The sequence below is a fragment of the Mesorhizobium sp. WSM4989 genome (assembly GCF_029625795.1).
Taxonomy (GTDB): Bacteria; Pseudomonadota; Alphaproteobacteria; order Rhizobiales; family Rhizobiaceae; genus Mesorhizobium.
Genome location: NZ_JARTVN010000003.1, coordinates 168,199 through 277,610, shown reverse-complemented (window position 1 = coordinate 277,610; position 109,412 = coordinate 168,199). Strand labels below are relative to the sequence as shown.

Here is a 109,412-nt window from a genome sequence, read left to right as displayed (position 1 = left end):
AATGCGCCGACCAGGGCCGGCAGCAGGTATTCGAGGCCAACACTGGCCTGGCCGATCCTGAGCTTCGAGGCCAGCAGCACGCCGCCCAAGGCGGTGAGCGCGCCGGAGGCGACGAAGGCCCCCATGACGAATTTCTGCACCGGAATGCCGTTGAGCGCGGCCGCCTTCGGATTGGCGCCGATGGCGTAGAGGTAGCGGCCAAGCGGCATATATTCGAGCACCAGCCACATCACCAGCGCCAGCACGACCACGTAGTAGCCGGTGATCGGCAGGCCGAACAGCATGGTGCCGTTGAGGGAAAGGAAACCGTCGGGAAGCACGCCGACGACCTGGCGGCCGCCCGTGTACCACATTGCCAAAGCGTAGAGCACCGTGCCGGTGCCGAGTGTGGCGATGAAGGAATCGATGCGCGCCACCTCGACCAGCAGGCCGTTGATGAAGCCGGTGAGCACGCCGAGCAGGATGACGATGAGCACCGCGAGCGGCCAGGGCACGCCGAATGCGGTTTGCAGGCTGATGGCAAGGATGTGCCAGAGCACGATGCCGTAGCCGACGGTGAGGTCGATGCGGCCCGAAGCCATCGGAATCATCGCCGCCAGCGACAAGAGCGCGATGATCGCCTTGTCGGAAACGATCGAGCGCAAATTGAGCAGCGTCGGGAACGTCCGCGGCAGGAGCAGCGAGAAGAGCAGGATCAGGAGCAGCGTCAGGATCGGCAGGCCGTAGACCGGCAGATAGCGCGCCGCCTTCTGGCCGTAGCTCAGTCCGGCGAGCTCCGAACGGGTCGGCTCCAGCGCCGTCGATTTGATCGAGTTCATGGATCCTCCTCAGGCGGCTTCGGACACGGAAGCGGCGCTGATGAGCGCCGCCGTCGTCAAGGCATCGCCGGCGAGCTCGCGCACGATGCGATTGTGCGAGAAGACGAGCGCGCGGTGACAGATGTGGGCGACTTCCTCGAAATCGGTGGAGACGACGATCACTGCCAGCCCGGCTTCGACCGCGGCGGCGATCAGCCGATAGATCTCGGCCTTGGCGCCGACATCGACGCCCGCAGTCGGATCCTCGGCGATCAGAAGCTTACGGCCCGTCGCCAGCCAGCGGCCGACGACCACCTTCTGCTGGTTGCCGCCGGAGAGCGCCTCGATCGGCAGGTGCGGGTCATTGGGCCGCAGCCCCAGCCGTGCGCCGAGCTCCCGCGTCAGCTCGCTTTCCCGGGCCGGCTTCATGAAGGAGAAGAGCCCGCGGCCGACGGCCGAGGGGTTGAGATACATGTTCTCGCGCACCGAGAGCGACAGCGCCACGGATTCCTCGGTGCGGTCACGCGCAATCAGTCCGACACCGGCGGCAAGAGCGGCGCCGACCGAGGACAGGTCGAGGCGCTTGCCATCGAGCCAGACCGAGCCGTCGAAAGCTTCGGCCCCAAACAGCGCGCGGCCGACGGCTTCCTGCCCGGCGCCGCGCAGGCCGACCAGGCCAAGCAACTCGCCGGACCGTGCCTCGAAGCGAACCGGACCGACACTGCCGCAGGTGAGGTTTTCCACCCTGAGCCGTTCCGGCCCGTCCTGCCAATGCGACTTGGCAAACATCTGGTGCGCCGGCCGGCCGACGATGAGATCGACCAGTTCCTGCGGCGTGGTCTCGGCCACCGGCTTGACCGCGACCATGCGGCCGTCGCGCATGACGGCGACTCGGTCGGCGATGCGGAACACCTCGTCCAGCCGGTGCGAGACATAGATCATGCCGACGCCGCGCTCGCGCAGCGGCCGCAGCGCCTCGAACAGGCGCTCGACCTCGTCCGCCGGCAGGCTCGCCGTCGGCTCGTCGAGGACCAAGACGTCGGCCTCGGTGGCCAAAGCCCGGGCAATCGCCACCAGAGACTTTTCGGTGCGGGAGAGGTCCTGCACTCGCGTCGCCGGATCGAAGGCACAGCCGACCAGCGCCAGCGCGCGCTCTGCACGGCGCTCGGTGTCTTGCCAGTCGATCAGGCTTATGCGGCGCGAAAAACCCTGCGCCATGCCGACATTCTCGGCCACGGTCATCCATTCGATCAAGCCGAGGTCCTGATGGATGAAGGCGACCTTCTGCGGCTGATTGGGGCGGGGCGGGCGATGGTGATAATCCTCGCCGCGAAAGCGGATCGTGCCCTGGTCGCGCTTGTGGATGCCGGCGAGCGTCTTGATCAGCGTGGATTTGCCGGCGCCGTTCTCGCCGAGCAGCGCGACGATCTCGCCCTCATGGATGTCGAGCGAGACCGACTTGAGCGCCAGGGTGCCGCCAAAGCGCTTGGAGATGTCGATGAATTCGATGAGCTTGGGCCGCATTTTTTGGCCTCCTCCCAAGCCAAGCAAATGACTGAATTGCGACCGATGTTATCGCTAACATTTATGCAGGTCAAGTCTTGAAAATGGATCAACGCGCCGGCTATCGATGAGGCGGTTTTCGCGGAGAAGTACCATGTTCGGAGACATTGAAGGCGCTGGGTTCGAAGTTCTCAACGAGCGGTTCGAGCGGTGTTTCGTCGGTCACGTTGCGGTCGAGCGGCTGTGGACCGGCGGGCGCTGGCTCGAGGGCCCGGCGTGGTTCGCCGCCGGCCGGTATCTTCTTTTCTCCGACATCCCGAATGACCGCATCATGCGCTACGACGACACCAGCGGCGCGGTCTCGGTCTTCCGCTCGCCGTCAAACAACGCCAACGGCAACACCGTCGATTGCCAAGGGCGGCTTGTCACCTGCGAGCATCGCGCGCGGCGCGTCACCCGCACCGAGCATGACGGCTCGATATCGGTGATCGCCGACCGCTTCGAAGGCAGGCGCTTGAACTCGCCCAACGATGTGGTGGTGCGCTCGGATGGCACGGTATGGTTTTCCGACCCGCCCTACGGCATCGCCACCGACTACGAGGGCGACCGCGCCGAGCAAGAAATCGAGGGATGTCATGTCTATCGTGCCGATCCTGCAACCGGTGAGGTAACGCGAGTTGCCTCGACCATGGCAAAACCCAACGGCCTCGCCTTCTCCCCGGATGAGACGATCCTCTATGTCGGCGACACAGGCGTCACGCATCAGAAGGACGGGCCAAGGCACATCCGCAAGTTCGCTATCGAGGGCAACAATCTGCGCGAACTCGGCGTTTTCACCACCTGCACGGCCGGTCTGTTCGACGGGTTCAGGGTGGACACGACCGGCCGCGTCTGGGCAGGGGCCGGCGACGGCGTCCACTGCTTCGATCCAGACGGCACGCTGATCGGCAAGATCCGCATCCCGGAGACGGTGGCCAACCTGACTTTCGGCGGTCCCAAGCGCAATCGCTTGTTCATCACGGCGCGGCAGTCGCTTTACGCGGCTTTCGTGGTGGCGAACGCCGCGGGGCGGGGGTGAAAACCGCGACCTGAGCTCCGCGACGTCGGCTGCGGTCTCAGCTGCTCCGCGTGGCGATAAACGTTGCCGCCGCCTTCAGCAAATCCGCCTGCTCGCCATAGCGCTCCAGCAGCGCATGCGCCTGGTCGATCAGGCCGTGGAGCTGCTCGCGCGCCCAATCGGCGCCGTGCAGCGCAGCAAGTGTCGCCTTGCCGGCGGCGGCGTCCTTCTTGGTCGCCTTGCCCATCTGCTTTGCGTCGGCGGTGAGATCGAGCAGGTCGTCGGCTAGCTGGAAGGCAAGACCGATCGCCGAGCCGAACTCCGCCAGCCTTTCACGGTCGACGGCGGATGCGCCGGCGATGATGGCGCCTGCTTCGCAGGCAAAACGGATCAGCGCGCCTGTCTTCATCGCCTGCAGACGGATGATGCCGGCCTCGTCCGGCCGCTTGCGCTCGGCCTCGAGGTCGAGCGTCTGGCCGCCGACCATGCCGCCGGTTCCGGCGGCGCGGGCGAGCGCCAGCACCAGCGCCGCCCGCCGCTCGGCCGGCAACGCCGTCGCCTCGTCGGCGATGATGTCGAAGGCCAAAGTCAACAGCGCGTCGCCGGCAAGGATCGCGGTTGCCTCATCGAAAGCTTTGTGCACCGTCGGCTGGCCGCGGCGCAGATCGTCGTCGTCCATGGCAGGAAGATCGTCATGGATCAGCGAATAGCAATGCACGCATTCGAGCGCGGCGGCGACGCGCAGCGCCGCCTCGTCATTTGCCGAAAACAGCGCCGCGCTTTCCATCACCAGAAAAGGGCGGAGCCGCTTGCCGCCGTTGAGCACGCCATGGCGCATCGCCGCCATCAGGCGTTCCGGCCGGGCGATCTCGCCGGAGAGCAGAGGCGCATCGAAGACCTGCCGCAGCAGGACCTCGACTGCTGCGGCGCGCGTAAAAAGCGCGGATTCGAAGGCCACCTGGTCGTCTTTCAACATGGCCGGGACCGGTAGCCGACACTCAGACGTTGCGCAAGCAGCCTCGCGCCATTATGCCGAAGTAGCGGGTGGCACGGGTGGGGGCGACTTGACGGAACCGATCGTCGAACATGAAAGCGAAGGGCTGGACATGGCACGGCCGCGGCGCCTGAACCGCGCCGGTCTCAAGCGCCTTGGCCGGCGCTGCCTGGTCGCGGCGATCGTGCTGGCCGCGATGCCGGTCGCGCTCACCTTTCTCTATCTGCCGCCCTTCGTGCATCCGGTTTCGACGCTGATGCTGAAGGATCTTGTCACCTTCTCCGGCTACGACCGGCGCTGGGTTTCGATCGACGATGTGGCGCCGGTACTCACGCATTCGGTGATCATGTCGGAAGACGGGCAGTTCTGCTTCCATCGCGGCGTCGACCTCGGCGAATTGCGCGGCGTGGTCGACGATGCGCTTGCCGGCGAGGCGACGCGCGGCGCCTCCACCATCACCATGCAGACGGTGAAGAACCTGTTTTTGTGGTCGCGGCCGCTGGGCAGCGTGCGCAAGGTGGTCGAGCTGCCACTGGCCGTCTATTTCGATGCGGTGATGTCGAAGCGCCGCATCATGGAGATCTATCTCAACATCGCGGAATGGGGGCCAGGCATATACGGCATCGAGGCGGCCGCGCAGCATCATTTCGGCGTCTCGCCCAGGCAATTGTCGCGCCGGCAGGCAGCGTTGCTTGCCGTCAGCCTGCCCAACCCGATCGCGCGCAATCCGGCCAGGCCAGGCCCGGGTTTGAGGCGTCTCGCCAATCTGATCGAGCGGCGCGCCGGGCGTTCGGGCGCCTATGTCGGTTGCCTCGAATAAGATGAAGCGGCGCCGGCTCAAAAAAATTCGTGCCAGTGCTGGCCAAAACGGCGCAAGGCGTGTATAGGCACCCGACTTTCTCAGATTATGGCCTCGATGCGGCCCTTTCGCGAGGGTTGCCGGGGCATTTTGACCATGTAGTGGAGCATATCCATGGCCGTTCCAAAAAGAAAAACTTCTCCGTCGAAGCGCGGCATGCGCCGCTCGGCCGACGCCCTCAAGGCCCCGACCTATGTCGAGGACAAGAATTCCGGCGAAATGCGCCGGCCGCACCACATCGACCTGAAGACCGGCATGTATCGCGGCCGCCAGGTGCTGGAGCCTAAGGAAAGCTGAGAAGCTTGCACGGGAAAGCTGAGAAGCTTCCATGGTTGTGACGTTTTCAGAGGACCGGCCGCTGGCCGGTCTTTTTGATTCTGGCGACGGATGAAGGTCCTCGCGTTGGCTGGGCACGAGCCGCCGAAAAGGCAGCGGAAAAACGGCTGACATCGTTATTTCATTAGGATTTAGAGCGTGTTCGGCGCCATCGCCGAAAAGCCTTGACGGCGTGCCCGCCGCGCCTTTTACAAAAGGGTGCCTCATTGGAGACGCCCAGATGTTCGGTGCCATCCCGCTGCTGATCGTGCCCTTCGTCCTCTACAACCTCGGACTGCTCGGCCTGTTCGGCGGCGGCGACGATCCGTGGACGATCGAAATGTTCTCGTTCCGGATGATGTCGGGCGGCGTCTTCTCGATGACGCTCGGCGACCTGATGGTGCTAATCGGGCTGATCTTCCTCTTCGTCGAGATATCGAAATCGGTGCGCACCACCAATGCGTCGATCCTGGATCATCTGTTGTCGACGCTGGTCTTCATCGCCTTCCTGGTCGAGTTCCTGCTGGTGAAGGGCGCCGCGCATTCCGTGTTCTTCACGTTGATGATCATCGCGCTGTTCGATGTGCTGGCCGGCTTCTCCGTGTCGATGCGGTCGGCAAGCCGGGATATCAACTTAAACTAGGATTGCACCCGGCGACCCGGGGTCCAAAACGCCGTCAACCCGCGGCGGCGGCCTGAGGCTTACGGGCGACAACCGCCTCATAGGCGGCCTGCAGCTGCCGGCGCACGGTCGGCGTGCCGGGCGGCGTCTTCACCGGCGCTCCAAGATGTTCGTGGCGCAATTCGTCCATGAACCGATCCCACAACGGCGGGCCGCCTTTTTCGAGCAGTTCGGCTCGGATCGACAGCTCCTCGCTGACCGGCAGCCAGACGCGGCCCCAGGCGCCGAGATGCGCCATGATCGGCACAAGGGTGATTGCCATCTCGGTCAGGCTGTAGATCGCCTTCTGCTTGTGGCTGGGATCGTCCGCCTTGGTCAGGAGGCCGAGCTCCATCAGCCGCTTCAGGCGATCGGCCAGGATGTTGGAGGCAATGCCTTCGATCGAGCCGTTGAGCAATTCCCGAAAATGACGCCTGCCGCCGAAGATAATGTCGCGCAGGATGATCAGGCTCCAGCGGTCGCCGAAAACTTCCAGCGACAGATTGATCGGGCAGCCGGAGCGGTGCTCGGTGTTCATGCCAGTCTCCAAAAAACCGGTTGCACTATGATATCAGCCTGCTTATCGTGCAACTGATTGCAATATGCAAGCAGATTGAGAGATAGAGGAGGGAAGGATGACCGTCTTGCCTCGCCCTGAGATCCATTCGGAAAGCTTCGGCGACCCGGCCGACCCGGCGATCCTTCTGATCATGGGCGCCATGGCCTCGATGCTCTGGTGGCCGGAAGCCTTTTGCCGGGCGCTTGCCGAGCGCGGCGGTTTCGTCATCCGCTACGACAATCGCGACACTGGTCTCTCGACCAAGTATACGCCGGGCGCGCCGCCCTACAGGTTCGAGGACATGGTCGATGATGCCGTCCGTGTGCTCGACGATCACAATATCGCCAAGGCGCAGGTCGTCGGCATGTCGATGGGCGGGATGATCGCGCAGATCGTAGCGCTGAAATATCCCGAACGGGTCAGCGCGCTGACCGTGATCTCCAGCTCACCGCTCGGTGTCGATACGTCCGGTTTGCCGGGGACGAGCGAGGCCTACCGAGAGCATTCCGCCGAAGGTGCCGAAGTCGATTGGTCGAACCGGCAACAAGTGATCGACTTCATGGTCAGGGACGCTCGCGCAATCGCCAGCACCCTGCATTCGTGCGACAGCGAACGGACACGTGCGATGATCGAGGAGGACTACGATCGGTCCGGCGGTCTCGCCAGCGCCACCGACCACTTCCTGCTGAAGAGCAGCGGCCCGGAGCGGCGAATAAGGGATTTGACCGTGCCGCTGCTCGTCATCCACGGCACTACCGATCCGCTCTTCCCGATCGAGCACGGCGAGGCGCTCGCCGCCGCGGTTGCCGGCGGCAGGCTGGTGCGGATCGAAGGCGGCGGCCACGAACTGCACCGCAACGATTGGCCGCAAATCCTCGAAGCCATCGCCGCATTTGGCTAGCCCGGCGGGATTAGGATTGACACCAGCGGTCTGCGAAAATAGTTAAGTGATCACTTCAGTACTGCCTCGACCTCCGCCGACAGGAGAAAAAATGTCCCTGACGCTGTATTTCCATCCGCTCGCGTCCTTCTGCTGGAAGCCGCTGATCGCGTTCTACGAAAACAACACGCGGTTTGCGCCTCAGATCGTCGATCTCGGCGATGCGCAGTCACGCGCGGCTTTCCTGAAGGTTTCGCCGACAGGCAAGATGCCGGCCCTGCGCGATGACGCGCGGGGCCGCACGGTGCTGGAATCGACCATCGTAATCGAATATCTCACCGCCTATTATCCCGGGCCGGTCGAGCTCATTCCCGCCGACGTCGACCTCGCCATCACGGTGCGCCAGGCAGACCGCTTCTACGACTTCTACGTGCAGGAGCCGATGCAGAAGATCGTCGGCGACCGGCTGCGGCCGCAAGACAAGACCGATCCGTTCGGAGTCGAGCAGGCGCGCGAGCAGCTGCGCAATTCCTACGCCATCATCGAACGGGAGATGCAGTCAAAAACGTGGTCAGTCGGCGACCACTTCACTTTGGCCGACTGCGCCGCCTCGCCGGCGCTGTTTTACGCCAACAAGGTCGAGCCGTTCGGCGACAAATTCCCCGCCATGAAACGCTATCACGACCGTCTGCTCGAACGGCCGAGCTTCGCCCGCGTGATCGAGGAGGCGCAGCCCTATTTCAAGTTCTTCCCCTACAACAATGGCTAAGCCTCGATGCTGCATGATCCCGCCCAGCTCGATCTGATGTTCCAGGCGCTTGCCGATCCCGCCCGGCGCCAGATGGTGGAACGTCTGTCGCGCGGACCGGCATCGGTCAGTCAGCTCGCCGAGCCGCTGGCGATGTCGCTGTCGGCCGTCGTCCAGCATCTCGCCGTTCTCGAGACGAGCGGGTTGGTGAGCACCGAGAAGCTTGGCCGGGTGCGAACCTGCCGGATCGAGCCAAACGCATTGCGGGCAGCCGAGCATTGGATCAACGAGCGGCGACTGGCCTGGGAACGCCGGCTCGACCGGCTCGGCGATTTTCTCACGGACATCACCGACCAAACCTGAAGGGGTCCGTCATGACCGAACGATCCGTCGTCCATTCCACCTTCGTCATCGAACGCCTCTATCCGGCGCCGCCCGAAAAGGTCTATTTCGCGCTCAGCGATCCGGCGGCCAAGAAGCGCTGGTTCTTCGATCCCGACAACCCGATGCCGAGCCGGCATGAAATGGACTTTCGCATCGGCGCCAAGGAGGTGAATGCCGGCTGCCCGAGCGACGGGCAGACGCATTTCTTCAACGCCGTCTACCAGGACATCGTGCCGAACAAACGCATCGTCTACAGCTATGAGCTGCTGTTCGGCGAAACCCGAGTTTCGGTTTCGCTGGCGACGATCGAGCTCATCGCGGAAGGCAGGGGAACGCGACTGATCCTGACGGAGCAAGGGGCCTTCTTCGACGGCATCGACTCGCCGGCCACGCGCGAGCATGGCACCGGCGAACTGCTCGACGCGCTTGGCGCGGCGCTGCAGGGAGCGAACTGAGGGCCTCCGGCTGGTGGCCAGCGGTCACTCTCCAGGGGAGAGTTCCCAGAACTGATCCAGCCAGACATTCAGCCTGAGGAAGCCGGCGGTGCTGACGGCGTAGACGCGTCTGGTGCCCTCGGCCCTGGCATTGACCAGACCGGCGTCGAGCAGGACTTTCAGATGCTGGGAAACGGCCGGGCGCGAAACCGGCAAACCGGCGGCCAACTCATTCACCGTCTTGGGACCGCGCCGGAGCTCTTCCAAGAGATAGCGCCGGTTGGGATCGGCTATCGCCACGAAAGCGTCGGAAAACATCATGCCTCATTTGTGGGGCAAAGTTCCCCAAATCTCAACCATCGGTTTCAACCTTTGTGCGCGGGTCGAGCCGCAAGGCTTCCGGCGTGACGGCGCGGTCGGCCGGCTGCGTCTTGAAGGCATCGCGGTTCTCGATCGGAACCGGCGCGCGGGCGCGGATGCGGAGCAGCGTGTAACCGGCAAGGCAGAGATGCGCGAGCGCGGTCGCAAGGAAGAGCGCTTCGGGGCGCAGCCAGCCCATCAAAGCGGCGGCCAGCAGCGGTCCGATCATGGTGCCGAAGCCATAGAGCAACAGCAGGCCGCCGGAAACCTTGACGAAATCCTCCGCCCGCGCGTGGTCGTTGGCATGCGCGACGGCGATCGAATAGAGCGTGTAGGCGAAGGCGCCGTAGGCGGCCGTCAGCAAGATGACGAAAACGCCGGAACGCGGCTCGACCAGAAAGACCAGCACGGCAAACAGTGCCGCGCCGAAGGCTGCGCCCGCCAGCACGAAACGGCGGTCCGTGGTGTCGGATAGCCGGCCCGCGGGGAGCTGCATGGCCGCGCCGGCGATGACCACCAGGCTCATCATCAGCGCGATCTCGGCGGTAGAGATGCCGATGCGGGCGCCATAGACGGCGCCGAGCGTGCCCCAAGCGCCATTGGCTATGCCAATCAGAAGGCAGGCAACCGCCGACACCGGCGAATTGGCGTAGAGGCCTTTGACGTCGAGCTTGACATCCTGCAGCGGCTTCGGATGCGACTGGGTCGATACCGCAGTCGGAAGGAGCGACAGGCAGAACAGGATGCCGGTGATCATGAACAGCGAGGCCGATTTCACATCGCCGCCGGCGACGATCATCTGGCCGCCCATGATCGAAGCATAGGTGACCATCATATAGAGGCCGAAGACGGTGCCGCGATTCTCGTTGGTGGCCTTCTCATTCAGCCAGCTTTCGATGACCATGAAGGCGCCGGCCATGGTGAAGCCGGTGAAGGCGCGCAGCAGGATCCAGAAATACTCGTCGATGATGAGGCCGGTGAGGAGCGCAATGATTGCGCCGGAGGCGGCGAAGGCGCCGAACGCCCTGACATGACCGGCACGGCGCACCAGCCGCGGCGCGAAGAAACAGCCAGTGACGAAGCCGCCGGCCCATGCCGTGCCCATCAGGCCGAGCGAGGCGGTCGAGAACCCCTCAAGCTGGCCGCGCAGCGGCAAAAGCAGGCCATGCAGGCCGGAGGCCGCCAGCAGGAACGCGGTGCCGCGCAGCAGCGAGAGGATCGGTCGGTAGGTTGCGAACATAGGCTGATCCGGCTGGTAATTTCGAAGCGCAGGTCTGTTTGAGAGTGCAGCTCTGGCAGTCGCTTTCAGGCTTTTCCGGGGCGGCTGGCCATGCAGCCAGGATTATCCGCGGCGAAACAGTGCCTCGGCGGCGGATTTGGTGGCGCCCCTGGCGGCCCGCTCAGCTTCCAGCCTCGCGATCTCTTCGCGCAGCAGGTCAATGCGCTCGGACAAATCATCGACAGACAGCAGCGACAGATCCTGTCCGATCTCGTGTGGGCGGGGCTTCTTCCTGGGTTCGTCGTCGAAGATCGCCATCGTCGCTTCTCCCTGATTTCACCATTTGCCTGATTTGGTAATGAGCATACATAGGGCAGGGATGCCGATGCAAACAGCCGGCCAGCGGCATGAGGAAACGGGACAATTCATGGCAAGCGGACAGCATATTCCGGCAAAGATGACGGCGATCGCAATCTCGCAGCCTGGCGGTCCCAGGGTGCTGAAGCCGGAGACGCGCGACGTGCCCACGCCCGGCCCCGGCGAGGTCCTCATCCGCGTGCACGCGGCCGGCGTCAACAGGCCTGACGTGCAGCAGCGCAAAGGCGCCTATCCGCCGCCGCCCGGCGCCTCGGACCTGCCCGGGCTCGAGGCGGCCGGTGAGATCGCGGCGCTCGGCGACGCGATATCGCGCTGGCGCACCGGCGACCGGGTCTGCGCGCTGACGCCGGGCGGCGGCTATGCCGAATATGTCAAGGTCCATGCCGGCAGCGTGCTGCCGATCCCTGCGGGCTTTACCTATTCCGAGGCCGCGGCCGTGCCGGAGAACTACTTCACCGTCTGGCACAACGTGTTCGAGCGCGGCGGGCTGAAGAAAGGCGAGACGCTGCTTGTCCATGGCGGCTCGTCCGGCATCGGCACGACGGCCATACAGCTCGCCTCGGCATTCGGTGCCTATGTCGTCACCACGGCCGGCAGCAAGGAGAAGTGCGACGCCTGTCTTGGGCTCGGCGCCGACCGGGCGATCAATTATCGCCAGCAGGACTTCGTTGCCGAGGTCAAGGACGCAACCGGCGGCCGGGGCGCCGACGTCATCCTCGACATGGTGGGCGGCGACTATGTGGCGCGCAACTACGACGCCGCGGCGGTCGAAGGACGCATCGTCCAGATCGCCGTACAGGCCGGTGCGGTCGCCAGCACCGACTTCGCAAAGCTCATGGTCAAGCGCCTTGTCCATACCGGCTCGACGCTTCGGCCGCGCACTGTCGAATTCAAGGCAGCCATCGCGGCGGCGCTCGAGGCTCAGGTCTGGCCGCTGCTCGGCACCCGCAAGGTCGCTCCGGTCATGGACATGATCTTCCCACTGACGGAGGCCTGGCGGGCGCATGAGCGGATGGAGGAGGGCGAGCATATCGGCAAGATCGTCCTCGACGTCGGCTAGGATGCGCCCGATATAGGTGAGGCCGGCCTGCAAGCAATTGTGTCCTGCGCTTCGGCTGCTCACGTACTTTAAGTACGTTCCGCTCCGGTTTGCGGACCAACCGTTTTGGGCTTGGCCTGACCTGAATCCTCGACGCATCCTGGGCGTTCGGATCCTGACGAGAGACTGAACAAAGGCCTAATGCTGCAATGCACAAAATGCATTGCCGCCATGCAAAAGAGTCCGTTCAATTCGTAGGCAAGGGTGCCTATTTACGCGGCATCGAACAACTGATCCCGTGAATGGAGGACTGAAATGAACCCGATCCGCGCTTTCCGCAACTGGCGCCTCTACAATGAGACGGTGCGTGAGCTGAACAAGCTGAACGCCCGCCAGCTGAACGACCTCGGCATCAACCGCGGCGACATCGAGCGTATCGCTCGCCAGGCTCTTTGATTTGAAGCACGACCCGGCGGCAAGGCTGGGCCGTAGTCTCGAAGCCAGAGCCGTCTCAGACGCTTGCTCGTCTCCGGTTCCGAACCCGCTGGACTCCGTCCGGCGGGTTTTGTCTTTTTGGGTCCCAGCTGCTCCCCTCCCAAAAACATTGCGAAATCGTGACGGAGCGTTTATACAGGCCGCGAATTTCCCATTTTGGTGGCTCTAAAACCACCGCCCGCGCGGGAACGCGGGCGAACGAGAAGGATTTTTGACATGGCCAATACGCTGCTGATGCCCAAGGCCACCGCCGTCTGGCTGGTCGACAACACCGCGCTCTCCTTCGAGCAGATCGCGCAGTTCTGCGGGCTGCATCCGCTGGAGGTCAAGGCGATCGCGGACGGCGAGTCGGCGCAGGGCATCAAGGGCATGGACCCGATCATGACCGGCCAGCTCACCCGCGACGAGATCGCGCGCGGCGAGAAGGATCCGAACCATCGGCTGAAACTCTCGGACCCCAAGGTGCGGGTGCCGGAATCGAAGCGCAAAGGCCCGCGCTACACGCCGCTGTCGAAACGCCAGGACCGGCCGAACGCCATTCTCTGGCTGGTACGCAACCATCCCGAACTCAAGGATGCGCAGATCGCGCGGCTGGTCGGCACGACCAAGTCGACGATCGAGCAGATTCGGGAGCGCCGGCATTGGAACTCGGCCAATCTGCAGCCGATGGATCCGGTGACGCTGGGCCTGACCTCGCAGATCGACCTCGACATGGAAGTCAACCGCGCCTCGCGCGGCCGCGAGCAGGCACAGCCGGCTGCCGGCGACACGCTGCTGCCGGCGGCGCTGACCGAAAGGCTGACGCCGGCTCCGGAGAAGCCGAAGGACGAGGATCAGGAGCTCGACGCCAATGCCGTGTTCGCCAAGCTTTCGGCGCTGAAGTCGAAGGACAAGAAAGAAGACGGGGAAGAGGAGTAAGGTCTCCCAGCCCGACAAAAAAGCCCGCTTCGCGCGGGCTTTTTTGTCGGCCGTGCCTGGGGAGGTCAGGTCCGCGCCGCTCGATCGGGCGCCATGCCGTAATCCTCGCTGCGTTCCACGGCGCGGTAGAAGTCGGCGAGCTGCTTGCCGCGCTCCGGCTTGTAGATACGCCCGGCAATCACCACCGAGGCGATGCGGTCGATGCGGAAGGCGCGAAAATCGTCGCGCATCTCGCACCAAGCGACCAGGGTCCAGACCTTGCCCCAGAACCAGAGGCCCAGCGGCCGGATGTCGCGCGCCGTGCCCCGCCCGGCTTCGTCCGAGTAGTCGATGGTGAGCACCTGGCGCTTCTCGATGGCGCGCTCGATGAGGTCGATCGCCTCGCGCGCGGCATCGCTCACCACCCACATCGGCGTGTGGATCTCGGTGCGCGCGATGCGATCCTTTTCCGTGTCGGGCAGCACCGCGCCGATCTTGACCAGCGCCTCGTCGGCGGCCCTTGCCATCGCCGCGCCGCCAAAGGCGCGCACCATGCGGGCGCCGGCAACCAGCGCCACGATCTCGTCACGCGTGAACATCAGCGGCGGAAGGTCGAAACCTTCCCTCATCATGTAGCCGACACCCGCCTCGCCGTCGATCGGCACGCCGGTCGACTGCAAGTCGGCTATATCGCGGTAGATGGTCCGCTCGGACACCTCGAGCCACGTCCCGAGCTTCTGCGCGGTGACCAGTCTGCCTCCGCGCAGATGCTGCACGATCTGGAAAAGCCTGTCGGCGCGGCGCATCGTTTGACCCCTTGGCTTCGGTTCTACGCATGCCGCGGTCCCAAAACCGGTTCCCGCAGGTTCGAGGCTGCTTCAATAACGCAAGCCTCCTGACAACATAGTGTCAGGAGGCTGCAGCCACTCCACCACCGGACAACGGCGTCTTTCCTGAAACCCAGCGTTTCAACCGACATTACATCTGGGCGCGCCATGGCCGCTATCCAAGTCATGCGCCGAAAAATTTCAGTTCTCACGCACGCGGCCGTTATAAAGGTCCGGCCAACCGATGTCCTTGCGAATGTCCGCCGGCAAAGTGTTCAGGAAACGCTGGGTCCGGATCTCGTTCCGCACGGTGCGGATCTTGCCGACATAGTGCTGCACGCTACGCAGGATGGTAAAACCGTTCATGACCGAGCTCCTCTTTTTGACGAGAGGAGTATCTCACACCCCTGCTGACAGCAGTCTGTCAGCAGGGGTGCGAGGTAGCCGAAGCCGGCGCCAGAACGATCAGCGCGGTCCCATGGATGTCCCTTCGTTTGTCAGGAGCGATGCGGTGCGAAAGCGCCAAGAACCGCTTTGACAGCCGCCGAGGATGCTGCTCAAAGGCGGCATGACGAAACTGCTCGCCCTTGTCATCATCGGCATCATGCTCATCCAAATCATCAAGCCGCTCGGCTGGCCGGGGCTGAAGCGCCGCAGCGATTTCTGGAAGCTGGCGCTGCTTGCAATGGCCGCAATCTCGCTGGCGGCCGTGCTTGGTCATTGGGCTTGAGGCACGTCGATATCAGGTGGGGACGGCCTGCGAAAGGCGGCGCTGGCCCCCCGCTGTTTCGATGCCTCAGCTAGGAGTGCGGTCGGCAAAAACAAAACCCGGGCCTTGGCACCCGGGCCTTGGCCCGGGTTTTCAGCGCTTTAGGGAAAGCTCAAAGCGCGTCGACGCGCTTCAAGCCGTTATTGATGCATATCGTTGCCCCAGAACCGCTGCACACTTCTGGGCGACATGCATTGCTATCAGGCGGCCTTTTCCAGCGCCGGCTGCCATTGTCCGAGCGCCGCCAGATGATTCATGTGGGCGCGATGGATGAAGGCAGCCTGGCCGGCGGCGACGTTCGACGCCTTGCCGCTCCAGGCCTTCTGCGCGGCCGCCTGCAGGGCGCGGCCGTAGGAGAAGGAGAGCTTCCACGGATGCGGGCCGATGACATTGATGGCGTTAAGGTTGGCCGTCGCTTCCTCGTCGTCCTGGCCGCCCGACAGGAAGGCAATGCCGGGCACCGCCACAGGCACGGCTTCGCGAAACAGCTTGATCGTCTTCTGGGCGACCGCTTCGGGACTGTCCTTCTTGCCCGATTTCTTGCCGGAGATGACCATGTTCGGCTTGAGGATGGTGCCTTCGAGGACCACGCGCGCGGCATAAAGCTCGCCATAGAGCTTCAGCAGGGTCGCCTTGCTCACCTCGTAGCAGGTGTCGATCGAGTGGGCGCCGTCCATCAGCACTTCCGGCTCGACGATCGGCACGATGCCTGCCTCCTGGCAGAGCGCGGCGTAGCGTGCCAGCGCATGCGCGTTGGAGGCGATCGAGGTGGCTGACGGCACGCCCTTGGCGCTGTCGATGTCGATCACCGCGCGCCATTTGGCGAACCGGGCGCCGAGCTTATAGTAGTCCGCCAGCCGCTCGCGCAGGCCATCGAGACCCTCGGTGATGGTGTCGCCGGGAAAGCCGGCGAGAGGCTTGGCGCCGACATCGACCTTGATGCCCGGAATGGCGCCGGCGGCCTTGATGATGTCGACCAGCGGCGTGCCGTCGGCAGCCTTCTGGCGAATGGTCTCGTCATAGAGGATGACGCCGGAAATATAATTGGTCATCGCCTCCTTGGCGCGGAACATCATCTCGCGATAGTCGCGCCGATTGTCGGCGGTCGATTCGACGCCGATGACGTCGAAGCGCTTCTTGATGGTGCCGGAGCTCTCATCGGCGGCCAAAAGGCCCTTGCCATCCGCCACGATCGCGGCGGCAATGTCTTCGAGACGTTCGCTCATGGTGCTCTCCTAAGGTGCGTTTCATTCCGCGCTAGCAGAACACTACCGCCAAAGGAATGACGCCGAAAAGCTCGAATCGATTGAAAGTCTCGATAGCTGCGTCCGCTCGGAAAGTCTTGAATGACTCAGCGCTTCAGCACCTCGACGCCCGGCAGCGGCTTGCCTTCCATCCATTCGAGGAAGGCGCCGCCGGCGGTCGAGACATAGGTGAAATCGTCGGCGACGCCGGCATGGTTGAGCGCGGCCACCGTGTCGCCGCCGCCGGCGACCGAAACCAGCTTGCCTTCCTTTGTGCGGGCTGCCGCATGCTTTGCCGCAGCCACCGTGGCGCGGTCGAAGGGTTCGATCTCGAATGCACCGAGCGGGCCGTTCCAGACCAGCGTGGCAGCGCGGTCGATCCAATCGGTGACGCTCTTCACGGTTTTCTCGCCGATATCGAGGATCATGCCGTCTGCGGGCACGTCGGAGATGGCGACGGTTTGGCTGGCGGCACCCGCCTTGAATTCCTTCGCCACGACGCCGTCGGCGGGCAGAATGATGGCGCAGCCGGCTTCGGCCGCCTCGATCATGATCTGCTTGGCGGTGGAGGCCAGGTCATGCTCGCAGAGCGATTTGCCGACATCGGTACCGCGCGCGGCGAGGAAGGTGTTGGCCATGCCGCCGCCGATGACCAGCGCGTCGACCTTCTTCACCAGGTTCATCAAAAGATCGATCTTGGTCGAGACCTTGGCGCCGCCGACGATGGCCACGACGGGCCGCACCGGATTGCCGAGACCTTGTTCCAACGCGTCGAGCTCGGCCTGCATGGTGCGGCCGGCATAGGCCGGCAGGCGGTGCGCCAGGCCTTCGGTCGACGCATGCGCGCGATGCGCGGCGGAAAAGGCGTCGTTGACGTAGATGTCGCCATTGGCGGCGAGCTTTTCGGTGAAGGCCTGATCGTTCTTCTCCTCGGCCTTGTGGAAGCGGGTGTTTTCCAAAAGCAGGACGTCGCCATCCTTCATGGCGGCAACCGCGTCGGCGGCCTTGTCGCCGATGCAGTCGGAGGCGAAGCCGACCGGGCGGCCGAGCACTTCCGCCGTGGCGCGAGCGATCGGCTCGAGCGAAAATTCGGCCGACGGGCCGTCCTTCGGACGACCGAAATGCGCGAGCAGTATCACCCTGGCGCCTTTGCCGGAGAGCTCGGAAATGGTCGGCGCGATGCGCTCGATGCGGGTGGCGTCCGTCACCTTGCCGTCGGCGACGGGAACGTTGAGGTCGACGCGCACCAGGATGCGCTTGCCGCCAACGGCGCCGATATCGTCGAGTGTCTTGAAGCCGGCCATGGTCGTCCTTTCCGCCAAAAACGCGGCGACCTTACCCGCCACCGGGCACGATGCAAGGCCTGGGCCGCACAGCGCGTGCAAAAATGATGTCGTTGTGTGACGTCAGCTCTCGCTGGCTGATTTTGGCGCTATAGGCTTGGACGTCGTCATTTCGTCCGGCTCGCTTTGAGGAACCTTGCTTGGCGCTGGTTTGCGCCAGCCGCGGATAAAGGCGGCGATGCGGTCGGCGATCTCGCCGGCGCTCAGGAAAACCGGCACGCGCGCCACCGGCGCGGTCGGCTCGAAGGACAGGCCAAGCCCGGTGATCCGGCCCTTCTCGTCGACATCGCGTACGATCAGCTCGATCGGGCCGATCATCACGCGGTCGGCATATTCGGCCTGGCCGCCGAGCCGCTCGGTGACCAGCGCCGCGACGGTGAGCTTCTGTTCGGCCTCGGTGAGGCCGGGCCCATAGGCGGCTTCGAGCTCGGCGGCGGAGCGGGCCGGATCGACGGCAAAGGCGCCAAAGAAGTCGGCATCCTCGGGGTCGACGACGGCGCGGCTGGCGAAGAGCTTGTCGAGCAGGCGCGGATAGCGGTCCGGCACGAAGATGTAGACCTGATCGCCGGCGGCGAGCCGGCCCATGTCCTGGAACCGCATGGAGCGGCCGTCGCGCAGCACCAGCGAAGGCCTCGCCCAGCGCGGGATGCGTTCGCCGCGCGCCACCGGACTACCGGGAGCGACGCGATAGGCGAGCAGCTCGTGGTGAGCCGAGCCCGGCAGCTCGAGCTCGACCTTGTCGAGCGGTCCAAGCCTTGCCGGCACGATGAGGCCGAGACGGCGCGCCAGCGGACCGACGGTCCAGCCCTGCACCACCAGCGAGACCAGCACGATGATGAAGGCGACATTGAAGATGAGGCGACCGTTGGCGAGGCCGCCGAGCAGTGGCGTGATGGCAAGCAGGATCGAAACTGCGCCGCGCAACCCGACCCAGGAGACGAAGGCGACCTCCGGACGTGGCAGGCGGAACGGCATCAGGCAGAGCCAGACGGCCAAGGGCCGCGCCACGAAGATCAGGAACAGGCCGAGCAGGATCGCCGGCAGCAGGATCGCTGGGAATTGCGAGGGCGTGGCAAACAGGCCGAGGATCAAAAACATGATGATCTGCGCCAGCCACGACATGCCGTCCTGGAAGCGCTTCAGGATGGTGACGGCGCGAATGTCGGAATTGCCGGCGACGAGGCCGGCGAGATACACCGCAAGGAAGCCCGAGCCGCCGACGGCGCCGGCCGCGGCGAACACCATCAGCGACAGCGTCAGCACGAAGATCGGCAGCAGGCCATGGTCGAGGTTCAGTCGCTCGACGAGGCGCACGATCGCCAAGCCGCCGAGCACGCCGATGATGGCGCCGAGTCCCATGTTGATGACGAAGCCGATCACCAAACTGGTGGCGAGAACGTTTGCCTCGGGGTTGGCATGCGCGGCGATGATCTCGACCAAAGAGATGGTGAGGAAGATGGCGATCGGATCATTGGTGCCGGATTCAACCTCGAGCGTCGAGCGGACGCGCTCGCGCAAATGGATCTCCCCGGCGCGCAGCAGGAAGAACACCGCCGCTGCGTCGGTCGAAGCGACGGCGGCGCCGAGCAGCGAGGATTCCAGCCAGCTGAGATTGAGGAGGTAGTAGGCGGCGACGCCGAAGATGCCGGTGGTCAGGAGGACGCCGACGGTGGCCAGCGACAGCGCCGGCCCGGCCGCCTGGCGCAAGGCGTTGAGTGGCGTGCCGAAACCGGAATCGAATAGGATAATGGCCAAAGCCAACGAGCCGGCGAAATAAGCCAGCCGCGCATTGTCGAATTCGATGCCAAGGCCGTCGACGCCGGTGGCAAGGCCAATGCAGAGGAAGAGGAGCAGCAGGGGTGCGCCGAAGCGAAAGGCGATCAGGCTCGAAAAGGCGGCGGCGACAACAAGCGCTGTGCCGACCAGCGTCACGAGATAGATCGCATGCTCCATCCGGAATTGCCCCTCAAATCCGCGTCCCTCCCGCTTTACGGCAGAGTGGGGCGAAGACATGACCACTGCAAGGCGGCAGCGTGGCTTTTTTGCCCCATGCCGCTGCGTCGAACGAAAAACGCCCGGCCGAAGCCGGGCGTTTCACACGATCAAAAAGGAAGCCTGAGGTCAGGCGATGGTCTTGCCGAAGGCGACAGCCGTGTCGCCCATGCGGTTCGAGAAGCCCCATTCGTTGTCGTACCAGGAGAGTACCGAGACGAAGTTGCCGTCCATGACCTTGGTCTGGTCGAGCGCCGCGATCGAGGAGTGCGGATCGTGGTTGAAATCGATCGAGACGTTCGGGTGATGGGTGACCGAGAGCACGCCCTTCAGCTTGCCCTTGGAGGCGGCGATCAGCGCTTCGTTGATCTCCTGCGCGGTGGTCGAGCGCTTGGCGATGAATTTGAAATCGACGACCGAGACGTTCGGGGTCGGCACGCGGATGGAGATGCCGTCGAGCTTGCCCTTGAGGTCGGGCAGCACCAGACCGATCGCCTTGGCGGCACCGGTCGAGGTCGGGATCTGCGACAGCGCCGCGGCGCGGGCCCGGTAAAGGTCCTTGTGCATGGTGTCCAGCGTCGGCTGGTCGCCGGTGTAGGAATGGATCGTCGTCATCATGCCCTTCTCGATGCCGACGGTCTCGTGCAGCACGGCGGCAAGCGGGGCCAGGCAGTTGGTGGTGCAGGACGCGTTGGAGATGACGACGTGGTCCTTGGTCAGCTTGTCGTGGTTGATGCCGTAGACGACCGTGAGATCGGCGCCTTCGGCCGGGGCCGAGACGATGACGCGCTTGGCGCCGGCGGTCAGATGCGCGGCAGCCTTGTCGCGCGCGGTGAAGATACCGGTGCATTCAAGCGCGATGTCGATGCCGAGATCTTTCCAGGGCAGCTGGGTCGGATCCTTGATGGCGGTGACCTTGAACTTCTCCTTGCCGACGGAGATCTGGTCGCCGTCGACCGTCACTTCATGCGGGAAGCGGCCATGCACGCTGTCGTAGCGGAGCAGATGCGCGTTGGTCTCTACCGGCCCGAGGTCGTTGACGGCGACGACATCGATGTCCTTGCGGCCGGATTCATGAATGGCGCGCAGGATGTTGCGGCCGATGCGGCCAAATCCGTTGATGGCAACTCTGACGGTCATGTTTCTCTCCCTGGGGACTGGAAAGTGGACGGGTCCGCTGCTTCATAGCGGCGGGCGTGCAAAGAATCCAGCCGCAGAAGCCGGAATTTAAATCGATTAGGTTGGTCCAGTCCGGCGACATCCTTTGAAGGGCTTCGCCGGACGGGGCGTTGCTTTTTGTGCATGCCGCTCGAGATCGCTGCGCGCTTTTGAGCGACATGCGATGGCTCACTTGCCGTGCAGGCGCGCCTCCACGGCCTTCGCCGCGGCCTCGGCGGTGATGCCGAAATGCGGATAGAGCTGCTCGATCGAGCCGGAGGCGCCGAAGCCGGTCATGCCGACGAAGATGCCGTCGATACCGATCAGGTGGTCCCAGCCCTGCCGGATGCCGGCCTCGATAGCAACCTTCACCTTGGCGTTGCCGATGGTCTTCCTGCGATAGTCCTCGTCCTGCTGGTCGAACAGCTCGAAGCAGGGCACCGATACGACGCGGGTCGGATGGCCGTGTTTTTCGAGCAACTCGCGGGCGCCGAGGGCGACCTCGACCTCCGAGCCCGTGGCGAAGATCGTCACGGCCGCCTCGCCGTTTGCCGCGGCAAGCTCATAAGCGCCCGAGGCGCTGAGGTTCTTCTCGCTGTGTTCGCTGCGCACGGTCGGCAGGTTCTGGCGGGTCAGCGCGAGCGTCGAAGGCGTCTTTTCGGACTCCAACGCCAGCTGCCAACATTCCGCCGTCTCGACCGCGTCGGCCGGGCGGAAGACGTTGTGGTTCGGAATGGCGCGCAGTGCGGCCAGATGCTCGACCGGCTGGTGGGTCGGGCCGTCCTCGCCGAGGCCGATCGAGTCATGGGTCATGACGAAGATCGAGCGGATGCCCATCAGCGAGGCAAGGCGCATCGAGGGCCGGGCATAGTCGGAGAAACACAAGAAGGTGCCGCCATAGGCGATCAGGCCGCCATGCAGCGTCAACCCGTTGATGGCCGCCGCCATGCCGTGCTCGCGGATGCCGTAATGAACATAGCGCTGGCCGTAGTCGTCCGGAGTGATGTTCTTGGTCTGGCTGGTCTTGGTGTTGTTGGAGCCGGTGAGGTCGGCCGAGCCGCCGATGGTTTCGGGAACAGCGCCGTTGATCACTTCCAGCGCCATTTCCGAGGACTTACGGGTGGCCACCTTCGGCTTGTCGGCCGAGAGCTTCTTCTTGTACTCGGTGATGACGGCGTCGAAATTGTCCGGCAGCTTGCCGGCGAGGCGGCGCTCGAATTCGCCCTTCAGCTTGGCGTCGGCCTTGGCAAGGCGGCCTTCCCAATCGGCGCGCGCCTTGGCGCCGGCGGTGCCGACGCCGCGCCAGGCGTCGAGGATGTCGGCCGGAATCTCGAAGGGCGGCGATTCCCAGTTGAAGAATTTGCGGGCGCCGGCGATTTCGTCGGCGCCGAGCGGCGAGCCATGCGCCTTGTTGGTGCCGGCCTTAGTCGGGGCGCCGAAGCCGATGGTCGTCTTGCAGGCGACCATCGTCGGCTTGTCGGAATGGCGGGCGGCTTCGATGGCATAGGCGATGGCTTCCGGATCGGTGCCGTCGATGTGGCTGGCGTTCCAGCCGCTGGCCTGGAAGCGGGCGACCTGGTCGGTGTTGTCGGCGAGCGAGACCGGGCCGTCGATCGAGATGTTGTTGTTGTCCCAGAAGACGATCAGCTTGTTGAGCTTGAGATGGCCCGCGAGCGCGATGGCTTCCTGGGAGACGCCTTCCATCAAGCAGCCGTCACCGGCCAGCACATAGGTGTAGTGGTCGACAAGGTCGTTGCCGAAGGCGGCATTCATGATGCGCTCGCCGAGCGCGAAGCCGACCGAGTTGGCGAGGCCCTGGCCGAGCGGACCGGTGGTGGTCTCGATGCCGGCGGCATGGCCGTATTCGGGATGGCCGGCGGTCCTAGATCCGAGTTGGCGGAAATTCTTAATCTGGTCGATCGTCATGTCCTCGTAGCCGGTGAGGTACAGGAGCGAATAGAGCAGCATCGAGCCGTGGCCGGCCGACAGGATGAAACGGTCGCGGTCTGCCCAGTGCGGGGCCTTGGCGTCGAATTTCAGGAAGCGGGTGAACAGCACCGTAGCGATGTCGGCGCAGCCCATGGGCAGGCCGGGGTGGCCGGAATTGGCCTTCTCGACGGCGTCCATGGAAAGAAAACGGATCGCATTGGCCATCCGATCATGTTGTTCACGCGAGGTCATGCTTCCTCCGGAATAGGGGTTGGAGCCTTGGGAGAGCCCGTGGAAAGGGTGCGCGACACATAGCAGGCGCGGCCTTTGAGTCAACAAATCGGTGCTTTTTTGCCGGCCTTGTGCAGGCGCCGGCGACGCTACATTAGCGTTAGCGGGGGACAGTCGCGAGAGCTTTATTGACGCGCGCTTCACCCGGCGCCTAATCTTTCCGAGATAACGCGTTCTGAACGTGAGCGATTCGGTGACGGGCAGGGCATAGGACGAAGGCCATGACCGGGGAAACGACCCTCAAGGAAGTCATCGCCAGGCTCGGCAAAGCCATGGAGGGACTGGAAAACGCCGTGGCGGCGCGGCTCGAGCATGAGCGCGACTATTCCGAAGCCGAGGCCGAGGTGCAGCGCATGAACGCCGACCGCTCGCGGCTGGCGCAGGAGCTCGACAATTCCGAGGCCCGCGCCGAACGGCTGGAAGATGCCAACAAGGAAGTGTCGCGCCGGCTGGTGACCGCCATGGAAACCATTCGCGCGGTACTGGACAGGTAAGCCAATGGCACAGGTCACCGTTTCCATCGACGGCAAGCAGTACCGGATGGCTTGCGACGAGGGCCAGGAAGAGCATCTGATCGACCTCGCCGAGCGCTTCGACCGGTATGTCATGCATTTGAAGGATTCGTTCGGCGAGATCGGCGACCAGCGGCTGACCGTCATGGCCGGCATCATGGTGATGGATGAGCTTTCGGAGCTCAACAAGCGGGTCAAGGGCATGGAGAGCGAGGTGCTGACGCTGCGCAAGACGCGCGACGAGGCGCTGACCAAGGCCGACAAGAGCGACAGCGTGCTGACGACCGCGCTCGCGGCACTTGCGCAGCGCATGGAAGACCTTGCGACGACGCTGGCGGTGAAGAAGGCTTAAGCCGCCAATCTCCTGCGTCCACTATGGAAATTCTGCTGTCTTTTCCAGGAAAAGCAGAAATTTTTCCATCGTTCCGATCACGCTTGCAGACACAAGCCTTTTGAACCGTTCCTTCCGGCGGTATAGAAGCTGACGCGCGCCGCTGGGGTTGGCCCATGCCGGCGCCATGTCACAGGGTAGGGAGCACGCGATGAGCCTTCGTATCAACGATATCGCGCCGGATTTCACGGCCGAGACCACGCAAGGGACGATCAATTTCCATCAATGGATCGGTGACGGCTGGGCAGTGCTCTTCAGCCATCCGAAGAACTTCACGCCGGTTTGCACGACCGAGCTCGGCACGATGGCCGGGCTCGAGGGCGAATTCAAAAAGCGAAACGTCAAGATCATCGGCATTTCCGTCGATCCGGTGTCGAGCCACGACAAATGGCAGGCCGACATCAAGACAGCTACCGGCCAGACGGTGAACTATCCGCTGATCGGCGACAAGGATCTCGCCGTCGCCAAGCTTTACGAGATGCTGCCGGCGGGCGCCGGCGAGAGCTCTGAAGGGCGCACGCCGGCCGACAACGCCACGGTGCGCTCGGTCTACGTCATCGGCCCGGACAAGAAGATCAAGCTGGTGCTGACCTATCCGATGACCACCGGCCGCAACTTCGATGAGATCCTGCGCGTCATCGATTCCATCCAACTGACGGCCAAGCACCAGGTGGCGACGCCGGCAAACTGGAAGCAGGGCGAGGACGTGATCATCACCGCCGCCGTCTCCAACGAGGACGCGATCAAGCGCTTCGGCGCCTACGAGACGGTGTTGCCGTATCTGCGCAAGACCAAGCAGCCTTCAGCGTGAGCTTTCCCCATGCCACGGGGAGAAGGTGCCCGAAAGGCGGATGAGGGGCGGCGCGGCGTTCGGTGATTGCCGCGTCAACGGACGTTGTCCTGACGTGATAAGCTCGTAATCTCGGCGCTGCCCCTTATTGTCCTGGCGGACATTAGGGGCGCGCCACAGCTTTCGCCAATCGCGGGCGTGCAGGTGCCAAAAAGAAACGGCGGCGCCAGATCCCGGCGCCGCCGTTTTGTCTTTGCGTAATGCCTCGAGCTTTTACGCCGCCGGCTGCGCTTCGATGGTGCGCAGCGCCTGGTTTTGACGCTTGGCCGCGGCCTTGACCGCGTCCTGCACCTTCTCGAAGGCGCGCACCTCGATCTGGCGCACGCGCTCGCGGCTGATGTCGAACTCGGCCGACAGCTCTTCCAGCGTCAGCGGCTCTTCGGCCAGACGACGCGCCTCGAAGATGCGCCGCTCGCGGTCGTTGAGCACCGACAGCGCGCCCGACAGCATCGAACGCCGGTTTTCCAGCTCGTCCTGCTCGATCAGCATCTCTTCCTGGCTTTCGTGATCGTCGACCAGCCAGTCCTGCCATTCACCGGACTCACCTTCGCTCGCCCTGATCGGGGCGTTGAGCGAAGCGTCGCCCGACAGGCGACGGTTCATCGACACCACTTCGGCCTCGGAAACGTTGAGACGCGTGGCGATCTCGGCAATCTGGTCGGGCTTGAGGTCGCCGTCGTCGAGCGCCTGGATCCGGCCCTTCACCTTGCGCAGGTTGAAGAACAGGCGCTTCTGGTTGGCGGTGGTGCCCATCTTGACCAGGCTCCACGAGCGCAGGATGTATTCCTGGATCGAGGCCTTGATCCACCACATAGCGTAGGTGGCGAGCCGGAAGCCGCGCTCCGGTTCGAATTTCTTGACAGCCTGCATCAGGCCGACATTGCCTTCCGAGATCACCTCGCCGATCGGCAGGCCGTAGCCGCGATAGCCCATGGCGATCTTGGCGACGAGCCGCAAATGGCTGGTGACGAGCTTGTGCGCGGCCGAAGTGTCCTGATGCTCGGCATAACGCTTGGCGAGCATGTACTCTTCCTGGGGCTGAAGCATCGGAAAGCGACGGATTTCTTCCAGGTAGCGGGCGAGACCGCCTTCACCGGAAACGATACTGGGTAGTGACTGGGCCATGATAGCGCCCCCTCTCTATTGGAGTGATGCCCCCGTAACGCGGCGGGCATGTGACGCGAATGCCAATCGGCTCACTCGCGGCAACAGCTGTATATAGGAACAAAACCAGAAAGGACAGGCATTTGTTCAACACGAAACAGTGTGTCACGCTGAAGTGAACAACGCCAGTCAGGTTTTTTGATGGCTGGTTTGAAGCGTCTTGATGGCGGTTCAGAGCATTCGAAAGCCGCCGACAAGTTCCTCCATGTCCCTCGGCATCGGCGCCTCGAACCGCATCGGTAGATGGGTGGTCGGGTGTCGGAATTCAAGGAGCCAGGCATGGAGCGCCTGTCTGGAAAATGCCTTGACCTCGCCTTTCAGCGGTTCCGGCAGCCGGTTGGCCTTCGTGCGGAAGGCCTGGCCGTACTCCGGATCGCCGACCACCGGATGGCCGATATGCGCCATATGCACCCTGATCTGGTGCGTGCGGCCGGTCTCGAGGCGGCATTCGATCAGACTTGCGGTGGTGAATTCCTTCTGCCGCCCGCCGAAACGCTCGACGACGGTGAAATGGGTAACGGCATGCCGGGCGTCGTCCCGGTCTTCGGGAACCACCGCGCGCCGTACCCGATCGGCGGCGCGGCCGAGCGCGGCCTCGACGGTGCCGGTCGACCGCTGCGGAATGCCCCAGACCAGCGCCAGATAGGCGCGTTCGAGGTCGCCCGTCCGGCCATGATCGGCGAAGGCCTCAGACAGTGCCTTGTGGGCGCGGTCGGTCTTGGCCACCACCATGACGCCGCTGGTTTCCTTGTCCAGCCGGTGGACGATGCCCGGTCGCCTGACGGCGCCGATGCCGGAAAGACTGTCGCCGCAATGATGGATCAGCGCGTTGACCAGTGTGCCGGTCCAGTTGCCGGCGCCGGGATGCACAACCAGCCCCGCCGGCTTGTTGACGACGATCAGCTCGTCGTCCTCGTAAAGGATGTCGAGAGGAATGGCCTCGCCTTGTGGCTCGGCAGGCTCCGGCTCCGGCATGATGACCGCGACACGCTCGCCCGGCGCCATCTTGCGCTTTGCCTCCTCGACCGGCTTGCCGGCGATCGTAACCGCACCCTGCTTGATGAGGGCCTGCACGCGGCTGCGTGAGATCTCCGGGCCGAGCTGGGCGGTGAGCCACTGGTCGAGGCGCTTGCCTGCGGCATCGGCGCCGGCTTCCAGCTCCACCGCTCCATCCAACTCATCGCCCGGCAATTCATCCTGTCTCAAAATCGGGGCCCTATCAAAATCGAGGTCTCTTCGCTATGAGCGCTCATCGAAACCGTTGCGGATTGTTTAGTCATGGCCCGGCCGATCGCCGAAGAAGATGAGGAGAAGCCGCTCGACCCTGCGGCCGAAAAAGTGCGCCGGAAGCTCATCCGCTTCATGATCGTCAATCTCGGTCTTCTGTTCCTCGCCCTTATGGTGGTGATCGGAGCCCTTGTCTACAAAGCCCGCAATGCGCCCGGCGCCGGATCGGTGCATGCCGGCGATGTCCAGGCTCCGGCCGGCGCGCCCCTCTCCGGCGATATCGTGCTGCCGGTCGGCGCCAAGGTCGTCAGCCAGGCACTGTCCGGCAACCGCCTGTCGATCGATGCCGAGCTCGCCGACGGCAGCCGTTCCATCTTTCTCTACGACATTGCCGAGCGCCGCGTGATCGGCCAGTTCGCGATTCGCAACAAATGAGCGGCTTTGCCGATAACCGCAGCATTGCGACCGTGGCGCTCGTCGTCGAAAACTATGACGAGGCGATAGCCTGGTATGTCGAGCGGCTTGGCTTTGTGTTGAGCGAGGACGTCGACTTCGGCGGCGGCAAGCGCTGGGTGACGGTCACGCCGGCAAACAGGCAGGGCGCGCGGCTGCTCTTGGCGGCAGCCTCCGGCGAGAGGCAGGCAAGCCGCATCGGTGACCAGACCGGCGGCCGGGTGTTTCTTTTTCTCGAAACGGACGACTTCGCCCGCGACCAACAGGCGATGCTTGGCAGGGGCGTCGAATTCCGCGAGGCGCCGCGCTTCGAGCCCTATGGCACGGTGGCGGTGTTTGCCGATCTCTACGGCAATCTCTGGGATCTGATCGAGCCGAAACGGCAGGGTTGACGAGGGCAGTCCGCAAAGTCCGCGAACAGTCCGAAACCCCAGTTGCTTTTTTCCGGCCTTCATCCTATGTAGCCGGTTCTTGAGCGCGCCCATCGTCTAGCGGTCAGGACACCGCCCTCTCACGGCGGGAACAGGGGTTCGATTCCCCTTGGGCGTACCAAGTTTTTCAAGCCTTCTGCACACCTCCACGCGTTTTCGTTGCTGATTTCGTTGCAACGGGCCGGCTGAATCATCGACTGATCGGTCGAATCGCCGAGATCGCGTTTGCCGCAGGCCTGCCGCCAATCCATAGGGCAAGCCCGAGGGCCCTAGGGGCTGGTCGTCGGTAAATTTTTTGCTTGGACTGGATCGCCTGACGACTGGCCATAAGCGCCTGAATTTGAACGGATATTTTGTGTCATACATAAAATGTATTACATAATTCGATTTCTGTATGACAGAATTACTTCTTGTACAGAGTATTGTTCCGGCTGTCATGGCGGTGTAATTTTAGGCATCGTTATCGTTTGCTGGAGATTACAGTGCGAACCAAGCATGCTCCCGTGCCAATGTCATCGGCTGGCGCCATGACGGTGGATGAAACCGCCGACTATCTGCGTGTGTGTCGGTCGACGGTTTACGCCCTATTCCGATCAGGGGATCTCATTCCGGCAAAGGTCCGCGGGCGGACCCTTGTGCGCCGCGTCGACGCCGAAGCCTTTCTTGATCGCTGCGTCGGTGCCGCTTGACGGCCGCGTCTCAGTCGCGCCGCGAGCGCCGTCGCCACACCCGCGGCCGGATCGTCTTCTCCGATCGCCCGTGGGTCTTCTGCGACTTGCGGCCGTTGACCGTTGGGGAACTTCTTCCAGGCGAGGCGATGGTTCCAGGCATGCAGATGCTGGTGGCCAGAGGTGCCAACGAATGCGGCCAGCCAGGAGAAATGTTCTTTGAGATCGCCTTGCCACTGCCGCCGGAAAGGCGCGCCAACACAGGCCCGAACGTTCGTGCAGCGCTCGAGACCCTGCGGCGGTCCCCCAACTTCAAGCGGATGATGGAAAACTACCACTGGTTCACGCCCAAGGCCGGCGAGCCAGGCCATAACCACTCGCCAATTGGGTAAGCCGCACTCCTATCTGACGACCAATCGACCTCGGGGAAGGGAAAACAGAAACGCCGGCTGCGTCTTGTACACGCATGCCGGCGAGAAGGTCAGATAATGGATACTGGTAATATACTACCGCAAAGCGACGATGACAAGTTCCGGCAGTTTTTGGCGTCGATCAAGTCTGCGGAGCCGGCGGATCCTTCATCCGCTTCGGTCGCAGGAACGAAGTCGGGCGACGTCCCTGGCGCGCCACATGTCATCGATCGATTAGTGGCTGGTGGCTATCTGCCATTCCTGCGGCCGTGCGCGCCTCCGGGTGTGCCTCGCATGCGACGGGACAAGGTTACGGGCGCGCTGGTCGAGAGCATTTCTGACGGCAAGGCGCCGTCCTCTTTCAGGGACGGCCGATGGGGCGGCATGAAAGGTTGGCCAACCTTCGTTCCGGCGCCAGAAGACGTCGAGCAGTGGCGCCGGTGGCCGAATCCGAACTGGTGCTTAGTTTCCGGCGAAATCGGTGTCTTTGACATCGACGTTAAGGTTTCGCCGACGGACGCGGGACCGGCTGCCGATCGGGCCAGGCGTCTAGTGGAAGCGACGAAGGCGGCGATCGGCCAAGATCTCGGTCTACCGCCTGGCGAATTGCCGCTTCGCTGGCGCGACAACTCCACGAGTTGCGCAATTATCATCCGGCTTGCCGAACCGTGCGGAAAGCGGGTGCTGCGCTTCATTGGCCCGGAAGGTGAGGATCACGCCATTGAGTTTCTTGGGCGCGGCCAACAGGTCGTCGTGGCCGGCAGGCATGCGTCGGGCGCAGAGATTCATAGTTCCCTGCTCGACACCGCTTTCAACGATCTGCCGGCGATCACCCCCGACAAGCTCAACGAGATAATTGCTGCCATTTCGACTGCGGCCCTTAGCATTGGCTACACGCACAAGAGCTCACTGGCGAAACCCGGCCGCGACGACAAGCCACCCTACAGCCCATACGTGGCTGTTCTGCGGGCGATCATGTCGCGTAGGGCTAAATGGGTGTCTGACGTCATCCCCGTCGTTCCTGGCGACCACGCGGAGTGGCGCGTTTCCAGCGTCGAGCTCGATCGCGATCTCGAGGAAGACCTGTCCGTCTATCTCAACGGGATTTACGATCACGCCACCAGGCGCGACCATACGCCAGCGTCCTTGATCGTGGAATTCGGTGCGATAGACGCCGGCGGCGAGATCACCTTTGGTGGGGCGCCTATCTACGAGCCCGACGGCGCCGAGCAGTTTGCTGTCGTCGGTGAGGCCGACCGATCGGTGCGTCGCCCGACCGAAGCGCAGGCATTGACTTGGCTCTGCCGCCGGCTTGCCGGCGATCACGTGACGGCGTTCCTTGAAGGTGCGACCTGGGCAACGTCCCTGCCGGGCATCGCCCGCGCCGTCGGTTTGCAATGGGAGGCACTGGAAGCCGTGCGCTGGTTCCAGTTCCCCGAAGGCGACGAGCCGGAAACCTGGCGCCCCGACAGACTGACCAAGAACGCAGACACGCTGGTGGCGTTGCGCGCGGTGGACCCGGGGAGATTCGCCCGCGTCGAAGCTGCGAAGCAACCTGAGGCCGTGGACCTGCAAAAGATCGCCGACGAGAGGCAAGCCACTGTCGCGGCGCTACCGCCTCCAGCAGAAGCATCCGCCTCCGGTTCAATCTCGTGGATCGACCCGACAGCTTGGGCAGGGAAGCCGATCCGGAAACGAGAATGGGAGGTGGAAGGGTGGATCCCGCGGAACGAAGTCACGTTGCTTTACGGCGATGGTGGTGTCGGCAAGACTCTGCTAATTCACCAATACGCGACGTGTGCCGCCACCGGAAAACCGTTCCTTGCGCAGGAGACGAGACCGGCGCGTGTGATGGCGTTCTTCTGCGAAGATTCCGAAGATGAGCTTCACCGGCGCCAGGCCGACATCAACGGCATGTTGCACGTCGATTATGCCGACTTGGGCAACCTCCGGATTTCCACGCGAAAACACGACGATAATGCTCTCGGGGTGTGGGACAAGACGACGGGAACAACAAAGCTCACGCCGGCATGGCATCGTCTGCGGGCCGATGCAGTCGCTTGGGGCGCGGACGTCGTGATCGTCGACACGTTGTCAGATGTTTATGTCGGTGACGAGATCGCACGCGCCCAGGTGAATTCGTTCGTCAAAACCTGCTTGGGGCGGCTCGCCAGCGAGATCGGCGGCAGCGTCATCGCACTTGGCCACCCTTCAGTCTCGGGGAAGACCAGCGGCACGGGCACGTCGGGATCGACGCAATGGAGCAATGCGGTCCGCTCGCGGCTCTATCTCAGGTACCCGGACAAAACCGAGCGCGGAAAGATCCGAGAACTCGAGACGATGAAGCTCAACTACGGGGCCAAAGGTTCGGTCCTGAAAATCAAATGGGACCGCGGTGCGTTCGATGTCGTGGCGGGGATGTCGACCGCCGATCGGCCGGCCGGCTTCCCGGCATCGGACATTCCCGATATCGCCGATGCTGTTGAAGCGGCTGTCGCCGCAGCAATCAACGAGTGTTCGGGCGTCGTTCTCTCGCCGGGAAAGACCAGCCCCTACTACGGCCCCAGGGTCTTGAAGTTGCGTTCCCCGGATTTGCTCCAGGCGTTTAATGCGGCCGAAATCGAAGCTGCTTTCGCCCGCATGGAGCGCAACGGGGCCATCCGTCATCAAGAGATCGGGCGAGATGGCTCGCGGCGGGCGATCAAAGGCTACGTCCTCGTCCCCGACAAATTGTCTGCCGGCCGCCCCGAACCGTCCAACAGTTTCGACTGAGAACAGGATTAAGACCTTGCGCAAACATCAACCCCCTGCAGCAAGCTACCCGGCGCGTGCAGCAAGCTACCCTGTTAAGTGCTTGATTTCATTGATGCGCAAACTGCCGCAAGCCTTTTTTGCGCAATCTGCCGCAAACTGCTGCAAGGTCCTTGGCGGCCAAGGCTGCGCAAACTGCGCAAACTTGGTGCGCAAACTTCACCCCTACGGGGGAGAGCGCGCTTTGCGCAGGCGCCTCCCCACGCCCGGATTGGGCACGCCCAAGCTGGAGCAGACTGGAAAAGCCGCGGCTGCGTCGATAACTCACGGGCGCCTTTCACAGGTGTGGTGGTGAGACGCGCCGGCACGCCCAGGCGCATGGGCGGGTGGCGCGGCAGCCCCGCGCAGATCGCGATCGGTCGCGCCGCGATTCGAGCTTGGAATGCAAAGCGGCACCTAGCACCGAAATGCGGCGCGAAGGCCAAAAGCCACGGCGGCCCATGTCGACAAATCGCCATGGCGAACGGGCGCTGTTGGGTCCATGGCGGCCGGGTGCCTTCAGGCGATGGGTACCATAAGCCGGTTTGGCCGAACCGCGATGCGCCGGACGCCGAGGCGAAGCTGAACCGCAAATTGAACGACCTTCAGCGCGCCGCGGCGAAGCGGGCAAAGCGCCTGGCCGCCATGACGCCGGATGAGCGCGCGGCCTACGAGGCATGGCAGCGGTCGCACAAGCCAGGATCGGCTACGGCTCGAGCTAGGGAACGGCGAGAGCGCCAGGAGGCGAAACAGGTGCGCGAGATCCTGTCAGCGCGGCCGGCGCCGGTATCAAACCCTGAAGTCGACGAATTGGATCGATTGCTCGCCGAGCGCAAGGCGGAGCTCGCCCGCGCCAGTACCGACACCGACGATCGAGGAGCTTTTGGATGAGCACTGGAAAGAAGGACGAAACACCGGAGGCGTTGTTTGAACGCGTCTCACTCCGGCTCCGGACGGTCGGGCTAGAGAGCGCGGTTGAGGCGTTGATTGCGGTCTGCACAGACAAGGGGTCGCCGATGCCCGCACGCGCGACGGCCGGTGTTGCACTGCTGAGGGCGAATGGCATGCTCGTGGACAAGGCCGACGGCGGCAAGAAAGCCAAAGCTCCGCACGAAATGACCGGCGACGAGCTCCAGGCGGAAATCGATCGGCTGAAACGCTCGGCGCGACAGGTTCAGGCCGGAACCGCGGAAGTCGGCGATAACGGAGCCGAAGGTGCGTTTGAGTAGCTCACCGCCTACTTTTTGATCTTGGCCCGGTCCTGTTTATCGCGTTGGAAGTTCTGTCTCGCCAGCCAAACGCGGCGCGCGAGTGCAGCCGGACTTTCGGGCGGCCGAACTGGCTTGATGGCAACCGGCTTGGCTGCAGCGGGTCCACTCTGCCGCTTAATTCGACTGAGATATTCCCCAAGGTCGGCTTCATCGATCAGTACCGGGCGGCCTGGGATGTAGGCGAGCGCGCCTATTTTTCGAAGCCGCTTCACTTTCTGCTCGGAACAGCGAAGGCGCTCTGCAACTTCTTTCTGGGTTAAAAGATCGACTGGTTTTGACATCCCTCGCCTCGCGCACAGCATTTGAGAACGATGCTGCCAATTTGCCAGTGAGTCAACACAACGCATAAGAACAAAATCGCATAATCAAGTTGATCGTTTGTAGATTTGTCGTATTGGCAAAATCAACTCTATCAACTTCGCTAGAGAAAATTACGAATATTAGAATTAACCTTGACTTCAATGCAGAATAGCGGTTAGCTGATTTTGGGTCTAGAAAACCCGTGATGCAGGCGGTTTGGGAGCATCCGTTAGGCTCTTTCCGCTCCGAAATGAAGGTCCAGGGTGAGCACGCGCATGTCCAAGGCGCGAGCCCAAAGGCGTGTTCGACCGTTCTGCACGGTTTTCTAGCCCTGGATCGCGGACGCCCTAGAAAGGCTATGCAGATGACAAACGTAATCTCCTTCGCCACCAGGAAGCCCGTCAGCGGACCTGATGAACCGATGCCGGAAGCCATTTTCGGAATCCTGGCTTGGGATGATCCTATCATGCGCAACTTCTACCGCGAGTTGGGCAGGATCCACGTCGACGGCTTAGTGCCGATCGAAATTGCCGAGAAGATGAAGGTAATGTGCGACGAGTGGAACGCCAACCGGGTTGCGTCATCCGGCTGAAGCAGCGCCGGAAGATCGCAAAAAGCGAAAGGGCGCCGGCGGCGCCCTTTGTCGTTTGGGGGCCGTGCAGTTAGGTTTCACTGGTCGCGGCGGCTAGGATCTTCTGCACCGTAGCTTTGCTGAAGCTGACGTGCGCTGCGACCTTGCGGATGCTCAGGCCACCCCTGCTCAGCTTCACGATCTCAGCCCTTATCTCGGGCGTCATCAGCGCCGGGCGCCCACCTGTTCGGCCTTCCGCCTTGGCCTTTGCGATGCCTTCCATCTGGCGCTCTCGACGCAGCGCCGTCTCGAATTCCGCGATGCTGGCGAGAATACCGAAGACCAGCTTGCCCGTTCGCGTGGTGGTATCAAGCGAGGCATCGTCCAGCACCTTGAAGCCCACGCCCTTAGCGTTCAGCCCCTCGACGATCTCATGAAGGTGCCCCGCCGATCTCGCCAAGCGGTCCAGCTTGGTCACCACCAGCGTGTCGCCTTCGCGGACGTACTCGAGGCACCTCGCCAACTCGGGCCGCTCCCGGTCCAGGCCTGATTGCTTCTCGTTGAATACCTTAGTGGCTCCCGCCGCCTTCAGCCGCTCCACCTGGGTATCGTAATCCTGACCTGTCGAGCTCACCCGCGCGTAACCGATCACCTTGCCGTCCATCCTGCGTACCCTTTCCTCTTAGACATTCTGGACAGATAGTTATTGGACGATAGGTGTACAGTCAATAGAGCGGTGTCCAGAAAGTGTACATTTGTGGACATGCGCCCTCCAACCTTGCGTGAGCAAACCGTGGGCAGTCGCCGTGAACGAGGCGCCAGTTCGACAGCGCCGGCGGGTGGCACGACCTGGGTCCTAGGCCGGGCCGCACCCCGGCGGATACCCCAGTCGCAGCGGCCGAAACCCCGGCGACATGGCATAGGAATTTGCGGCCGTTTCAAACTTTTGGCCGTTCAGTTTGTCCGATTTCTCGCTTTTTCAAAGGCGTAGTTTCGTATCGCGTTTCCGATCATTGTCAGGGCACCGACGAACTGGATCCGCGCCATGCAGACCGAATTCCTGATGCCCTTCGCCGAAGACGGCCACGCTGAAGGCGATCCGCCGAGCCAGGCGGAAATTGCTTTCGATGACGCCATTGACCGCTGCCTCTTCAGCTTCTGGAAATGCACGCTGCCGGAAGTCGACATCACCTTCGAATTGCCCCTGACGTTGGAAGGGCTTCGCAAGTTCAAGCCTGCCTTCCAACTCGACGCCGAGCGGCGCGACAAGTTGATCAGGTCGATCGCGGATGCGGCCGCTGCGGCGGTCCGGCGGCTGCCTCCGACCTACAACCCCGGCATGATCGTTGTCTGCATGAGCGCTGCCACGATTGTCGTGCAGCATTGGGCCGAAGACGACCAGGAACGGGCCGCGCACCACCCGCACCGGATCCAAGACGCTCGGATGTACGTGAAAATGCTCGAGCGCGATCTGCACAATCTTTGCGACTACGCTTGGCTGCAGCAACGCAAGGCGCAGCGCCAGCGTGAGAAGGTCCGGTCGCTGCTCAAGTGGGCCGCTGATGCTGGCGCCGAACAGGTCGCCGCATGATGCTGGTTTCTACGCCCGCGCCGGTGTATATTTCGAGCGCCGGAACACACGCGGAACTCGGGCAGCCGCACCGCCGCGGGCTTGCCCGCATCCGAAACCGAACCTCAGCACAAACTCGCATTCGATGGGCCTCGCCCGATCGTGTCGACGGTTCGAATTGACGGAGTGTTCCGATGCCTGGTCCCTGGGAAAAGTATCAGCAGACGCCCGCTGTCCCGCCGGGCTTTCGCGTCATCTCGCAACCGCCGAGCCAGCCGCGCTTTCCTGGCGTGCCGGTCCAGACGTCAAATGTCTTCGATCAGTTTGACACTCCCGCTGCGGCGGCAGGAGGCGACCCGTGGGCCGCATTCCCTGACGCGCCGGCACAGAAGGTTCCGCCGTCAAGCCCGGCTACGGCGGCGGCCGCAGACCCGTGGGCCGCATTTCCTGATGCGCAGCCGTCCGGCGCCGCGGCCAAAGGGGATCGCCTGCCTCAATCAGGCCCCTGGGAGAAGTATTCGCCCGTTCGATCAAAACTTCCCGAACTTGAAGACGCGCTCCGCAATGCCGACGCAGCCGGTGACACTGCTGCGGCGCGTATGCTCGCGGATGAAATCGTCCGGCAACGCGGCGCAATTCCTGGCACTGGTGACGCTGGCCCGGCGCTTCTGGAGATCAACGGCCATCTTGTTGAAGTCGACGGCAGTTTCCGCGCGATGCCGCGTGAGCAGCAACAAACGACGGTCGATGAAATTGCCAAGTCATTGCCGACGGACGGACCGTGGACGAAGTATGGCTCATCGGCCTCGTCGCCAAACGTCACGCAGGTGAAAGCGCCGGATGGCAGCATCGTGGAATTCCCGGCCGGCACATCGGACGACGACATGGCAAAGGCCATGCAGGAAACCTTTGGCGGCCCGGCGGGCTCTGCGCCGACACAGAAGCCGTCGGCGAGCCAGGTCGGCAACGCCCTTCGTCAGAGCCTTGGTCTGCCGCCCGAGCCTGTTGAGCAGCCTCCGATCAGCACGGCAAAAGATGTCGGAGAGTCCTTCGCCTCTGGCGTACCGCGGGGCGTCGTCGAAACCGCTATGTTTCCGATCACCCTAAGCCGCATGGTCGAGGGCGCTGGCAATTATCTCTACAACGGCACCGAAAATCTGGTGCGCCGCGCCATCGGCGCGGATCCGCTGTCGGAACAGGAACTGGCTCGCCGCGCCGAGATGGCGAATTCGTCGCCGGCCTACGGCCTTCAGGACCGCACGCGCGAGATCATGGACGCCGTGCTGCACAAGCCGCAGACCACGGCCGGAGAGTACGCCAACACGATCGGCGAGTTCGCAGCGCCCGGCGGGTTGCCGAGCAAGGGCGCGCGAATGGCGGAAACAGGTTTCGACGTCGCTCGGCGTTATGGGGCAGATGCGATGGGCAACGTGATAGCGCCTGCGGTTGCGTCGGAAACGGCGGGACAGGCCACGGAAGGCACCCCCTACGAGGGGATGATGCGATTTCTTGGCGCCCTGTTTGGCAACGCCGGCACCGCTGCGGTTCGGGTCCACAACGCCCCGGAGAGTGTAATTCGTCGGGCCACTGGCGACTTGACTGACGAACAATGGCAGCGGGCTCGCGACCTTCAGAACAACAGCGTGGGCGTCGGCCTGACCGGCCCTGAAGCGATCAGCCAGGCCACAGGCGGCGCAAGCGCGCTACCGAGCGTTCAGCGGGTCGTCGAAGGCTCGACCACCGGGGGCGCACGCATGGGTCCCTTCTTCGCGCAGCGTGTCGCCCAAGTTGGCAGTGCTGTGGGTGATGTGCTCGATCAAGTGGCCCTTCAGAGCCCGCAGCCGTCCACGCTCGGTCCACGAGCGGCGGAAGTCGCTGGCAACGTGCTCGATCAGACCAGCCAGAGCATCAACGCGCAGACGCGGCCGCTCTATCAGGCCGCCGAGCCGCAGACGTTACCGCAGGCACAGTTCGCGCCGATTGCCGCGGACCCACGTTTCCAGGCTGGTCTTGCGCGGCTGCGCGGCAACGCCGAGCTCGCGCCGGATTACGCGCATCTGCCGGACAACTCGATCGGCGTTATCGATGCCGTGACCAAGGATTTGAACGCGCGGGGCGAAGCGCTCGCGAACGCGGCCAATCCGCTTTACGGCCCCGAACTTGCTGGCCGCAGCCGTGCCGCAGCGGCCGATGCGCGAAACACCGCCACTAATGCGTCGCCGGACTACGCGCAGGCACTTGGGGAGCAAGAAGCCCTGCGGCGCGCCGTTTTGAACCCGCTTGAGCAGGGTCCGGTTGGACGCGTGGCTGCAGCTACGGACACAACCGGCGCGGGGAATGCTCTCCTTCCCCACGACCCCCTCACCGGCTCCGCCGGCGAAGCAGCGGAGGCTACGCGTCGGCTGGCAGCGGAAGATCCGGCTACGACGTCCGCGCTGGTTCGGCAGAATCTTGCCGATCGCTTCACCAAGGCCAGCACAGAGACCCAGGAGGGCGTTCAGGACTACGCCGGCGCCAAGTTCCGCAAAGATGTGGCTGGCAATGCAACACGCCAGGAAGTTCTGGACGCGGTGCTACGATCGCTGCCGGGCGGCGAAGCCACGGCCGATCGCATGAATGAACTTCTCGACGTGCTGCAAGCAACTGGTCGGCGCAAGCCGATCGGGAGTGCGACCGAGTTCAACCGGACGCTCAACGCCGATCTGGGCGATGCGCCGCCCGCTGCGCGCGCAATCGCGGTCGCGACGTCGCTTGGGCGCTCACTGTTCACGAATGCCGGTGACGCGGTGCGACGGAAGGCGATGCGGGACGGCGTCAGCACCCTAGCCGACATGTTCATCGCGCCAAATTCAGTCGAACTCATCCGCAATGCCAGGAACCGGACCGGCGGGGCGATCGTTTCGGACGCTGCAGCCCGCACGGCGTTGGAGAGTGGTGTCACACTTCGCGAACGATAGCGAGAACGGCCCGGCAGCTACTGACCGCTTAGGGGCCGTATGCAGTCGGTCCGGTTCGGCAGCCTCCAAAGCTCATCTATCGGAACCAAAGAAATAGGGATTTTTGTTCATTAGATCGTTCGTTCTAGCCGATTGCTTATTTTAGACGGTTTTAACTTTTTAATTGGGCAGCGAAAATAAAGTTCACTTCGCGCCTTGTTCGCACCTTAATTGAAGCGCATATAAGGAGCTCGTTGATTTGGCCGATTTGGCTTTTGCGGTGTCAGAGACCCGCCATTCACCACCGAATTCTCGATAGCGGTCCATGCGCGCCAATCCGGCACGTGTGCCGCTCCGTTCGAACCTTGGAATGAACGTCGGCGCTGACCACGGATGTACTGGCAGCATCGGCATCGTTCCGGTTCGGATGGGAATGATGCGGGAGGCGCCTCCGCGTGCTCCCGCGGAAATCGCAACCATGACCAGCCGTACCACACAGACCGTCGTTCACTTCTCCGCGCCGTTCCGGCTGCCGGACTTCGATACGCTGCAGCCGGCCGGCGACTATCGCGTCGATCATGACGAGGAAGCGATCGAGGGCGCCTCCTGGCTTGCCTGGCGACGTGTCGGCGCTTTCATCCACTTGCCGGCCATCGGGATGCGTGCACCTACGCAGCAGATGGTGCCGATCAATCCGGCGGACCTCGACCCCACCCTGGAAAAGGATAACCAACCATGACCACCATGAGCATTCAACGGCGCACCGCGGATGCCAACCGCCGCGCGACACCGATGCATCTCTTCACCATTGGACAAGCTGTCCGCCTGCGCGGCACCTTCGGCACATTCCCGAAGACCTGGGAAGTCTACCGCGTCACCGGCACGCTCCCGCCGAGGGGAGATTCGCCGCAATACCGCATCCGCAACGACGAGGAGCGGCATGAGCGGGTGGCCACACAGGACAGCCTCGAACCAGTCCGTCCGTCGCAATCCAGCGAAGGCGCAACCCTCATCGAAAGGACGTTCGGCCATGGCCAAGGGACAAAAACGCAGCAATCGCGAGATCAGGAAGCCGAAGCAGGAAAAGGCGCCGCCCAAGTCTGAAAACGGACCCGGCAGACCGATCAAGGTCGCCGCGAACAGCAACGCCTCGCGCGGCAACGGCAAGGGCTGATGGCCGCGATGCGGGAGATCGGCGGGCCAAGAATGATGAAGGTCGTGATCGAATTCTACCGGACCCGCGACGAAGGAAGGCAATGACCATGAATACGCACATCAAGGAAACCGAACGGAAGCGACTTGCCGCCGCGATCAGCGTCTGGGAGAACGAAGGTGGTGCCCCCGGCCACGATTCAATGCACCATCAATATGGCCGCCGTATCGAAGCCGACCGCTCCTGGACGATCTATCATGTTTTTTCCGGTGTTCCGGCACGCTTCGGCGGCGATGCTATGACCGGCTTGAGTTGTCAGGACGCGACCAGCGGCATGCTGCGTTTGAATCTGCGCAATGCCGAGCACCGCAGGGAACGCATCGAACTCTCGTCCTTGAAGACCGTCGCGAGACCGGTGGAGTGCGGATCATGACACTGGCTTTCCCCAACCCAAGCCGCAGCTTCGACGAAACGCGCATCGCGGTTCGCTTCATGGGCCATGACGGCATGTTCCAGATCCGCTTCTTCATCGAGGCTGGTGTGCTCACGAAGTCGCACATCGCCAAAGGCGAGGCGGGCGCGCTGGAAGCCAAATGCCTGTCGGCTTTCGACGCGTTACGCACATCCATCTACGATGTCGCGCGCGAGGCCTATTCCCACGACCGCCGCGACTCCTACACGTTGACCGTCGCGGATTTCCGCTAGGCGGATCTCTATGCTGATCCGCTATGGTTACGAGATCACGCTAACCTGCCAGCAGCCCACAGCGCTGGTCTGCCTGCTATCGGTTCATGAGGATCGCGCGGCCGACATCAGGGTGCCGGAAACGACGTTCACCAATCCCGACGTACCGGTCTCGAGCTACCGCGATCTCTTCGGGAACCGTTGCCGGCGTCTTGTCGCGCCGGCGGGCGACCTGACGATGTGGGGCGATGCTGCGATCGAGGACGACGGCAGGCCGGACCGGCTGGCGCCTGATGCCCGAGAACTGCCGGTGCCGGACCTTCCGGACGACAGCCTCGTTTACCTCCTGGGCAGCCGCTATTGCGAGACCGATCGCCTTAGCCAGATCGCTTGGGATATTTTCGGCGCCGTTGCTCCGGGATGGGGCCGCGTGCAGGCGATCTGCGACTTCGTCCACAATCACATCCGGTTCGACTATATGCAGGCCCGCTCGACGCGAACGGCCTTCGAGGCCTATCACGAGCGCGTCGGCGTCTGTCGCGATTTCGCGCATCTTGCCGTCACGTTCTGCCGCTGTCTCAATATCCCTGCCCGCTACGTCAACGGCCATCTAGGCGACATCGGCGTGCCGGTCGTCGATCCGATGGATTTCAGCGCCTGGATCGAGGTCTTCCTCGATGGTCAGTGGCATACCTTCGATCCGCGCAACAACACGCGGCGGATCGGCAGGATCGTTGTCGCGCGTGGCCGCGACGCGGCAGACATCCCGTTGATCAATTCGTTCGGGCCGCATGTCCTGAAGGAGTTTCGGGTCTGGACTTATGAAGTGCCGGGATCGACCGGGTGACAGGTATTCTCGCCCGAGCGGTTATGTACCGTGAAAGAACGGAACCTTCCTGCCCAGCGCTGCGGCCGCCTTGGACGGCAGGCAGCGTTCTACCTTAGCCGAGCGTCGCTCAACCACAGAACGGCCGGGCCCACGTGCCGATCTTTCATCTCGTCTGTCCAAGCCGTCCATGATTATTGTGCAGTGCAGCAACGATATTGCTGCAACTGCGTTGCCTACGATGCGTCCAATTCCGGGCGTCAAAACAGGACGGCCATATTGCGAAAAATCTCCGATACAATCGCGCGCCTGAGCGCGTTGCGCGCGCAACGCGCCACTCATGTCCCGGGCCCCAGAGGACAAGACCGTCTCCAGGCTTTGACCGACTTCGGTTCCAATCCTGGAGCGTTGAAAGCCAGATTCCACCTTCCCCTCGACTTGCCGACGAATGCGCCACTCGTCGTCGTCCTCCACGGCTGCACTCAGGATCCCGCCGCATACGACCATCATTCCGGATGGTCACAGCTTGCCGACGAGGCCGGCTTTGCCCTGCTTTTTCCCGAGCAGCAACGTGCCAACAATCCGAACCTTTGCTTCAACTGGTTCGAGCCTGCCGACACCCGGCGCGATACGGGCGAGGCGCTTTCGATACGCCAGATGATCGAGGCGATGGTCCTCGCGAAGGGGATCGATCGAGAGCGCATCTTCATCACCGGCCTCTCGGCCGGCGGTGCGATGGCGGCAGCCATGCTGGCGACCTACCCGGAAGTGTTTGCAGGTGGCGCCATCATTGCGGGCATACCCTACGGCAGCGCGACGACGATCCCGCAGGCGTTCGACCGCATGCGCGGCCATGGCGGTCCGTCGCGAAAGGAACTGCAACGGATCCTTCGTCATGCTTCCGACCATAGGGGACCGTGGCCGAGGATTTCGATCTGGCAGGGCACGGCGGACCAAACAGTCGCGCCGTCCAACGCGGATGCCGTCGCGGCACAGTGGCTGGGCGTTCAGGGATTCGACAAGAAGATGCCGACGCATTCGGAAACGGCCGGCAGGCTTGCGAAGCGAGTCTGGCGGAATGTTGGGGGTGAAGCAGTGATTGAGATCAACATGATTGCCGGAATGGGACACGGTACGCCGATCCGCGATGGCCTGGGCAGTCCAGGCCCTTTCATGCTCGATGTTGGCATCTCGTCCACGCGCGACATCGCGCGTTTCTGGGATATTGATGCGACGCAGACGAATGGTTCGATGCGATCGAATCTGAAGGGCGAAAGGCCGTCCTCCCGCTCGTCGTCGCCGGCCGGGGAAGAGGCACTGGCAAAATTTCCCACTCCGTCAGCCGGCAACATATCCGCGCCTCGACCAGAGTCGGGCCCGCATGGCATACAGGCCGTCATCGAAGATGCCCTACGAGCGGCGGGTTTTAATGCGCTAGCATGACAGCGCGATCCTAAACGGCCGTCATTTCTCAGCCACTGCACCATCACTGGTTCTTATGCTGGCCTCCTTGGCCTCGCTGACCTCGACGGCGTAGAGTAGTTCGCCATGCCGCCACGCACGCGCACCAGCCAGCCAGAGAGATAGTCGTCCGAACCCGGTTCGAGGTCGGGCAAGAGATCGATCGCGCTCCGGACCGCTTCCTCGCGCGCCGCGTCCGGGGCTCGACATTCGCGCCGGAGGACCTGTCAGCTGCCCTCGCGTCACGATACTCGAAAATATAGACGCCCCGTTCTCGTCAAGATTTGCCATGATTTTCCTCTCAAGGGGACGCGTCCGTAGTCGGAAAGTTCGCGCGAGCCTGACCAAGGTGCTGAAGCCTATCAGGCCGAAGAAGATCCCGTTTCGATGAGTCAATGGGCAGTGTGAAACCTTGTTCACGGAGCCGCGTTACCACCTCACGATTTCGTTACAGCCGAGGGCCAAATGCAAGGTTTGAAGCGGTCATACTGGAAGGAAGCCTTGGATCCAGAGGAGTTTGCGGCAAGGCACGGTTTGACGGTCCGACAGGCTGAGATCGTGATTCAGAGCAACGGCCCGTCAAAGCGCAAATGCGATCTGGCTGCCCAAGCTTTCTTAATGGCCCCCAGTCATCTCCGCGAAAGGAAACGCGACAATATCCCTAGGCGGGTCCGAAGCATGAAGACTCATCGTTGAGACGATGAGGAAGGCGCTCTTGATGAGGATGCCCGGCCGATCTCATCCAGGAATATGAGGCTTGCATTGCTGCGCTTGACGCCTCGTCGGCAAACGGGCTCTGGAACTGGAGTTCCTAAGGGGCTCTGAAAAGCGCACCGCTGCCGAGAAGCGGGCTACGTCCGTTATCACCGCCCCCACGGCGTCTCCGTCGCGCAGGGATGCCGGTTGATGGCCATTGCGCGTTCGGACTTGTTATGACTGCCCGGAGCGGCCGACTGACGCCGCGGTCAGTCCGATTAGTGTCTCACTTGCATGCACTGGGGGATTGCTCGCTCAATCCTGCCCCTAACGTCAGAGACGTCGCAGCGCATGTCTGCAATCACCCAATAACCGTTTGGCGTTCAAGAGTAGGCGAAGACGGACAGCAGTCGTGTGAAATAGGAAATCCGTGTAGATTGCTACGCCAAGCACGCAGTGTTTCCGTGAGCCCTCCAGCAGATTTTGCATGGACCGTTCGATGGTCCAGTGAGACCCAAAGTGGATATCATGGTATTTGATCTATCAGTCGAGCGGATCTTGGGAATTGGCGCAGTTGTGCTTCTGGGCATCGGCTGCATTGTCGTGCTCTGGCCATTCCTCTCCGCCTTGATCTGGGCGGCGGTGCTCTGCTTCTCCACCTGGCCAATCTACACTTGGTTGGAGCGACTTCTAGGAGGAAGGAGGACGCCCGCCGCGCTTCTCATGACGCTGCTTGTGGCAGCTGTTATTGTGGCGCCGTTTGCCGTCTTGGTGGCAACACTGGCCGACAGTGTGGCGACCGTGGCCCAGTCCGTGAACAGCCTTCTTGAGCAAGGCCCACCTGCGCCGCCCGGGTGGGTAGCCGAAATCCCCTTCATAGGTGAGCGTCTTGCGCTTTACTGGCAGGGCTTGGCCTATAATGCACCAGCCTTCCTCGTCGAGCTGACGAAGCTGATCCGGCCTGCGACCGACATCGCGGTGGCCAGCGGTGCGGTTCTGGGCGTCGGGCTCCTCGAACTGGCACTGAGCGTGTTCATCGCGTTCTTCTTTTATCGGTACGGCCGCCAGATGGCAGCTTCCGTGCGCGGCGGTTCCGAGCGGATCGGCGGCACTCGCGCACGGCATCTGCTCGCAGTTGCGGGCTCAACAGTTACCGGGGTGGTTTACGGTGTGATCGGGACGGCTATTGCGCAAGGAGCGCTGGCCGGGCTTGGGTTCTGGATCGCAGGTGTGCCTCAGGCGCTGCTGCTCGGCTTCCTCACATTCCTTCTGTCCTTCGTGCCCGCCGCTCCTCCGGTGGTTTGGGGGTCCGCCGCCCTCTGGTTGTTCTTTCGGGGCGAGGTCGGCTGGGGCATCTTCGTTGCTACTTGGGGTTTGCTGCTGGTGAGCAGCATCGACAACCTGTTGAGGCCCTATCTTCTCACGCAAGCGAACAGCTTGCCAGTACTGCTCAGTTTCTTCGGTTTTCTCGGTGGCATTTTGGCCTTCGGCTTCATCGGTGTGTTCCTCGGCCCTGTCCTCCTGGCGGTCGGATACAGCCTGTTTCTTGAATGGCAGGCTACCGGCGGCCAGAAGGGTAGTCCTCCTGGTGAGTAGTCCCGCCGAAAGGATGAGCGAGCGCGCGCATCTCGAATCTGGGGCGGCGTTGAATGCAGCGTTGTGCGCCGACTGCCGCATTTCTTCCATGCGGACGAATAGCAGTCGTAGCAGTCGCCGAGCGGCTTCCTTTGGCGGCGTCGAACGCACGTGTGGTAACCGTCCGATCAGGTGCCAAAATGACGGCGAGAGACTGGAAGTCTCTGCTGGACAAGAAGAACCTCACCATCCCGCGCCTTTGCCAGCGCCTGCCTGGCCAGCGCCATGCATTGCTAAGCCGAATCGCTGGCAAGGCCGTCACGGAACCAAACTCCTGCCTTAACCATTACGGGTATGGCGATATTCTTTCGTCTCTCCGGCGAGTCCGGAAGCGCCATAGCGGCGCAGAAAGACACTCAGATGAAGTACCTACAGCGTATGAACGAGAACCCCTCGTCGTGGCTCTTGCTTGCGACATTCGTCGCCGTCGTGGCTTACCTCGGCTATCTCGCGGGAACCGGGATGACGTGGTGACCTTCGCCCAAGCGCTTGGCGACCAATCAATCACCCCTGATTTCGTGCCGCAATCGCTGCATTTCTCGTTCGATGTCAGAAAGAAAGCGCGGCCGTTTGCGGCAACAAAGACGACGTTGTGATGTCGCTGCAGACAGGTCAAAGGACATTCCATGTCAAACCCGTCACGGGCATTCTACACAAGTTCGAACGGCGACCGCTGGCTGGTCGTCAAGGTCGGCGAGCGGGACGAGATTTTCGTGAGGCATGAGCCAAACCGCGCCTCGGGCGGTCAACCCTCCGAGGTCGACATCGAGACCTTTATTGCCCGCGGACCTGGCTCACCCGAAGGCAAAGCCTTGATCGATCTGCTCGACCAACTGCGCGGCGAACAGGACCGGGAGAGTATGGAAGAGCCCGGCGATCGATAGATGGCCAACTTATAGGGCGTCGGTATACCTGCGCAGCACCGATCACGTCTTGCGCCTTCCCCCTCGCGTGGCCTCCGGTTTTGTTCTGATGCGTACCGCTCCGCCCTCGGGACGGTCGATTTCGAACGCGTTCGTCTTGCGGACCTGATCGCTCAGCTTGCGAAAACCAAAGGTGCGGGGATCGAAGTCGGAGGCCAGATTAGCAAGGTGCGTGCCGACCGCACCGAGCGGAACCCAGCCATCCTCGCCTTCCATCTGCGCGATGATCTTGCGGATGATCGGCACGGCGGCTGAATGCGGCTGGACATGGCGCCGGCCAAGCCGCTGTTCTACAAACTCGCCGCGCCAACGCACAAACTGTTCGGTTGAAGGCCGTCAGGCGTGCAGATCTACGATGCGGCGCGAAAGGGCGGCCGAAGGCTCGGTCGCCTGCGATCGAATAGCTATCGGCGTCGCGAACGATTGCGGAACCAGGAAGGCCCATGGCGGTCGCTCGGTCTATCGAGAACCTGGATTCTGTTCTGGCTGCGGGCGCCAGACCAGACCGCAGGCCCGCCGCCCCCTCGCGCCCCAGTCATTACCGCCGCTCCTGTCGAAGCGCTTTCTCGACACTGTTTTGCTCTGCGCCATCGTCTGGACGATTCAATGTAACCGTGCAGCGGATCAAAAAATTCCCAATCGGGGCCGTGCTCGATGATGAGGTGGAGTTCCGAAATCTCCTCGAAATAATGCTCAACGCTTTTTAGCCCATTATCGATGCGATATTCGATGATAGCCTTCCAGCGCTTTTCGCCATGTAGAGTGATCACGTTGTTCATTCGTGCTCCATCGCCGCACGACATCCGGCTGCATGCCAGACAGAAAGTCAGTACAGCCGTAGCGTAGGGTCGACCGTCATCCCGGCATCTTTCACCGCCGTGATAAAGGCGGAACTGACTTGCTCAGGACCGGCGGCTCCCAGCTTGACGCTCGAGCAGCAATCCATCGCTTGCGACCACGCAGGACTGTCATATTCTTCCCAATACGCAAACAGGAAGTCAGCCGCCTGGGAAACCGAACAGATCAGGCAGAAACCTAGTCGATGGTCATAAAGCACCAAAGGCACTCTGAAGTTCTGGTTGTTCATGACTGTGCCGATCGGATTACCGGGCTTGTGTTTTTAGACGCAGGCCGTCCGTGTCTAACGGCGTTTGCGTCTGAGTGCCGGCTTTTGCGCGGATGGCGTATGGGTGTTTGTTGCCTCCCTGGCGAGCCTAGCTAATCTAAGTCGTTCGGTCTTCTGTTCCCGCACGGCCGCTTCGCCGTCGATGATCTGGCGAGCTGCCCTGGTTGTGGCATCTTGCTTCGTTTCGATAGCGCTCGGCTTGGGTTTGAATATTCCTTGCGGTATTGCAGCGTGTCGCACGGCGGTCTCCGATCATGGAAAGAAAAAAGGCCGGGACTTGCCCGACCTCTCTCTTCTGCGCTCTGCGGCCGGTGCCAGTACATCCGTGGTCAAGGCCGACGCAATCTTTAAGCGGCCTGCAGGTTCTCGGCCGCGCTCTTGCCGTTGCGATTATCCTTAACGACGTCGAAGCTGAGCTTCTGGCCCTCAACGAGCGATCGCATACCGGCGCGCTCGACAGCCGAGATGTGGACGAACACGTCCGGCTGGCCATTGCCGAGTTCGATGAAGCCGAAGCCTTTGGCCGAGTTGAAGAACTTCACTGTTCCAGTATTCATGACGATTTCCTTTCAAGCATCCAATAGAAAAGCGTTTGTCGCACAAGCTGCGCGACAACGGTCAGATCGATTTTGAGAGAGGAAGATCGCCGAAGGCGCTATTCGCACCAGAAACAAAGTTCGACAGACAAGATCGATATTTGAAAGATAGAACGATACGGTGCTCGAAACAAGGCAAAGCCGAGAATAAATGATACGGCCCAAAAACGGCTGACTGCGCCGGCAGCGCAACGAGCACCGGGATTGCGCTGGACGCCAGCCTGCTGGCTGTCGAGCACTGAGGGATTTCTCGATGCGATCCTTTGCGGGGAACAGGCCCAAGCACACCCTCGGGCACGAAGAGACGCACAAGCTGCTCGGCAAAAATTCTCGATCAGGAGAACGCGACCGACTGACGAAAATCGCAGCCACCTTCCTCGGGGCTTGCTCTTGGCGCGAATTCGGACGAAACGTGGAATTGCCTCGCTATCAGCGCGCCAATCCATTATGGACGGCGATGCAAAATCCCAAATTCGCCTCAGCCGATAACCATCCGTTTCAATACTCAGGGTACGCAGACCGTCATCACCGACGCCTACGAATGCACGTCATTTCTGCTTCGGAACTGGCCAGGTAAGCGGGGCCGGCGCATCGCGCGGCGCTCCAGGCTTGCCACGATGCCAGCGCCGGTAAGAAGCCCATGTCAAACGTTCGGCGGGCATTCGCCTCCGCCGCGCGAGAGGCGGGAATTCTGGTCGAATTATAGATCACTTTGCACCGCTGAGCGGCGCGTCTCAGGAGGCCAGCCTAGTTCGTTCGGTGCAACGACCGATAGCACACGCGGCGATCGCTAAAAACTGGCGAGTCGCGCACGGTCGATGGTCGCGGTTGCGCCGAGCCGGGCAAACGCGACCTGCGGTGTAGCGCGCTAGCCTGCGCTATGGCTTTGTTGGCGCTATCCCCTCAGGCGTGGAAAGTTTGATGTCCGCCAAAATTTGCGTTGCTGATCGTGGATGAGGCGCTCATCCGGGTTGGACATTGCCGATCAACTGGCGGATGAGGGCCATGAGGTCTTTGAAGCAGCTACCGCTGGCCACGCGATCGCAATCCTGGAAGCTGGACCTTCAATCAGGCTGCTGTTCGCTGATCGACCTGTGCCCTGTATATATTTCAGCTATCGCCGGTAACGAACTAAGGGGACTGTCGGCGGCTGAGAGACTGATACCGCGCCCCGTCTGCAAAAGATCAAGCGAGCCATGCCTCAAGACAAAGACCTGCCATTGCCCCGCCCCCATCCACAAGCGGTGAGCAGTTGCTCGCACCCCACATGGGCGACTGCGGCAGAAAGCCGAGTTTGTCGATCTTTGGCCGCCTCGGTTCGCCCGGGGCGGCTTGGCCGGTAGCTCGCTTCTTAGTGCTAAAAAGGCCGTGAGGCAACGGCTGAGGGGCGCTGGGTAGCGTCTCGAAATTCGGTGCGCTGCTAAATCAACTTTGTCGGGCAGGCAGGCTGGTGGTCCATGGGCCCCCGCCCGCCACCAGCCCCATCGCCGGCACCCCCGCAAATGGGGGTTAGCGCCTAGCAAGAGCCTAGCACAAATCTAGATTCTGATGTCACCTATATTCTGAGGTACAACCTCTATGTCCCACTTCTGTAGGGAACGCGGTAACCACTCGTTCACCATATTATGGCATCCTAATTGAAGGCGCCCACCCCGCGCCTAGTCTACCCTTGCGTCAATGGTGACGCGCCCCCGCCCAAAGCTGGCGGCCGACGCTTTCATGTAACCCACACCCCCATCGGTATGCGTCGGCCGTCGGCTATTTACCGCACAGCCGCTGCACCTCTGCCTCGCGGCATCATTTGATAGAGCCGGCGAGCATGAGTACCTTCCTTCGTCGGCAGGACTTGCGAGGAGTGACGGGCATCTGTTTTGGGTCTCATATCGTTGGCCGATTGAACTTGTGCCGGGCGGGGCAAAAAACAGATCCAAAACGGCCCTCGCGTTTGCCTAAGACATTAGTAACGGCTAATCTAGAGTGAGTTCCGTTGACGTGGTCACGCGAGGGGCGTCCCGATGCATAAGGTCAGCACGCGAGAACCGCGTAAGGCTGGCTAGCATTGTGGTCACAGCTGCAGCCCTCGATGTGATCTAGCCTTGGCGCACAGCCCCAGTAAAAGCTGGACGTATCCACCTGCCTGTTGCCACGGCGATGCCGTCACCGGGGAATGTGGCAAAATCCCCGCCAGCGCAGCGGCCGGATGGCTATGTAATCATGCTTCGACCAGGCGATCACCGCAGCGTCACTCATCAAAACCGATATTTCGTTCCCTACGACGTGGTCACCCCATCTGGTGACGACAATTTCCACATCTGTCTGCATCCGACCGAAGAAGACGAGAATTGTTTCTTCGCAGCCGCCGACACGATGAGCCCCTCACTGACCTAATGGCGGTGACCTCTATTCCTCGCGAAAATCCTGCAGGGTCGCATGGCGTAACGTGTGCTCGCCGCGAAGGAACTTCACTCGGCCGGTGATACCTGGATTGACCCACTTACAGCTCGGCGAAGGCGCTTGACACCGGTCGCGCCGGCTTCGCTGCTTTGGCCTCCTGCACCTGCTTCCAGAGCCGTTCCCTGAGGTCCTTGGGCAGCGTCACAGCAGCCGTTCCGGCATAGCGCCCATTCCGGGCCATGATCGCCGCTGCTGGCCTTCCTGGCTCGCGCCTGATCCCCAGAAGCTCGAACTTTCCTAGATCCCAGCACTTCGTGTTGACTCAGGCATCCATCTTGCCGCTGCGACAGAGGCTATCCGGCCGTTTGGAGACCATGCCTTCAAGGCCCATCTTCTCGACGGCCGCGAAGAAAGCCGCGCCATTGCCCTCGACGGTCGCGGGGTCGCATTGCGGCCGGCAAGGGCTATGAACTAGGAACCTGACAGCCATCATGTCTGAAAGTATCAGACTAACTTCGAGAGACGTCTCCCTCATTCAGCTAGGGGTCTATCAGTGCCGCTTCCCGGTGAGCGAAGACCCGTCCTACCCCGGCGGTTACCGTTTTTGTGCCCGGCCAACATCGCCCGATCGCGTCTACTACGACCACCACAACATTGTGACCGCCGTGGACCCTTGTCCAGCCCGTTCGGGTCTCCATTTCCCTCAACGACGCGCCGCTTAGGTTACGTTTTTGGTGGGATGAGCCTCCGCTCCTTGGAGCGCGCTTGGCTCCGTCGTCTATCATGTCGGCCCACATCTCTTTTGCAATTCGGCGCCCCATTTCAGTCAACGAAGCGCGCCCTGCCAAAATTGAGGAACAGCCTCAGCGAAGTCGGGCACTTCCAGACCTTGGCGAACCTGGGGCGCCATCTAGTGTAAAAGCGTTGCCCTCCGTAAGAACTAGCGTCCACCCTCTCCGTGTGTGTTATAAATGGATTATCGACGCTCGACCTCGACGCCGTCCTAAAGCCGACCGCCATTTCAGCATGCCCAAGGACGTATGTGCCGCACATGGGCTCAAGCCACCGGCCCGCACATCCGTTGTGGATTGACCCGCGAGGAGGGATCAGCATGTCAGAACGTCTCAACACAGGCCCGCTGCAACCTGGCGAAACGGCGCCCAATGTCGTCCTCGACGCGATTACCCGCGAGGGCAAGATCGCCATCGACGATTTCCGCGGCGAGAAGCCGGTGCTGGTTGGCCTGTATCGCGGCCTGCACTGTCCCTTTTGCAGGCGTCATATCGCGACCGTTTCGCTGCTCACACCAGCCCTTAACGCAAAGGGCATCGAAAGCCTGACAGTGGTGAACACGCCCATCGAGCGGGCGCGCCTTTATCTCCGGTACCATCCGATGGTTGGTTTGCTTGCTGCATCCGATCCGGAGCGAGTTTCACAACGCGCCTTTGGGCTGCCGAATATGCAGATCAGCGAGGACGAGACCGCGTGGCCACACAAGGCTACAATGAGCGATGTGAAGGCGATGCGGATCAACTTGCCGGGCGAAATGCCGGAGCCGATGGATCCGTTCGCCGCGCTTGAATATCTGAACAAAAAAGACGGCTACGAAATCACTGAAGCGGACCAGCAAGTCATCGCGACCGGCGTGGGCCAGCTGGTCGGCCAATTCCTGCTCGACCGAAATGGCGTCGTTCGCTGGACGTTCTCCGAGGTTTTCGATGGCGGCTTGGGCGCCCACCCTAACTCTGAGGCGATGATGTCGGCAGCGTCGCAAATCGGAAGATAAGGCGCAGCTTCAGTAGTGGGGTTAGGCGCAGGATTACGCGAGTATGCGGCCGTCGCCTGATAGGCGCTCCACAATCGGCACCGCTCCCGCCTGCCGATGGGGCTCGGGGCGATCGTCCTGCCGCCTTCCATCAGCGCCAGTCGAGCGGCGTCCGCGGGCTAGCGGCCTCTTTTTGCAGCTCTGTGGCGATGTGCGGGCTCACCGCCCCAGTAGATTTCTTTCGACGGTTCTCAAATGCACCAGCGTCGCATTTTTGGCACCTTCCGGATCGCGGCAAACCAGACAATCCAGGATGCCTGGTGCTCGTCGCACCCCTGGCGCCGTCGTTCGCGAGCGAAGTGGCTGAACTTCTATCGCCCGCAGATGCGCGATACCCCGCTAATGCGGCCGCCACCGCCCCGGAGGTGGAGGCGCTTGAAGCGCTTGCCAGACAGGTTGGCGCGAAATTGCCCTGATCGCCACGATCCCCACGCCAGCGCCGCGCATCGGCTCGCATAGCTTTTTCATGGGATGGCCATAGCTCCCTATTAGGCGCATAGTGTTGCCATCGTCGGCAAAGTCCAAATGGACTTCGGCGACTGAGAGACAGCGTCGCGCTCCCGTCTGAACAAGACCAGGAGAGCGACCATGCCCCAACCGAAAAGATCGACAATTGCCGAGAGCTTCGAGCGTTGGGGTGACGCAGATGCGCAGCTGCTTATGGAGATAAGGGACTACATCGAGCAAGTAAGAGAGATGCTAGCCGAGACAGAAGCACTGCTCGTTCCGTCTGAATCGAACTCAAAACAATCAGGGGAATCAATGCCCTACACGGTTATATGGTATGGAAGGCAAGGTCTCATCGACAGAATGACTTTTGACGCCGAAAAGACAGCAAAAGATCACGCTACGTCGATGTTCTCGACCCGGAAGGGCGACGATGGCGTCATATCGGTTGAAGTCCGTAAGGACAATGGCACCGTCGTCTTCAGCCACGCTGAAAATTAAACGACAGGGGACGTTCATGAGCATCAGAGAGTGACCAAGCTTTCCGACTTGGGGCCGCCCCTCTCCGGAATTTTGTGGATCCGCCCAGCTGCCGAAGAGGAGGATCATTTCCGTCTTTGTCGAGGCTGTGGCCAAGCAGTTGATGAGCGGGACTTAAGGCAGGTGCAATGGCATCAGCAACCTGCCCATAGGCGGCTAGACTTAGACAGCTGAGAATCCAGGCACCAACTTGTGACGCACGGTACGTTCAGCCCCGCTGAAAATTATATAGGACTCCCAGCAGCATTCAGTGTTAGCGTATCTCGGGCGCTAACCTCCACCCACTGGAGAAACCGGCGACGGGGCTGGTGATTTGGGGTCGCCAGCCTGCCCTCTGGCGCACCGCCTTCGCGATGTTCATCGGCTATAAGGTATCTCGAAGACGCTTCCGACTTCCTCGTTGATCCTATATTTGATAGTCGGAGGTCGAAAACGGACGGCCGGGATTTGCGAAGCGGAACGTCGGCGACGAACTCGATCGAATCCACAATTGCCTCGCTACCATCTGGCTATGCCTTATGGACAGCAATGCAAAATCCCAAATTCATTCAGCCCGTGACTGTTCGAGCTCGCACCCAAGACCTCGAGACTGTCATCACCGACGTCAACGAATGCTCGTCATTTCTGCTTCGAAAGTGGCTGGGCAAGCGTGGGCCGTCACATCGCGCCGCGCTTCAGGCTTGCCACGATGCGAGCGCAGACAGGAAGCCGATTTCGAGTGTTTGGGCGTTCGCCTTGGCGGCGCGCGAGGCCGGGATTCTGGTCGGGCAGTAAACGGACCTCGTGCCTAGGTAGCAAAAATTCGCAGGCCGAACATGTCTATCCCCCGGCCCGAAGAGTAGGTTGCCTGACCAACGGACATGAAAGAACGACCGTCTTCGTGAGGACGTTGGCGGACAAGTCAAAGGACATTCCATGTCAAACCCGTCACGGGCATTCTACACAAGTTCGAACGGCGACCGCTGGCTGGTCGTCAAGGTCGGCGAGCGGGACGAGATTTTCGTGAGGCATGAGCCAAACCGCGCCTCGGGCGGTCAACCCTCCGAGGTCGACATCGAGACCTTTATTGCCCGCGGACCTGGCTCACCCGAAGGCAAAGCCTTGATCGATCTGCTCGACCAACTGCGCGGCGAACAGGACCGGGAGAGTATGGAAGAGCCCGGCGATCGATAGATGGCCAACTTATAGGGCGTCGGTATACCTGCGCAGCACCGATCACGTCTTGCGCCTTCCCCCTCGCGTGGCCTCCGGTTTTGTTCTGATGCGTACCGCTCCGCCCTCGGGACGGTCGATTTCGAACGCGTTCGTCTTGCGGACCTGATCGCTCAGCTTGCGAAAACCAAAGGTGCGGGGATCGAAGTCGGAGGCCAGATTAGCAAGGTGCGTGCCGACCGCACCGAGCGGAACCCAGCCATCCTCGCCTTCCATCTGCGCGATGATCTTGCGGATGATCGGCACGGCCGCTGAGGGCGGTTGCAATGGCTTCACGCTCGATACCGCCTCACGTTCGTTGCCCGGCGCAGACGGAAGCAGATTCTCGGTATAGACAAATCGCCTGCATGCCTGTCGGAAACTCTCGGGCGTTTTCTGTTCGCCGAAGCCGAAGACGTCGATGCCCTGCTCGCGGATGCGGGCGGCCAGCCGGGTAAAATCACTGTCGGAGGAAACCAGGCAGAAACCGTCAAACCGACCGCTATGGAGGAGGTCCCATCGCGTCGATGACGAGCGTGATGTCCGAGGCGTTCTTGCCTGTGGTGTAGGCGAACTGCTGCTGGGGTATGATTGCGTGCTTCGAAAGAACGTCGGCCCACGCTTTCGAGCGCGAGCTTGAAAAATCGCCGTAGATGCGACGCACGCTGGCCTCGCCAATCTTGGCGATCTCCTCGAACAGCCCATCGGCGATCTTGGCCGACGCATTGTCGGCATCGATCAGGACGGCAAGGCGCGGCGACCGCAGCTCGGACGGTATCATAGAGCTTCCCTAGCGCTGTTCATGCGACCTGAAGTTTTTGCTCTCAATGTCAATGATGTCGCCGCAGTTGGAGCATTCCATCTGGGTGTGAGTACGAATCCAGCCGACGAGGGTCTTTGCCTGATAATGGCAACGGGGACACTCCACGTCGATTTCGAAGGTATCCGTCTCGCGCTTTGTCATCGCCATGCCTCAGCTTTCGTCAGCAGCGGGCTCTCGCGCTTCTTTCTGCTCTTTGGATGAAGGTTTCTCCTTCGCAGCTTTACCCGCAAGCTTAGCTTCTTTCTTGGCCGCCTTGGCCTTGTCTCGTTGACTCCGCTCGTATTGATAGTTTGGCTTCATCGCCATTCGAACTCTCCGTATGCAGGTATGGTAGTCTCCCTAGGCAAAAATGGCCCGCAGCCTCAAGCGCGGTGAGAAATGCGACAATCGCGTCCTCGGCAGCAGCATCTCCGGCGCAGCACTTCATCGCGACCCTCCAAGCTAGGCTGTCGTTTCCAGGCCAATGGTCAAACAGGAAATCGGATGCCTGTGCGACAGGCTCAATGAGAGTGAAGCCGATCGGACCGGCCATAGACGACCACGGGAACCCGGAATTTTTTGCCACCCATCGTGCACCCTACGCCCAATTGCATGGAAAGACGAGCGCGGCGGGTCGATTGTTCACCCGCCTTGATCGCAAGCGGATGCTGCTACCTGAAATCGGCGGCGGTCAAAGTGTAGGAATCGCGGCGGTGGCGCGCATAAATCTTGCCTGCCACGTGCTGGATGGAGGTTCGCAGGCCATCGAATGCCGAAAGATAGGCCGTCTCCACGCTAGCCTTCGCACCCAGGACAAGGCCGTCTTTGGCCAGGGCCTCGGCCTCGATGAAGAAACGGATTTGAAACATGCCGTCATGACCGGTGAAGTAGACGCCGTTACGCTCCTGATCAAAGCTTCGGCTGGGGTTCGGGAATGCGAGCGTCATGGCTGGTCTGTCGGCTTCTCGAGCGCAGCGAAGAACCGCGTGGCGATCCCCTCCTTACGGCGCTCGCTGTTGCAAAAGTTGAGGGACAGCATGCTTCTCGTCGCTTCCGAACGGCTGAGCCCGATCATGGAGGCGCCGTTCACATGCGCTGGAATGCCCGTGAAGACGTGATAGATGGTCCAGGAACGATCGGCTTCGACGCGGCGGCCATATTGATGGTCCCCAAAGCCACATACCCGCGCGCCGCCTGCATTTTCCTCGCCGGGATGAGCCAAGGCGTCGCGAGCGACATCGGCGCGGGGGTCGTCGGCGTTCAAGATGTCGGCCCTTCGTCTGTGCCCGCCTGCGCGGCGATGATGCTGGAATAGATCGTCGCACCCTCGGCGTCGGCAATGGCGACGGCATCCGGCCATTGGGGCATGTTCAGCGTCTTTGCCAGAAGCCGCGCGATCTCGATCGCGGCGTCGAGGTCGGCTGCGTCCACGGTCTCGCGGCCGATGACGGCGTGCGCGTCGTCGGCAATGCGCGTGCGATAGAATTCGATCACGACCTTCATAGGATTCCGCTTCGCGCAAACATCTGCCGTCAGCCCTTGCTCTTGCTTTGGGTGTCGATTCCGCTGGCACCTTTGGTTTGGCCGAACGCGCTCTCAGGCTTGACCGGAACCGTTTCCTGCTTCGGCTTTCTGATCTCTCTGTTCGAGCGTTTCTGTCCTTTGGCCATCTCGAATGTCCTTTCGATGAGCACTAGGCCGCCGTCCGACACCGTGTCGGCCGGTTCGAGCCTGTCCTCCGTCACCACGCGCTCATGCGGTTCAGCGTCACTGCGGATGCGATATTGCGGCCTTGGCGGCAGGGTACGGGTGACATGGTAGATTTCACCGGTCTTCGGGCCAGTTCCAGGACCACTCTTCAGCCGGACCGCCTGTCCGATGTCAAAAAGATGTGCCGGGGCTCCGTGCTGGATCGCTTGTGCGTTGCGTTGCATGAGGGTCGTCATGATTGCCTCCGGTCCTTGTCGAGCGCGGCCTCGAGCGAAGCCGGTTCGATCGGCACCATTTGCTACGTCGATCCCTTGTGGAGATCGCCGGCAGGTGAATGAAAGTTGCCACGCGGCGCCATGCGGTGCGAGAAGCCCCTTCGAGAGGCTCCTCGTCGAGATCAACGCGATAGTCTCCGGGCGGCTGCTGCGCATCGAGACCCGGCAGCGCGAACGCCGAGTTGAAGCGAACGACGGTCTGCGTGGTGCGAGTGGCCGTTTGCGGCTTTCTGCGGAAACACGCGCATGCGCTCTTCCGCTTCGATTACAGCCGAACCGCTGGAACGATATCCGGTACTGCCAATACATCCGTGGTCAGTCCCGATATCATTGCAGCGTTCGAGCGAAGCGAGATGCCGCGCCTGGAACGGCGCATGCATTCGCTGTCGAAAATTCGGAAGCGGATGGCGAGGCTTCATGATCACGAAAGCCACCTCGACCAAATCAACGAATTTTATATATGCGCCGCAATTGCGCTTCAAACAAGACGGTAATGGCGTTTTATTTTTATTGGTTAAATAAAATTCGAACACCGGGGGGTCAAAAAATCGGGAGAACTTTTCTGATGCACGCGACATTTTGCATGCCTTGCAATTATTGAGACAGATAAATTTGGCGGCCTGGGCGAATAATTTTGGTTCTCCTATCTATCGCGTGGCAAGAGGTGTATAGAAGGGTATGCGCACCCGTCCCGCCGTAAGAAAAAAGTTGCCGTCAAAGCAGGCTCGCCCGACAGCCGCGCCAACCGTGAGGCCTGGCGTTTTGCGTACGTCCAGGGTCTCGGCCAAGGGCGAACCGCATCGCGCTTTCGGCAAGCTTGGCACAACGGCGCCGCTCGCTGTCGCGACGGGATGCACTAGCGCGAACGCGACAGTGGGGACGCCTATGGCGTTGGCGCTCCCTTCATATGGACCTCTCGCCTTGAAGGTGTGTGTCGCGCTCTGGATTGTCGCTGTGCTGGTCTCGGTTTTTATCATCATAAAAGCCTGACGGCGCTCGACCTTCGTCGAAGCGGAAACAAGAAGGAGATGCCAGTATGGCAAAGCGCTACGCGCTTCGGATGGACAAGCAGAACAGTTGGACCGTTGTCGACATCTTCACCGGCCAACCTGCCGAGTTTGAGAAAAAGGTGATGATCGGCATCAAGACGCGTCGGGCGGAAAAGGTCGTTGGCGAATTGAACATTCAGGACGCCAAGCGGCGGGAAGAGGCCGGCTGGGAATCCTGATTGAGCGGCAAGGCCGATATCGCATTTCAGCGCTCCTGCCCGGTCATGTGGCGCAATCGCCGACTCCCTCCTGTAGTTATTCATTTGAAAGGATAAGGCCCATGAGAACCATGAAAACACCGGATGCCCCGCCCCCCGTGATCGTGGCGGTCGCGAAGTCATCCAGGATTCTGTCGGCTCGGCTGACCATCAGAACCGACGAAGCAGCAAGACGCAGGATCGCCGACACCGACGGCACTCTAAGGCGGGCTCGGGAACTCGCAGAACGGAACCGCCTAGTTTGAACAAGCCGCCCGTCCTTCAGCGCCCCAAGGAGGTCGGCGGCGGCAGCGACCTAAGGGACGTCGGCGGCTGAGAAACTGTAACCGTCTCCCGTCTGCAAAAGATCTGGCCGACGGCCAGCTCCTCAGAGCACTGCGTATAATCTACGACTTGCGTATGGTCACCCGCGATGTCCGCTTCCGGGCGGAGACAAAATTTGGCTCAATGACCGACAAGCGGCGCAAAGCTGTCCGTCTGCGCTGGAGATTTGCTCCGCTGGAGATCAAACCAAGGCCCCTGCCATCAAATTCGTTCTCGCCTGACAGGCCTCTCAGTCGTCCTAGGCGCATGTTCGTCGACCGAGGGAGTCGAGCCTTTAGGCCACCGAGCGGCGGAAACAAATTGGCACGCGTCGGCGCTGAGTAGGTCGATGAATGCCGACTTCGGCGGTGCTGCGTCGCCTGCCGGCCTGGCTATCAGCCTCGCGCGATCCTTGGGAACTTCGCTTGTCCGCACCGGCGACGCGGCCAAGCGCGCCGCCCAGCAATCTTCGCGCGCTGGCGGACATGTTCACCGACCCGCAGTCGGTCGAGCTCATCCGCAACGCAAACAACCGCGGCGACAGGATCGGCATCGGCGACGCGTTGGGCCGCTCGGCGTTGGAGAGTGGCCAGACTCTGCAAGGCGCTGCCAGCCGATAAATACGCCCTATGTCTCCCCGGAGGGCGAGTCTCACGGAGTTGCGCCGGCTGGCCAAATCACACAAGGTATCACCAATGAACCTAATCAACTTCGCATCGAAGGACGATGGGCCAGCCATCAACCCGATCTCTCCGTCGCGGGAGATGGGCGCCTATGAAGCTATGTGGTTGGAAGATAAGGCCAGTTTCAAAACAATCGCCGATCGGTTCAAAGCCGACCCGACAGCACTGCCATCGGATTTCGTAGAGCCGGCCCGCATTGCTGAAGCCATCGAGGAAGCTCGGCGCATCCTAAATAAACGCGGCGTGAGCCGGTTCGGGGTTCGCGTGCATCATGCGGGCGACTATCCACAAAAATTACGCGACGCCCGGCATCCCGTCGAATTGCTGTACTATCAGGGCGCTTGGGAACTGACAGAAACACGGTGCATCGCGATTGTCGGCAGTCGCAAGGCTAGCGAAGAGGGCGTGATTCGCGCTCGCAAGATCGCTCGTGAGGCCGTCCAACGCAATTTCACAGTCGTTTCAGGGCTGGCAGAAGGAATCGACACTGCGGCCCACTCAGAGGCTTTGGCTTCACCCGAAGGCCGGACCATCGCGGTGATAGGAACGCCGATTGGGGAATTTTACCCGCGGCAAAATCGAATTTTGCAAAACAGGATCGCTCGCGATTTTCTGGTCATCTCGCAAGTCCCGATCGTGAGGTATTCGAGGCAAGGCCCTGCGATCAATCGACTGTTCTTCCCCGAACGCAACGCGACCATGAGCGCGCTGACAGAGGGAACAATTATCGTGGAGGCCGGAGAGACATCTGGAACCCTCACGCAGGCGCGGGCTGCACTTCATCAGGGCAGGAAGCTGTTCATCCTCGATTCCTGTTTCCAGCGGAAAGATTTGACTTGGCCACAGCGTTTTGCGGAAATGGGCGCCATCCGAGTGCGCACATCCGACGACATTTGGGGCGCGCTTGGCTGAGAAGCTTACCCTCGTCGATAGCACCATGTTGCCCGATCACACGCTCTTACGAGCGGATGATGAGGTGTATTTCTGGCGCGAATACACCTCAGGTCGTGACTATTCCTTCGGCCCAGGCAATGATCTGATTTCGAATCTTAAGAAAAAGCCGTCGACCAGTAACTTCTACGAGTTGAAACATAAGCAGCGCGTCATTGGCGAGTGCGCGAATTTCTTCGCCAAGGCGATAAACCCAGTTTGGGTTGACGGCGCGGTATTCGTTCCCGTTCCTGGATCCAAAGCAGTCGGTCACCCTGACTATGATAACCGCATGGAACGGGTGTTTCGGGCGGTTCGCCCAAGCAAGCCTCCCGACGTCCGCAATCTGTTGGTGCAAGGCGTCTCAACCGACGCCGCGCACGAGGCGGGTGGTGGACATCGGCCGACGCCTGAAGAATTGCAGGCGAACTACCAATTCGATGAAACAATATCCGCCAACGTGCCCAAAATGATCGGGATCGTCGACGACGTTCTCACCGCAGGCTCCCACTACAGGGCCGTCCATGGGCTGCTAAGACATCGATTTCCTGACGCTTGGATTGTAGGGTTCTTCGTTGCGCGCAGAGTATTCCCGCCAGAGCCCGATTTTGGCGCCATTGATCTCTGAGGCGACCTGATCGGTCTTTCTCCAAATACTTGATCATGTTAGATTAGCCGCGCCGGAACCGCGCAGAACTCGGGCAGCTGCATCACCGCCCCGGTATCCGGGGCATGTTTCAACCACTTCCCCTTTTGATCTCATCCACTGAGCGTGCGCCGCGCTGGCGCGGTCGGGAAGTGCAGTTGCAAGTGATGCAAGATGCCGAATCCCGAGAAGCCCACAATCGAATTCAGCTACAAGGTTCTGCAGAATTGGCTGCAGGGCGGCACCGCTCTGGACAATGACCTGGCGAACCTTGCCAAGGGCATCAGCGAGACGATCGACGCGCTCGCCGACGTCCGGCGCGCGGACGGTGCGCTGAACAACGAGATCGTCACACCGGACAGCCTTTCGCCGGCAGTGCTGGGCATGTTTCAAGCCGAAGGGCCGACCGGACCAACTGGACCGACAGGGCCTGCGGGCGGCGTCGGGGCGACCGGCGCAATCGGTCCTGCTGGTGCGATCGGCCCTACCGGAGCGACCGGCCCCATGGGAGCTACTGGCCCCGTCGGCGCGACCGGTCCCGCTGGCGCCACAGGCGCGGTGGGCGCCACGGGACCGACTGGAATTGGAAGCGCCGGCGCCACAGGACCGATTGGCGCGACGGGACCGATTGGGGCCACCGGTCCCATTGGAGCGACGGGACTCATTGGCGCAACCGGGCCAATCGGAGCCACCGGCCCGGCCGGAGCGACTGGCCCGGTAGGCGTGGATGGCGCCGCCGGTCCCGCGGGTCCGACTGGCCCCACAGGCGCCACAGGACCGGCTGGGAGCGTTGGCGCGACCGGTCCGGTCGGCGCGACCGGACCGGCAGGATCCGGCGACTTTACCGGCCCGCTTTCGTCGGTGGCAGACAACATCGTCACGTTCGCCGGCACAACGGGCAAAGTCGGTAAGGACAGCGGCGTCGCGATGTCCAGCCTCGCTCCGATCAACAACGCAGTCTTCACAGGCACATTCACACCGCCGGACGCAACTATCGCCCCTGGCAAGCTCAACAACGGCGCGGCAGTTAGCGTTCTCGGCCGATCGGCCAATTCTGCCGGGGCGCGCGCCGACATCGCCGCTGCTGCCGACGACACAGTTCTTCGACGGGTCTCGGGCTCGTTGAGTTTTGGGCAATTGACCGCTGGCATGGTTCCGGCCGGTTTGGTCACCTATTCGATGCTCGCCTCCGCGGCCATTGCATCGAACAGTGAGTTCCAGCTTGGTGCGGCCAGCAAGCTTCTCACGGCGTCGGCGCTCAAAGCCACTGTGGCTTACCAGGCGCTGACCGACGCCGCGACCATCTCTTGGGACATGTCGCTGGGCAACAACGGCTCTGTCGCGCTGGCCGGCAATCGCACGTTGGGAAATCCGACCAACGCCAACCCGCTCTTCGGCTTTGTCCTGAAGGTCACGGCCACGACTTCGTCTCGCACGTTGGCGCTGAGTCCCAATTTCGTGCCGGCAACCGGCGTAGAGGCGTTCCCGATCACAATAGCCACCACAGAAACTGTGTTCCTCGTCGGCTTCGTCGACACGAGCACCCGGCTCGTGATCACCGGCGTCATTCGCACCTAAGGGGAGAGGCTGACGTGATCGATCTTGCGCCGCCTCCGCTTTGGTTGCCACCAAAGCCCGCAATCATTCGTTCGGCCCATGATCTGCGCCCGCCGAACATGGCGATGCTTCCCGGGGTCGCACCGCCATTGGTCGGCGGAGCGCCTCCCGCGTCTCCCGTAGACATTTCGGTTGTTCAGGCGCTGACCATCCACCCGGTCGAGACTCAAACCGTCACTTGGTCTGGTGTCGCCTTCGGGGCGGCTGCTCCCAATCGCTACGTCTTCCTGGCCGTTCCCTATTACACGCTGGGGACGGCCGGAGCGTCTATCTCTGCCGGAACGATTGGCGGCGTCACTGCCACAGTCGTGACGAGTCCAGGGCGGGGCGGCTCAGCCACCGGCGGCTTCTCGATCGGGGTGGCGATCGTCCATGCCTTGGTCCCGACGGGGACTTCCGGCACCGTCACGTTGACGCTGGCGACCAACACGACCTTTCGGCCACGCATCTGCGTCTATCGCGTCGTTAATCTTCAGTCGACAACGCCGGTGCAGTTGCTCTCAGCAAACAACATCGACGCCACCGCCCCGCTGAGCCGAAGCGTCTCCGCCTCGAAGGACGGCTTCACGATGATGGCTTGCTCAGTCTACGGCAACTCTACTACGCGCACCTTGTCGGGTCTGACACAAGATTACACGGTCTCACCCGTGGCCTCGATGCAGTTCATCGGCGGCAGCCTGGAAAATACCAGTTCGGGCACTGTGACGGGCACCGTCACGGGCGGCACCACGGGTAATTGGTGCGTAGCCATGGCTTCGTTCCGGTAGCTTCTTCGCCCTGTTGCGCTGGGCCGAAAACCGGCTAAGAGACTTTGGCTACTTGGTGCCACGAGCGGGAGATACTGCATGCCGGAAGAGATTGAGAGCAGCCGAAGCCAATTGATCGAGCTCACCGCCGACATCGTGTCCGCCTACGTGAGCAATAACCCCGTGCCGGCTGCTTCGCTCCCGGATCTTATCGCGAGCGTGAATTCGTCGCTCTCGAAGATCGGAGGACCGGCTGCACCCGAGACGTCGGTCCAGTCGCCAGCGGTCAACCCGAAGCGGTCGGTGTTTCCCGACTACATCATCTGCCTCGAGGACGGGAAGCAGTTCAAATCGCTGAAGCGCCATCTCCACGTGCACTACGGCCTGACGCCCGACCAGTACCGGGCGAAGTGGGGATTGAAGCCCGATTATCCGATGGTGGCGCCGAACTATGCCGCGCAGCGGTCGGCCCTGGCGAAGTCGAGCGGACTCGGACGCAAGCCTGCGGCCAAGCCGGCGCGAATCGCCGGCAAAAAGCGCTCGACACGGTGACCGCCGACCCTTGCCCTATTAACAAGCTCTGGCGCGAAGATAGAACGTCGTCTTACCTTGGGTTTGACAGCGAGGTAGTAACATGAGGCTCGTGCAACTTGCTGCCATCACATCCATCGTCACCCTGGGCTCAGCCGTGGCGCACGCCGGAAATGCTGTTCCCGCGAATGTCAGGATCTTGCTGAAGTCCGAAGCCGCCCTGAACGACCTGTGTCGTGGCGGTTCGGGTGACGATCCAAAGACGATGCAAGCATGCGACGACCGCAATGCTGTCGAGCAGAGGCTCTATGCTGCAGGCTGGTGTTATGGGAAGCGCGGCCAAGCTGGCTACCAGATGAAATGGCATAAGTGCTCCAAGGACTCGCTTCACCCAGGCGATTGAAAGGCGGCGCGTTCTGAGGTGCGGGCGTCCGCCTACTCATCCCGCCAGATCACTCGCTTTTCCCAACGGATCTGCACCAGGCGCCGGTATCGGATCGTGTGCGCCTGCTCGCCGGTTGGGTGAAATAGCTGCGCACTCATCCATTCCCGGCTCTTGCACTGCTGACAGCGAACCTTGTCCCGAACAGCATCGATCGTGACGTTGCCGATCACCTCGCGCAACTCGTTGGGTTTGTAGTAGCGCGTGACGTTGCAGCGGGCACAGCGAATGCCCGCCACCTGCCCGGCGTCATGGGCGTGCGTGAGGGTCCACGGGGCGCCTCTCGGCCACTTCTCAGGTTGCTCGGGCATCCCCTCGAATTGAGAACATATTCCCATCCGGTCAAGGGGCGGCTTGACTCTTTTGTTCTCATTTTGTTCACTGTTGCCTATGAGCGACGAAATCAGACTGCCACGACCCGAATACGCCACGCCGGCCGGTGTCCAGCACCACATCTGCGAACACGATGGCTGCAGCAAGGATGCGGGTTGGGGATTCGCCAAGCCGAAGCAGGCGCCGCACTGGTTTTGCTTTGAGCACCGGGCGGAAGGCGAGAAATTCCTGTAGGGAGCGACCGATGTCCCGCCATCAATTCGTGCATGAACTGGAGAGCGCCGCCGATCATATTGCAGACGCTTCGCGAGCCGACCTGCAAGTGCTGCTGCGGAGGGCTGCGCTGCTGCTCAGAAACGTCGGCGGACTCAGTCTCGATCCGAAGACCGACGAGGTGCTGAACGGCCTGGCCGCCGAGATGGGCAAGGCTAAGCCGGACTTGGTTGAGACGATCGTCGACGAGTGGCTGGTGTCTAACGCCTATCTGCCAGTGCCGCACCAGTTGGATGAAGAGAGCACGGTGGATGGCAACGCATGATCAGCCCAACAAGACCGAAGCCCGATTACCCCGATCGGGAGATCCGACTGCCAAGAAGCGATGGAGCCAGGTTTTCAGGCGATCGTACTGCATGCTTGAAGTCGGCGGGCACGCGGCGAAGTGATGCGCGCTCTGCGGCGCCTGATCGCTGCCGACAACATGACGCAGAAGGAAAACGCCAAGGTCGAGGCGGAGTTGGCGATTGCGAGGGCTATGATCCGAGCGGGGATGGCGTTTTAGACGTCGGGCCGGGCCCTTGGTAGTGTCTCAGCTTGAATCTCTCGGCCACCACGACCGCACCTGTGTGGTTGCCAGAAGATGACGGGAACGCGCTATGCACTCTTGCGATTGAGAGCGCGCGTTCTCCACACCCTGCCTGAACTCCAAGCGCGAAGCCCTCGCCCGCTCCGCGATGGCGATCGATTTTGACAGCATGGCACGATGAGCTTCAAGGGGAGACATATTTTGCGCTCCGGTCTTGTTTAGACGGGAGCGCTGGGTGGCTGTCTCTCAGCCGCCGATGTCCGTTGGGTCGTTACCGGCGATAGTGGTTAACATACTGGAACTCGGTTCGGTTCCCTAACTATTTCGCGGCTCACTCAACCGGCCGCTTCTTGCGCACGAGACGTATCGCGTTGCCGCTCGTTTCGTCTGGTCGCTTTTTGCCGTTAAATCCGGTCACTTTCGCAGTCTTGTGCTTTGCGGTTCTTTCCAGCAGTTCGCGCGACCGCCGAACGGCCAACGCTGATTGTTGCAACAATTCGAGCACGTCCTTGTCAGGGCATTCTCAGCGTCTCAACGCAATATAGTTCCGGCTAAGGAATATAGACGTTCCGCCCAAAGTTGTTGAAGAGCCCGGCAGCCGAAATTTCAATGCAAGAGCCCGCCGCCTTGAGGGATGGCGAACGGGCTCCGGGGTCTGCGCAACCCCAACGGCGCGACGTCGGGCAGACCGCGCCGTGAAACCCAACCTGCCGAGTGGTGGAATGTTCCCTTCGATGCGACCGAAGTCGGATAGGCTGACGCTTTGGTCCCAGCGCTGAAACCTTCGCCCCCGCTACATCATTTGATAGTGCCGGCGAACATGTGTCCCTTCGTTCGGCGGCATGAGAGAGTGGATAGATGCCCGCCATCCCGTTGCCTGGGGTGGCGGGCATCTGTCTGTTAGCCCGCCAAGCCGCCTTCGCGGTGCTTCATTGCGTCGAAAATAACTCCGAAGACGCTATCGACTTCTTCATGGATCTCCTTTGCCGAGATGCCTTCGCGCTTCGCCGCCGACATCAGTTCATCGACAAGATCGTTAATGGCAAGGGCATCATCAGTGACGACGACCTTGGGCAGATGTTCCGCCATCCACATATCCAGGAATGCCAAGGCTCGGGCGCTCATGCTTAGTCAAGCTGGCTCGCTGCCTTAGGTTCCTTCCTCGAAATCCTGCAGCGTCGCATGGCGTAGAGTGTGCTCGCCGCGAAGGTACTTCACCCGGCCGGTGATGCCCGGCTTCGCGCGCTAGCAGCTACCGCAATTGCGCTTCCCACCTATCGGCAAGCATCATCTGCGCAACTAGGCGCCCCAATGCAGCGGCTTGCGGGTTCTTCCACTGCTTCAGGGCAAGGGCGAGCCTATATGCGCATTCGGCTATTTCCTTGTTGGCCATCTTATCCTTGCTGGAGTCCTTGATGTTGCGGGCCACGATGGTGGCTGTGGCGTCCGGCTCTCCGCTGGCATCCAAGATGATCTGACAGCACTCGATCAGCACCATGAAAAGCGCATGGTTCGCGTCGCGATGCCGAACCTCAAGATTGGCGATCTGGTCGGACATTGGTCAGTGCGGCAGGCGCTGATGAAGATGCCAGCTAGGACCGCGGCCACGATGGCCAAGGCGATCGCGGCGATCCGTACGCGCTTCACCCAGACTTGGCGCATCGCTTGTCGCTTCCCCGTCGCGCCGTCGTAGGCACTGTATATGCGCCGTCCGTCCCCTCCATAGCGATCAGAGTTCGGATAGGTCTTTTGCTGCCTGCGTTTCGGCTTGAGCATGAGATCCCCCACAGCCCCAGCCTACAATGGCGGCGGTTTGGCCTCAACCGGGGATGACGCTTGCGTGCGCGGCCGAGTTGGCGCAAGTATTAGCGGGATGGCCGGGGGAGCAAAGTGCCATGAACTGGGGGAAGTTCGCTTTCGTTGTACTGTCGCTGTTTGCCAGTACCACAGGTGCCCAAACTCTTCAGAGCATTGAAAACTGTCGCCAGTTGCTAAACGATGCCGATCGGCTGGCTTGCTATGACGGCCTGCAAACGAATGCAGCGCCTTCGCAACAAGCAGCACCTAACGCTGCCTCGCCCGTCACGCTGGCCAAAGCTCGGTTCAACATTCAGGACGAAAACTACCAACAGAAGATTTTCAGGCCACGCATCGAATTACACATGTCGTTCGCCAACTCTTCGGCGAAGAGAGTATCGGCTGTGGCCTTGGTGGTTTCGATCAAGGACGCGTTCGGCGACCTAATCCTGAGCGGCGACAGCAAGTTGGACGTCAACATCAGGCCGGGCGGGACCGAGTTTAGCCCGACGTTTCTAGTTTGGGAGGACAACCAATTCATGAGCGACGATCCCTACAGCAAGATGATCGGCCCGGTTGCTGCGGGTACTGCCACGGCTGAGGTCGCCATAAAGAAGGTCGTCTATCAAGACGGGACCATCGAGTCATTTTGATCGCACAAGGGGGGGGGGGACAATGCCGCACATAGAGCGAATTGAGAAACGGAAGCGCGGCTTCTTCGGAATGGTGTTCTGGTGGATGTTTCTGGCCTTCAATGGGTTCATGGGCCTGTGGATATTCTATGCCATCAAGATTTCGAGCCAGCATTTCCAGGAAACAGCCGATGCGGTCGCCCAAGCGGGAACCGCCATCGGCGGGACAATTGCAGTCGGAATGCTGCTTTGGCTTTGGCTGTTCGGTGACATCATTCTCGGGTTGCTGGTCGTGCTCTCCCGCGGCAAGAAAGTCACGATCGAGCAGACAGTCGGGTAAAGTTATGGGGGAAAGGACAAAGATTGCGGCCGTCGCTGTCGCCGCGCTCGGCCTTGTTTGGGTGTTCAAGGGCCACGATGGAAGTCCGCCGGGCAGCGCCAGCGCGGTTGCTTCGGGCGTCAATGCCGGAGTCTACGGAGACTGCGCCAAGATCGACGCGAAAGCCGTGCTTGCTTCGCGGGATAACACGATAGACCGCATAAGGCGCAGCGACGCCACCGATTTCAGCGGACCTCAAATATTCGTACACGTCTCGACTAAAAGATGGAGGGATGCCGGCCGCGAGGGACAACTAAGCATCGCGATCGCTGCGTATTGCGATGCTGCTGACCATGCCGGCAAGGGCGTAGCCATCATAAAGGGAAGCATTGACGAGGAACTCGGTGGCGTCGTGGACGGCAACTACACGAGCCCCTGAGCGTGCAGGAAACACAAGTCGCGCCAGTGACCTCAACGCTGTCATAGCTGCGCTGGCCGGCTACGCTCTCTTGCGGTGAAGTCTTTCGGGCTGGTGTCTGGCGAATATTTGAGCGTGATGCGCTTGCCGCCACAGACGGCGCATTTCATCTTTGGCTTCAAGTCCCATTCCATGACGGGAGCATCAGCGCCGAAGCGGTCGCGGAGCGCAGCCAGATCGAGCTTTTGATGGCGATGACAATCGAGGCATCCGCCGGTGACGGGCATGCCCGCGTCGATGAGCCCTTGCAGTGTCCAGCCGTCACTCATCCGGACGAAATAGGTTTCCAAGGTCAGAAACCAAGAGTCCGCTTGTCAGGGGAGAGCGGGCTCCAGGGGTCTCTGCTACCCAACGGCCCGGCCTCTGTGAGCATCGCGCCGCGAGCCCCAACTAGCAAGCTGGTGGAATGTTTGCCCGATGCGACCGAAGTCGGAGGATCTACGCTTTGGTCCCTGCGCTGAAACCTTTGCCTCACTGCGTTATTTGACCAGTGCCGGCGAGCATATGTCCCTTCGTTCGGCGGCAGTCGAGAATGGTGACGGATGCCCGCCATTCTGCCAGGAGTGACGGGCCTCTGACTGTTTAACCCGCCAAGCCGCCCTCGCGGTGCTTCATTGCGTCGAAGATGACTTCGAACACGCTATCCACCTCTTCGTGAATCTCTTTGGGCGAGATGCCTTCGCGCTTCGCAGCCGCCATCAGTTCATCGACCAGATCGCTAACGGCAAGCGCGTCATCCGTGACGAGGTTTGGCAGATGCTCTGCCATCCACATATCCAGGAATGCCAAGGCTCGGGCGCTCATGCTTAGTCAAGCTGGCTGGCTGCCTTAGGTTCCTTCCTGAAAATCCTGCAGCGTCGCATGGCGTAACGTGTGCTCGCCGCGAAGGAATCTTACCCGGCCGGTGATGCCGGGCTTAACCCACTCGACATCCTCGGCGAAGGCGCTGGGCACCCGCTGCACTGGCTTCGAGGCCTTGGCTTCCTGGACACGCTTCCACAGCCGCTCCCTGAGTCCGCTGGGCAGCGTTATGAACGCCGTGCCGGCATAGCGGCCACCACGCGCCATGATCGCCGCAGCGGGCTTACCTGGCTCGCGTCTGATGCCTAAAAGCTCGAAGTCGGCGACGTCCCAACACTTCGTCTTCACCCAAGACTCAACCCTCCCGCTTCGGTAGGGACTTTCACGTCGTTTCGAGACCATGCCCTCCAGGCCCATCTTCTCCACGGCCTCGAAGAATGAGGCGCCGTTCCCTTCGACATGATCGCTGTATTGGATGATACCCTTCGCCGGCTTGACGAGATTCCAGAGCCTCGCTTTGCGCTCGATCAGCGGCAGGGAGCGAAGATCCTCACCATCCAGATGCAGGATATCGAAGGTGACGAATGCGAGTTGCTCGGCATTCCAGCCCATGCGGGAGTGCATCCGGTGGAAGTTCGGCCTTCCGTCCGGCTCCGGCGCGATCATCTCGCCATCGAGGATAAAGGACTTGGCGGGAAGTTTCTCGGCTGCGGCGACGATAGGCCAGTACCGCTTCGACCAGTCATGGCCGTTTCGGGAGAAGGCCCGCGCGCCGGCCCAGTCGAGAGTCAACTGGGTCCGGTAGCCGTCGTATTTGATCTCGTGCAGCCAATCGTCGCTGACCGGCGGTGTTTCGACCTGGACAGGCTCCAGCGGCTTGATGAAGGACAGCCGGGCTCTGCCGGCAGGCTTATGCATACGAACCCCAACGCGACGCTTCGAGTTTGATTCAATATCGCACGGCCGCGAGCGTTCCGTTAGCAGCTACTAAAAAGATTAGGGAACGTTCGCGCGCGGCTACCAATGACAGGCGGAACGAATTTCCATGTTCGAGCTTTCTGGGTGCATGGCCCCGATGCCACCAATCGAACCGCCGCTGCTTCCTGAAGGTTGCCCTGACCGTTCAGTCAATTGCGAGGTTGCCCTCGAGCCCGTGTTTGTAGCCTTGGTTAAGGCTTGCCTTGCAAAAGGCTGGTCGGCGCAGGAAGTCTCGGAAACGCTACTCAAACTCGCGACAGAACACGCAGAGACGACTATGGGGCGCGAGAGAGTGGCCGCGCGACTATACCGTTGGCGCGTCAGCAGCTTGATGGATACCTACGTTAGCCAGTTCTTCGGCAGATTTAGGTGAATGTGCGAGCCGCCTATCGCTAGACCTCCGCCGAATTTGGGAGCATTCTCCTCTGCGGGGGAAAGGGCTTGGACAGGTCTCGGCACGACAATCGATCTGACCAGTGGCGCAAGCGCGGCGGCGCAAAGTGTTCACGCGCGTTGCGTTGGGCAAGTGTGCCGCGGCGCCTGATCTTCGTCACGGTCGCCGCGGCCGGGGCGCTAGCCGCGCAAACAGCAATGCAACACAGCGACACCCTACCGGAGCTCAACCTCTCGAACTTGCTCGGGCCGAAGCCGCAACCAATCACCGGCGTTGCTTCTGTCATCGACGGTGACACGATCGAGGTTCATGGGCAGCGGATCCGCCTCAATGGCATCGACGCGCCCGAGAGCAAGCAATACTGCGACGACGCCAAGGGCTTCGAATATCCCTGCGGCCGGCGATCGGCCGAAGCGCTAGACAGATTCCTGGCTGCCTCGAGGCCGGTGCGATGCACCTTCGTGACCTGGGATCGCTATCACCGCTACGTCGGCGACTGCCGGCGCGCCGACGGTGCCAGCGTGACGGCATGGATGGTCGAGCACGGCCAGGCGCTCGATTGGCCGCGCTACAGCCAGAGCGCCTATGCGGCGCAGCAAGCGAAAGCCCAGGCAGCGAAGGTCGGTCTGTGGGTCGGCAACTTTCAGGCGCCTTGGGACTGGCGCGCGTCGCACGCCGACGGCGTAGCGCCGGCGCGTCAGCCGCTCGGCATCGTCAGCCGCAAGCTGGTCGCGCAGAGCGGGTATTCATGCGAGCTGCGGCGGACATGCAAGCAGATCAGTTCCTGCGATGAGGCCCAATGGTATCTGCAGAATTGCTCGTGGGGCGGGAAGTTGGACCGGGACGGCGACGGCGTGGCGTGCGAAACGCTTTGCTAGCCCGGCCATCGCAGCCCTCAAAGCTCGATATACATTTGATTTTGCTGGCGCGCCGCACCGAGTGAAGAAGATGACTTTCTCTACTCCATAGCTCTTTAAAGCGCTCTTTTGAAAGAGGCGCGGCTTACAATGACGAAGATGCCGTGGCCAACATGCTATCGGCGTGCCGATGACCTCGGGATCGCCAGGTCCGCAGCATTGTTCGCAGATAGCGCAACGCTTATATCGATGTGAACATCACCGCAACCAAGAGTTGGCCAAGTGACGCCATTCGGATACCGCAGGCGCATCAAAGAATTCAACGAGGCGTTCACCAAACAAGTTGCGTCCGAGCTGCAGAAGCAGCGCGACGAACTCATCTCCCCCCGGAATGCGCAGAAATTCTCGCATGGCCGAATGTGGAAGACAAAGCCTACGGAGCACGGCGACGACGCAGGCGAAATGCAGGCGCATTCCTTCGAATTCGTGTCCCACTTCAACGATGTCATCAACCACGACCTGGCCAAGTTCGTTGAGGCGAGAAACCATTTGGTCGAGGGGCTGATGGCGCGGTTCCAAGCTTCCCTCTACCAGACGATCAGCCAGTCCGCGGAGAAATCGGGAAATACAGTTGTCGTCGGCCCTGGGCAGTCTCCTGCCGAGGCCTTCCTGGCCGCCCTTGAGATGATCGAATTTGGCATTGACGAGAATGGCGCGGTCAGTCTGCCCCAATTTCACATCGGACGAGAAGGCATCGAAAAGACCATCGCCGATCTGGAAGCGCAGGGACCGGAGTTTACCGAGCGCGTTGAACAGGTGAAGGCCGAGAAATCCGAACTCGCCAGACGAAGGGAAAGCGAGCGACTTGCGAAATTCCCTCCGGTTTGGGAAGGAGACTCGCTTTGAGAGTGCTGATCGCCATCGGTTGCGACGCCTACGACAATTCGCCCCTCCAGCCCCTTGCGGGCGCGGAGAACGACGCCGCGACAATCTTCGAGCACCTCGTGGCGAAGAACTGGGGTGAGTACGATCAGGCGCAGTCGAAACTGTTGCTGTCGCCGACGATGGCGGCATTGCGATCGACCATCGAAGCCGCACTCTTCTCCGGCCCGCCCATCGAGGAACTGACGTTCTTCTTTGCTGGACACGGCGGAGTGAAGGACAACACCTATTTTCTCTGCCTGAAGGATACCGACATCGGCCGGATGTCGCTGAGCGCCCTGTCGATGACACTGCTCTTCGGCTGGATAACCGAGGCGAAGATCCGTCACACCAACCTGATTGTCGACGCCTGCCACGCAGGCGGCGTTGTCCATGACATCGGCGTCCTCCTCAACCCCAATGTCATTGGGAAGGCCGGATCATTGGCCATTTCGATCCTGGCGGCGGCGGGTTCCGACGAATATGCAGGAGAGACGGATGGAGCCGGGCACTGTACGAGCGCGCTTATGTCGTGCCTTAAAGGAGAAACATCCGTTCAGACAACCCGCCCGTCGCTTGACCTAGTTGAGGTCGGACAAGTCGTGTCAAGAATGATGGAGGGCACAGGCCAGTCCCCGGTCTGCTGGGGGATCAATCTCTTCGGCATTTCCCAACTCGCGAAGAATCCGCGCTTCTCCGGAGGTAGTGCACACATTAGCGAGACGTTCCCGGGTCTGGTTTCCGACGGCGCAGGCAACGAGCATATTCGCGCGGCTTCAGATGCAATCTGGGAGCAGTATCTGTTGCTCGCCAGAGAGTTTGACGTCGAGCGGTTTCTGGATGTCGTCCAACCAGTCTGCGCGAAGCTGGAGGAGGAGCCTGCGGTCGCTGCCGCCTTCATAATGGGGCTGGCCGCGACCTTCGGCACCCGCATTGCCGCAACGGGCGACCACTTCGACGTTGCCAGACTCCAGTCTGCGTGCGCGGTCGCGCTTCTGCCAATGGCGGCCTCCAGTACGCACTGCGCCGACGCCATCATGCAACTATCGAAAGAAGTCGTTGCGTCGATCGGCGTTGGGACCGATCAGCTTTTGACCGACTTTACCGAAAGCACGTATGCGTTGCTCTCGCGCGGTGGCGGCATCGCCGACTTCTACTTCCTGCCGCTGCGGCTAATGAGCATCCTGGGCTGGCTTGGGGCCGCGGTCCACATCCAGACCATCTCCGGCAGAAGCACAGCGGTGATCGCTCCGAAGGCGGCCGACCTCGTGCGCCTGATAATGGCGCATTACAGTAATTCGATCGTGCCAGTGTCTGACGAAATGACCCCGTACTATGTGTCTTTCGCGGCTGCCGCCGATGTCCTGGGCTGCGAGGAAGAGTTGGAATCGATTTCTGGCCTGCTCGTCAGGATTCTTCATCAACGGGGCGGGTGGATCGCCAATCCGGGGCTGAGTGGCGAGGAGGCGCTACGGTTTCTGAATGCCGTGACCGAGCGCCGTTGTAATGACTTCCGGGACATTCAGGCCAATCCCACTAGCCTCTTGCCGGCGGTGCTTCTGGTCATGGACCGGAGCGGGCTCACCGATGTTGCCGACGGTGCGATGAAGGGCTTCGACCACATAAACATCAACATCTTTGTGCCCGACGACTTCATCACATTCGGAGCAGGCCTTATCGAGGACGGGACGAACTTCTCCCTGAACATAGGCCACACCGTGTTCAGCGTCAGTGATCTCGTAGCTGAATGGTCGAAGATCGAAAAGCAGCTGAGCGCCGACGCGATACTGGCATCTCCTGCGGTCCGGATTTCCAGTATTCTCGCTTCCCTGCTGCGTCCGGATCGCGTCGCATGGTTTCTCGTCGCCGGACAGGCCGCCAAGACGTCCTAACCGTCAAGGTAATTTGTACCGCGGATCTGGGCTCTCAGGCGCAGACCTGCACGGGCGCGCCCGACAAGATTCGAGCTTGTAACCTCTGCCTTGGTCAGATATCTGGAGCGAGGCGTCTGATCGTGTCAGCGACATATGACGGCGCCAAATGCGCATAGTGCTTCTCGGCCATTCGCGTATCGCTGTGCCCTAGCGCCTCCGCCACAACGATCAGCGGCGCGCCGTTCCGGACCATCGTGCTGGCATAGGTGTGCCGGATCTCGTGCAGGGTAACGTCTGACAGCTTGGCTTGGGCGAGCAGAGCCTTCCACGGTCGATTGTAGGTGGACGGCGCCCACGCGGCTCCGCTCTCTTGCCGCAGCAACGGTTCGCCGGTCGGCCGATCCGCAGCGAGGCGTTCGAATAGCTCTGCGCCGCCGGTCGGAAGTGGGATGTGTCGCGGCCGCCCGCTTTTGCTTTCGGCCACGAAGACCGATTTGTTGGCGGCGTCATAGTCCGCGACCCGAAGCCGAGCGAGCTCACCGAACCGTGCACCCGTCACCAGGGCAGCCGATACCAAATCACGAATGGCGCCGTTGCTGGCCGCGATCAATGCCTTTTGTTCGGCTGGCGACAGGAACCGAACTCGAGCAGATGTCGTTCCCCGGTAAGGTTTCACCAAACGCCAAGCGGTGTCATCGGCCACGAGCCGATTGTTGAACGCCCAATTCAACGCGGCCTTCAGGGTGGTCAGTGTGCGGTTGGCCGTGTCACGCCGGCGGCGGATTACTTCGGGATCCGAAAGGTTCACCTGCGCGATGTTCGCCTTCTTGGCAAACTTGCCAGTGCGAAGTCGCTTTTGCGCAGTCACCATGCCATCGCGCCAAGTGCGAACCTTCTCGATCGTTAGATCGGCGATCTTGATTGATCCGAGTTTCGACCGGATGTGGAAAGCCGCCCTGGTCTTGGCATCGTCAATCGACTTCATGCCTTCGGCGGCGCGCGCTTCGAAATAGCGATCCAATGCGTCATTGACGGTCAAAGCCGCCGGAGCGTCGCTGCCGGCCTTCAAAACCTTCTGCCATGCTCGAGCAGCGTCCTTTGCCTGTTCATGCGAGAGGACGCCGCTCCCATCTGCGGCGGTCACATCGTCGGCGCGCCCGAGCTTGGTTTGTATCCGAGTGCCGTCAGATAGCCGCGACGCCGCCAACCAGGATCCGCCGCGGCCATAGCTGCCACGGCCTCGTCGGTAGCCCAGGCGAAGACCCGGATTGATGATTTCCCATTCGGGAGCATCTGAATAGGGCAGGGCGGCCCGACTGGTTCGGCTGGACAGAACACTGCGACGCTGCGCCATCTTGGCTCCGAGAGTTTTCGTTGACAGTTTCGTTGCAACGAACCCGCTCAATCGCAGATAGTCGCACTTACACAATAGGACACATTGCCTATTGAAATCAAACGTCTAAGGCTGAGTAAGGCCGTGCAGAGATGTCCAAGATGACGCCCTCTCACGGCGGGAACAGGGGTTCGATTCCCCTTGGGCGTACCAAAGATTCCAATAATTTCGCTGCTTTGAACGACGACGCGTCGAATAGCGATCGAGAACCCTTGGCCAGGCAAGTCGTCCGTCGCGGGGTGTGAACTCGCGCGAAGGAACACACAGCACCGTCGGCCGTTTGCCTTTCTTTCAGTGAAAGGATGAGACATGCCGACACCCGCTGAGCTCGAAGCGAAATTCTGGAAAGCACTGAAATCTGACATGACGATGATGATCGGCCTCGACGGCTCCAACATCATCCCTCGGCCCATGACGGCACAACTGGAGAAGGACGATACCGGTCCGATCTGGTTTTTCACGGCGAAAGATACGGAGCTTCCGATGGGCCTTTCCGGCGGCGACCAGGCAACGGCCACGTTCGTCTCCAAGGGACATGACCTCTTCGCAACGGTGCAGGGCAAGCTTCGCGTCGACAATGATCGGGCTGTGATCGATCGGCTCTGGAGCCCCTATGTCGAAGCCTGGTTCGAGGGCGGCAAAGACGATCCGAAACTCACGCTGTTGCGCTTCGATCCGGACCGAGCCGAAATCTGGCTCGATGCGTCGAGCGTGGTTTCGGGCATCAAGATGCTGCTCGGATATGACCCGAAGCAGGAATACAAGGATAATGTCGCCAAGGTCGACCTTTAGGGGCCGGTCGCGACAGGCTGTCGGCCGCGTAATTTCTGCTTGATTCTCGGTTGATGCGGCAAAGGCCTCCAGCCTGGAATGCAACCACGCATCCACTCTATGGGCTCGCGACCAGAATGAACCGCGCCAGTTTGCGGCGGCAATGCGTTACGCGCCGGGATGGAAGATAGGCGCACGAATCCGCCACTGGCGCGCGCCTGGCGTTATACTCGACGTTATCGGAGCGGCGCTTTTTGCCCCTGGGCTTTGAAGCCCCTGTTTCCGCGCTGTCCCATGAGAGGAAGGCGCTGCGCTATTTCCCGGTAAGAAACGGCGTGGCTCAGTCATGCGATAGCGTCTAGCCACCGATTCGGCCTTGGCTACCATCCCAATTGGATTATCTGGGAAAGATCGGCGATGTCGCCATAGATCATCGAGCCTTTGACGAGAAAACACTTGCCATGCAAGACCTCGGACAGTGAGCTCGACGCGGTGCAAACCGGCAAAACTTTATGGCCATTGGCTTCGGTCGGGCCGATGCTGATGACGAGGAAAGCAATCGCAACGAGAGTCGTTCTGCTCATATCCAACCCCTCAAGCCTACTAGCTGCCAGGGCTGCAAAACCGGTTGCCTCCTCAAAGTAGCATCGGGCAATGATGGGATTCATCGTATCGATTGGAGAAGCGGCTCATCTATCTGCCGTAGGCGCAAAGACGGATTAGCCCCCGCCTGTTCAGTGGCCTCCACCATGCAGGCTAACGCTTCTTTGTTTCCCAGCCGAAATACAACGCCTCGAATTGCCCACCATCAAGGCGCTTGAATTGCGAACTTCTTCAAAGCGTTCAGGAGCTTCACGACGTGCATCTATCGCGCTTGCTGAAAAAGGCGGCGCGGAACAGTGCAGCCTAAAGATGGGGGCGCCCGGCCTGTGGCATATCGGGGGGACCTAGGGCAGACAGGCCGGGCCTTTTACCCCATGTGGGCAAGGGGCAAGTCTGTACTATGCGCCACCTTTCGACGGCTGACATCAGAACTTTAGGCGTAGCTAATAAACGCCGTCGCGATTAATGAGCGCAAGCGAGGGACCTTTGGTTGCCTCTGCGGCTACACCCCTGATGGGATTGACCGCTCATAGTCAGCACGCTCCCAAACGGAAGCGGCAAACCGCTCACCTGCGAAAGCGGGATGAGTTGCGCCATGACCGTTGCAAGTCCTCGCGCTTCTCAAGACAGGCTTTTCGCAAACGCTGACGGACTTGGAGTGTGACCTTGCCGCGCCATCAACGCTGTGGTGGCACCGGATCGAGCAGGGTGACATCGTCGGGCCCCGCGGGTGGCAGTTCGCCATTGGGCGTCAGCTTGTTGACCGCCTCGGGCAAGTCCCTGGTTATCCTGGCTATCAGCTCATCGCGGGACAAGCCGGTCTGCATTGAAAGAGAAGCGAGCGTTTCGTCGTCTATTGCCGCCTCGACCTCTTTCGGCTCGATCGGCTGGTTGGGTCCGCTACTAACCCAAGAATCCACCTTGGAACCGGCTCCCGCATTTCTGAAGCGGTCGACAATATCCCCAAGCGCCGTCCCCGATACGCCTTTGGACAGCTGATCCAAGATCCCTCCCTGCAGACTGTTTGGATCGCGATTTCCCGCGCCACGGAGCAGCTCTCCGATCTTGTCGCGATTTTGGTAGGCGAGAATGCCCAATATGGCGACAGCCAGTCTTCCCAGGTTTGCCATTGATTTCCTCCCAGCAATTACAAGGGAAGAGCCGGTGATCACAAAGGTTCCGTCTAACGTGAAAAGTTTGCCGGGAGGCCAGCAAGCGAGGTCATCTTGCAATCAACAGGCTGGATCACGAGCCGCTTGATTTAGACGCATAAAGTCCTGGACGAAGGCCGCTCGGAAGGCCGCAAAAATCTCCGGTGGCACCCCCTTCAACCTGCTTGCCACTGGCGACAAGCCATACTGAAAGAATCCTGCTGGCCGCGATACCTATTGGCTTTTGTTCAGGAGCGTGGCGGGACCGAAAACCGGCAGCCGGGTCCTAGTGAAAAGAATGCCGGTACTCCTCGCTAAATCAAACCGCGCTCGGAACAAAGGTGTCGGACGCTTGTTGGGTTTGCAGCACATCTGCCCAACTAGGAACTTCTCCATGAAAAATCGCCATCTACTGGTTGCGCTGACCACAGCCGCCGCCATCACATTCGCAGTGCCTGCCTTCGCCGCCGACGACGCCCAGGGGTTCGTCGACAAGGCTGCCAACGGGGGGATGTTCGAGGTCGAGTCGGGTAAGATCGCCCAAGGCAAAGCCCAGGATCAGGCGGTCAAAGACTTCGCCCAAAAGATGATCGACGAGCATGGGGCGGCCAATGCAAAACTCGAAACGATTGCCGGCGAGCAGAAGTTCAAAGTGCCCGCCGAGACGGATGCCAAGCACAAGAGCGACCTCGACGCCCTTCAGAACGGCAAGGATCCGGTCGAAAAGACCTATGTGCAGATGCAGCGTGATGCGCACGCGGATGCCGTGGAGCTGTTCGAGAATTACGCCAAGGATGGCGACAATCCCCAGCTCAAGGCGTTCGCTTCGGAGACCTTGCCCACACTCAAAATGCATAAGGAAATGATCGAGAAGATTGCTTCCACCATGGACGATGAAACCGGCACGACGACGAGTTCGACAACTCCCGCCGTCACCACGACCGACACAAAAAATCCGGCCGCTCCGGTGCCAGGCGCCAATAGCTTCACCGAAGACCAGGCCAAGAGCCGGATCCAGGATGCCGGCTTCTCGGACGTCTCAGCGCTAACCAAGGACGATCAAGGCATCTGGCGCGGTCAGGCCACCAAGGACGGAAAGAAGACAACCGTGGCGCTCGATTATCAAGGCAACGTCGTTGCCGGCAGCAACTGAGAACGGATTGGAGTTCAACCATGAGAACCGTGACCGGACTATTTGACAATTATGACGACGCTTCCGATGCCGTCGGTGAACTCGAAGCCATCGGCGTTCCGCATTCCGACATCAGCATCGTCGCCAATAATTCGACCGGCTGGTACCAAGATGATCGCTCGAATGCCGCCGAAGATGCGGCTGGCGGTGCCGGTGTGGGTGCCCTCATTGGCGGCGCCGGCGGGTTGCTGACGGGGCTAGGGATCATGGCTATCCCAGGCGTGGGCCCTGTTGTCGCCGCAGGGTGGCTCGCCGCTACCGCTGCAGGCGCATTGGGAGGCGCAGTTGTCGGCGGGGCTGCCGGTGGCATCGTCGGAGCCCTTACCGACTCCGGGGTCCCGGAAAGGGACGCTCATGTCTACGCCGAAGGTGTGCGCCGCGGCGGGACGTTGGTCACGGCCAAGGTTAGCGACGCGTTGGCCGGCGAAGCCGAGAGCATCCTCGGTCAATCAAGATCGGTGAACTTGGAAGATCGCCGCAGTGCCTACGAAGCCGACGGTTGGACGAGCTTTGACGCTGGCGCCGAAAACTACACCGCCGACGAGATCGAACGCGATCGGGCGCGCTACGCAAATCGCGTTTGACCATATCGCCCCCAGGCGAAGGGCTTGGGGGCTTCACGCTCTGGCGCGTAGACAGCGCCTCCATGCCCGGAGCAACGCAGCTCGGTCCATCCGCTCAATAAAGTTCTCTGCGGCCTCGACGCGCGAGCCAGCTGTGATGCGGGGAGTGAAAAGTGATTTTGCGGCGCGCAACGCGCGGGTTACGCTATGTCACTTGCCAAAAGGAGGATGATGATGAAAGCCTTCCTCGGAACGATCTTAGCGCTGGGCCTGTCCGTCTCTGCAGCATCAGCCAATTGCCCGGCACACGCGAAGGATCAAGCCTCAGTCGACGCGCAGCAGACGGCGAGTGTTGACAAGTCCGACACCTCAACATCGACGGAAATCAAGAAAGAAACCCCGGCGAAGTCGGAGTAGTGCTTCTTCTTCGAAGGTAGATTGAGAGAGTGTCAGCGCTGCGGGTAGTAACACCCGAGAGCGGGCTACCGTGAAGGGCCATGCGGCGCGAGGACGGCGTGAGTGTCGCCGCTTTCGCTGAGAAGCTTCGCTGATCGGCGACATGAAAGCGTAGCGGTGTCGCCAGTTCGGGCGTCTTCAAGGACGGTCTACAAATAAGGCTTCCGTCGGCTGCCAACGCTGAACCAAAAGTCTAAATGCCGGCTCGGGTCCGTTCACGAGACGCTCTCTCCAACAACAGCGACAGATGATGCAGGTGCATCAATTGGGCGTCTTCAAGCAACTGCAAAAAGCTGGACGCCTTGCATCGCGGCAACCGGCGGCGCTTTAGCGCAGCGATGCGCGCGCGCTGGCGCTTGATGTGCTGCTCGGCCTACAGAATATGGCGTTCCGCCATTTGGATGTCGTCAGCCAATGCCATCGTTGCAAACGGCGGTGTCGGGCAGGCGGTTCCGCTGACCCGGCCGGCCATCGAGCATGGTGCAAAGAGAGCCTTGTGCATCCTCCTTGCGGCCGGCGATGACCTGCTGGGGCGATGCCGTGTCGCCGCTTCTGGCGCAACGCCTCGGATTGAATTAGCATCCGATAATCAAAGTTTCGGCCGCGATCCAGCAGGATGCGGATTGCGGAATCAAGGGGGAAGCCGTGCGGCGGTCGCCTGCCGGGCGCCGATTTAAAGGCTGCCTGACCACATCGTCCGGCGGCAGGCGCGGCGGGGCCGGGAGGAGCCAATGCAAAAACTGCAGTCGCAAGGCGTCCATCACATCACGCTGGTCGGCGCCGATCGCCAGACCTCCATCGATTTCTGGGAAGGCGTGCTCGGCATGCCATTCATCTTCGAGCAGCCCAATCTCGACAAGGCGAGCGAAAGCCACCTCTATTTCGACCCGGGCGATGGCCGGCTGATCACCGTCTTCACCGACGAGAGCCGTAGCGCGGTCAAGCGGCGCACGCCGACCGATACCGGCTGTGTCCACCACATCGCGTTCTCGGTGTCGCGCGTGACGTTCCTGCAGGCAGTCGGCCGGCTCGACGAGCGCGCCATCAAGCACAGCGGCGTCAAGGATCGCGGCTTCATGGATTCGATCTATTTCGAGGATCCGCTTGGGCTGCTGATCGAGCTTGCCTCCTACCGGTTCGAGCCGCCCGCGGGCTTCAGCCATGCCGACGTGCTGATGGCGGCGCACAAGATCCGCGTTGCGCGCGGCGACTACAATATCGCCGAGGCGCACCTTGCCGACGCCATCCAGGCGCTGGTCGAGCGATCGCGCGAAACATTGTCCGAGAACCGGGCGGCGAAAAATCCATACTGAACAGGTCAGAGGGAGGACCAGATGGCAAAGGCTGCAACGAAGGGAACGAAGAAGGCCGCCGCCAAGCCGGCAGCGAAGATGGCAAAGCCGGCGGCAAAGGTGACTGCCGCCAAGATGTCGGCCAACGCAGTCAAGCCGGGCGCAAAAGCCGCGCCTAAAGCGACGGCAAAAGCCGCGTCTAAAGCAACGGCAAAGGCAGCGTTTAAAGCCAAGGCGAAGCCGGCGAAGAAGCCCGCGGTCAAGCTCAGCATGCTAAGGCCCAGCGTCAACAACATGACGGTCCGGGTGTTCACGCGAGCGGCCGGGCTCGACCATGCCGAGACCGACGCCTGGGGCCTGACGCGCACGCCGGAATTCCTGGCGCGGAACCCGGCGCATCTGACTCCGATGATCGAGGACAAAGGACTTCCCAGAGGCGTGCTTTGGGAAAGCTGCGCAATCATGCAGTACCTCGCCAACAAGCACGGGCTGGACAAGTTCTATCCGAAGGCGCCGGCCAAGCGGGCGATGGTCGACAGCGCCATGTTCTACCTGGTCGGAACGCTCTATCCCTATGTGGCCAGGGCCACTTATCCGGCACTTGGCTTTCCGCAATATGCCGGCGAGGTCGGCCACAGCGATGCCCATCCCGACAAGAAATCGGAGGCGCAAAAGGCTGCCATCGCCGCAATCGCCGAGCCGCTGGAGGTCTTTCATAGCTTCTTCAGGGACGGCAAGCCTTTCATCGGCGGCAACAACCCGTCGATCGCCGACATCCGTCTGGCGGCGACACTGGAGTTTCTGGCGGTCATCGACTATGCGCTGCCCAGCTGGGCGAAGGACTATATGGCGGCGATCGAGAAGAAGCTCGGCAAGGCCTATGCTGAGCCGGCCGGCGACGTGCGCGGCTACATCGCCCATGTGAAGGCCCAGGCCACGGCTTAAGAAATGCGCGAGGTTTAGGGTTTCGTTAACCAAACCTTGTCTAGTGTCTCGGTCCTCGCTGCGACCACGGATGTACTGGCGCGATTGCCGAGGAGAAGGAAAGGTCGGCTCAGCGCCGGCCTTTTTGCTTTTGCGCGGGCGCGCCAGCGTCACGGCAGCATGATTTTGTCGGGTAACGGCGCGGTTGAAATTCTATTGTCATCCGCGTCGTTGATCGTACCATGCGAACGGGCGAAAGCGGCGAGGACAGAGCCATGAGAAGCACGGCTAGACTTTCAGCGATCGCAGGCGCGCTGCTGGCGATGCCTTTTCCGGCAGATGCCGCATCGCTCAACACGATGAACGAGGTCGGCGCCGCGCTGCAGGCGTGCTGGACGCCGCCGGCCGAAGCCGGAACTGCCTCGGTCACCTTGAGCTTCAGCTTCAGGCGCGACGGCACGCTGATCGGCCCGCCGAAGCCAACGGCCATCAAGGTCAACGGCGATGACAAGGCGCGTCAGGCCTATGTCGACGCGGCGACCGTCGCCCTGCGGAACTGCCTGCCGCTCAGCTTTTCGCCGGAGCTTGCCAAAGGAATTCCCGGGAAGATCTTTACGCTTCAGTTCAATTCGCCGAAGGACAACGCCAAAGCAATTCAGCAGTAGAACTGCCAAGTTGCTCAGTTTCGCCTTCGCTGATTTCCAACAGAAAACGGCTATCCTTTCTAGGTGGCGCTTTGTTGCTGGACAGCGCTACGCCGGATTGCGCCTGCGGCGGGCATTGGCGTGTTTTTCCAGTTGCGGCATTTCGAAGACGTAGTCGCTCCAGGCCGATTCCGGAATTTGGCCGGCCAGATAGCATTCCAACAATAGATTTTGCTCGGGTGTCAGACGCCTCGGGGCCCGCTCGTGATCCAGTCCGAGCGAATGGATCAGGTTTCTGGTCAGGCCTGAGACGGTGAAATGAACAGACATCTTCGCTCCCCTTCGTGCTGCGCCGATAACGCCAGACGCCACACAAAGGTTTCACGCGCAGTGAGGAAACACGCGATCTTATCGTAGCTGCTACGCTACTCGCAGACCACGCGATAGCGCTTGCCGGGTTCGCTGACATTCCGGCAGGCGAGCGCCTTCTGTGGCTGGGAGGACGCATCAGCCAAATCCGGCTGAAAGGAAGGGGCCGTCGAAACACGTCTTCGACTGGGGGAACTCACCGGGGCGATCGGCGGCTGAGGAAACACGTCCGTCGCGATCTGCCTCGAGGCTGTTGTTCCTGGTGGGGCCTTGTCCCAAAGGCGCCTGACGTCCATCCGGCTTGGAATGATGACGGTTCCGTCGTCGCTGCGCGTGCAGCCGCTTGCCGCGAGCAGCGCCGGACAGAGAACAAAAGTCAGCATTCGACCAAGCATCAGCTATACCCCCACGGATTTTATAGCCCGGCAGCGGTGGGTTCGCCAACGGACGGATTACCGCAGCGAGGTCGGACCGGCGTCCGCCTAAAACCCGTTAACGGCAACGGGCGTGTTCGGTTGCGAATCGTTAAGGTTAGCCGATCGTTAATGCTTGTCGGGCACATTCCGCCGACGAACCGGGAGGGTTCGGCCTGGGGGTAGGGATGGCGGATAGGGACGGTACTTTCGAGATGGGCGCCGCCCGTTCTTTCGAAGGCGCGGTCGAGCGCGGCGAGGCGGCGGTCCCCCGCGCCCCCGATCAGCATGCGGCCGCGACCTCGGAAGCGCTTGCCAATCTTCGCCTGATGGTCGATTCGATGCCGATCGGCGTCATTGTCCTCGATGCCGACCTCAGGGCGGAGATCATCAACCGCGCCTTCTACGACTTCTGGAAGATCGATCCGCTTCGCGCCACTGCCGGCTGCGGCTTCCGCGAGCTGATGGAGGCCAGCCGCGACGCCGACCCCTATGGTGCCGACGAGGTGGGCTGGCAACGCCACATCGCCGAGCGCGAGGCCGAAATCCGGGCAGGCGTTGCCGGTTCCAGGCAGTTGCCGCGCAATGACGGCCGCGTGCTGATCGCCTCGCTGGCACCGCTTGCCGGCGGCAAGCGTCTGATCTCCTATGTCGACATCACCGACATGAAGCATCGCGAGACCGAGGCAGAGGATGCGCGCAAGAATCTCGCCACGGTGCTGGAGTCGCTGCCGGCCGGCGTCATCATCTATGACCGCCACGATGAATTCGTCTTCGCCAACCGCAAGCTGCACGACAGTTTGCCGGCGCTGAAGCCGGCCTGGCAGCCGGGCCGCACCTTACGCGAGGCGCTCGCTCTCGGTCATTCCGCCGGCTATTTCCGGTCGAGCGGCGACGTCGAGATCGACAATCTCTATGGTGTCGACAAAGAGCGCTGGCTCGACGCCATGCTGAAGCGTTACCACCTGCCCAATTCGTCCTATGAACGGCTCAATCCCGACGGTCGTTGGTTCCAGGTCTACGACATGAGAGCGGACGACGGCACGTTCATAGGGGTGCGCGTCGACATTTCCGACATCAAGGCCCGCGAGAAGGCGCTGCGGGACTCGATGCGGCAGATCGACCTTTACCGGCATGTCATGGACGAATTGCCGGTGGCGGCGTTCATCAAGGCCGAGGATCTTACAATCGAGTTCGTCAACAAGGCCTGGTGCGCGCTGACCGGCATTGCCAAGGAAGACGTCATCGGCAAGACGGACCGGCAGCTTTTCGGCGCCGAGGACGCCGAAAGCTACAGCCATGACGATGCCGAGGTCATCGCGACCGGCAAGGGGCGCGAAGTCGAGGAGCCTGTCAGCCATCGCGACGGCACGGTGCGGCAGCTGATGACGCGCAAGAGCCGCCTCATCGCGACCGACGGATCGGTGCATCTGGTCGGTTCCAGCACCGACATCACCGAGGTCAAGGCGCGCGAGCGGGCGCTCAAGGAAAGCATGAGCGAGAACGAGGTGTTCCGCAACCTGATCGACAACGTGCCGGTGTCGATCTACGCGAAGCGTTCGGATCTAAGGCAATTCTACGTCAACAAGGGCTGGTGCGATCTCACCGGCTTCAGCAAGGAAGAGGCGATCGGCAAGACCGACGTCGAGATCTTCGGCGCGGACGGCGAAGCTTTCGTCGCCGGCGACCTGGCGGTGCTGCGCACCGGCGAGACGCAGGAGATCGAAGAACAGGTGACGCTGCCGGACGGCAGCGTGCGTCACCAGTTCGCGCGCAAGGGCGCGATGATCGCGTCCGACGGTTCGCTCTATCTGATCGGGTCGACCACGGACATTACGGAACTGAAACAGCGCGAGGCCGAGCTCAGCGAGGCGCGCCGGCGTGCCGTGCTTGCCGACCGCGCCAAGTCGGAGTTCCTCGCCAATATGAGCCACGAGATCCGTACGCCGATGAACGGCGTGCTCGGCATGGCCGAGTTGCTCGCAAAGTCGGACCTCGACCCAAAGCAGAGGACGTTCACCGACATCATCGTCAAATCGGGCAACGCGTTGCTCACCATCATCAACGACATCCTCGACTTCTCCAAGATCGACGCCGGCCAGCTCGTGCTCGACCCGGCGCCCTTCAACCTTGCCGAGGCGATCGAGGATGTGGCGACGCTGGTGTCGACCCGCGCCAAGGAAAAGGACCTCGAGCTCATCGTTCGCGTCCAGCCCGGGCTCGACGGGCAGTTCGTCGGCGACGTCGGCCGGATCCGACAGATCGTCACCAACCTGCTCGGCAATGCGGTGAAGTTCACCGACAAGGGCCATGTGCTGGTCGACGTGACCGGCGAGCGCGTTCCGTCGGGGACGAAGCTCGCCATCTCGGTCACCGATACCGGCATCGGCATTCCCGAAGACAAGCTGAAGCTGGTGTTCGAGAAATTCAGCCAGGTCGACACCTCCTCGACTAGACGGCACGAGGGCACCGGGCTCGGCCTTGCCATCACCTCGCGGCTGGTCGAGCTGATGGGCGGCGAGATCGGCGTCGACAGCGCCGAGGGCAAGGGCTCGACCTTCTGGTTCACCGTCACGCTGCCGCGGGCCGAGCGAGGCGGGCAGCGGATCATGCCGATCGACGTGACCGGCGCGCGCGTGCTGATCGTCGACGACAATGCCGTCAACCGCGCGATCCTCAGCGAGCAGATGGCTTCGTGGACCTTCGATTCCTGCGCGGCCGAAAGCGGCGCCGAGGGACTGAAGGTGCTGATTGCGGCTGCCGCCTACGGCGTGCCTGTCGACTGCGTCGTGCTCGACTACCAGATGCCGGGCATGACCGGCGCCGAAATGGCGCGCATCGTGCGCAACTCCGCCGGCCTCGCGCACACGCCGATCATCATGCTGACCTCGGTCGACCAGTCGCTCGCCAGCGCCGCCTACCGCGATCTCGGCATCGATGCGCAGCTGACCAAGCCGGCGCGTTCCTCGATCTTGCTGGAGACGCTGGTCGCCACCATCCAGCGTCATCGCCACAGCACGGCGGCCATCCATCCGGCCTTGACCGGCGACGTCGAGACCGGGGCCGGCGCGCCGCAGGCGTCCACGGCGCAGGCGACCGCGGCGGATCGCGTCCTGCTGCAGCCGCCGCCGGCGCGTGCCCGTGCACGCCTGGCCGGCGCGGAGACCGGGCTCGACATTCTCGTCGCCGAGGACAACGAGGTGAACCAGATGGTGTTCACGCAAATCCTGGGCGAGACCGGATACCAGTTCGAAATCGTCGGCAACGGCCGCAAGGCGCTGGACGCCTTCGGCAGGCTTAACCCGCGCATGATCCTGATGGATGTGTCGATGCCCGAGATGAGCGGCCTGGAGGCGACCGCGGCCATCCGCCGGCTCGAAGCCGAGATGGGCACGCATGTGCCGATCGTCGGCGTCACCGCGCATGCACTGAAGGGCGACCGCGAGCGCTGCCTGGAAGCCGGCATGGACGATTACCTGCCGAAGCCGATCAGCCCGAAGGCGCTGCTCGAGAAGCTTGAAAGATGGCTCGGGTCGGACGCGGAAGTCCGCCGCAGCGCCGGATAACAGCCTTTCTGCGCGGCCGTTCACGGCGTCATCGACGAGGTCCGTCGGCGGGCGTCCAACGCAGACATATGGTGTGATCGCACCATACAAAACGAAGGCCAGGTCAGGACAATGGCTGCTGTCGATTCCGCCCTTCGGTTACGGGCGGGAGCAGCGACCGCCGGCAAGGAACAGCGTCGACTCTACCCCAACGGACCTGTTTTCGGCGATGGCCAGGCCATGATCCGCTCTGGCGCACAGGCAACGCGCTCTCGTCCGGATTTTATTTCCCGGCGGCCGGAGATCCGGCCGCCGGGATAATTTTTGATTCAAAAGTCGGACAAGCTACTGATTCCCGCGGCAAACTTCGGCTGGGTCCGCAAATGGCGGCCGCAGGCCCCCCCAAGGCATCCCCGTTCAGGCGTTACCGGGCTGACACGAAACTGTCATGCGACTGTAATAATCGACGTCTATTGCGCTCGTCAGGCGCCGACAGAAAAGGGTTGCCGAAAGACCATATTCCGAACAGGAGCAGGCCACATGAGACATTTCATCCGCTCGGCGGCCGTTGCGATTGCAATGGCTGCGGCATCCACGCTTTCCCTCTCCGCCGCTATGGCGGCCGACATCTCCGGTGCCGGCGCTACCTTCCCCTATCCGATCTACGCCAAGTGGGCCGACGTCTACAAAAAGGAGACCGGCATCGGTCTCAACTATCAGTCGATCGGCTCCGGTGGCGGCATCAAGCAGATCAAGGCCAAGACCGTGACCTTCGGCGCCTCGGACGCGCCGCTCAAGGGCGAGGATCTCAAGTCGACCGGGCTCGCGCAGTTCCCGATGGTGATGGGCGGCATCGTTCCGGTCGTCAACCTCGAAGGTGTCAAGCCGGGCGAACTGGTGCTCGACGGCCCGACGCTGGCCGACATCTTCGTCGGCAAGATCACCAACTGGAATGACGAGGCGATCAAGAAGCTCAACCCCGACGTCAAGCTGCCCGACCAGGCGATCGCGGTCGTCCACCGTTCGGACGGCTCGGGCACCACGTTTAACTTCAGCTACTATCTGGCCGAAGTCAGCGCCGACTGGAAGTCGAAGGTCGGCGTCAATACCGCGCTCGAGTGGCCGGTGGGCATCGGCGCCAAGGGCAACGAAGGCGTCGCCAACAACGTAGCGCAGACCGGTGGCGCGATCGGCTATGTCGAGTATGCCTATGCCAAACAGAACAAGCTCACCTATACCGACCTGATCAATAAGGACGGCAAGAAGGTAGAGCCGACCGCTGCCGCGTTCTCGGCCGCTGCGGCCAATGCCGACTGGAGCTCCAAGCCTGGCTACGGCGTCATCCTGGCCAACCAGGCTGGTGCTGAAAGCTGGCCGATGACCTCCGCGACCTGGATCCTCGTCTACCAGAAGCCCGACGATGCGGCGGCCACCACCGAAGCGCTCAAGTTCTTCGCCTGGTCCTACGCCAGGGGCGACGACATGGCCGCCGAGCTGGACTATGTTCCGATGCCCGACGCGGTCGTGAAGAGCGTCGAGGAAATGTGGAGCAAGGACATCGTCGACAGCAACGGCAAGCCGCTCTACTCCGGCATGTAAGGAGGGCGCCTCGGGCGCCCTCCTGTCTCTTTCGAAATGCGAGGGGCAAATGACAGCCGTTTCCGAAGCCGTGACATCGTCCGCCATACGGACCAGGGAAGCGACGGTGCGCCGCTTCGCCCTGACCGACACGATCTTCCGAACGGTCACGCGCCTCTCCGCCATACTCGTGCTGGTTCTTCTGGGCGGCGTCGCGGTCTCGCTGATCGCCGGCTCGTGGGAGGCGCTATCGAAGTTCGGCTTCTCCTTCCTGACGACTGAATCCTGGAATCCGGTCACCGAGAATTTCGGCGCGCTTGCGCCCATCTACGGCACCGTCGTCACCTCGGCCATCGCCATCCTCATTGCCGTGCCGATCGGCATCGGCATCGCCGTCTTCCTGACCGAGCTCTGCCCGCGCCCGCTCAGGCGCCCGATCGGCATCGCGGTCGAGCTGCTCGCCGGCATTCCCTCGATCATCTACGGCATCTGGGGCCTGTTCGTCTTCGCGCCATTCCTGCAGACGACGGTACAGCCGTTCATCATCAATCTTTTCCACGGCATACCGGGTCTCGCCAGCCTGTTTGCCGGTCCGCCCTACGGCATCGGCCTGCTGACGTCTTCACTGATCCTCGCCATCATGGTGCTGCCCTTCATCACCTCGATCACCAAGGACGTGTTCGACACGGTGCCAGCGGTGCTGAAGGAATCGGCCTACGGCATCGGCTGCACGACCTGGGAAGTGACCCGGCGCGTGGTCATCCCCTATACTCGGGTCGGCATCATGGGCGGCGTCATGCTCGGTCTTGGCCGCGCGCTCGGCGAGACGATGGCCGTCACCTTCGTCATCGGCAATGCGCACCGCATCAGCGCCTCGCTTTTTGCGCCCGGCACGACGATCTCGGCGACCATCGCCAACGAATTCACCGAAGCCGACGGCGAGCTTTACACGTCCTCACTGGTGGCGCTCGGACTGATCCTGTTCATCATCACCTTCATCATCCTCGCGCTCGCACGCTACATGCTGTTGCGCATCGATAGCCGCACGGGAGCCTGACCGATGTCGACAGCCGCATCGCTCCACCGAAGCCGGAAGCGCAAGAACGCCGTGATGATGGCGCTCTGCACCATAGCGGCGGGCATCGGCCTCGTCTGGCTGGCGCTGATCCTCGGCGCCCTTCTCTATAAGGGGCTCTCGGGTGTCTCGCTTTCGGTGTTCACGGAAATGACGCCGCCGCCCGGCGACGCCGGCGGCCTGCTCAACGCCATTTACGGCAGCATCGTGATGACCGTGATCGGCATCGTCGTCGGCACGCCGATCGGCGTGCTCGCCGGAACCTATATGGCCGAGTACGGGCGCTTCTCGCGCCTCTCGACAGTGGTGCGCTTCATCAACGACATCCTGTTGTCGGCGCCGTCGATCATCGTCGGCCTGTTCGTCTACGAGCTGATGGTGCGGCCGATGGGTCATTTCTCGGCGATCGCCGGCGCGGTGGCGCTGTCGATCCTGGTGATCCCCGTGGTAGTGCGCACCACCGAGGACATGCTGAACCTTGTGCCCAACGCGCTGCGCGAGGCCGGCACCGCCATCGGCGCGCCGCGCTGGGTGGTGATCCGCTCGGTCGCCTATCGCGCCGCACTGTCCGGCATCGTCACCGGCATATTGCTGGCGATCGCCCGCATTTCGGGCGAGACGGCGCCGCTGCTCTTCACAGCGCTCAACAACCAGTTCTGGTCGAGCAATCTCAACGCGCCGATGGCCAGCCTGCCGGTGACCATCTTCCAGTTTGCGCTGAGCCCTTATGAGGAATGGCAGCAACTGGCCTGGACGGGCGCACTCATAATCACCCTGACGGTTCTCGGGCTGAGCATCTTCGCCCGCAGCCTTACCGGACGCAGAGAGGACAGATGAAACCGATGTTGTCCACCGACCTGAACGTAGCCGAGACGACCGCCGAGAAGGCCAAGATCGAAGTCAAGAACCTCAACTTCTACTATGGCCAGTCGAAGGCGCTGAAGGACATCAACCTGTCGCTGCCCGAGCGCAGCGTCACCGCCTTCATCGGACCTTCGGGCTGCGGAAAGTCGACGCTGCTGCGCGTGCTCAACCGCATCTACGAGCTCTACCCGAAGCAGAGCGCCGAAGGCCAGGTGCTGCTCGACGGCAAGAACATCCTCGACCGCTCGCAGGACCTCAACCTGCTCAGGACCAAGATCGGCATGGTGTTCCAGAAGCCGACGCCGTTCCCGATGTCGATCTACGAGAACATCGCCTTCGGCGTTAGGCTGTATGAGAAGATCAGCAAGGCCGAGATGGACAATCGCGTCGAGCAGGCGCTGAAGCGCGCCGCGCTGTGGAACGAGGTCAAGGACAAGCTCAACGCCAGCGGCCAGAGCCTTTCGGGCGGCCAGCAGCAGCGGCTCTGCATCGCCCGCACCGTGGCGGTGAAGCCGGAGGTCATCCTGCTCGACGAGCCGGCATCGGCGCTCGATCCCCTGTCGACCGCCAAGATCGAGGAGCTGATCGACGAGCTGCAGGCCGACTACACGATCGTGATCGTCACCCACAACATGCAGCAGGCGGCGCGCGTCTCGCGGCAAACGGCGTTCATGTATCTCGGCGAGCTGATCGAATTCGACCGGACCGAAAAGATTTTCACCTCGCCCCGCGAGAAGCGCACGCAGGACTACATCACCGGCCGCTTCGGCTGAGTTCATACGAGGACATAACCATGGCCCATACGGTCGCTTCCTTCGACGAGGATCTGAGGCAGATCAGCCAGCTCATCCGCGACATGGGCGATCTTGCCGGCTCGATGGTCGGCGCGTCGACCAAGGCTCTGCTGAATTCCGACAACGCGCTGGCGCAGCGCGTGGTCTCCGACGATGCCATCATGGACGCGCGCCAACGCGAGCTCGACGATCGCGCCATCACGCTGATTGCCAAACGCCAGCCGATGGCCGACGACCTGCGCAGCGTCGTTGGCGCCATCCGCATGGCCGGCGATCTCGAGCGCATCGGCGACCTTGCCAAGAACATCGCTAAGCGCGTCGGCTCGGTCGGCATCAGCGCCGCGCCGCGCGACCTTTCGCACTCCATCGATTCGATGGCGCAGCTGGTGCTGATCCAAGTGCAGGGCGTGATCGAGGAATACACCGCCGGCGACGCCACGGCGCTCGCCAAGCTCCGCAACGACGACGAGCGCATCGACGTCAAATACACCTCCGTCTTCCGCGAGCTCCTGACCTACATGATGGAGGATCCGCGCAACATCACGGCTTGCACGCATCTGTTGTTCTGCGCCAAGAATCTGGAGCGCATAGGCGACCACGTCACCAACATCGCCGAGAACGCCTACTATGTGCTGACCGGCACGCAATTGCCGGCGAATCGTCCTAAGCAGGACGAGACGGCGATGTCGGCGCCGGCGGCCTGACAGCGAAGGTGCCTGCTAAATGATCGCGCCACGCATCATGGTGGTGGAGGACGAGGAGCCGCTGGGGGTGCTGCTCCGCTACAACCTCGAATCCGAGGGCTATCAGGTCGAGGTGGTGACGCGCGGCGACGAGGCCGAGATCCGCCTGCAGGAGAATGTACCCGACCTTCTGGTGCTCGACTGGATGGTGCCGGCGGTGTCCGGCATCGAGCTTTGCCGGCGCCTCAGGATGCGGCCCGAGACCGAACGCCTGCCGATCATCATGCTGACCGCGCGCGGCGAGGAAAGCGACAGGGTGCGCGGCCTCTCGACCGGCGCCGACGACTATCTGGTCAAGCCGTTCTCGACGCCGGAATTCATGGCCAGGGTCAAGGCGCTGCTGCGCCGCGCCAAGCCGGAGGTGCTGTCCAGCGTGCTCAAGGTCGGCGACATCGTGCTCGATCGCGAATCGCATCGCGTCTACCGCAAGAAGAGCGAGATCCGGCTCGGCCCGACCGAGTTCAGGCTGCTGGAATTCATGATGCGGCATCCCGGCCGGGTGTTCTCGCGCAGCCAGCTGCTCGACAATGTATGGGGCGAGACGATCTATATCGACGAGCGCACCGTGGACGTGCATGTCGGACGCCTGCGCAAGGCGGTCAACAACGGCCGGATGCCGGACGTCATACGTACCATCCGTGGGGCGGGCTACGCGATCAGGGAAGATTAGATCCAGGGCACCGAAGGTCTGACGGGTTCTATCTGCGCTGGCGGGTTATCGAGACGCTGGTGCTTCGCCGTCCACGGGCGGAGCACGAAGCGTCGCGACGCGGCGCAGACCCGACGATCCACGCGACTTCCACGCGCCGCGGCGGTGCAGAAATTCTGCTCCGCTCATCCGACGATTGAGGTAATGGCATGGATTCCAGGGTCTCCGCGACGGAGCTTCGCTCCTGCTCCGCCCTGGAATGACGAAGCTGCGGGGCCTTCGCTAATCTCCGGCGTCTGCAGGACGCACAGAAGCCAACGATCGCTATCGAAGCTGCTCAGGCCACGTTCTTGCCCGCTCTTGCCTGCACGCCCGGGGCGAAAATCTCCTGGTCGACGAAGGTCAGCGCGCGCACGGCGCAGCCTTCGCGGATCAGCGGCAATTCGTTCGGCTCGGTATCGAAGGAGATCGAGTTTGAATGCTGGCCTCCGGCGGTCTGGCCGATCGCCTCGCGCAGCGCCGGCTCGATCAGGTCAAAGGCGGCGGCGCTGACGCCGACCATGGCGACCGGCGCCGGGTCGATCAGCGCGAACAGGCTGCCAAGGCCGAAGCCCAGCGCCTCCCCGGCCCGGCGATAGGCCTCGCGCTCCGGGCCATCCGTCTCGCGCGCCTTGGCGGCGAGCGCCCGCATGTCGGCGTCGCCGACATCGACCGGCTCGGCGTCCTCGCTCATCTTCATGGCGCTGCGCCAGATGGCGTAGTTGCCGGCATAGGCCTCGACGCAGCCGCGGCGTCCGCAACGGCAGAGCGCGCCGCCCGGACGATGGATCATGTGGCCGAACTCGCCGCCGGAAGAATGCGTGCCGGTGAACAGCTCGCCCTTCAGCACCAGGCCCATGCCGATGCCGTGCGAGAGCAGGATGGCGATGAAATTGTCGCGATAGCGGTCGGGATCGCGCCACTGCAGCGCCACCGCCATCATGTTGCAGTCGTTTTCCATGGTGGCCGGAATGCCGAATTCCTTTTCCAGGATGTCGGCGAAGGGAATGTCGGTCAGCGGCGTGATCGGCGACCATAGCATGGCGCGGGCATGGGAATCGGTGATGCCCTGGATGCCCATGGCGATGCGGGCGACGCTGCCGACGTCGAGGTCCGGATCGTCCAGCCGGCGCCGCACGATCGCCAAGCATTCGCCGATCAGCTCGTTGCGCGGCATGGTGAGCGTATCGAGGCGGCGCTGCTCCTCGGCGATGACCTGACCCGCATAATCAATAACGGCGACCGAGAGGAAATTGAGCGACAGCACCACCGTCACCACCGCCGCCGCCTCCGGCTTGAGCGCGAGGCCCACCTGTGGCCGGCCGCGCTTCAGAGACGCGGTCTCGCTCGGCTTGCTCTCGGCCAGGATGCCTTCCTGGATCAGGTCGGAAGAGATCGCCGAAATGGTCGAATGGCTGAGCCCGGTGGTCGCGGCGATTTCCGTGCGCGACGGTTGGCCGGCCCGGCGCACGGCCGAGAGCACCATGGCGCGGTTGCGCCGGCGCAGATCGTCGTGGCGGATTCCGACCGACATTTTTTCTCCTCCCAGTCAGCGCGGCCTCTCGATCATGCACAGGACTCGGCGACGCGCCAGATCGGTTCAGTCCCGCACGCCGGCACCCGAACCGTCCTGGTCTTACAAGTTTCGGTGGACCGGGCTGCGCCTCCTCCCGAACTGTTCCGCGATAGTGGCAGAAGCGGTCGGCACTGTCATTATTTATTGCGGGTCTCGAAAAAAGTACGTGACCACCTCAAAAACCGTCAGAATTGCAGTTGACAGCGCTTTAGCGTTGGATCAGTATTTTTTCGAGGCTCGAAAAAAAGCCTCATCGCCTTCGGGCCAGTCTGGGTCGCGCCGCGAGGGGCGCAGGGAGGATATCATGAAGAGATTCGCAGCCGCCATTCTGGCGGGCGTCGCCATGTCGTTGACGTTGGCGTCGGTCGCGCAGGCGAAGGACAAGGTGATCGGCGTTTCGTGGTCCAATTTCCAGGAAGAGCGCTGGAAGACCGACGAAGCGGCGATGAAGAAGGCGATCGAGGCCGCCGGCGACAAATATATATCCGCCGACGCACAGTCCAATCCAGGCAAGCAGCTGACCGACGTCGAAAGCCTGATCTCGCAGGGCGCGAATGCGTTGATAATCCTGGCGCAGGACGCCTCCGCCATCGGGCCGGCGGTGCAGAAGGCACTCGACGAAGGCATTCCGGTCGTCGGCTACGACCGCCTGATCGAGAACAAGGACGTGTTTTATCTGACCTTCGACAACAAGGAAGTCGGCCGCATGCAGGCCCGCGAGGTGTTCAAGGCTAAGCCCGAGGGGAATTACGTCTTCATCAAGGGCTCGGGCGCCGACCCGAACGCCGATTTCCTGTTCTCCGGCTCGATGGAAGTGCTGAAGGAAGCCATCGACAGCGGCAAGATCAAGAATGTCGGCGAGGCCTATACCGATGGCTGGCTTCCCGCCAATGCGCAGAAGAACATGGAGCAGTTCCTGACCGCCAACGACAACAAGGTCGACGCGGTGGTGGCGGCCAATGACGGCACCGCCGGCGGCGTCGTCGCGGCTCTGACGGCGCAAGGGCTGGCCGGCACCGTTCCGGTCTCGGGCCAGGACGGCGACCATGCCGCGCTCAACCGCATCGCGCTCGGCAGCCAGACGGTGTCGGTGTGGAAGGACGCGCGCGAGCTCGGCAAGCACGCCGCCGAGATCGCCTCGCAGCTCGCCGACGGCAAGAAGATGACCGACATCGCGGGCGCCAAGGACTTCACGACGCCTGGCGGCAACACCGTCAAGTCGCTGTTCCTGACCCCGGTCGCAATCACCAAGGATAATCTCAACCTCGTCATCGACGCGGGTTGGATCAAGAAGGATGAAGTCTGCGCGGGCGTTGCCGCCGGCAGCGTCGCGGTCTGCAACTAAGCTGGCCGTCAGGTTCAAACGCAGCGCCGCGGCCCGACAGCCGCGGCGTTTTTCCAAAGGCTTTCGGGCGTACTGAAGCCGGAGACCATTGGGGCAGTTCACTGTCCGGCAGGATCGCCGAACTGCTCCAGCCGTTTGTTTCCGCGCAATTCCAGGCGGCCACGCACTTTTCCTGGAATTGCTCTAGCATCGTGGTCCGGCATCGCGCCAGACGGCAAGCCGGTGGGAGGAGATCATGACCGATACGACCTCTGATACGCCGGCCAACCCGGCGGCGGATCGCGCGCGGGCTTCCGAACTCAGCGCCGTCGGGCGCTTCCTCAAGGCGACCGAGCTCGACACCCGCATGCTCGGCATGGTCGGCGCGCTGCTGATCATCTGGATTGGCCTGCATGTCATCTCGAGCCTGCGGCTCGGCGTCAATCCGCTCGATTTCGATAGCCGAACGTTCCTGACGCCGCGCAACCTGTGGAACCTGTCGGTGCAGACCTCGGCCGTGGCCATCATGGCTTCCGGCATGGTGCTGGTCATCGTCATGCGCAACATCGACCTCTCCGTCGGATCCGCCGAGGGTTTGATCGGCATGGTCATGGGCTTTGCCCAAGTGCATTTCCTGGTGCGAATGGTTGGGCTCGAGCTTGGCAATCCCTGGATCTGGGTGCTGGCGCTGTTGATCGGCCTGGCGCTCGGCCTGCTGATCGGCGCCTTCCAGGGCTTCGTCATCGCCTATCTCGAAGTGCCGGCCTTCATCGTGACGCTTGGCGGGCTGCTGGTCTGGCGCGGTGCTGCCTGGTGGGTCACCAGCGGCCAGACGGTGGCGCCGCTCGACGCCACCTTCCAGCTGATGGGCGGCGGACCGGCCGGCTCGATCGGCGCCAGATGGAGCTGGATCGTCGGCGCCGTCGCCTGTTTTGCCGTGGTGTTTGCGCTGTTCAACGGCAGGGTGCAGCGCAAGCGCTTCCGTTTTCCGCTGCGTCCGATCTGGGCCGAGACGCTGCTCGGCGCGGTCACCTGCGCCGTCATCATGGGCGCGGTGTGGCTGGCCAATTCCTATCCGTGGCCGGTCGGCATCGTGAACCGCTACGCCGCCGCCAACAATCTCACGGTCCCCGAAGGCGGCCTGTTCATCGCCCACGGCATCGCCGTTCCGGTGCTGATGGCGATCGCCGTCGGCCTCGTCATGACCTTCATCACCAAGCGCACTCGCTTCGGCCGCTATGTCTTTGCCATCGGCGGCAATCCGGAAGCGGCCAACCTTGCCGGCATCAACACGCGCTGGATCACCATGAAGGTGTTCATGATCATGGGCGTGCTGGCGACGATGGCCGCGGCGATATCGTCGGCGCGGCAGAATTCATCGACCAATGCGCTCGGCACGCTGGACGAGCTCCTGGTCATCGCCGCGGCGGTCATCGGAGGCACCTCGCTCGCCGGCGGCTCGGGAACCGTGCTCGGCGCTATGCTTGGGGCGCTGCTGATGCAGTCACTGCAGTCCGGCATGGTGCTCCTCGGCGTCGATTCGCCGCTGCAAAGCATCGTCGTCGGCGCCGTGCTAGTCATCGCGGTCTGGCTCGACACCATCTACCGCAAGCGGGTGTGAAGGAGGCAGCATCATGGCAGACAAGAACGCTCCCGCCGGCGCCCCGCTGGTCGACATGCGCAACATCTCGATCGCCTTCGGCGGCATTCGCGCCGTCGACGATGCCTCCATCGATCTCTTCCCCGGCGAAGTGGTGGCGCTCCTCGGCCACAACGGCGCCGGCAAGTCGACGCTGATCAAGATACTGTCCGGCGCCTACAAGCGCGATGCCGGGCAGATCTTCGTCAACGGCGAGGAGGCAGCAATCTCCAACCCGCGCGACGCCAAGAAATACGGCATCGAGACGATCTATCAGACGCTGGCGCTTGCCGACAACGTCGACGCCGCCGCCAATCTTTTCCTCGGCCGCGAGCTGATGACCGCCTGGGGCACGCTGGACGACGTCGCCATGGAGGCCGAAACGCGCAAGGTGATGGGCCGGCTCAATCCGCGCTTCCAGCGCTTCAAGGAGCCGGTGATCAAGCTGTCCGGCGGACAGAGACAGTCGGTGGCGATCGCGCGCGCGATCCTGTTCAACGCGCGAATCCTGATCATGGACGAGCCGACGGCAGCGCTCGGCCCCCAGGAGACGGCCCAGGTCGGCGAACTGGTGCGGCAACTCAAGGCCGACGGCATCGGCATCTTCCTGATCAGCCACGACATCCATGACGTGTTCGAGCTGGCGGACAGGGTCTGCGTCATGAAGAACGGCCAGGTCGTCGGTACGGCGCGCACCAGCGACGTGACCCAGGACGAGGTGCTCGGCATGATCATTCTGGGCAAGTGCCCGCCAGGCGCCATGCCAGGCCCGGGAGCGCTGAAAATCGCGGCCTAAGACCATAGATTGGTTGGCTAATTTGCGACTTGTTTGATGAGCCAATCGCGGCGTTGGGTTGGCCTTGCCATTGTATTGGCGCGGAGACTTGCCCATAAAGGTGGCCAACCGTCCATGGGCCGCACCCTGCATTGAAAAAGCTTTTCCCGATCGTCGCCTTCATCGCCGTCGCGCTGATCAGCCTGACGATGGCGGGGTTCGCCTATTTCGCGACCCAGGAGGCGGCACGCATCAAGTTCGAGGGAACCGCCGACGATGCGCTCAACCGCATCGAGAGCCGCATCGACCTGCATCTGTCGCTGCTGCGCTCGACCCAGGCGCTGTTCGATGCTCGTAACGGCGATATCACGCGCGGCGAGTTCAAGGCCTTCCTCACCGCGCTCGACATCGACGACAATTTCGCCGGACTGCGCGGCATCGGCTTCCTGAGGCTGGCCAAGGCCGGCGACGAGGCCACGCTCGAGCGCGACATCCTGCGCGCTCGCGGTTCGGCCCACCCGGTCTATCCGGCAATCACGCAGCAGCAATGGCGCACGCCCATCGTGCTTTTCGAGCCGCTCGATACCTCCAACCAGTCGATCATCGGCTTCGACATGTTCAGCGACCCGGCACGGCGGGCGGCAATCGAGAAGGCCATGGCCGACGACCAGCAGCATGCCAGCGGGCTCGTTCAACTTGGCCAGGGACAAGGGCTGGAGCAGACCTTCCCCGGATTTCTGGTCTTCGTGCGGCTGAACGTGGAAACGGCCCCGGACGTCATCGATGCCAGCCGCTCCTCGACCGCCGGCTTCCTCTACGCCTCCTTCCGCGCACGCGATCTGTTCCAGGTGGCGCTCAGCAAGGCTCCGCTGCTGCCGGTCAACGTCGAAATCTTCGACGGCCAGCCGGGTGCCGACAATCTCCTGTTCCGATCGGAGGCGCCGCCGGCCGAATCGCTCGGCGGAAAGCTGCTGGCGCGCCGGGATATCGTCGTGGCCGGCCGGCCCTGGACCGTCCTGTTTCGGCCGACGAGCGCTTTCGCGCTGCCGTCCTCGCGCGCCATCCCGGTGATGCTCGGGCTGTTCGGCCTGCTGCTCGCCGGGGCGATCGCCTTGGTGGCCCGCTATCAGGAGCGCGCCTACGAGGCGAAGTCGCTGCTGCATGAGGCCACGGAGAAGAGCCTGCTGGAAAAGGAGCTGATCCTGCAGGAGATGAAGCACCGCATCAAGAACTCGATCACCAGGGTGCTGGCGATCGCACGGCAGACTGCTTCGCAGGCCACCGACGTCAAGGAGTTCTCGGCATCATTCTCGGCGCGGCTGCAGGCGATGGCCGCGTCGCAGGACATGCTGACACGCTCGCGCTGGCAGAAGGCGGACCTCGGCGACCTGCTGCGCACGGAGCTTGGGCAGGTGTTCGGCAAAGAGCTTTCCGAAGGCATATTGTCGGGGCCGGAAGTGCTGCTTGACGAGACGACGACGCAGGCGCTCGGCCTGACCTTCCACGAGCTTGCCACCAACGCGCTGAAATATGGCGAGGCCGGCAACTCGGTGGGCGCCCTGAAGGTCGAGTGGCGGGTCGAAGGACGTGGCCGGGAGCGGACGCTGGTGCTCGATTGGCGCGAGGCCGGGCAGAAGAAACTGGAGCCGCCGGCAAAGACCGGTTTCGGCACCAAGCTGATCGATCTCAATGTCACGCGCGAATTGCGCGGTACGATCAAGCGCGACTACCGGGCCGACGGGCTTAAGGTGGAAATCCGAATACCTCTGCCAGGCTGAGCGCCCGTCAGTCAGGGTCCAACGAGGATCTACCCGGGGACCGCTGGTCGGGCCCCCGGGTAGATGACTGTGTCTCGCGGAAAATCAGTTGCAGCGGGCCTTGTATCTCGTGCCGTCAGAGCGGCGATACACGCAATAGCCATTGCGCAGGTTGCGAACCAACAGGCCGGACCCGGCGCCCACAGCCGCGCCGATCAGCGCGCCCCTGCCGCCGCCGACCAAGCCGCCGACGCCGGCGCCGATCAGGCCGCCCCCGACGACGTCCTGCTCGGTCGTGGTGCAGCCGCTGACGGCGACCACGGCAACCATGGCAATGATCATTTTCCGCATAAATAGCTCCTCGCTTTTGTCCTCACTTTCGGCAGTGCCAACCGCCGTTTAGCACGAAAAAACGGGCTTTGCCTGTCCGATCTTATTATCGCTGAAGAGAGTGTCTTACGGGCGTGCCCCGTTTGACGCGACAAGCGCGCCGGAAGTTTCCAGCGACGCGACTAGCCTGCCGTCGGGACGCACGGTCCACAGCAGTTGATCGTAGTCGTCTTCAAGCGCCGGATCGACGGCAAGGCACTCGCCCATGACACGCGGCGTGCGCCCCTGCATGTCGCCCAGCGCAAACGGCCGTTCGGCGATGCAGGCCTCGAAAGTCTCGAAGACGCTGACCGGCACCGACAATTCGCGGCAATCGGTCATGGTGTCCGAGCAGCCAATGACGAGGAGCAAGGCGGCGATGTGTTCCACGGGTCGAATCCTCCCGCCGCAAAGAACGATTGTTGCCGCTCAAAAGTTCCTGCTCGGCGGAGTCGGCGCGCAATGGCGCGTGCCCTTGGCGCCGGCCGGCTGCTCGATTGGAAAGATCAGGCCAGTTGCCAGGCCACCGCCAGCACGAGAGCAGCAACAAGCGCGACGGCGCCGAGGCGAAGCGATGGATGGGAGGAACGGGGCGAGGGCCGTGCTTCGGTGTCCTGGAAGCCGCTCATCGAGACGCGGGCGGCCTGCTCCAGCCTGTTCATATCGGCAATCATCATTCGGTTCCTCCCAAATCGCGGTGTGATTGCGCGGCTGGGTTTGCTCCGTCGCGAGTGGTTCAGCGCCTGACGGGATCGCCGATCCGCTCCAAGGTTTTACGCAACTCGGAAGGGCATTGCGCGCTATCCTGGAGTTGCTTCTGCCGGGGAACACAATCGGATTTTATGGTGAATGGCAGGTTAACGCCTCTCCGGCGGCTGTCTGTTGCCCAAGACGTGGTTGTTCATTCTATCTCGAAATTGCCGCGCGGGATGGTCAGGCGATATTCGAGACGATCGTCGTCGATATCGAGACTGGCGGAGCCGTTCAGCGACGTCGGCACGACGCGTTCGAGGGCGACGCTGCCAAAACGATTTTCGGTGCGCCGACCGGCGCCGATCCTTTCTGTCCAAATCAGCAAAAGGCCAGGCGAAGTCTCGCTGCCGGCCGCGATCCTGGCGCTTACCCTGATCCGTCCGTCAGGCTGCGACAGGGCGCCGTAGCTTACCGAATTCACGGCCAGCTCGTGCATGGCCAGTCCGATATGAAGGGCAGCGTTCGGATTGAGGTAAGGGTTCTCCCCATCGAAACGCAGGCTGCGACTTGGATCGGCGCTATAGCGGCCGACCTGGCCGGACACGAGCTCACGAAGCGCCGCTCCCCGCCAGTTGGAGGATGTCACCAGATCCTGAGACGAGGCGAGCGACTGGATGCGGCCGCGAAAGTGCGTCAGAAAATCGCCGAGCGTCTCCGAGTAGCGTCCGGTCTGGGTGGCTATGCTCTGGATGATGGCCAGAAGATTCTTCGAGCGATGGCTGACCTCTCGCAGCAGCGTCTTCAGCGTCTGCTCGCGGCGCTTCTGCTCCGTCGTCTCGACCATGGTGGTGACGACGCCCTGAACCTCGCCGGAGTCGCTGCGATCGGCATCGATCCAGACATGGAACCAGCGCACGCCGTCACTGTCGGAAATGCCGAGCTCGAGGCGATCCGGGTTGCCGGTTTCAATCACCTTGCGCTTGGCTGCGCCTATGCGCTCGGACTGCGCGGGGGAAAGCGCATCCTTGCCCTCGGCCGTCTCGCAGGCCCACGGGGCGCGCATGTTGCGCGCCCAGACGGTCTTCATTTCACGATCCTGGTAGAGGACCGAAATTCCAGCATTGTGGAGCGCGTGGAGTAGCGCGCGACCCACCTGCATCCCGCTTTCCGCCGGCTGCATCGCGATCACTTCGTCGCTGCGCTCTTGCGTATAGTCCTTCTCTGAGGCCTTGGAACGCATTCGATACTTCCCGCATCCAGGCGCGAACGGCTTACGAGGATTGCTGCCCCGGTCTTGACCTACTGATGCTTATGCTGCCCAAAAGCGGTCCGCCGGACGACATCCTTTTGGGGACATCGCCCGGCGGTGGCTGGAAACCGTTTGAGGGGTGCGGCTTCCAGTGTTCGGCACTCCCCCTGGTCAGGTTCTCCTGACGAGGCCGGCGATGAGTGAGATCACCAGGAAAGCAAGGAAGACGAAGAACAATATCTGCGCGATGCCAGCCGACGTGCCGGCGATGCCGCCGAACCCAAGCGCGCCGGCGATGATCGCGACCACAAGAAAAACGAGCGCCCAGTACAGCATGATATCTCTCCTTCTAACGTCCTGGAAAAAACGTGGCTGGATGGCGTTTGTTCCACCATTTGCGGAAAAAGACGATCCCCTGAAAACGCTTCACGGATGGGACTCCGCGCCTCGCATGAGACCTCAATGATCGGACATGCGGTCAGGCCGCGGCTTTCGCCTGCCGGTCGAAGAACAGCGCCTGACTGATCAGGGCCTTCACCATGTCTGGATTGAAGGGCTTGGTCACCAGAAACGCCGGTTCGGGACGCTCGCCGGTCAACAGGCGCTCAGGGAAAGCGGTGATGAAGATCACCGGCACCGGCGTCGAGGACAAGATCTCGTTGACCGCCTCTATGCCCGAGCTGCCATCGGCGAGCTGGATGTCGGCCAGCACCATTTTCGGACGCGTCTTGCCGAAAACGGCGACCGCCTCGGCGTGCGTGCGGGCGGTGCCGACAACGCGATGGCCGAGGCTTTCGACCATCTCCTCGATGTCCATGGCGATCAGCGGCTCGTCCTCGATGATCAGCACGTCGGTGGCGACCTGGCGGGAAATCTCGCTGCTTGCCTGGGCAAGCAATTCGGAGAACTCCTGTTCGTCGGCATCGAGGATTTCCGCCGCTTCATCCTCGCTGAAACCCTCTACGGCGACCAGCAGGAAAGCCTGCCTCGGCCGCGGCGCGATTGCGTTGAGATTGGCGGCCGCCCGCTGCTCCCAAGCTGTCTGCGCATGCTCTTGCGGCACGCGGATCGCAATCGAAGTGAAAAGCCTGGCAAAGACCTTGTACAACGCAATGCGATCGCTCGATGCCTTGGGGAAAACTTCGGTGTCGGCGATGATGGCCTCCAGCATCGCAGCAACCAGGGCGTCACCGCTTTCCTGCGATCCCGACACGGCGCGCGAGAAACGGCGGAGGAAAGGCAGGTGAGGAGCGATGGTTGCGGACAGGCTCATATTTGACGTCTCCCTCAGATGACGTTGTTTCATTGCAAAGGCTAGACTCACTGGAAGTCCCGGCAAAACCAACGTCGGCTTTCTGAAAAAGTTCCGCCGGGCAGGGAACTAAATTAGGAAGCGGGCGTTTCCGGCTGTGGGATGGGCAACCAGACAAGGGTGCCGCTTGCGTCGTGATCTATGGTTTTAAAGCGGTTTCAGGTGCTGGGACTTAGGGCAAACATGAAAGAAATGTCAAAGAATGCAGTAACTGGCGCCCCGAGCAGGCACCGGAACGGGGGTAGCAGTCCGCTCGGACCGAACTCCGAAATCGCCCGCAAACTCAAGCAATATTACGACGAGCTGGTCTCCGATCAGGTGCCGGATCGATTCGCTCAGTTGCTCAGCCAGCTGGAAAAGGCCGAACCCGCCGAGAAAAAGGACTGAGACATGGCGGCGGTCTCCCAGAGCTTCAAGACCGAGCTGCTCGGCGCGATCCCAAGCCTGCGCGCCTTTGCGGTGTCGCTGACGCAGAATGCCGACAAGGCGGACGACCTCGTCCAGGAAACCCTGGTCAAGGCGTGGGACAAACATGAGAGTTTCCAGCCGGGCACCAACCTCAAGGCCTGGCTGTTCACCATCCTGCGCAACGAATTCTATTCGCAGATGCGCAAGCGCGGTCGCGAGGTGCAGGACAGCGACGGCATCATGACCGCCAGGCTCGCCGTCCACCCGGCCCAGCATGGCCAGCTCGATCTCAAGGATTTTCGCGGCGCGCTGGAGCAGCTGCCGGAGGATCAGCGCGAAGCGATCATCCTGATCGGCGCGTCCGGCTTTTCCTACGAAGAGGCGGCGGAGATCTGCGGCTGCGCGGTGGGCACGATCAAGAGCCGGGTCAGCCGCGCGCGCGCCCGGCTGCAGGACATCCTGAAGATTTCTGGCGAGGACGAATACGGCCCCGACGCGATCTCGGCGCAGGTGACAGGATCAAACGCCGCCTGACACGGACCTCCGGCTCTTCGACGCTACGTCGTCACGCCGCTTTCGCGCGCCTGCAGGCGAGCGCCAGGGCCTGGATCAGATCGTCTCCCGAGTAGGGCTTGGTGACCAGCTTAATCTCGGGAAAAGAGCCTTCGAGATCCTCGGCGTCGGAGTAGCCGGACGCGAAGACGAATGGAATGCCTGCGCTGCGCAGCCGCTCGGCGAAGTCGAGTGTCGAGGTGCCGCCGAGCATCAGGTCGACGATAGCGGCGTCGAACCAGGAAAACCCATCCCGCAGGTCGATTTCAGCCAGGTCGCCAACAATCGTGACCTCGGCGGCCCCTTGGTCGCGGCATAGTTGCTCGACATCCATCGCTATCAGGAATTCGTCTTCCAAGACCAGGATACGCAATCCGTCTAGCAATGGGGGCACGTGGCGGCGACTCCTATAAGGCTGCAGTCATGCGCGGTATTCGGCGCTCTGTCATTTAAAAAAGACATGACCGGCGATGCATTGCGTGAGCGGCGGAACCTCGGTCCGGGTGAAGCGTTTGTATTCGCCCGATCGGGGCAGGGGTTTCGAAGAGGGGTCGAAATGTCCGGCCAGAGCGCATATTCCCTTGCCACCCGCCAATATCCTTGCGGCAAATGCCCGCTGCGGCCGCTGCCAGTCTTTCGCGAATTCGAGAGCCAGGAGCTGTTGTTCGTCAGCGGCTTCAAGAAAGGAGAGCTTGCGGTCGACAAGGGGGCGACCGTGCTGGTCGAAGGCAGCCACAGCGCGCATCTCTACACCATACTTTCAGGCTGGGCATTCCGCTACAAGCTGTTGCCCGACGGGCGGCGGCAAATCCTCAACTATTCCATGCCCGGCGATCTCATCGGCCTGCAAGGCAGCCTAATGGGCGAGATGCAGCATTCCGTCGAGGCCTTGTCGCCGATGCTGCTGTGCGTCTTCGAGCGCGACCAATTGCACGAGCTTTACCGCAACTACCCGGGCCTGGCCTATGACATCACCTGGATGGCGTCGCGCGAGGAGCGCATGCTCGATGAAAACCTGCTGAGCATCGGTCGCCGTTCCGCGCTTGAGCGCACCGCCTATCTTGTCGCCTTCATCTCCAGCCGTGCCCGGGGGGCGGGCCTGAACGGCAAGCGGCCGGTGCAGATCCCGATCACGCAGCAGCATATCGCCGATACGCTCGGCCTTTCGCTGGTGCATACCAACAAGACGATCCGCAAGCTGATGGACCGTAAGCTGATCATTTGGCGTGACGGTGGTTGCGAGGTTCTCAGCCATGAGGGGCTGACGGAGTTGGCCGGCTGGCAAGGTTTGGGTGAGGAGCGCAGACCGCTGATCTGACGACGAGCCGGACCGGCAGAACGGAACCCCGGTCTCGGCCAAGCGTTGAAATGGAAGCAAACATAAGGAGTTACGCAATGGCGACCGCCGCAGGCAGATCCGCAACAGACACTCCCCCCAGCGCCGACCTCGAAGCCGACATCCGGCAGTTGAAGGCCGATATCGAAGAGCTCACCAGGCAATTGGCCAAGACCCGGGACGACAGTTACGGGGCAGCGCGCCGCGCGGCCGCCGAAGGCGTCGAGCAGCTGCGCGCGCACGGCGAGGCAGCGTTCGAAAGCATGCGCGGAAGCGCTCAGGATTTGGAAGCGCAGTTGATAGCCAGCGTTCGCGAAAAGCCGGTGACGTCGCTGGCGATTGCGGCGGGAGTAGGTTTCCTGTTCGCGCTGCTGTCGCGCCGCTAGCAGCCCTCAAATGGGGACGCTGGTTTCGCTTATTTCCGGCCTTGCTTCCGGCGAGGCGGTGGCGGCCTTGCAAAGAGCGCGGCTGACCGCAATCCTCTACGGACTTGCCGGTGTTTTTGCCCTGTGCGGCGTCGGTTTCCTCATCGGCGCGGCCTATATCTGGCTGGCGGCGCGCTACGGGCCGCTAGCGACCAGCCTCGGCTTCGGCATCGGCTTCCTGGTGATCGCCGGGCTGATTGTCGTGATCCACAAGTTGACAACCAGCATGCGGGCGCGGCGGCGCGCGCGAAGGCGAAAGACCGACATGACGGCGGTTGGCGTAACCGCGGCGCTCGCGTTGCTCCCGGCGCTCGCGAAAAGCAAGGGCGGCCTGGGCACGCTTCTCGCGCCCGCGATCGCGCTCGCCGCCTACGCCATCTACCGCGAGAACGTGAAGGCTGGGCCTCGAGAAAAGGATCGCAGCGAAACGCCATAGGCGCGGCAAGCCGGTCGAGGCGGCCGACCGTTGCCGGATGATTGGGAACTTTCGCGGAAAGGGTCCGTTACCCGACCATGCCGTGCTCGGCGTGCCCGCCCCCACACCTGGAGACCGACCATGCCCAAGACCGTTCCTGAAAACGAAGCCCGCCAGGGGCATTGGGGCTGGCATGCGCTCAGGATTCTCGTCGCCGGGCTGCTGCTGGTATTCATCGCCTGGGGCGTAGCCGAGATTTATGGCGTGCTGATCAAAGAGCCGAGCACCGAGCAGCAGCACGTCCCACAACCTCCAGGGACCGAGCAGGCGCCTGCTCCCAGCGGTCAAACGCAGTAGTTTTGGAGTCTTGGCTCCATTCAGGCTGCCTTTGCCTGCGCGCTGCTTCTAGGGACCAGCACGTTAAGGGTCGCTGGATGGATTTCGACCGTGGTTTCGCGTTCCAGCTTGACCAACTCTCCGTCCATCACCGCCTTGAACTTTGTCGGCGAGGAATGAATTTTCAGCACGGCCTTGTCAGCCTGGTGGATCTCGACATGTTCGCTTTGGCGCCACCGGCCGCGCAGCATGGCAAGCAGCAATTTTACCAAGTCACGGCGCCGGCGCGCAACGCTGACGTAGATGCCAAGCACGCCGCCGGCCGGATTGTCCGCATAAGGCAGATGACCCTCGCCGAACAGGTTGTTGCTGATGCCAATTCCGGTCGCGCGGGTGATGATGTCGGTCTTGCCGATGGTCAAGGTCACCTTGAGGGTGCGCGGGTTCTTGATCGTTGCCCATGCGGCGCGAACCGACGCCCGCATCTTTCCCAGCCGCGAGCCAAAATCCATCTTCTCGCGGAGCTGGACCATTCTGGCATGCATGCCGATTGAAAATTGATGCACGAAGGGACGGCCATTCGCGGTCGCCATATCGACCGCCTTGACCTCGCCGTCGGTAAAGGCCTTCAAGGCGGCTTCCAGTGTCTGGGGGATGCCAAGGCTGCGCGCGAAAAGGTTCATCGTACCAGCCGGCAATATGGCCAACGCCTTCTTCTTGTTCATCAGAAGCGAGGCGGCGGTGGACACCGTTCCGTCGCCGCCTCCGGCGAGCACGACATCGACGTTGCGCCTGGCTATGGCCTTTTCCAAAGCCGTAGCGATTTCGCCGCCCGCAACGATGTCGATCTGAACCGAATGGCCAGCCGCTTCCAGAAGCTCGCGGACCCGGTCGGCAAAGGCTGCAACATCGGTCGTGCGCAGGGTGCCCCCGTCCTTGTTCAGCACCGCAGCAAACCGCATGCCCCTCTCCGTCCTGCTATTGTTAGGCCAAAAACGAGCTCTCAGCCGGAGGCTGAAACGGAAAGGGGCCGCCGAAGGTTCCGCGTCAGGGAGCAAGTCAAGCGCCGTGGACGGGCGCCGTTTGGAACAAGGCTCCCCTCACGACGTTGTGAAATCGTGGAATATTGCCGCGCTCGCCCTTGCGTTGTGCGAGGCCGCGAACGCGGCGCGTAGGAAATCAGGCACGAGGAGAGACGATCATGATCCGCACTCTTTTTGCAACGACCGCGCTTGCAACCCTCCTAGCAACCGGGGCCTTTGCGCAGAACACAACGCCTGCACCGGCGCAGGCGCCCGAAACCCCCGCGCCCGCCGCCGAGACCCAAGCTCCAGTAGTACGTGCAGACGGGGCGCTGATGACCAATATCATCGGTGAATCCGTCTATAATGGGACCGGCGACGATGCCGAAGACATCGGCAAGGTCGACGACGTCGTTTTCGATGCAAGCGGCAACGTAAAATCCGTCATCATCGGCGTCGGCGGCTTTCTTGGCGTCGGCACCAAGGATGTCGCCTTCGATTACAACAAGCTGGAATGGGCCGAGAAGAACGGCGACCGCTGGCTCGTAGCGAAGACGACCAAAGACGAGCTGAACGCGCAGGCGGCCTTCGATCGCAAGGCCTATGATCTGGCCCCGGCGCAAACGACCGATGCCACGCAGCCAGCGACCACCGACACCGGAACGGCGCAAGCGCCCGCTCAGCCGGCCCAGCCGGTAGAGAAGGCTGAAGGCAATCTCGCCACCAACATCATGGGCGAGTCGGTCTATAACGGCACCGCCGACGACGCCCAAAAGATCGGCGACGTCAACGACATCGTTCTTGCCAAGGACGGCAAGGCCGAATCCCTCGTGATCGGCGTCGGCGGCTTCCTGG

The 109,412-nt window shown here is 62.0% G+C and carries 124 protein-coding genes, 1 tRNA gene and 4 pseudogenes (2 of these 129 only partly in view); 79 read left to right on the top strand and 50 right to left on the bottom strand.

The window, feature by feature from the left end; all coding sequences use genetic code 11:
• Together P9217_RS26230 and P9217_RS26225 are read right to left on the bottom strand one after the other, a co-directional pair.
• On the bottom strand, positions 1-818 hold the 5' portion of the coding sequence (locus P9217_RS26230; RefSeq protein WP_095799814.1) for an ABC transporter permease. It extends 265 nt beyond the left edge of the window; only the first 818 of its 1,083 coding nucleotides appear in the window; the start codon lies at positions 816-818; its stop codon lies off the left edge, out of view.
• A 9-nt stretch (positions 819-827) separates the two neighbouring features.
• Positions 828-2,321: a sugar ABC transporter ATP-binding protein gene (locus P9217_RS26225; RefSeq protein ID WP_278087900.1), complete on the bottom strand. Its 1,494-nt coding sequence runs from the start codon at positions 2,319-2,321 to the stop codon at positions 828-830.
• A gap of 133 nt (positions 2,322-2,454) precedes the next feature.
• On the opposite strand from P9217_RS26225, the gene P9217_RS26220 reads away from it, so the two are divergent.
• Complete coding sequence (locus P9217_RS26220; protein WP_278087901.1) at positions 2,455-3,378, top strand: SMP-30/gluconolactonase/LRE family protein; 924 nt, start codon at positions 2,455-2,457, stop codon at positions 3,376-3,378.
• A gap of 37 nt (positions 3,379-3,415) precedes the next feature.
• On the opposite strand, the gene P9217_RS26215 is transcribed toward P9217_RS26220, so the two are convergent.
• Positions 3,416-4,333 carry a polyprenyl synthetase family protein gene (locus P9217_RS26215; protein ID WP_278087902.1) on the bottom strand — a complete coding sequence of 306 codons (918 nt, stop codon included), beginning with the start codon at positions 4,331-4,333 and terminating at the stop codon, positions 3,416-3,418.
• A gap of 130 nt (positions 4,334-4,463) precedes the next feature.
• Between P9217_RS26215 and P9217_RS26210 the strand changes: the two genes are divergently transcribed.
• The 3 genes from P9217_RS26210 to P9217_RS26200 all read left to right on the top strand — a co-directional run bounded on the left by P9217_RS26210 (position 4,464) and on the right by P9217_RS26200 (position 6,168).
• A complete protein-coding gene (locus P9217_RS26210; RefSeq protein WP_278056922.1) occupies positions 4,464-5,171 on the top strand; it encodes a transglycosylase domain-containing protein in 708 nt (235 codons plus the stop codon).
• Positions 5,172-5,324: 153 nt separating this feature from the next.
• The gene (gene rpmF, locus P9217_RS26205; protein ID WP_006203806.1) at positions 5,325-5,507 is read left to right on the top strand and encodes a 50S ribosomal protein L32; all 183 of its coding nucleotides are present in this window, start codon (positions 5,325-5,327) and stop codon (positions 5,505-5,507) included.
• A gap of 259 nt (positions 5,508-5,766) precedes the next feature.
• Positions 5,767-6,168, top strand: coding sequence for a hypothetical protein (locus tag P9217_RS26200; RefSeq protein ID WP_067319335.1), 402 nt, complete (start codon positions 5,767-5,769; stop codon positions 6,166-6,168).
• 34 nt (positions 6,169-6,202) lie between these two features.
• Here P9217_RS26200 and P9217_RS26195 read toward each other — a convergent pair whose 3' ends face one another.
• Entirely contained in the window at positions 6,203-6,724 is a 522-nt protein-coding gene (locus tag P9217_RS26195; protein WP_127241459.1) for a helix-turn-helix domain-containing protein, read from the bottom strand.
• A gap of 97 nt (positions 6,725-6,821) precedes the next feature.
• Between P9217_RS26195 and P9217_RS26190 the strand changes: the two genes are divergently transcribed.
• The 4 genes from P9217_RS26190 to P9217_RS26175 all read left to right on the top strand — a co-directional run bounded on the left by P9217_RS26190 (position 6,822) and on the right by P9217_RS26175 (position 9,212).
• Positions 6,822-7,646, top strand: coding sequence for an alpha/beta hydrolase (locus P9217_RS26190; protein ID WP_278087903.1), 825 nt, complete (start codon positions 6,822-6,824; stop codon positions 7,644-7,646).
• A 91-nt stretch (positions 7,647-7,737) separates the two neighbouring features.
• Positions 7,738-8,394 carry a glutathione S-transferase family protein gene (locus tag P9217_RS26185; protein ID WP_278087904.1) on the top strand — a complete coding sequence of 219 codons (657 nt, stop codon included), beginning with the start codon at positions 7,738-7,740 and terminating at the stop codon, positions 8,392-8,394.
• Positions 8,395-8,400: 6 nt separating this feature from the next.
• Positions 8,401-8,736 (top strand): metalloregulator ArsR/SmtB family transcription factor, encoded by a 336-nt coding sequence (locus P9217_RS26180; protein ID WP_095799820.1) that lies wholly within the window; start codon positions 8,401-8,403, stop codon positions 8,734-8,736.
• A gap of 11 nt (positions 8,737-8,747) precedes the next feature.
• Positions 8,748-9,212 carry an SRPBCC family protein gene (locus tag P9217_RS26175; protein WP_278087905.1) on the top strand — a complete coding sequence of 155 codons (465 nt, stop codon included), beginning with the start codon at positions 8,748-8,750 and terminating at the stop codon, positions 9,210-9,212.
• Between the two features lie 24 nt (positions 9,213-9,236).
• Here the strand turns inward: P9217_RS26175 and P9217_RS26170 are convergent, their stop codons facing one another.
• The 3 genes from P9217_RS26170 to P9217_RS26160 all read right to left on the bottom strand — a co-directional run bounded on the left by P9217_RS26170 (position 9,237) and on the right by P9217_RS26160 (position 11,088).
• On the bottom strand, positions 9,237-9,512 hold the full coding sequence (locus tag P9217_RS26170; protein WP_067002023.1) for a metalloregulator ArsR/SmtB family transcription factor: 276 nt from the start codon (positions 9,510-9,512) through the stop codon (positions 9,237-9,239).
• A gap of 31 nt (positions 9,513-9,543) precedes the next feature.
• Positions 9,544-10,791, bottom strand: coding sequence for an MFS transporter (locus tag P9217_RS26165; protein WP_067002026.1), 1,248 nt, complete (start codon positions 10,789-10,791; stop codon positions 9,544-9,546).
• 102 nt (positions 10,792-10,893) lie between these two features.
• Entirely contained in the window at positions 10,894-11,088 is a 195-nt protein-coding gene (locus P9217_RS26160) for a DUF1192 domain-containing protein (RefSeq protein WP_067002029.1), read from the bottom strand.
• 109 nt (positions 11,089-11,197) lie between these two features.
• Here P9217_RS26160 and P9217_RS26155 point away from each other — a divergent pair, with 109 nt between their 5' ends.
• From P9217_RS26155 to P9217_RS26145, 3 genes are all read left to right on the top strand, one after another.
• Complete coding sequence (locus tag P9217_RS26155; RefSeq protein ID WP_095799976.1) at positions 11,198-12,208, top strand: NAD(P)H-quinone oxidoreductase; 1,011 nt, start codon at positions 11,198-11,200, stop codon at positions 12,206-12,208.
• Between the two features lie 294 nt (positions 12,209-12,502).
• Positions 12,503-12,643: a DUF1127 domain-containing protein gene (locus tag P9217_RS26150; protein WP_067002031.1), complete on the top strand. Its 141-nt coding sequence runs from the start codon at positions 12,503-12,505 to the stop codon at positions 12,641-12,643.
• 255 nt (positions 12,644-12,898) lie between these two features.
• Entirely contained in the window at positions 12,899-13,600 is a 702-nt protein-coding gene (locus P9217_RS26145; RefSeq protein ID WP_095799823.1) for a DUF1013 domain-containing protein, read from the top strand.
• A 65-nt stretch (positions 13,601-13,665) separates the two neighbouring features.
• On the opposite strand, the gene P9217_RS26140 is transcribed toward P9217_RS26145, so the two are convergent.
• Together P9217_RS26140 and P9217_RS26135 are read right to left on the bottom strand one after the other, a co-directional pair.
• Positions 13,666-14,385: a YafY family protein gene (locus P9217_RS26140; protein WP_059189944.1), complete on the bottom strand. Its 720-nt coding sequence runs from the start codon at positions 14,383-14,385 to the stop codon at positions 13,666-13,668.
• 222 nt (positions 14,386-14,607) lie between these two features.
• Entirely contained in the window at positions 14,608-14,772 is a 165-nt protein-coding gene (locus P9217_RS26135) for a hypothetical protein (protein ID WP_082953649.1), read from the bottom strand.
• A gap of 184 nt (positions 14,773-14,956) precedes the next feature.
• On the opposite strand from P9217_RS26135, the gene P9217_RS26130 reads away from it, so the two are divergent.
• Positions 14,957-15,136, top strand: a complete 180-nt coding sequence (locus tag P9217_RS26130; protein WP_067319322.1) for a hypothetical protein — start codon at positions 14,957-14,959, stop codon at positions 15,134-15,136.
• Between the two features lie 239 nt (positions 15,137-15,375).
• On the opposite strand, the gene P9217_RS26125 is transcribed toward P9217_RS26130, so the two are convergent.
• The 5 genes from P9217_RS26125 to tkt form a co-directional block, all read right to left on the bottom strand.
• Entirely contained in the window at positions 15,376-16,401 is a 1,026-nt protein-coding gene (locus tag P9217_RS26125; RefSeq protein WP_278087906.1) for a class I fructose-bisphosphate aldolase, read from the bottom strand.
• A 125-nt stretch (positions 16,402-16,526) separates the two neighbouring features.
• The gene (locus tag P9217_RS26120) at positions 16,527-17,723 is read right to left on the bottom strand and encodes a phosphoglycerate kinase (protein ID WP_278087907.1); all 1,197 of its coding nucleotides are present in this window, start codon (positions 17,721-17,723) and stop codon (positions 16,527-16,529) included.
• A gap of 102 nt (positions 17,724-17,825) precedes the next feature.
• Positions 17,826-19,715 (bottom strand): potassium/proton antiporter, encoded by a 1,890-nt coding sequence (locus tag P9217_RS26115; RefSeq protein WP_067319317.1) that lies wholly within the window; start codon positions 19,713-19,715, stop codon positions 17,826-17,828.
• Positions 19,716-19,883: 168 nt separating this feature from the next.
• Positions 19,884-20,894, bottom strand: a complete 1,011-nt coding sequence (gap, locus tag P9217_RS26110) for a type I glyceraldehyde-3-phosphate dehydrogenase (protein WP_067002042.1) — start codon at positions 20,892-20,894, stop codon at positions 19,884-19,886.
• Between the two features lie 207 nt (positions 20,895-21,101).
• Positions 21,102-23,093: a transketolase gene (tkt, locus tag P9217_RS26105; protein ID WP_127247171.1), complete on the bottom strand. Its 1,992-nt coding sequence runs from the start codon at positions 23,091-23,093 to the stop codon at positions 21,102-21,104.
• A 260-nt stretch (positions 23,094-23,353) separates the two neighbouring features.
• On the opposite strand from tkt, the gene P9217_RS26100 reads away from it, so the two are divergent.
• From P9217_RS26100 to P9217_RS26090, 3 genes are all read left to right on the top strand, one after another.
• Complete coding sequence (locus P9217_RS26100; RefSeq protein ID WP_040973690.1) at positions 23,354-23,626, top strand: DUF4164 domain-containing protein; 273 nt, start codon at positions 23,354-23,356, stop codon at positions 23,624-23,626.
• A 4-nt stretch (positions 23,627-23,630) separates the two neighbouring features.
• Positions 23,631-23,996, top strand: coding sequence for a cell division protein ZapA (locus tag P9217_RS26095; protein ID WP_067002048.1), 366 nt, complete (start codon positions 23,631-23,633; stop codon positions 23,994-23,996).
• 190 nt (positions 23,997-24,186) lie between these two features.
• On the top strand, positions 24,187-24,846 hold the full coding sequence (locus P9217_RS26090) for a peroxiredoxin (RefSeq protein ID WP_067319311.1): 660 nt from the start codon (positions 24,187-24,189) through the stop codon (positions 24,844-24,846).
• Between the two features lie 252 nt (positions 24,847-25,098).
• Here P9217_RS26090 and rpoH read toward each other — a convergent pair whose 3' ends face one another.
• The gene (gene rpoH / locus P9217_RS26085) at positions 25,099-26,010 is read right to left on the bottom strand and encodes an RNA polymerase sigma factor RpoH (RefSeq protein WP_067002056.1); all 912 of its coding nucleotides are present in this window, start codon (positions 26,008-26,010) and stop codon (positions 25,099-25,101) included.
• A gap of 210 nt (positions 26,011-26,220) precedes the next feature.
• Positions 26,221-27,213 (bottom strand): RluA family pseudouridine synthase, encoded by a 993-nt coding sequence (locus P9217_RS26080; RefSeq protein WP_278087908.1) that lies wholly within the window; start codon positions 27,211-27,213, stop codon positions 26,221-26,223.
• A gap of 114 nt (positions 27,214-27,327) precedes the next feature.
• Here P9217_RS26080 and P9217_RS26075 point away from each other — a divergent pair, with 114 nt between their 5' ends.
• The 8 genes from P9217_RS26075 (at position 27,328) to P9217_RS26040 (ending at position 33,257) form a co-directional block, all read left to right on the top strand.
• Entirely contained in the window at positions 27,328-27,711 is a 384-nt protein-coding gene (locus P9217_RS26075; RefSeq protein ID WP_067002059.1) for a fimbrial protein, read from the top strand.
• Positions 27,708-28,121 carry a VOC family protein gene (locus P9217_RS26070; protein ID WP_278087909.1) on the top strand — a complete coding sequence of 138 codons (414 nt, stop codon included), beginning with the start codon at positions 27,708-27,710 and terminating at the stop codon, positions 28,119-28,121. The genes P9217_RS26075 and P9217_RS26070 overlap by 4 nt, the downstream gene beginning before the upstream one ends.
• Before the next feature lie 85 nt (positions 28,122-28,206).
• Positions 28,207-28,281: transfer RNA gene (locus P9217_RS26065), tRNA-Glu, on the top strand.
• Between the two features lie 388 nt (positions 28,282-28,669).
• Positions 28,670-28,849, top strand: a complete 180-nt coding sequence (locus tag P9217_RS26060; protein ID WP_040985174.1) for a helix-turn-helix domain-containing protein — start codon at positions 28,670-28,672, stop codon at positions 28,847-28,849.
• Positions 28,850-28,989: 140 nt separating this feature from the next.
• Entirely contained in the window at positions 28,990-29,220 is a 231-nt protein-coding gene (locus P9217_RS26055; protein ID WP_278087911.1) for a hypothetical protein, read from the top strand.
• Between the two features lie 96 nt (positions 29,221-29,316).
• Positions 29,317-32,010, top strand: coding sequence for an AAA family ATPase (locus tag P9217_RS26050; RefSeq protein ID WP_278087912.1), 2,694 nt, complete (start codon positions 29,317-29,319; stop codon positions 32,008-32,010).
• A gap of 531 nt (positions 32,011-32,541) precedes the next feature.
• The gene (locus tag P9217_RS26045) at positions 32,542-32,919 is read left to right on the top strand and encodes a hypothetical protein (protein ID WP_278087913.1); all 378 of its coding nucleotides are present in this window, start codon (positions 32,542-32,544) and stop codon (positions 32,917-32,919) included.
• On the top strand, positions 32,916-33,257 hold the full coding sequence (locus P9217_RS26040) for a hypothetical protein (protein WP_278087914.1): 342 nt from the start codon (positions 32,916-32,918) through the stop codon (positions 33,255-33,257). Before P9217_RS26045 ends, P9217_RS26040 begins: the two co-directional genes overlap by 4 nt.
• An 8-nt stretch (positions 33,258-33,265) precedes the next feature.
• Here P9217_RS26040 and P9217_RS26035 read toward each other — a convergent pair whose 3' ends face one another.
• Positions 33,266-33,580 (bottom strand): helix-turn-helix domain-containing protein, encoded by a 315-nt coding sequence (locus tag P9217_RS26035; RefSeq protein ID WP_278087915.1) that lies wholly within the window; start codon positions 33,578-33,580, stop codon positions 33,266-33,268.
• A gap of 383 nt (positions 33,581-33,963) precedes the next feature.
• Between P9217_RS26035 and P9217_RS26030 the strand changes: the two genes are divergently transcribed.
• Positions 33,964-34,191, top strand: coding sequence for a hypothetical protein (locus P9217_RS26030; RefSeq protein WP_278087916.1), 228 nt, complete (start codon positions 33,964-33,966; stop codon positions 34,189-34,191).
• Between the two features lie 70 nt (positions 34,192-34,261).
• On the opposite strand, the gene P9217_RS26025 is transcribed toward P9217_RS26030, so the two are convergent.
• Entirely contained in the window at positions 34,262-34,834 is a 573-nt protein-coding gene (locus P9217_RS26025; RefSeq protein WP_278087917.1) for a recombinase family protein, read from the bottom strand.
• 381 nt (positions 34,835-35,215) lie between these two features.
• On the opposite strand from P9217_RS26025, the gene P9217_RS26020 reads away from it, so the two are divergent.
• The 11 genes from P9217_RS26020 to P9217_RS25970 all read left to right on the top strand — a co-directional run bounded on the left by P9217_RS26020 (position 35,216) and on the right by P9217_RS25970 (position 46,015).
• Positions 35,216-35,761 (top strand): hypothetical protein, encoded by a 546-nt coding sequence (locus P9217_RS26020; protein ID WP_278087918.1) that lies wholly within the window; start codon positions 35,216-35,218, stop codon positions 35,759-35,761.
• A 173-nt stretch (positions 35,762-35,934) separates the two neighbouring features.
• Entirely contained in the window at positions 35,935-38,697 is a 2,763-nt protein-coding gene (locus tag P9217_RS26015; protein WP_278087919.1) for a hypothetical protein, read from the top strand.
• Positions 38,698-39,154: 457 nt separating this feature from the next.
• Positions 39,155-39,415, top strand: a complete 261-nt coding sequence (locus P9217_RS26010) for a hypothetical protein (protein ID WP_278087920.1) — start codon at positions 39,155-39,157, stop codon at positions 39,413-39,415.
• On the top strand, positions 39,412-39,780 hold the full coding sequence (locus P9217_RS26005) for a hypothetical protein (RefSeq protein ID WP_278087921.1): 369 nt from the start codon (positions 39,412-39,414) through the stop codon (positions 39,778-39,780). Before P9217_RS26010 ends, P9217_RS26005 begins: the two co-directional genes overlap by 4 nt.
• 158 nt (positions 39,781-39,938) lie before the next feature.
• Positions 39,939-40,262 carry a hypothetical protein gene (locus P9217_RS26000; RefSeq protein ID WP_278087922.1) on the top strand — a complete coding sequence of 108 codons (324 nt, stop codon included), beginning with the start codon at positions 39,939-39,941 and terminating at the stop codon, positions 40,260-40,262.
• Positions 40,259-40,534 carry a DUF1488 domain-containing protein gene (locus P9217_RS25995; RefSeq protein ID WP_278087923.1) on the top strand — a complete coding sequence of 92 codons (276 nt, stop codon included), beginning with the start codon at positions 40,259-40,261 and terminating at the stop codon, positions 40,532-40,534. Before P9217_RS26000 ends, P9217_RS25995 begins: the two co-directional genes overlap by 4 nt.
• A gap of 10 nt (positions 40,535-40,544) precedes the next feature.
• Positions 40,545-41,360 (top strand): transglutaminase family protein, encoded by an 816-nt coding sequence (locus P9217_RS25990; protein WP_278087924.1) that lies wholly within the window; start codon positions 40,545-40,547, stop codon positions 41,358-41,360.
• Positions 41,361-41,618: 258 nt separating this feature from the next.
• Entirely contained in the window at positions 41,619-42,782 is a 1,164-nt protein-coding gene (locus P9217_RS25985) for a PHB depolymerase family esterase (protein ID WP_278087925.1), read from the top strand.
• Between the two features lie 1,242 nt (positions 42,783-44,024).
• Entirely contained in the window at positions 44,025-45,092 is a 1,068-nt protein-coding gene (locus tag P9217_RS25980) for an AI-2E family transporter (RefSeq protein WP_278088022.1), read from the top strand.
• Positions 45,093-45,271: 179 nt separating this feature from the next.
• Positions 45,272-45,727, top strand: a complete 456-nt coding sequence (locus tag P9217_RS25975) for a hypothetical protein (protein WP_278087926.1) — start codon at positions 45,272-45,274, stop codon at positions 45,725-45,727.
• 30 nt (positions 45,728-45,757) lie between these two features.
• Entirely contained in the window at positions 45,758-46,015 is a 258-nt protein-coding gene (locus P9217_RS25970; RefSeq protein WP_278087927.1) for a hypothetical protein, read from the top strand.
• A 42-nt stretch (positions 46,016-46,057) separates the two neighbouring features.
• Here the strand turns inward: P9217_RS25970 and P9217_RS25965 are convergent.
• The 4 genes and pseudogenes from P9217_RS25965 to P9217_RS25950 all read right to left on the bottom strand — a co-directional run.
• Positions 46,058-46,321 (bottom strand): annotated as a pseudogene (locus tag P9217_RS25965) (OST-HTH/LOTUS domain-containing protein); the annotation flags it as partial.
• Between the two features lie 137 nt (positions 46,322-46,458).
• Positions 46,459-46,833, bottom strand: a complete 375-nt coding sequence (locus tag P9217_RS25960; protein ID WP_278087928.1) for a hypothetical protein — start codon at positions 46,831-46,833, stop codon at positions 46,459-46,461.
• Between the two features lie 47 nt (positions 46,834-46,880).
• The gene (locus P9217_RS25955) at positions 46,881-47,141 is read right to left on the bottom strand and encodes a DUF982 domain-containing protein (RefSeq protein WP_278087929.1); all 261 of its coding nucleotides are present in this window, start codon (positions 47,139-47,141) and stop codon (positions 46,881-46,883) included.
• Between the two features lie 386 nt (positions 47,142-47,527).
• Positions 47,528-47,737, bottom strand: a complete 210-nt coding sequence (locus P9217_RS25950) for a cold-shock protein (RefSeq protein WP_278087930.1) — start codon at positions 47,735-47,737, stop codon at positions 47,528-47,530.
• A 673-nt stretch (positions 47,738-48,410) separates the two neighbouring features.
• Here P9217_RS25950 and P9217_RS25945 point away from each other — a divergent pair.
• Positions 48,411-48,482: pseudogene (locus P9217_RS25945) on the top strand (hypothetical protein); the annotation flags it as partial.
• Positions 48,483-50,270: 1,788 nt separating this feature from the next.
• On the opposite strand, the gene P9217_RS25940 reads toward P9217_RS25945, so the two are convergent.
• A complete protein-coding gene (locus P9217_RS25940; RefSeq protein WP_278087931.1) occupies positions 50,271-50,411 on the bottom strand; it encodes a hypothetical protein in 141 nt (46 codons plus the stop codon).
• A gap of 870 nt (positions 50,412-51,281) precedes the next feature.
• On the opposite strand from P9217_RS25940, the gene P9217_RS25935 reads away from it, so the two are divergent.
• The 3 genes from P9217_RS25935 (at position 51,282) to P9217_RS25925 (ending at position 54,155) form a co-directional block, all read left to right on the top strand.
• Positions 51,282-51,956, top strand: a complete 675-nt coding sequence (locus P9217_RS25935) for a peroxiredoxin-like family protein (protein ID WP_278087932.1) — start codon at positions 51,282-51,284, stop codon at positions 51,954-51,956.
• Positions 51,957-52,583: 627 nt separating this feature from the next.
• Positions 52,584-52,943, top strand: coding sequence for a hypothetical protein (locus P9217_RS25930; RefSeq protein WP_278087933.1), 360 nt, complete (start codon positions 52,584-52,586; stop codon positions 52,941-52,943).
• 954 nt (positions 52,944-53,897) lie between these two features.
• Entirely contained in the window at positions 53,898-54,155 is a 258-nt protein-coding gene (locus P9217_RS25925) for a hypothetical protein (protein ID WP_278087927.1), read from the top strand.
• A gap of 42 nt (positions 54,156-54,197) precedes the next feature.
• Here P9217_RS25925 and P9217_RS25920 read toward each other — a convergent pair.
• The 8 genes and pseudogenes from P9217_RS25920 to P9217_RS25885 form a co-directional block, all read right to left on the bottom strand.
• A pseudogene (locus P9217_RS25920) lies at positions 54,198-54,951 on the bottom strand (NYN domain-containing protein).
• Positions 54,952-55,146: 195 nt separating this feature from the next.
• Positions 55,147-55,302: a hypothetical protein gene (locus P9217_RS25915; protein WP_164747239.1), complete on the bottom strand. Its 156-nt coding sequence runs from the start codon at positions 55,300-55,302 to the stop codon at positions 55,147-55,149.
• 344 nt (positions 55,303-55,646) lie between these two features.
• The gene (locus tag P9217_RS25910; RefSeq protein WP_278087934.1) at positions 55,647-55,922 is read right to left on the bottom strand and encodes a DUF1488 domain-containing protein; all 276 of its coding nucleotides are present in this window, start codon (positions 55,920-55,922) and stop codon (positions 55,647-55,649) included.
• Positions 55,919-56,239 carry a hypothetical protein gene (locus P9217_RS25905; protein WP_336618907.1) on the bottom strand — a complete coding sequence of 107 codons (321 nt, stop codon included), beginning with the start codon at positions 56,237-56,239 and terminating at the stop codon, positions 55,919-55,921. Before P9217_RS25905 ends, P9217_RS25910 begins: the two co-directional genes overlap by 4 nt.
• Positions 56,236-56,478 carry a hypothetical protein gene (locus tag P9217_RS25900; protein WP_278087935.1) on the bottom strand — a complete coding sequence of 81 codons (243 nt, stop codon included), beginning with the start codon at positions 56,476-56,478 and terminating at the stop codon, positions 56,236-56,238. The genes P9217_RS25905 and P9217_RS25900 overlap by 4 nt, the downstream gene beginning before the upstream one ends.
• A 29-nt stretch (positions 56,479-56,507) precedes the next feature.
• Positions 56,508-56,921 (bottom strand): hypothetical protein, encoded by a 414-nt coding sequence (locus tag P9217_RS25895; RefSeq protein ID WP_278088320.1) that lies wholly within the window; start codon positions 56,919-56,921, stop codon positions 56,508-56,510.
• Positions 56,918-57,129 (bottom strand): annotated as a pseudogene (locus P9217_RS25890) (hypothetical protein). Before P9217_RS25890 ends, P9217_RS25895 begins: the two are co-directional and overlap by 4 nt.
• Positions 57,083-57,538, bottom strand: coding sequence for a hypothetical protein (locus P9217_RS25885; RefSeq protein ID WP_278087936.1), 456 nt, complete (start codon positions 57,536-57,538; stop codon positions 57,083-57,085). The pseudogene P9217_RS25890 and the gene P9217_RS25885 overlap by 47 nt, the downstream one beginning before the upstream one ends.
• A gap of 458 nt (positions 57,539-57,996) precedes the next feature.
• Here P9217_RS25885 and P9217_RS25880 point away from each other — a divergent pair, with 458 nt between their 5' ends.
• The 8 genes from P9217_RS25880 to P9217_RS25845 all read left to right on the top strand — a co-directional run bounded on the left by P9217_RS25880 (position 57,997) and on the right by P9217_RS25845 (position 64,086).
• Entirely contained in the window at positions 57,997-58,188 is a 192-nt protein-coding gene (locus P9217_RS25880; RefSeq protein ID WP_127240878.1) for a hypothetical protein, read from the top strand.
• A 695-nt stretch (positions 58,189-58,883) separates the two neighbouring features.
• Positions 58,884-59,150: a hypothetical protein gene (locus tag P9217_RS25875; protein ID WP_278087937.1), complete on the top strand. Its 267-nt coding sequence runs from the start codon at positions 58,884-58,886 to the stop codon at positions 59,148-59,150.
• A gap of 75 nt (positions 59,151-59,225) precedes the next feature.
• Positions 59,226-60,125: a DNA-processing protein DprA gene (locus P9217_RS25870; RefSeq protein ID WP_278087938.1), complete on the top strand. Its 900-nt coding sequence runs from the start codon at positions 59,226-59,228 to the stop codon at positions 60,123-60,125.
• Positions 60,118-60,771, top strand: coding sequence for a hypothetical protein (locus P9217_RS25865; RefSeq protein WP_278087939.1), 654 nt, complete (start codon positions 60,118-60,120; stop codon positions 60,769-60,771). The genes P9217_RS25870 and P9217_RS25865 overlap by 8 nt, the downstream gene beginning before the upstream one ends.
• A 192-nt stretch (positions 60,772-60,963) precedes the next feature.
• The gene (locus tag P9217_RS25860) at positions 60,964-62,367 is read left to right on the top strand and encodes a hypothetical protein (protein WP_278087940.1); all 1,404 of its coding nucleotides are present in this window, start codon (positions 60,964-60,966) and stop codon (positions 62,365-62,367) included.
• A 14-nt stretch (positions 62,368-62,381) separates the two neighbouring features.
• Complete coding sequence (locus P9217_RS25855; RefSeq protein WP_278087941.1) at positions 62,382-63,173, top strand: hypothetical protein; 792 nt, start codon at positions 62,382-62,384, stop codon at positions 63,171-63,173.
• A 78-nt stretch (positions 63,174-63,251) separates the two neighbouring features.
• Complete coding sequence (locus P9217_RS25850; RefSeq protein ID WP_278087942.1) at positions 63,252-63,704, top strand: MucR family transcriptional regulator; 453 nt, start codon at positions 63,252-63,254, stop codon at positions 63,702-63,704.
• Between the two features lie 82 nt (positions 63,705-63,786).
• On the top strand, positions 63,787-64,086 hold the full coding sequence (locus tag P9217_RS25845) for a hypothetical protein (RefSeq protein WP_278087943.1): 300 nt from the start codon (positions 63,787-63,789) through the stop codon (positions 64,084-64,086).
• A 32-nt stretch (positions 64,087-64,118) separates the two neighbouring features.
• Here the strand turns inward: P9217_RS25845 and P9217_RS25840 are convergent, their stop codons facing one another.
• Complete coding sequence (locus P9217_RS25840; protein WP_278087944.1) at positions 64,119-64,556, bottom strand: hypothetical protein; 438 nt, start codon at positions 64,554-64,556, stop codon at positions 64,119-64,121.
• A 146-nt stretch (positions 64,557-64,702) separates the two neighbouring features.
• Here P9217_RS25840 and P9217_RS25835 point away from each other — a divergent pair, with 146 nt between their 5' ends.
• Complete coding sequence (locus P9217_RS25835) at positions 64,703-64,996, top strand: hypothetical protein (RefSeq protein ID WP_278087945.1); 294 nt, start codon at positions 64,703-64,705, stop codon at positions 64,994-64,996.
• Between the two features lie 1,164 nt (positions 64,997-66,160).
• On the opposite strand, the gene P9217_RS25830 is transcribed toward P9217_RS25835, so the two are convergent.
• Positions 66,161-66,349, bottom strand: a complete 189-nt coding sequence (locus tag P9217_RS25830; RefSeq protein ID WP_278087946.1) for a hypothetical protein — start codon at positions 66,347-66,349, stop codon at positions 66,161-66,163.
• Between the two features lie 163 nt (positions 66,350-66,512).
• Positions 66,513-66,818, bottom strand: coding sequence for a hypothetical protein (locus P9217_RS25825; RefSeq protein ID WP_278087947.1), 306 nt, complete (start codon positions 66,816-66,818; stop codon positions 66,513-66,515).
• A gap of 337 nt (positions 66,819-67,155) precedes the next feature.
• On the opposite strand from P9217_RS25825, the gene P9217_RS25820 reads away from it, so the two are divergent.
• The 3 genes from P9217_RS25820 (at position 67,156) to P9217_RS25810 (ending at position 68,447) form a co-directional block, all read left to right on the top strand.
• Positions 67,156-67,710: a hypothetical protein gene (locus P9217_RS25820; RefSeq protein ID WP_278087948.1), complete on the top strand. Its 555-nt coding sequence runs from the start codon at positions 67,156-67,158 to the stop codon at positions 67,708-67,710.
• An 85-nt stretch (positions 67,711-67,795) separates the two neighbouring features.
• Positions 67,796-68,029, top strand: coding sequence for a hypothetical protein (locus P9217_RS25815; RefSeq protein ID WP_278087949.1), 234 nt, complete (start codon positions 67,796-67,798; stop codon positions 68,027-68,029).
• A 4-nt stretch (positions 68,030-68,033) separates the two neighbouring features.
• Positions 68,034-68,447: a hypothetical protein gene (locus P9217_RS25810; protein ID WP_278087950.1), complete on the top strand. Its 414-nt coding sequence runs from the start codon at positions 68,034-68,036 to the stop codon at positions 68,445-68,447.
• Between the two features lie 41 nt (positions 68,448-68,488).
• Here the strand turns inward: P9217_RS25810 and P9217_RS25805 are convergent, their stop codons facing one another.
• The 3 genes from P9217_RS25805 to P9217_RS25795 form a co-directional block, all read right to left on the bottom strand.
• Positions 68,489-68,776, bottom strand: coding sequence for a hypothetical protein (locus P9217_RS25805; protein WP_278087951.1), 288 nt, complete (start codon positions 68,774-68,776; stop codon positions 68,489-68,491).
• 292 nt (positions 68,777-69,068) lie between these two features.
• Positions 69,069-69,254 (bottom strand): hypothetical protein, encoded by a 186-nt coding sequence (locus P9217_RS25800; protein WP_278087952.1) that lies wholly within the window; start codon positions 69,252-69,254, stop codon positions 69,069-69,071.
• Between the two features lie 60 nt (positions 69,255-69,314).
• A complete protein-coding gene (locus P9217_RS25795) occupies positions 69,315-70,205 on the bottom strand; it encodes an RNA ligase family protein (RefSeq protein ID WP_278087953.1) in 891 nt (296 codons plus the stop codon).
• A gap of 588 nt (positions 70,206-70,793) precedes the next feature.
• Here P9217_RS25795 and P9217_RS25790 point away from each other — a divergent pair.
• The 3 genes from P9217_RS25790 to P9217_RS25780 all read left to right on the top strand — a co-directional run bounded on the left by P9217_RS25790 (position 70,794) and on the right by P9217_RS25780 (position 74,329).
• Positions 70,794-71,537: a thermonuclease family protein gene (locus P9217_RS25790; protein ID WP_278087954.1), complete on the top strand. Its 744-nt coding sequence runs from the start codon at positions 70,794-70,796 to the stop codon at positions 71,535-71,537.
• 261 nt (positions 71,538-71,798) lie between these two features.
• A complete protein-coding gene (locus tag P9217_RS25785; protein WP_278087955.1) occupies positions 71,799-72,422 on the top strand; it encodes a hypothetical protein in 624 nt (207 codons plus the stop codon).
• On the top strand, positions 72,419-74,329 hold the full coding sequence (locus P9217_RS25780) for a hypothetical protein (protein WP_336618909.1): 1,911 nt from the start codon (positions 72,419-72,421) through the stop codon (positions 74,327-74,329). The genes P9217_RS25785 and P9217_RS25780 overlap by 4 nt, the downstream gene beginning before the upstream one ends.
• A gap of 94 nt (positions 74,330-74,423) precedes the next feature.
• On the opposite strand, the gene P9217_RS25775 is transcribed toward P9217_RS25780, so the two are convergent.
• A complete protein-coding gene (locus tag P9217_RS25775) occupies positions 74,424-75,665 on the bottom strand; it encodes a site-specific integrase (RefSeq protein WP_278087956.1) in 1,242 nt (413 codons plus the stop codon).
• A gap of 348 nt (positions 75,666-76,013) precedes the next feature.
• Between P9217_RS25775 and P9217_RS25770 the strand changes: the two genes are divergently transcribed.
• A complete protein-coding gene (locus tag P9217_RS25770) occupies positions 76,014-76,496 on the top strand; it encodes a pyridoxamine 5'-phosphate oxidase family protein (RefSeq protein ID WP_127215032.1) in 483 nt (160 codons plus the stop codon).
• A 359-nt stretch (positions 76,497-76,855) separates the two neighbouring features.
• Here the strand turns inward: P9217_RS25770 and P9217_RS25765 are convergent, their stop codons facing one another.
• A complete protein-coding gene (locus tag P9217_RS25765) occupies positions 76,856-77,143 on the bottom strand; it encodes a hypothetical protein (RefSeq protein WP_245307357.1) in 288 nt (95 codons plus the stop codon).
• Positions 77,144-77,755: 612 nt separating this feature from the next.
• Entirely contained in the window at positions 77,756-78,208 is a 453-nt protein-coding gene (locus tag P9217_RS25760) for a YidB family protein (protein ID WP_067319306.1), read from the bottom strand.
• Positions 78,209-78,623: 415 nt separating this feature from the next.
• On the opposite strand from P9217_RS25760, the gene P9217_RS25755 reads away from it, so the two are divergent.
• From P9217_RS25755 to P9217_RS25730, 6 genes are all read left to right on the top strand, one after another.
• A complete protein-coding gene (locus P9217_RS25755; RefSeq protein WP_278088025.1) occupies positions 78,624-79,382 on the top strand; it encodes a DUF4142 domain-containing protein in 759 nt (252 codons plus the stop codon).
• Between the two features lie 20 nt (positions 79,383-79,402).
• Positions 79,403-80,005, top strand: a complete 603-nt coding sequence (locus tag P9217_RS25750) for a hypothetical protein (RefSeq protein ID WP_067002074.1) — start codon at positions 79,403-79,405, stop codon at positions 80,003-80,005.
• Between the two features lie 213 nt (positions 80,006-80,218).
• Positions 80,219-80,401 carry a hypothetical protein gene (locus P9217_RS25745; RefSeq protein ID WP_067002221.1) on the top strand — a complete coding sequence of 61 codons (183 nt, stop codon included), beginning with the start codon at positions 80,219-80,221 and terminating at the stop codon, positions 80,399-80,401.
• A gap of 770 nt (positions 80,402-81,171) precedes the next feature.
• Positions 81,172-81,753: a VOC family protein gene (locus P9217_RS25740; RefSeq protein ID WP_095824037.1), complete on the top strand. Its 582-nt coding sequence runs from the start codon at positions 81,172-81,174 to the stop codon at positions 81,751-81,753.
• Positions 81,754-81,774: 21 nt separating this feature from the next.
• Positions 81,775-82,677 (top strand): glutathione S-transferase family protein, encoded by a 903-nt coding sequence (locus tag P9217_RS25735; protein ID WP_067319300.1) that lies wholly within the window; start codon positions 81,775-81,777, stop codon positions 82,675-82,677.
• 302 nt (positions 82,678-82,979) lie between these two features.
• Positions 82,980-83,321, top strand: coding sequence for a hypothetical protein (locus tag P9217_RS25730; protein WP_245435075.1), 342 nt, complete (start codon positions 82,980-82,982; stop codon positions 83,319-83,321).
• 87 nt (positions 83,322-83,408) lie between these two features.
• On the opposite strand, the gene P9217_RS25725 is transcribed toward P9217_RS25730, so the two are convergent.
• On the bottom strand, positions 83,409-83,630 hold the full coding sequence (locus P9217_RS25725; RefSeq protein WP_067319298.1) for a hypothetical protein: 222 nt from the start codon (positions 83,628-83,630) through the stop codon (positions 83,409-83,411).
• A gap of 640 nt (positions 83,631-84,270) precedes the next feature.
• On the opposite strand from P9217_RS25725, the gene P9217_RS25720 reads away from it, so the two are divergent.
• From P9217_RS25720 to phoB, 7 genes are all read left to right on the top strand, one after another.
• Positions 84,271-87,648, top strand: coding sequence for a response regulator (locus P9217_RS25720; RefSeq protein ID WP_278087957.1), 3,378 nt, complete (start codon positions 84,271-84,273; stop codon positions 87,646-87,648).
• A gap of 519 nt (positions 87,649-88,167) precedes the next feature.
• Entirely contained in the window at positions 88,168-89,226 is a 1,059-nt protein-coding gene (gene pstS / locus P9217_RS25715; RefSeq protein ID WP_278087958.1) for a phosphate ABC transporter substrate-binding protein PstS, read from the top strand.
• Between the two features lie 49 nt (positions 89,227-89,275).
• Positions 89,276-90,262: a phosphate ABC transporter permease subunit PstC gene (pstC, locus tag P9217_RS25710; protein WP_067002087.1), complete on the top strand. Its 987-nt coding sequence runs from the start codon at positions 89,276-89,278 to the stop codon at positions 90,260-90,262.
• Between the two features lie 3 nt (positions 90,263-90,265).
• The gene (pstA, locus tag P9217_RS25705) at positions 90,266-91,117 is read left to right on the top strand and encodes a phosphate ABC transporter permease PstA (RefSeq protein ID WP_278087959.1); all 852 of its coding nucleotides are present in this window, start codon (positions 90,266-90,268) and stop codon (positions 91,115-91,117) included.
• The gene (gene pstB, locus P9217_RS25700; RefSeq protein ID WP_067002093.1) at positions 91,114-91,917 is read left to right on the top strand and encodes a phosphate ABC transporter ATP-binding protein PstB; all 804 of its coding nucleotides are present in this window, start codon (positions 91,114-91,116) and stop codon (positions 91,915-91,917) included. The genes pstA and pstB overlap by 4 nt, the downstream gene beginning before the upstream one ends.
• 20 nt (positions 91,918-91,937) lie before the next feature.
• Positions 91,938-92,642 carry a phosphate signaling complex protein PhoU gene (gene phoU / locus P9217_RS25695; protein WP_095778163.1) on the top strand — a complete coding sequence of 235 codons (705 nt, stop codon included), beginning with the start codon at positions 91,938-91,940 and terminating at the stop codon, positions 92,640-92,642.
• Between the two features lie 19 nt (positions 92,643-92,661).
• Entirely contained in the window at positions 92,662-93,351 is a 690-nt protein-coding gene (phoB, locus tag P9217_RS25690; protein WP_010911896.1) for a phosphate regulon transcriptional regulator PhoB, read from the top strand.
• A 316-nt stretch (positions 93,352-93,667) separates the two neighbouring features.
• Here phoB and P9217_RS25685 read toward each other — a convergent pair whose 3' ends face one another.
• Positions 93,668-94,903 carry an ROK family transcriptional regulator gene (locus tag P9217_RS25685; RefSeq protein WP_127324921.1) on the bottom strand — a complete coding sequence of 412 codons (1,236 nt, stop codon included), beginning with the start codon at positions 94,901-94,903 and terminating at the stop codon, positions 93,668-93,670.
• Positions 94,904-95,249: 346 nt separating this feature from the next.
• Here P9217_RS25685 and xylF point away from each other — a divergent pair, with 346 nt between their 5' ends.
• The 4 genes from xylF to P9217_RS25665 all read left to right on the top strand — a co-directional run bounded on the left by xylF (position 95,250) and on the right by P9217_RS25665 (position 100,461).
• Positions 95,250-96,290 (top strand): D-xylose ABC transporter substrate-binding protein, encoded by a 1,041-nt coding sequence (gene xylF / locus P9217_RS25680; RefSeq protein WP_278087960.1) that lies wholly within the window; start codon positions 95,250-95,252, stop codon positions 96,288-96,290.
• A gap of 235 nt (positions 96,291-96,525) precedes the next feature.
• Positions 96,526-97,890 (top strand): sugar ABC transporter permease, encoded by a 1,365-nt coding sequence (locus P9217_RS25675; protein ID WP_278087961.1) that lies wholly within the window; start codon positions 96,526-96,528, stop codon positions 97,888-97,890.
• A gap of 13 nt (positions 97,891-97,903) precedes the next feature.
• The gene (locus tag P9217_RS25670) at positions 97,904-98,704 is read left to right on the top strand and encodes an ATP-binding cassette domain-containing protein (protein ID WP_278087962.1); all 801 of its coding nucleotides are present in this window, start codon (positions 97,904-97,906) and stop codon (positions 98,702-98,704) included.
• Positions 98,705-98,835: 131 nt separating this feature from the next.
• Positions 98,836-100,461, top strand: coding sequence for a CHASE domain-containing protein (locus P9217_RS25665; RefSeq protein WP_067319280.1), 1,626 nt, complete (start codon positions 98,836-98,838; stop codon positions 100,459-100,461).
• An 84-nt stretch (positions 100,462-100,545) separates the two neighbouring features.
• Here the strand turns inward: P9217_RS25665 and P9217_RS25660 are convergent, their stop codons facing one another.
• From P9217_RS25660 to P9217_RS25635, 6 genes are all read right to left on the bottom strand, one after another.
• Positions 100,546-100,791, bottom strand: a complete 246-nt coding sequence (locus tag P9217_RS25660) for a YMGG-like glycine zipper-containing protein (RefSeq protein WP_067319279.1) — start codon at positions 100,789-100,791, stop codon at positions 100,546-100,548.
• Positions 100,792-100,896: 105 nt separating this feature from the next.
• Positions 100,897-101,199: a hypothetical protein gene (locus tag P9217_RS25655; RefSeq protein ID WP_067319277.1), complete on the bottom strand. Its 303-nt coding sequence runs from the start codon at positions 101,197-101,199 to the stop codon at positions 100,897-100,899.
• A 116-nt stretch (positions 101,200-101,315) separates the two neighbouring features.
• The gene (locus P9217_RS25650; RefSeq protein WP_164747034.1) at positions 101,316-101,486 is read right to left on the bottom strand and encodes a hypothetical protein; all 171 of its coding nucleotides are present in this window, start codon (positions 101,484-101,486) and stop codon (positions 101,316-101,318) included.
• A gap of 224 nt (positions 101,487-101,710) precedes the next feature.
• Positions 101,711-102,742, bottom strand: coding sequence for a sensor histidine kinase (locus P9217_RS25645; protein WP_278087963.1), 1,032 nt, complete (start codon positions 102,740-102,742; stop codon positions 101,711-101,713).
• Positions 102,743-102,922: 180 nt separating this feature from the next.
• Positions 102,923-103,087, bottom strand: a complete 165-nt coding sequence (locus P9217_RS25640; protein ID WP_067002119.1) for a DUF1328 domain-containing protein — start codon at positions 103,085-103,087, stop codon at positions 102,923-102,925.
• 142 nt (positions 103,088-103,229) lie between these two features.
• Positions 103,230-104,024, bottom strand: a complete 795-nt coding sequence (locus tag P9217_RS25635) for a response regulator (RefSeq protein WP_067002122.1) — start codon at positions 104,022-104,024, stop codon at positions 103,230-103,232.
• Between the two features lie 222 nt (positions 104,025-104,246).
• Here P9217_RS25635 and P9217_RS25630 point away from each other — a divergent pair, with 222 nt between their 5' ends.
• Together P9217_RS25630 and P9217_RS25625 are read left to right on the top strand one after the other, a co-directional pair.
• Positions 104,247-104,450 (top strand): NepR family anti-sigma factor, encoded by a 204-nt coding sequence (locus P9217_RS25630; protein ID WP_067319677.1) that lies wholly within the window; start codon positions 104,247-104,249, stop codon positions 104,448-104,450.
• A gap of 3 nt (positions 104,451-104,453) precedes the next feature.
• Complete coding sequence (locus tag P9217_RS25625; RefSeq protein ID WP_040973662.1) at positions 104,454-105,005, top strand: RNA polymerase sigma factor; 552 nt, start codon at positions 104,454-104,456, stop codon at positions 105,003-105,005.
• A 31-nt stretch (positions 105,006-105,036) separates the two neighbouring features.
• Here the strand turns inward: P9217_RS25625 and P9217_RS25620 are convergent, their stop codons facing one another.
• Positions 105,037-105,381 carry a response regulator gene (locus P9217_RS25620; RefSeq protein ID WP_336618911.1) on the bottom strand — a complete coding sequence of 115 codons (345 nt, stop codon included), beginning with the start codon at positions 105,379-105,381 and terminating at the stop codon, positions 105,037-105,039.
• Positions 105,382-105,579: 198 nt separating this feature from the next.
• On the opposite strand from P9217_RS25620, the gene P9217_RS25615 reads away from it, so the two are divergent.
• The 4 genes from P9217_RS25615 to P9217_RS25600 all read left to right on the top strand — a co-directional run bounded on the left by P9217_RS25615 (position 105,580) and on the right by P9217_RS25600 (position 107,556).
• Positions 105,580-106,341: a Crp/Fnr family transcriptional regulator gene (locus P9217_RS25615; protein WP_095799844.1), complete on the top strand. Its 762-nt coding sequence runs from the start codon at positions 105,580-105,582 to the stop codon at positions 106,339-106,341.
• A gap of 77 nt (positions 106,342-106,418) precedes the next feature.
• Positions 106,419-106,745, top strand: a complete 327-nt coding sequence (locus P9217_RS25610; RefSeq protein ID WP_095778215.1) for a DUF883 family protein — start codon at positions 106,419-106,421, stop codon at positions 106,743-106,745.
• 10 nt (positions 106,746-106,755) lie between these two features.
• Positions 106,756-107,220 (top strand): phage holin family protein, encoded by a 465-nt coding sequence (locus tag P9217_RS25605; protein ID WP_095799845.1) that lies wholly within the window; start codon positions 106,756-106,758, stop codon positions 107,218-107,220.
• A gap of 120 nt (positions 107,221-107,340) precedes the next feature.
• Entirely contained in the window at positions 107,341-107,556 is a 216-nt protein-coding gene (locus P9217_RS25600) for a hypothetical protein (protein WP_067002134.1), read from the top strand.
• Between the two features lie 20 nt (positions 107,557-107,576).
• Here P9217_RS25600 and P9217_RS25595 read toward each other — a convergent pair whose 3' ends face one another.
• A complete protein-coding gene (locus P9217_RS25595; protein ID WP_095799846.1) occupies positions 107,577-108,497 on the bottom strand; it encodes a diacylglycerol kinase family protein in 921 nt (306 codons plus the stop codon).
• A 239-nt stretch (positions 108,498-108,736) separates the two neighbouring features.
• Here P9217_RS25595 and P9217_RS25590 point away from each other — a divergent pair, with 239 nt between their 5' ends.
• A protein-coding gene (locus P9217_RS25590; protein WP_278087964.1) for a PRC-barrel domain-containing protein crosses the window boundary here: on the top strand, positions 108,737-109,412 show its beginning. It continues 707 nt past the right edge of the window; only the first 676 of its 1,383 coding nucleotides appear in the window; its start codon is at positions 108,737-108,739; its stop codon lies off the right edge, out of view.

Bases quoted from the DNA above. Each gene is read 5' to 3' on its own strand.
- P9217_RS26225 (WP_278087900.1), bottom strand. From the start codon at position 2,321: ATGCGGCCCAAGCTCATCGAATTCATCGACATCTCCAAGCGCTTTGGC.
- P9217_RS26220 (WP_278087901.1), top strand. From the start codon at position 2,455: ATGTTCGGAGACATTGAAGGCGCTGGGTTCGAAGTTCTCAACGAGCGG.
- P9217_RS26215 (WP_278087902.1), bottom strand. From the start codon at position 4,333: ATGTTGAAAGACGACCAGGTGGCCTTCGAATCCGCGCTTTTTACGCGC.
- P9217_RS26210 (WP_278056922.1), top strand. From the start codon at position 4,464: ATGGCACGGCCGCGGCGCCTGAACCGCGCCGGTCTCAAGCGCCTTGGC.
- rpmF (WP_006203806.1), top strand. From the start codon at position 5,325: ATGGCCGTTCCAAAAAGAAAAACTTCTCCGTCGAAGCGCGGCATGCGC.
- P9217_RS26200 (WP_067319335.1), top strand. From the start codon at position 5,767: ATGTTCGGTGCCATCCCGCTGCTGATCGTGCCCTTCGTCCTCTACAAC.
- P9217_RS26195 (WP_127241459.1), bottom strand. From the start codon at position 6,724: ATGAACACCGAGCACCGCTCCGGCTGCCCGATCAATCTGTCGCTGGAA.
- P9217_RS26190 (WP_278087903.1), top strand. From the start codon at position 6,822: ATGACCGTCTTGCCTCGCCCTGAGATCCATTCGGAAAGCTTCGGCGAC.
- P9217_RS26185 (WP_278087904.1), top strand. From the start codon at position 7,738: ATGTCCCTGACGCTGTATTTCCATCCGCTCGCGTCCTTCTGCTGGAAG.
- P9217_RS26180 (WP_095799820.1), top strand. From the start codon at position 8,401: ATGCTGCATGATCCCGCCCAGCTCGATCTGATGTTCCAGGCGCTTGCC.
- P9217_RS26175 (WP_278087905.1), top strand. From the start codon at position 8,748: ATGACCGAACGATCCGTCGTCCATTCCACCTTCGTCATCGAACGCCTC.
- P9217_RS26170 (WP_067002023.1), bottom strand. From the start codon at position 9,512: ATGATGTTTTCCGACGCTTTCGTGGCGATAGCCGATCCCAACCGGCGC.
- P9217_RS26165 (WP_067002026.1), bottom strand. From the start codon at position 10,791: ATGTTCGCAACCTACCGACCGATCCTCTCGCTGCTGCGCGGCACCGCG.
- P9217_RS26160 (WP_067002029.1), bottom strand. From the start codon at position 11,088: ATGGCGATCTTCGACGACGAACCCAGGAAGAAGCCCCGCCCACACGAG.
- P9217_RS26155 (WP_095799976.1), top strand. From the start codon at position 11,198: ATGGCAAGCGGACAGCATATTCCGGCAAAGATGACGGCGATCGCAATC.
- P9217_RS26150 (WP_067002031.1), top strand. From the start codon at position 12,503: ATGAACCCGATCCGCGCTTTCCGCAACTGGCGCCTCTACAATGAGACG.
- P9217_RS26145 (WP_095799823.1), top strand. From the start codon at position 12,899: ATGGCCAATACGCTGCTGATGCCCAAGGCCACCGCCGTCTGGCTGGTC.
- P9217_RS26140 (WP_059189944.1), bottom strand. From the start codon at position 14,385: ATGCGCCGCGCCGACAGGCTTTTCCAGATCGTGCAGCATCTGCGCGGA.
- P9217_RS26135 (WP_082953649.1), bottom strand. From the start codon at position 14,772: ATGAACGGTTTTACCATCCTGCGTAGCGTGCAGCACTATGTCGGCAAG.
- P9217_RS26130 (WP_067319322.1), top strand. From the start codon at position 14,957: ATGCTGCTCAAAGGCGGCATGACGAAACTGCTCGCCCTTGTCATCATC.
- P9217_RS26125 (WP_278087906.1), bottom strand. From the start codon at position 16,401: ATGAGCGAACGTCTCGAAGACATTGCCGCCGCGATCGTGGCGGATGGC.
- P9217_RS26120 (WP_278087907.1), bottom strand. From the start codon at position 17,723: ATGGCCGGCTTCAAGACACTCGACGATATCGGCGCCGTTGGCGGCAAG.
- P9217_RS26115 (WP_067319317.1), bottom strand. From the start codon at position 19,715: ATGGAGCATGCGATCTATCTCGTGACGCTGGTCGGCACAGCGCTTGTT.
- gap (WP_067002042.1), bottom strand. From the start codon at position 20,894: ATGACCGTCAGAGTTGCCATCAACGGATTTGGCCGCATCGGCCGCAAC.
- tkt (WP_127247171.1), bottom strand. From the start codon at position 23,093: ATGACCTCGCGTGAACAACATGATCGGATGGCCAATGCGATCCGTTTT.
- P9217_RS26100 (WP_040973690.1), top strand. From the start codon at position 23,354: ATGACCGGGGAAACGACCCTCAAGGAAGTCATCGCCAGGCTCGGCAAA.
- P9217_RS26095 (WP_067002048.1), top strand. From the start codon at position 23,631: ATGGCACAGGTCACCGTTTCCATCGACGGCAAGCAGTACCGGATGGCT.
- P9217_RS26090 (WP_067319311.1), top strand. From the start codon at position 24,187: ATGAGCCTTCGTATCAACGATATCGCGCCGGATTTCACGGCCGAGACC.
- rpoH (WP_067002056.1), bottom strand. From the start codon at position 26,010: ATGGCCCAGTCACTACCCAGTATCGTTTCCGGTGAAGGCGGTCTCGCC.
- P9217_RS26075 (WP_067002059.1), top strand. From the start codon at position 27,328: ATGGCCCGGCCGATCGCCGAAGAAGATGAGGAGAAGCCGCTCGACCCT.
- P9217_RS26070 (WP_278087909.1), top strand. From the start codon at position 27,708: ATGAGCGGCTTTGCCGATAACCGCAGCATTGCGACCGTGGCGCTCGTC.
- P9217_RS26060 (WP_040985174.1), top strand. From the start codon at position 28,670: ATGTCATCGGCTGGCGCCATGACGGTGGATGAAACCGCCGACTATCTG.
- P9217_RS26055 (WP_278087911.1), top strand. From the start codon at position 28,990: ATGCAGATGCTGGTGGCCAGAGGTGCCAACGAATGCGGCCAGCCAGGA.
- P9217_RS26050 (WP_278087912.1), top strand. From the start codon at position 29,317: ATGGATACTGGTAATATACTACCGCAAAGCGACGATGACAAGTTCCGG.
- P9217_RS26040 (WP_278087914.1), top strand. From the start codon at position 32,916: ATGAGCACTGGAAAGAAGGACGAAACACCGGAGGCGTTGTTTGAACGC.
- P9217_RS26035 (WP_278087915.1), bottom strand. From the start codon at position 33,580: ATGTCAAAACCAGTCGATCTTTTAACCCAGAAAGAAGTTGCAGAGCGC.
- P9217_RS26030 (WP_278087916.1), top strand. From the start codon at position 33,964: ATGACAAACGTAATCTCCTTCGCCACCAGGAAGCCCGTCAGCGGACCT.
- P9217_RS26025 (WP_278087917.1), bottom strand. From the start codon at position 34,834: ATGGACGGCAAGGTGATCGGTTACGCGCGGGTGAGCTCGACAGGTCAG.
- P9217_RS26020 (WP_278087918.1), top strand. From the start codon at position 35,216: ATGCAGACCGAATTCCTGATGCCCTTCGCCGAAGACGGCCACGCTGAA.
- P9217_RS26015 (WP_278087919.1), top strand. From the start codon at position 35,935: ATGCCTGGTCCCTGGGAAAAGTATCAGCAGACGCCCGCTGTCCCGCCG.
- P9217_RS26010 (WP_278087920.1), top strand. From the start codon at position 39,155: ATGACCAGCCGTACCACACAGACCGTCGTTCACTTCTCCGCGCCGTTC.
- P9217_RS26005 (WP_278087921.1), top strand. From the start codon at position 39,412: ATGACCACCATGAGCATTCAACGGCGCACCGCGGATGCCAACCGCCGC.
- P9217_RS26000 (WP_278087922.1), top strand. From the start codon at position 39,939: ATGAATACGCACATCAAGGAAACCGAACGGAAGCGACTTGCCGCCGCG.
- P9217_RS25995 (WP_278087923.1), top strand. From the start codon at position 40,259: ATGACACTGGCTTTCCCCAACCCAAGCCGCAGCTTCGACGAAACGCGC.
- P9217_RS25990 (WP_278087924.1), top strand. From the start codon at position 40,545: ATGCTGATCCGCTATGGTTACGAGATCACGCTAACCTGCCAGCAGCCC.
- P9217_RS25980 (WP_278088022.1), top strand. From the start codon at position 44,025: ATGGTATTTGATCTATCAGTCGAGCGGATCTTGGGAATTGGCGCAGTT.
- P9217_RS25975 (WP_278087926.1), top strand. From the start codon at position 45,272: ATGACGGCGAGAGACTGGAAGTCTCTGCTGGACAAGAAGAACCTCACC.
- P9217_RS25970 (WP_278087927.1), top strand. From the start codon at position 45,758: ATGTCAAACCCGTCACGGGCATTCTACACAAGTTCGAACGGCGACCGC.
- P9217_RS25960 (WP_278087928.1), bottom strand. From the start codon at position 46,833: ATGAACAACGTGATCACTCTACATGGCGAAAAGCGCTGGAAGGCTATC.
- P9217_RS25955 (WP_278087929.1), bottom strand. From the start codon at position 47,141: ATGAACAACCAGAACTTCAGAGTGCCTTTGGTGCTTTATGACCATCGA.
- P9217_RS25950 (WP_278087930.1), bottom strand. From the start codon at position 47,737: ATGAATACTGGAACAGTGAAGTTCTTCAACTCGGCCAAAGGCTTCGGC.
- P9217_RS25940 (WP_278087931.1), bottom strand. From the start codon at position 50,411: ATGGCCCGGAATGGGCGCTATGCCGGAACGGCTGCTGTGACGCTGCCC.
- P9217_RS25935 (WP_278087932.1), top strand. From the start codon at position 51,282: ATGTCAGAACGTCTCAACACAGGCCCGCTGCAACCTGGCGAAACGGCG.
- P9217_RS25930 (WP_278087933.1), top strand. From the start codon at position 52,584: ATGCCCCAACCGAAAAGATCGACAATTGCCGAGAGCTTCGAGCGTTGG.
- P9217_RS25925 (WP_278087927.1), top strand. From the start codon at position 53,898: ATGTCAAACCCGTCACGGGCATTCTACACAAGTTCGAACGGCGACCGC.
- P9217_RS25915 (WP_164747239.1), bottom strand. From the start codon at position 55,302: ATGGCGATGAAGCCAAACTATCAATACGAGCGGAGTCAACGAGACAAG.
- P9217_RS25910 (WP_278087934.1), bottom strand. From the start codon at position 55,922: ATGACGCTCGCATTCCCGAACCCCAGCCGAAGCTTTGATCAGGAGCGT.
- P9217_RS25900 (WP_278087935.1), bottom strand. From the start codon at position 56,478: ATGAAGGTCGTGATCGAATTCTATCGCACGCGCATTGCCGACGACGCG.
- P9217_RS25895 (WP_278088320.1), bottom strand. From the start codon at position 56,921: ATGACGACCCTCATGCAACGCAACGCACAAGCGATCCAGCACGGAGCC.
- P9217_RS25885 (WP_278087936.1), bottom strand. From the start codon at position 57,538: ATGTCGCGTGCATCAGAAAAGTTCTCCCGATTTTTTGACCCCCCGGTG.
- P9217_RS25880 (WP_127240878.1), top strand. From the start codon at position 57,997: ATGGCAAAGCGCTACGCGCTTCGGATGGACAAGCAGAACAGTTGGACC.
- P9217_RS25875 (WP_278087937.1), top strand. From the start codon at position 58,884: ATGCCGACTTCGGCGGTGCTGCGTCGCCTGCCGGCCTGGCTATCAGCC.
- P9217_RS25870 (WP_278087938.1), top strand. From the start codon at position 59,226: ATGAACCTAATCAACTTCGCATCGAAGGACGATGGGCCAGCCATCAAC.
- P9217_RS25860 (WP_278087940.1), top strand. From the start codon at position 60,964: ATGCCGAATCCCGAGAAGCCCACAATCGAATTCAGCTACAAGGTTCTG.
- P9217_RS25850 (WP_278087942.1), top strand. From the start codon at position 63,252: ATGCCGGAAGAGATTGAGAGCAGCCGAAGCCAATTGATCGAGCTCACC.
- P9217_RS25845 (WP_278087943.1), top strand. From the start codon at position 63,787: ATGAGGCTCGTGCAACTTGCTGCCATCACATCCATCGTCACCCTGGGC.
- P9217_RS25835 (WP_278087945.1), top strand. From the start codon at position 64,703: ATGTCCCGCCATCAATTCGTGCATGAACTGGAGAGCGCCGCCGATCAT.
- P9217_RS25830 (WP_278087946.1), bottom strand. From the start codon at position 66,349: ATGGCGGAACATCTGCCCAAGGTCGTCGTCACTGATGATGCCCTTGCC.
- P9217_RS25825 (WP_278087947.1), bottom strand. From the start codon at position 66,818: ATGTCCGACCAGATCGCCAATCTTGAGGTTCGGCATCGCGACGCGAAC.
- P9217_RS25820 (WP_278087948.1), top strand. From the start codon at position 67,156: ATGAACTGGGGGAAGTTCGCTTTCGTTGTACTGTCGCTGTTTGCCAGT.
- P9217_RS25815 (WP_278087949.1), top strand. From the start codon at position 67,796: ATGTTTCTGGCCTTCAATGGGTTCATGGGCCTGTGGATATTCTATGCC.
- P9217_RS25810 (WP_278087950.1), top strand. From the start codon at position 68,034: ATGGGGGAAAGGACAAAGATTGCGGCCGTCGCTGTCGCCGCGCTCGGC.
- P9217_RS25800 (WP_278087952.1), bottom strand. From the start codon at position 69,254: ATGGCAGAGCATCTGCCAAACCTCGTCACGGATGACGCGCTTGCCGTT.
- P9217_RS25795 (WP_278087953.1), bottom strand. From the start codon at position 70,205: ATGCATAAGCCTGCCGGCAGAGCCCGGCTGTCCTTCATCAAGCCGCTG.
- P9217_RS25775 (WP_278087956.1), bottom strand. From the start codon at position 75,665: ATGGCGCAGCGTCGCAGTGTTCTGTCCAGCCGAACCAGTCGGGCCGCC.
- P9217_RS25770 (WP_127215032.1), top strand. From the start codon at position 76,014: ATGCCGACACCCGCTGAGCTCGAAGCGAAATTCTGGAAAGCACTGAAA.
- P9217_RS25765 (WP_245307357.1), bottom strand. From the start codon at position 77,143: ATGAATCCCATCATTGCCCGATGCTACTTTGAGGAGGCAACCGGTTTT.
- P9217_RS25760 (WP_067319306.1), bottom strand. From the start codon at position 78,208: ATGGCAAACCTGGGAAGACTGGCTGTCGCCATATTGGGCATTCTCGCC.
- P9217_RS25755 (WP_278088025.1), top strand. From the start codon at position 78,624: ATGAAAAATCGCCATCTACTGGTTGCGCTGACCACAGCCGCCGCCATC.
- P9217_RS25750 (WP_067002074.1), top strand. From the start codon at position 79,403: ATGAGAACCGTGACCGGACTATTTGACAATTATGACGACGCTTCCGAT.
- P9217_RS25745 (WP_067002221.1), top strand. From the start codon at position 80,219: ATGAAAGCCTTCCTCGGAACGATCTTAGCGCTGGGCCTGTCCGTCTCT.
- P9217_RS25740 (WP_095824037.1), top strand. From the start codon at position 81,172: ATGCAAAAACTGCAGTCGCAAGGCGTCCATCACATCACGCTGGTCGGC.
- P9217_RS25735 (WP_067319300.1), top strand. From the start codon at position 81,775: ATGGCAAAGGCTGCAACGAAGGGAACGAAGAAGGCCGCCGCCAAGCCG.
- P9217_RS25730 (WP_245435075.1), top strand. From the start codon at position 82,980: ATGCCTTTTCCGGCAGATGCCGCATCGCTCAACACGATGAACGAGGTC.
- P9217_RS25725 (WP_067319298.1), bottom strand. From the start codon at position 83,630: ATGTCTGTTCATTTCACCGTCTCAGGCCTGACCAGAAACCTGATCCAT.
- P9217_RS25720 (WP_278087957.1), top strand. From the start codon at position 84,271: ATGGCGGATAGGGACGGTACTTTCGAGATGGGCGCCGCCCGTTCTTTC.
- pstS (WP_278087958.1), top strand. From the start codon at position 88,168: ATGAGACATTTCATCCGCTCGGCGGCCGTTGCGATTGCAATGGCTGCG.
- pstC (WP_067002087.1), top strand. From the start codon at position 89,276: ATGACAGCCGTTTCCGAAGCCGTGACATCGTCCGCCATACGGACCAGG.
- pstA (WP_278087959.1), top strand. From the start codon at position 90,266: ATGTCGACAGCCGCATCGCTCCACCGAAGCCGGAAGCGCAAGAACGCC.
- pstB (WP_067002093.1), top strand. From the start codon at position 91,114: ATGAAACCGATGTTGTCCACCGACCTGAACGTAGCCGAGACGACCGCC.
- phoU (WP_095778163.1), top strand. From the start codon at position 91,938: ATGGCCCATACGGTCGCTTCCTTCGACGAGGATCTGAGGCAGATCAGC.
- phoB (WP_010911896.1), top strand. From the start codon at position 92,662: ATGATCGCGCCACGCATCATGGTGGTGGAGGACGAGGAGCCGCTGGGG.
- P9217_RS25685 (WP_127324921.1), bottom strand. From the start codon at position 94,903: ATGTCGGTCGGAATCCGCCACGACGATCTGCGCCGGCGCAACCGCGCC.
- xylF (WP_278087960.1), top strand. From the start codon at position 95,250: ATGAAGAGATTCGCAGCCGCCATTCTGGCGGGCGTCGCCATGTCGTTG.
- P9217_RS25675 (WP_278087961.1), top strand. From the start codon at position 96,526: ATGACCGATACGACCTCTGATACGCCGGCCAACCCGGCGGCGGATCGC.
- P9217_RS25670 (WP_278087962.1), top strand. From the start codon at position 97,904: ATGGCAGACAAGAACGCTCCCGCCGGCGCCCCGCTGGTCGACATGCGC.
- P9217_RS25660 (WP_067319279.1), bottom strand. From the start codon at position 100,791: ATGCGGAAAATGATCATTGCCATGGTTGCCGTGGTCGCCGTCAGCGGC.
- P9217_RS25650 (WP_164747034.1), bottom strand. From the start codon at position 101,486: ATGATGATTGCCGATATGAACAGGCTGGAGCAGGCCGCCCGCGTCTCG.
- P9217_RS25645 (WP_278087963.1), bottom strand. From the start codon at position 102,742: ATGCGTTCCAAGGCCTCAGAGAAGGACTATACGCAAGAGCGCAGCGAC.
- P9217_RS25640 (WP_067002119.1), bottom strand. From the start codon at position 103,087: ATGCTGTACTGGGCGCTCGTTTTTCTTGTGGTCGCGATCATCGCCGGC.
- P9217_RS25635 (WP_067002122.1), bottom strand. From the start codon at position 104,024: ATGAGCCTGTCCGCAACCATCGCTCCTCACCTGCCTTTCCTCCGCCGT.
- P9217_RS25630 (WP_067319677.1), top strand. From the start codon at position 104,247: ATGAAAGAAATGTCAAAGAATGCAGTAACTGGCGCCCCGAGCAGGCAC.
- P9217_RS25625 (WP_040973662.1), top strand. From the start codon at position 104,454: ATGGCGGCGGTCTCCCAGAGCTTCAAGACCGAGCTGCTCGGCGCGATC.
- P9217_RS25615 (WP_095799844.1), top strand. From the start codon at position 105,580: ATGTCCGGCCAGAGCGCATATTCCCTTGCCACCCGCCAATATCCTTGC.
- P9217_RS25610 (WP_095778215.1), top strand. From the start codon at position 106,419: ATGGCGACCGCCGCAGGCAGATCCGCAACAGACACTCCCCCCAGCGCC.
- P9217_RS25605 (WP_095799845.1), top strand. From the start codon at position 106,756: ATGGGGACGCTGGTTTCGCTTATTTCCGGCCTTGCTTCCGGCGAGGCG.
- P9217_RS25600 (WP_067002134.1), top strand. From the start codon at position 107,341: ATGCCCAAGACCGTTCCTGAAAACGAAGCCCGCCAGGGGCATTGGGGC.
- P9217_RS25595 (WP_095799846.1), bottom strand. From the start codon at position 108,497: ATGCGGTTTGCTGCGGTGCTGAACAAGGACGGGGGCACCCTGCGCACG.